A 115343-nucleotide genomic window follows, 5' to 3' on the forward strand; every position below is an offset into this window, starting at 1 on the left:
GAACAGGCCGCCGCCGATGACACGTTCGGTCGCTTGGCTCCAGCGCGGGTGAGACACGTTCGGGTTCACGTTAGCGAAGAAACCGTACTCACGGAAGTTGATGTCCTTCCAAGTGGTTTCGGGCTGCTCTGCCACCACATTGATCGAAACGATCGATTTGATCGACTTGAAGCCGTACTTCCACGGAACGACCAGACGGATCGGCGCACCGTTCTGATTTGCCAGCGGCTCGCCGTAGATGCCGGTCGCCAGCATGGTCAGCGGATGCATCGCCTCGTCCATGCGCAGACCTTCCTTATAAGGGAACGGAATCACGTTGCGGCGGACGCCAGGCATATTCTCGGGTTGGACGACGGTTTCGAAGGCGACGTAGTTGCCGCCCGACTGAACGCCGACCTTGTTCAGGACGTCAGCAAGCTCGACACCATTCCACGGCACGACCATCGACCATGCCTCGACACAGCGGAAGCGGTAGATGCGCTCTTCCTCGGTCAGGTCGCCGACGAGTTCGTCGAGCGTGTACTCACCCGGATTGTCGACCATACCGCCGACCTTGATCGTCCAGTTCGACGTATCAAGTGCGCCCGCGTTTTCTGCCGGGTCCGACTTACCCGTGCCGAATTCATAATAGTTGTTGTAGCTGCGGATATCTTCGAGCGAATTCGGCTCGAGGTCGTCAGCGGCGCCAGCAACGTTACCGATGAGACCGGCACCCACCGCACCCGCCATAATCTGGCGGCGATTGAGCCACATGCCCTTCGGGGTCACGTCGGCTTGGGTCAAATTGTTTTTCCAACGGTAGGCCATATTGGTCTCCTTCATTTGGACTGCATTTAATAGTGATACGTCTAAAAGCGATGACGGATGCATAACGTTACGGTTGGAAGCTGTAACAATCGCCCAATTCAAACGCGAACGCCCCGCCGAAAGGGCGGGGCGCTGCAATAATGAGTAGGTCTTTAGTGGATAACGGCATCCTGCGGTGACTGCCGGTTGGAGGCTGTCACCTTGTCGCCGACGATCAGCCCGTTCGGACCTGCGGTGACATGGATCGTCTGGCCGTCCATGACGTCACCGGCGAGGATAAGCTCCGCCAGTTTGTCCTGAAGCGAACGCTGGATCACGCGCTTCAGCGGACGGGCACCATAGACCGGATCGTAGCCTTCGTCGGCCAGCCACTTGTAGGCATCCGCATCAAGGTCGAGGTCGATCTTGCGCTGAGCCAGACGACTGACGAGCCGTTTGAGCTGGATTTTGACGATGCCATCCATATCCGCACGGGCCAGACGATCGAAGATGATCATATCATCCAGACGGTTCAGGAACTCGGGGCGGAAGTGCGACCGCACGGCAGCCATGACCTCACCTTTCGCCATCTCGCTCGACTCGCCTTCGGGCAGCTGCGACAGGGCTTGGGTGCCGAGGTTGGACGTCAGGATCACCAGCGTGTTCTTGAAGTCCACCGTCCGGCCCTGACCATCGGTCAGGCGACCATCGTCAAAGACCTGAAGCAGAACGTCGAACACCTTCGGGTGCGCCTTTTCGACCTCGTCGAACAGAACGACCTGATACGGGCGACGGCGCACGGCTTCGGTCAGAACACCGCCTTCGTCATAACCGACATAGCCCGGAGGCGCGCCGATCAGGCGTGCGACCGAGTGCTGTTCCTGAAATTCCGACATGTCGATCCGGGTCATCGCCTGATCGTCGTCGAACAGGAACTCGGCCACGGCCTTGGTGAGCTCCGTCTTACCCACGCCGGTCGGCCCGAGGAAGAGGAACGAACCCAGCGGACGGTTCTCGTCGTTCAGCCCAGCGCGTGCGCGGCGGACAGCATTGGCTACAGCGTGAACAGCCTGCGACTGGCCGATGACCCGCTTGTGCAGGTTATCTTCCATTTGCAGCAGCTTTTCGCGCTCGCCCTCCAACATCTTGCTGGTCGGAATGCCGGTCCAACGTTCAACGACTTCGGCGATCTGCTCCGGACGCACGGCTTCTTCGACCATAAGGCCGTCTTCCTGCGCTTCGGTCTCCGACAGCTCGCGTTCGAGCTGCGGGATCACGCCGTAGGACAGCTCACCAGCCTTGGCGAGGTTGCCTTCACGCTTCGCGATGTCGAGGTCGGCACGCGCCTTGTCGAGCTTCTCTTTCAGCACACGCGAGCCTTCGAGCTTGTCACGCTCGGCCTGCCATTTCGCCGTCATCTCCGACGCGGTTTCCTGAATGTCGGCCAGTTCTTTTTCAAGCTTGGCCAGACGATCCACCGAAGCGGCGTCGTCTTCCTTCTTCAGGGCCTCGGCCTCGATCTGCATTTGCAGGATCTGGCGGTCGAGAGCATCGAGTTCTTCCGGCTTCGAGTCGACTTCCATCCGCAGGCGGCTGGCAGCTTCGTCCACAAGGTCGATTGCCTTGTCAGGCAGGAAACGGTCGGTGATGTAGCGCTGCGAAAGCTGCGCAGCGGCGACAAGCGCCGAGTCCGAGATGCGGACGCCGTGGTGCAGTTCGTACTTCTCTTTGATACCGCGCAGGATCGAGATCGTGTCCTCGACCGTCGGCTCCTCAACCACGAGCGGCTGGAAGCGGCGGGCAAGAGCAGCGTCTTTTTCCACGTACTTGCGGTATTCATCGAGAGTCGTCGCACCAACGCAGTGCAGTTCGCCGCGGGCAAGTGCAGGCTTGATCAGGTTGGCCGCGTCCATCGCACCATCCGTCTTGCCGGCACCAACAAGCGTGTGCATTTCGTCGATGAACAGAATGATCTCGCCCGCAGCGGCCTCGATTTCCTTGAGGATCGCTTTCAGACGTTCTTCGAATTCACCGCGATATTTCGCGCCGGCGATCAGCGCACCCATGTCGAGGGCCAGCAGCTTCTTGTTACGCAGGCTTTCGGGGACGTCGCCGTCAATGATGCGCAGCGCGAGGCCCTCGGCAATCGCCGTTTTACCGACGCCCGGCTCACCGATCAGAACGGGGTTGTTCTTGGTGCGGCGCGACAGAACCTGCATGGCGCGGCGAATTTCTTCGTCACGGCCGATGATCGGGTCGATCTTGCCTTGCTCGGCAGCTTCGGTCAGGTCGCGAGCGTACTTTTTCAGGGCGTCGTAACCTTCTTCGGCAGACGCGCTGTCAGCAGTGCGGCCTTTGCGAATGTCATTGATAGCAGTGTTGAGTGCCTGCGGCGTCACCTTACCGGCCGACAATGCATCGGCGGCTTTGGATTTCACCATGGCAAGCGCCATCAGCAGACGTTCGACCGGAACGAAGCTGTCACCTGCCTTGGTGGCAACTCTCTCGGCCTCGTCCAGCACTTTGCCGGTGGCACTATCAAGGTAAACCTGCCCAGCATCACCCGAAACCTTGGGGTTCTTGGCGACAGCGGCATCGACAGCCATGCGTACGGCATTCGCGTCGCCGCCGGCACGGGTGATCAGATTGGCCGCGAGCCCCTGATCATCGTCCATCAATGCTTTCAGCAGGTGTTCGGGAGCAAGCCGTTGGTGGCTTTCCCGCATGGCAATGGTCTGAGCAGCCTGAATGAAACCGCGCGACCGTTCCGTGAACTTTTCCATGTTCATCGGTTACTCTCCTCTAACAAGCATCCGCGGGGAATATCGGCACCCAAAAGAGGCGTACCTGTGTTGCGGACCTTCTAGTGATAGGTGGGCAATCCTCCGCTCATTTTCAATGCCTCGAAACAGGGTGAAGTTCCGGTTTCAGGAACTTTTCCACAGGGCAGATTGTTCTTTCTCCAACCGAGAGACATGAAACGCCTCTCCTGTTTTCAAGGAGAACAGATATGACAAACGTAGTTACGCACCTGCACGATATCCGCTTCAACCCTGCGGAAAGCGCATTTGAAACCTCTGCCGTCGTCGATGATAACGGCACCTCCTATACCTACCCGATCCGCCTCGTCGCACCGATTGATGCCAGCACTAATGCAGTCGCCCGCGCCATGATCAAACGGGCCGAGCGTCTGCATGAAATGGGCACCAGCGATCTTCGGTCGAGCGCTCCCATTGAGGACACGCCGCTAAGCGAATTGCACGGCGAAGGGTTCTTCCATCGCCTTCTTGGTAGCTTCGAGCATATCTTCCACAAGAACGCAGCTTGACTCGAAGGGGGCAAATTTACAGAAGGGGGCCGTTTGTCCCCACTGGAGTTGCCCCACCATGACCAAAGCTGATGACCGCCTGATTGTTGCACTCGACGTTCCGAACGTGATCCAGGGTCTGGAACTGGTCGAAAAGCTCGGCGACTCCGTTTCCTTCTATAAGATCGGCCTCGGAATGCTGACCGGCGGCGGACTTGCACTTGCCAACGAGCTGAAGCAGGAACACGGTAAGCGCATCTTCCTCGACATGAAATTCTTTGACATCGGCGCGACCGTAGAGGCCGCCGTGCGCGGCATCGCCCAGTTCGACCTCGATTTCCTGACGGTGCATGGCGATCCGCACGTCGTTCGCGCCGCCAAAGAAGGCGCAGCAGGCGGCAACCTCAAAATTCTTGCAGTGACCGTCCTGACCTCGCTCGACCGTGGTGATCTGGATGCGAGCTGTTATAAGGACGGCGATGTTCAGGACATCGTCGTAGAGCGCGCAACCCGCGCACTCGAAGCTGGCGCGGATGGCGTTATCGCATCCCCGCAAGAAGCCGCACTGATCCGCGCCCTCCCCGTTTCAAATGACCGCCTGATCGTCACCCCTGGCGTGCGTCCCGCAGGTGCTGCGCTCGGTGACCAGAAGCGCGTGATGACACCGGCTCAGGCTGTTGCTGCTGGCGTCGACCACATGGTTGTCGGTCGCCCCATTCACAAAGCAGACGATCCGCGCGCGATGGCAGAAAGCATCGTTCGCGAAATCAACGGCTAAAAAACTCGTCAAAAACTGCACGGAGCTGGAACTTATATTGCACAACCGTGTTGTCTTATCGAAGGGCAACACAGGAGATACCGATGCAACAGATCCAGCTCCATAACATCAGCTACAACGATGCGATTGGCGCATTCGAAGCACGCGTCGATGTCACCCGCCCGATGGGCACTTTCCGCTACCCCTGCCGCCTCGCGGCTCCGCGCAATACCGAAGACGAGCAGGTCCGTTTCGGCCTCGCCACTCAGGCGCTGCGCATGTCGGATAGCCCGATCCCGATGGATTCCACCGAAATCCTGATGTGACCTAAAGTTTGCAACGAGGCGCCTGTCCCTCATTCCCAATTTCAGCGCTTCGTGCCCCGGTAGTCCTCCCCGACTATCGGGGCTTCCCTATTCTAGGGCTGCCAATGCAAGCCGTAGCCTTTGTTGAAGCGACGGGATGGCATCATCGGCTTGCAGGAATGCTTCGATCGGCATGAAGCACCACGACCGACCCTCGTCGCCAAACCGGATCATGTCGTCCGTTAGCCCGTCCCACAGCAGCGCGAAGAAATGCACCGGCAAATCGCGCGGCCCCATCATCTGGCAGTGAAACACAACCCGCTCTTCGGGAATGGCCAGACCGACTTCCTCCATCGCCTCGCGAGCCACGGTTTCGAACGGAGTTTCGGAGCCTTCGCGCCCACCGCCTGGAAAATCCAGACAATCTGGCCACGGGATATCAGGCTTGTCGTCCCGACGGATGACGAGCACGTCGTTCCTGCGCAGGATCGCGATTTTCGCCCCGTCAAATGGCTCCTGCACCGGAAAGCTCCACTGGTGATCCGTCGTCGGTTCCCCCATATTACGAACCGGACCAGATAGCCAAATCCCATGCCATCACTTTGCAAAGAATGCCTGACGCAATTCGACACGGGCGCACGCTGCCCCGCGTGCCGCAGTCCGCGCGTCGTCTCGCATCCAGAGCTTTGGGACCTGTCCATCGCGCACATGGATTGCGACGCGTTCTTTGCCAGTGTGGAGAAGCGGGACAATCCCGACCTCCGCAGCAAGCCCGTGATCATTGGCGGCGGGAAACGCGGCGTGGTTTCAACGGCTTGCTACATCGCGCGGATCAAAGGCGTGCGGTCAGCCATGCCGATGTTCCAAGCGCTGAAACTCTGCCCCGAAGCGGTGATCGTCAAACCGCGGATGGAGGCTTACGCCGAAGCGTCGCGCCACGTGCGAGCACTGATGGATGAACTGACGCCCGCCATTGAACCGCTCTCGCTCGATGAGGCGTTCATGGACCTGACGGGGACTGCGCGGATGCACGGCGCACCGCCCGCCGTCATGTTGGCGCGGCTGGTAAAACGGATGAAAGAGGAGCTGGGTCTGACCGGCTCCATCGGGCTGTCGCACAACAAATTTCTGGCCAAGGTCGCCTCCGACCTCGACAAGCCGCGCGGGTTTTCGGTGATCGGCAAGGCGGAGACCGTCGCGTTTCTCCGCCCCAATTCTGTCCGCATGATCTGGGGAATCGGACCCGCCGCGCAGGCGAGCCTCGAACGGGCGGGCATTCGCACCTTCGAAGACCTCTCCCGCTGGGAGCAGGACGATCTGGTGCGGCGCTTCGGACAGATGGGACAACGGCTCTGGCACCTCGCGCGGGGCGAGGATTACCGGCGTGTTTCATCAAATGCGCCCGTCAAAAGCATCTCCAAAGAAACGACGTTCAACGAAGACACCATCGACCGCGATTTGCTCGACGGTCACATCTGGCGTCTATCGGAGCAGGTGAGCGCCCGCGCCAAGGCGAAGGGCAAGGCGGGACGTGTCGTGACGCTCAAACTTAAAACCGCAAAGTTCAAAACGCTGACCCGGCGCATCAGCCTGCACCAGCCCACCCAGATGGCCGACAAAATCTACCGCACGGCGCGCGGCCTCTTCGATCAGGTCGAACACGAGTCGGCCTATCGTCTCATCGGTGTCGGCATCAGCGACCTGTGTACGCACGACGATGCCGACCGTGAAGGCGACCTGCTCGATCCCGACGCCGAAAAGCGCGCACGGACAGAGCGTGCCACGGATGCCATTCGTGAAAAATTTGGCAAGGACGCCATTTTGAAGGGCCGCGCTCTGCGCTAGGTTGCAGCCAAGATATCCCGAGAGCGCATCATGCCCCCAAAGAGCGAAGCGAAAGTCGATAACTCCCTCGCACCGGAGGATTTTTTCTTTGTCCTTGGACGTGACGAAGGGCTTTCTCTGCTGGCCGAGCCAAAGTGGTATTGGCGCTACGTGCCCAAGGCGAATATCTGCGCGTTTTCGATCAGCGACTACCCCGACCACAACGCCCTGACCGATCAGGTGATCGCCGATGCGATGACCGTAAGAAACTTTACGCAGGGCATCGAATTCAATCGCGTTGCTGCCATCGCCCACGATGTTCGCTTTGTGAAGAACGTCGTCGGGATTGGTGACAAATGGCTGCTATCGGGCGCTGCCGGCACTCGCCTACGCAACCGTTACACATGGCATGGTGCTGGGCGCACTCAGGAAGAATCGGTTGTCGGGACAAATGCCTTCCTCAGAGACCTGAAGTCCGATCCGACAATAACGGCCATCCCCGTGAGCAAGGGAGTCATCGGCGATCGGCCCTTCGTGATCGAGGCCCGCAACCTCTTCAACTACTACCACTTCCTGATCGAAACCCTACCGCGCCTGCAAATCGCGGTGGATCTGAAGCATCAAGGTCCGGTCTACATTTGCTACAAGGGCGGGAAGCAGGCCGCTTTTGCCCGTGCCTATGTCGAGGCCCTTTTCCCCGAAATCGCGGCCCAGGTCGAATTCCTCCAAACACCGCAAAAGTTCGACGAAGCGATCATCGATTTCGGCTTCGACCACTATTACTTCTCCGCCAAAGACGAGATCATTCCACCGGCGACGGAGGCTATGCCGCTAGGGCAGGAATATCTGCTCAAGAACACGAGCCGTCATGCGTACCGCATCTTCATGCATAACAGTTACATGGCCGATTTGCGGTCACTGCGGGAACGGGCGCTCGCCGCGATCAGCCGGATCGACACCACGCACTTGCCGCGCAAATTCTGGGTGAAGCGCAACCCGTCGTCAGAACGGTCGCGGGACATGCTGAACGAGGACCTGCTCATCGCCGAACTGGAAAAGCAGGGTTTCGTGGCGCTGCGATTCGAGGATTACAGCCCGCTCGAACAGATCGCGCTGATGGCGAACGCGGAGGTCATGGCCTCCCACCACGGTGCGGCGTTTGCCAACATGATGTTCGCAAGCGCCGACGCCTACGTGATCGAAATCGGTACCGCCCAGACGGCGCTTGGTCGCTGGGGTGATTTCTTCGCGGCGGCACACGTGGCGCGAACCAACTACGTTACCTTCTTTGCCGACCATAACTGGCATACGTCCGATCAGGTCCCGAATTTCGATGAACATGGACATATCGGCGTAGCGCTCGGGACGGATGGGATCAAAAGGGTCTCAAAATTCACAGGCGCGCTCGTGGGTGCAGCGCCAAAGGGCCTCACAAAGCCCGAGGTCGAAGCGCTTGCAGAAATGCTGACCAAGGCGAACGCGACTAACGCGCTGCAAACCGTGCTGAACCAATACAGCGAGTTCGTGAACGAAAGTATCCCGCTGCTACAAGCCCGCGCGACGATCCTGGACGCGAAGGACGATGTGCACGGGCTGTTCGACACGCTGACCCGCATTCGCAGGATCGCCCCCGGGCGTCCTAGGCCGCTGGAGCGGATGATCTGGCTGACACGCCGTATGGGGCGACGCGATCTGTCCGACGTGCTGGTAGCGGAACATGCGCAACGCTTTCCGAAACGCCACGCGGAATTCCGCAAGAAGATCAGTTGGTACAAAGACGCCTGATTACTCGGCCGCGAGCGGCATCTCCCGTTCGCCAAGCGCGGCGATCTTGGTCGACACCCTCCGCAGCATCGCGCGGAAGTCGGGGAAATCGGCGTGGGGCGTCAGCGTCGCCTCGTCCATGTAGAGCGAGCGGTCGATCTCGATCTGGATCGCGTGCTGGCGGCGCGAGGGTCGCCCATAGGTGACGGTGCTGTAGGCGCCCGCAAAGGGCGTGTTGTGGGCGACGGTCAGCCCTTCGTCACGAAACGCCGCTGCAATCTGCTGCACCAGCCGCTGAGAGGCAGATGCGCCGAACCTGTCACCGATGACGATCTCGGGCGTTCCGCCTGTCTGGCGGGAGCACTCGAGCGCTTCGTGCGGCATGGAATGGCAGTCGACCAGAATCGATTCTCCGAAAAGCGCCGAATTGCGGTCCATCAGCTCCTGCAACTTTTCGTGATAAGGGTGCCAGATCATCGCCAGACGCCGCTTCGCCTCGGCCATCGGCAGCTTTCCGCAATAGATTGCCCGCCCTCCGGAGACGACGCGGGGAATCACGCCGAGGCCAGAAACGACCCGTGGATTGTGTGAAACGCGCCTGATCCCTTCGATCAGAGCGGGGTCGAGTTCGTCGGAACTACGGTTCAAATCCACATATGCACGCGGGAAAGTCGCGCAAAGCATCGTGGCGCCCAGCTCCGGCGCATAATCAAAGAGCCTGTCTACAAAGGCGTCTTCGGAAGAACGCAAGACCGGACGGGACAACTGCACCTCATCACCGAATGCATCCTGATAGTTCTGGCCACTATGCGGCGAAGCGAATAGGACGCTTGTCGTCAGCCGAATTGGCTCAAGAACTTCAAAGGGCTGGACGGTCATCAGGGTTCCTCTCTTAAAAAAATTATAGAGCGAGAAATGATTTTGCCAAAAGCCCTTGAACACCCTTTCGACTCCTTTTATAGAGCCGCTCACCCGACGCGATTAGTCACGGTCCGAACTATCGGAAAGCGACGATCCTAAGGTAAAAGTGGGCGGTTAGCTCAGCGGTAGAGCACTACGTTGACATCGTAGTGGCCACTGGTTCGATCCCAGTACCGCCCACCATCTAATTCACTGGCCTTTCCGGGCTTAACGCAACCAGGCGCAATCGCCGCGCCGCGAATAGGAGATTGGACTATGAAAGTTCGTAACTCGCTCCGCTCGCTCAAGCAGCGCCACCGCGATTGCCGCATCGTGCGCCGCAAGGGCCGCGTCTATGTGATCAACAAGACGCAGCGCCGCTTCAAAGCTCGTCAGGGCTAATCAAGCGGACATCGGAATTGAGGGCGCGTTCTTTTAGAACGCGCCCTCTTCTTTTGCGCGGGCCTCTTCTTTTTATTCGCGTTTTTGCTTGTTTCACCCGTTCACCCGCCCGTACGCTGACCCCAAGTGTGTGATTGCGGAGGAACGAATGACCAAGAGCAAACTAGCCCTAGGGCTGTCGACAGTCGCCTTGATGGCCACGGCGACAGCAGGATTTGCACAAAGCCAGGATGCCTGCGGACTGGGCGTCAATTCGGTTCGCTGGATCGGCGGCGATGCGGGTGGTTCCGACATCAGTACCGTCTCTGATTTCGAAGAGCAGATGGCTCTGGTCCTGTCCGGCACCAACTATGTTTCCCAATTTGAACTGTCTTCGGCGACCGATGTGAGAATCGAGGCCGAGGGGCGCGGAATGTCCGACCCGATGTTCGAGCTGTATGATTCTACGGGGACGCTCTTGCTGACGGACGACGACTCCGGTGGCGGCACCTCGGCTATGGTCGAAACCAGCCTCGACTCGGGCACCTACTGCGTCCTGCTGCGCAGCTACGACAATTCTCCGATGACCAGCTATCTACGTATCGGCCGTCAGGAGCACGAGCGCCTGACCTCTGGTGTGATGGATGAAGAAATCATCTCGGACGTCGAGGATGCAATCGACGACGCGCTGAACGACGACATGTTCAGCTCAAACGGCATGTTCGAAATGCCGGGCCTGACCTGCGACTCGTCGATGTACGCAGAGCCGTTGATGCTCGGCTCCAGCGGCACCGCATCTGTCGATGAAGTGCCCTACTGGCGCTTCACCATCGACGAGCCCATGAGCGTCACTATCACTGCAGAGGGCGATAGCGCCGACCCTTACATCACGCTCTACGATGACTACGGCGGCTACCTGACCGAGAACGACGACTACGACGGTCTGAACTCCCGCATCGATATGGTCGACCCGCTCGATCCGGGTGATTACTGCATCACGATGGAAGCGCTCAGCGACAGCTATTCTCCGATCACCGTAAGCGTCTATGAATATGATGCCGAAGAGGTGCTGATGCAGAGCTACGCCTCCGGTGAGGCCGCTCCGCCGCTCGACGGTAGCTATCCGGTCACCGAACTGGCCGACCTGACCACCCGCATCCGTCAGGATGTCCGTATCAACGGCGATGTGGAGTGGTTCAGCTTTTATGTTCCCGAAGGTGGTCTGCTGCTGATCGAGGCCATTACGGTCGACGGTGGCGGTGATCCGTTCATCTACCTCTACGACGATCTGGGCCGCCAAGTCGGTTACAACGATGACGGCCCTGCCGGTCTGGATTCGATGCTGGCGACTAAGATCACCAACGGCAGCTATATGCTGGCCGTCGGTGACCTGAACTATGGCACCGGAGCGCCAATGCGCATCTTGCTCGAACGTTACGTGCCTGCCCGCTAACGAAAAAAGGCCCCGCGAGGGGCCTTTTCTTTATCGGTTGAGGCTGTTCACCGCATCGGCGAGGAGCCTGACAATCGTGGCTTCGTTCAAGAAGCCAGTCACCGGCAGTCCGTTCTGGTCCTGATAGCGGCGGATTGCGCGGCGGGTCTGGCCGTTGAAGTTGCCGTCCACCGGTCCGGGGTTCAGTTCCATCTGTGCGAGACGGGTTTCGACCAGCCGGCGGGTCAGGCCATTCAGGCCTAACGCTTCTTCTTCGGCACGGGCTGCCTCATTGGAGCTTTGCTGTTCACGCTCGTCGGTGATTTCCTGAATACGCGCCTGCGCTTCACCGACGAAGTCACCTTCAGGATATGCACTCAGATAGTCCTGATAAGCGGCCATGTTGTCGGCATCGCGGGCTTTGTCCCATGCGTTGCGATCTTCGGCAGCGGCAGCAGCGCGCTTGTCCTCTTCGATCGCAGCCAGACGTTCGGTTGCGACTTCGGCAAAGTTACCGTCGGGATAGCGCTCGAGGTAAGCACGCAGACCCGGCTCATCACCTTTGGAGCCAGTCTCTTCCCAGAACGCACGGTCGAGGCGCTCTGCCTCCTGACGGCGACGCTCGGCCTCTGCCTCAAGCTCTGCCGCACGGCGGCTTGCCTGCGCGTCGAGGCGGGCGATCTGCTCTTCCGTCAGGTAAGACGTTTGGGAATAGCCGTTCTGCTGCTGCCAGTTGGTGATCGCCTGACGGGTACCATTGCCGAAAATGCCGTCGATACCGCGGGTGTTATAATCAAGCAGCGAAAGATCGCGCTGGATCTCGCGGCGGGCATCGCGGCTGAGGTTCAGGTCCTCCTCCGCCATGCGCGCATCACGGTTCGGCTCGGCCAAGATTTCGGCGATCAGTCGCTCAGCTTCTTCGGCATGTTCACCGTTGGGGAAGCGGCGGATGTAGTTACGATAGGCTTCGGCCGTATCCAGCGCACGGGAACCCTCCCACAGAGCCTGCTCGGCACCGTTGTCGCGGTTGGTTGGCTGCGGCGGTTCGGGAACGGTGGAAGGACGCTGAGGCATGAAAACCATCGTGTCCGGCGCATAGCCGGTGACGGTCAGACTGTAGTCCTCAAAATAGGGCGCAATGTTTTCCTGCGGCTGGCTCAGCACATCATTAGCGAACGCCGCCACATCACGCGGGCGACCGGTCGCGATGGTCACACCTTGCGGAATACTACCTTCGATGGTGCCTGACGCGAGCCATTTGCCGAACTGGCTGCCTTCGCTTTCGTCACCGATCAACAGCAACGCGCGACCGGGCGCTTCGGCGAGGACGTTCAGCAGTGAATCGACCGATACAGCCTGCGCTCCCAATGTGAATAGACGCGGCTCCGCGCTTTCCGATGTCAGGAACCAGTTGCGGTCGCCGTCGTGAGCAAAACGGCCGGACAGCGCGACCACGATGCGGTCCGCACCATCCGCAAGGTCCGCAAACGATGTAAGTGCATCGCGGGTCGTATCGGCCCGTCCATTGCGGAGCGTGATGACGTCAAAGCCCAGCGCTTCCAATCCATCGCTGGCTTCCAGAACATTCGAGCCACGAGTCACGCGGCCAAGCCGTTCGTAACTATCGTTTCCAAGCAGAAGGGCCGCATCGTCGGCCATGGCACCGCTGGCGGTCACAGCCGCGAGGGCGGTCCCCAGAAGAAAGTCGCGCATATCAATTCCTTTCCGGCGCGCCGCGCATGGCCCACCTAAAGCAAACCTGAAAAACGGCTCGCATCCTCCTCATGACACAATATGTGTGCCAGATTGTCGTCAGGTAAACGCCTCTCGGCGCTGTGACGTTCCAGTGAACACGGTCAATGGATCTGTCTTGATTCTGGTCCGGATCGGGGTTGCTATCCAATATCGGCGGCATTCCACGGCCAACGACGGAGGAGACAAGACATGAAACAGGTGTTTCCGGCGATCGGGCCGGACTTTGCCCATGACGCGCTCGAGGGGCGCGTGATCCTGCACGAAGCGCTCATGATCTGCGAGATCAGCTACGAGGGCCTCTATTTCCACACCTCCGGCGATGCCAACGCGCTATTCGACTATGTGGAGGAATGCCTTTCGGAAACGGGCGAGCCGCTTTGGTTTTTCCTCGTGAACACAAAGGACTACAAAATTGACGGCGACGCGTGGTTCGCATTCACCAAGCGCGGCATGGACATGAAAGAATACCACGCGATGGGCATAGCCCACTACGACACGTCCGAGTTCAACCGGAACTACATTGAACGGGTTAAGGGCACCGACCAGCATGACAAGACCAATTTCGGCAGCCGCGACGAGGCGGTTGCCTACCTAAAGTCGCTGCCGAGCAAGCGGCGGGAACGACTGTTCCACACGCCGAATTATATGAAGCCGGACATCCATAGGCGTGTCAGTTTCGACCGTGAAAATGACATTTGCGAGCTCGATCTCACTGATTTGAGCTACGAACATTCGCGGGATGTGAACGATGTTTTCAATTGGATCGAGGAGTTGCTGCGTCAGACGCGCCAGAAATGGTGGTTCCTGATGAACTACAACGGCACACGTATCCAGTCGCCTGCTTGGGTGCAGTTCGATGCGCGGCGGCGTTCTTTCCATGACACATTCTCGCTGGGGTCCGTGCGTTTCGCCATGGGTAGCGAGACGGAAACCGACATCCGCCTAAGACACGAAACCCGCGGCATCAGGCCGAACATCCGCAATACCCGCGCCGAAGCGCTGGAGCGCCTGAATGAAATGAAACTGGAATCCGGTTCCTAATCGGGGCCAGCGGGGGCTCCTCCTTCCCCCGCGGCCACCTGTGGTCACAGGCCTTGCGGCCCAACCACTGACTTTGCGGTGCGGCCCTTAGGCCAGCTCCGCCTCACGGTGATGTTCCCGCGCAACCTGGTTCGAGCATTTGGCGTAGCCCGATTGCTCGGAATAACGCACAAGCCAGAAATAGGCCGAGACGCCGATTGCAGCGCCGGCAAACGCCAGCAAAGCCGCAGTCACCATCTGCCAGACATTCGACACATCGGCCGAAAGCGCGAGGTAGCCAAAGGCCCAGAAACCGGACCAGGCAATAACATTCACCGTTGCAATGAGTTTGTGCATTCGCCTTTCCCTCCCAAGAAAAGCGGTCCTGCCCGAGTGCCTAGTGTGCAACCCATACATGTGCGCCTAGGACGACGCGGACAAAACCAACAACGGCATCTCCTCCTTGCCGGAAAACTGCACAGCAGCCCTCCAACGAGAATCATACTGAGGTGGGTGCGACATTCCGTCAAGGGATTCGGCTGTTTACGTCGCTGCTCCTCGCAAAAAGCAAAACGGACAGAAGCATAGGCTCCTGTCCGTCCAGACCTCGGGAATGCAAGTCGAGGGTTTTAGCGGGTCGTCTTAGAAGTTGTAGACAACCGAAACGCCGAGCAGGTTCTCGACTTTGTCGAGCGAACCCAGATCTTCGCCGCCGTACTCCGAAGTGTACGAGGTGCGCAGAGCGAGCGAGTCGTTCAGGCCAACTGCAACAGCCAGGTCGTTCACAACGCGGGTATCCGAGTCCGAGCCGATCAGGGTGGTGTCGTTGGTCAGCGTTACGTCTTCCGAGAAGGCGTATGCGTAGTTCGACTCAACCATGTAAGCGACTTCGTTTTCTTCGTCGTCGTTACCGAATTCGATGTAGCGGTAGCCCGGGCCTGCTTTAACAGCCCAGTCGGTCTGCGCGTCTTCGATGATGCGGTAGCCGACACCGAAGCCGATCAGCGCGTCACGACGAACCGAAGTGCCGGTGGCAAGGTTGTCATATGCGAGATCGAGCGAAGCGTAGCCGAACAGTTTCTGATTGATGTCGCGGGTGTAGTCGTAACCTGCGGTCAGAGAGTTCTTGTCTTCAACGCCGTTGGTTTCACCGTAGACGTAGGCAAGGTTGATTTCCTGACCGTTTACACCGTCATACCAGCCGTAGTTAGCGCCGATGCCGAGGTCGGTGGTGTCGTTACCCTGTGCAACGTCCGAGTCGGTCAGACGAAGCGAAACCGAACCCCACGAACCAACCTGACGGCCGGCGTTACCGAAGGTGAAGTTATCACGTTCCGCTGCGTCCTCGATATCGTCCTGAATATCTTCGACCTGATCAGCTGCCATGTTCTGGTTGGTGAAGGCCGAGGTCTGCGCTGCGGCTGCCGACGCTGCTACTGCTGCGGCAGCTGCGAGCACAAAAATGCTGGTTCTTTTTGCCATGACTTTAGTCCTTTAAGTCTTTTGCGCTTTAATTGCGCGTTGGTCACGGCAGGGAAATCGTTCTGTGAGAGGGTTTGTTCCGGCTTGATGAAACAATCAGGAGGGGCAGCGCGTTTTAGTATCATGAATGTAACGGTTGCTGCGTAGCCGAAAGATTTTCCGCGGATGCAGCACCAACAATGGATACGAATATGTTCCTGTTTTTGCTGTATAAAAAGATCCTCCGCAAGTAACCCACCGGCCGACAGATCCCCGCATCAAGATACAATGCGGCAGATTTATTTGTCGGACTATGGAACTTTAGGCGGCGCTGTGCGTACCCTGCGCGCGAGGCTCGGCACCCAAATTGCCTGGCTGGAAGTCTAAGGAATTTTCATGGGTACGATTACTTTCGTGCGTCACGGGCAAGCCAATTCCCATGCCGACAACGAAGACGATTACGACCGCCTTTCTGAACTCGGTCACCAGCAGGCAAATTGGCTTGGCGAGTGGCTGACTGCACAGGGCGAGACCTTTGATCACGTCATCACAGGCAGTATGCGACGCCATCTTGAGACTGCGCGTGGCGCAGGTTTCGATGAGTTCGATATCGATGAACGCCTGAACGAGCTCGACTACTTCAACCTCAGTAAAGCCCTCTCCGATGCGAACGGAACGCCGCCGCCATCGGGGGAGGAATTCGTTCACCACATCGGCCTTGTCATCGAAGCGTGGCACAGTGCGGAGATCCAGGGTCACGAGACCTTCGCCAGTTTTGAAAACCGCGTTGCGCAGGTTCTCGACCTCGCCGTGCAGCCCGGTCGCAATGTGCTTTGCATCACGTCTGGAGGGGTGATCGCTATGATCATGCGACATTTGCTCGACCTCGCGCCGCGCCAAATGGCGATGATGACCGTTCCGATTTACAACAGCTCGCTTCACCGCGTTCATGTTTCGCCGGTGGGGCCGCTCCTCGCTGGTTTCAATGCAATTCCCCATTTGGAGGCCGCAGACCGTGTCCACGCCCGCACCCACTTCTAACGTCCATCTCTGGGTCCGCGCAGAGCAACGCCCGCGCGAAGAGCGTGTCGGCCTGACGCCGAGCGGCGCCGCAGAACTCATCGCTAAGGGATTCCGCGTGACGGTCGAGGAAAGCTCGCAACGTATCATCCCGATTGCCGAATATACCGCTGTCGGCTGTGAAACTGCGCCAGAAGGAAGCTGGGAAGATGCGCCCGCGGACGCGATCATCTTCGGCCTGAAAGAGCTGCCTGAAACCGGCACCCCGCTCAAACACCGCCACATCATGTTCGGCCACGCTTACAAGGGGCAGGCATCAGGCCGCGTTCTGCTGGATCGTTTGAAGGCTGGCGGAGGTACGCTCTATGACCTCGAATATCTGACCTTGGAGAACGGCCGCCGCGTTGCGGCCTTTGGATATTGGGCAGGTTATGCAGGCGCTGCGGTCAGCGGATTGGCCTTTGCCGCGCAGGCCAAGGGCGAAACCTGTCCGCCTGTTGATACATTCCCGAGCGCGGAGGCAATGGCGCAAGCTGTTCGTGATGCTTTGGGCGGCGCCACACCCAGCGCGTTGATTATCGGCGCTCTGGGCCGCGTCGGAACGGGTGCTGCCGACCTCTGCGAGCGGGCGGGAATTTCCGTTACCAAATGGGACATGGCTGAAACCGCTAGCGGCGGCCCGTTCCCCGAAGTGCTGGAACATGACCTATTCTTCAACTGCATCCTCGCGAGCCCGGGTTGCCCCGTGTTCGTCCCCGAAAGCGCCAAAACGGCAGAGCGGAACCTACGGGTGATCGGTGACGTCGCCTGCGATCCGCAAAGCGACTTCTCGCCTGTCAAAGTGTACGACCACGAGACCTCGTGGGCCGAGCCGGTCGTCCGTGCGCATGACAATCCGGTGCTCGACGTGATGGCAATCGACAATCTGCCGTCTCTTTTGCCGAAAGAAAGCAGCGAGGATTACGCTTCCCAGCTCCTCCCGCATCTGGCCACGCTGAACCGGATCGACGACGACGTTTGGGGCCGCGCCAAGGCGATTTTCGACGAGAATGTCTGAGACTTAGCTCGCCGTCTCGACGCAGTGACGGCGGAATGCACGCTTGAGAAGGTCCAGCTCCGCACGGAGTTGGGCCACTTCCGCCCGAATATCCTCTTCCATCACATCTCCGCACACGAGAACGAAGTCACCGATGGTTTCGTCCGTTTCCGCGTCAATCACGAGGAAGGTCTGGATGCCGTCGGAAATATAATCCGATGGGATCGCGCAAGATACGCGGTAGCCGCCGTCGGCCTCGCGCACGGTCACATCCGGCAACTCTTCACCCAAGATCCGTACGGCAATTTTCGGCTGTGTCGACGCGCCGGTGACGACGGCCTCCCACTTGCCGCCCAAAATACGCGACTGTCCGATTGTGAGGGTCATTCAGGGCTCCTGTTCAGAGGTCGGCACGCGGATAGCGGCAGAATGTGACATCGCGGATCGTAACCTGATTCATCTGCGGTCCTTCGAAAATCAGATCGACCCAAGCCTGCTCGATCCGTTTTTCATTCAGGTCCGAATATCCCAAGTCGAACTCCACGCTCACATGATCGGCGTTCAGGTCCAGTTCGCGCACGATCTGTTCGACGTTCGGGCCGTGTTTGATGTTGAGGCGCGCAAAAATCTCGATGGGGCGCTCGCACTGGACGATCGGCTCCATCCGGATCAGGTGGCGGGTTTTCAGACCGTCACACGCGCTATCCGGCAGGTCGATCGCGAGGCTGAGAAACGTGCCGGCGAATTCGTACACCTCCAGCCGTAGACCGAACGGCGCAAGATCGGCCTCTCGCGTGTTGCGCAACTGGCGGAAGGCCATCTCGTTATAGCGGCAATCGTGGAACAGCGTGATTTCATCGCCAATAACAGTCCGCGAAGCAACAGACACAACGCCGCGTTCAGCCAACGGGGCGCGCCAAGTGTTGGGCCGCCACGACCAGTCTGTACCGCGCGGACGGGGAAATTGCTCAGACCCGACAGCAGGCAGCAGCAAACGTTCGTTCGCGTGTCTGATACCATTGTCCAAAAGCGCGCGCCAACGGCGCATACGGGAACGCGCGGGGCGCAGGTCCTCGAATGTCAGCTTCGAAACATCCTGACGAAGCCGCTCGATACGGGCAGACGTCAGTCGATTTCTCCAGCGGCTGATCAGACCCATATCCGGTAGGTTCCTGCTAACATTCTACGATTTTGAAACTTCAACAGCGACTGGCCGTCGGGTCAAGCTGGTAACCGCTATTCCCGATTCACTGCAACTGTCTGATGTAAAAGAGATAGCCCCTCGGCGTTTTCGACAGGTAAATGCGCATAGCCGCGCACCGAAACGGTCATCAAACGACCGCCCGCATCGAAGAACGCCCGCCACTCGCTCTGTTCGAGGTTCGCAAAACGCGGACGACCCATATCGGTGAAGTGGACTTCGACTGTGTTACCGACCATCTCAACCGCGTCGATCTGGATCGATTGCGCATTGCCGTCCGAAGCGAGTACGCCGCCACCCGCTTCAGTACGTAGCAGGTCGCGCAGCTTTTCCTCGTTCCCAGCGATCACGGCTGAGCCGGCCGAGCCGACCTGAACCGTAATCACAGCATCCGTTTCGGGCCGCGTGGTCGAGATCGACTGTACGTAGCATGGCGCCATTGCGACAAATCCGTGCTCGGGCAGGCTGGCCTCGGTGATGATGCAATATCCCTCAGGGGCTTTCACGCGCGCTTCGCCGCCATAAACCGCCTGATTGCGCACCGGCAATCGCAGCGCCCCTTCGGCACAAGCGGCCAGAAAGAGCGACGCACCGATCAGTGTGCCCTTGATCCACAAGCCGTAACGCATGAGTGCTCCCGTTTGTCCCGCCAAGAGGTGTACGGAACTCGGCCAAATCAAACAACTCCAATGAGTTATAAAATTGCGGCGATCTTGCGGAGGGCAGATGCGGCGCACTACATTGAGCGCCATGACATTGCCCGCTGCGTACCGGCCCCTTCGCGCTTTTGCCGAAGCTGCCCGCCCGAATGATGCTCCGCTCCGTACGCTCACCGGCTTTTTCATGGTCGGAATGGGCTACTACCTGCTGTTTCCGCTTGTCCTCGGCCCGTTTGTCTACGGCGACGAGTTCGAGATGTCGGACCCGATGCCGCTGGACGGATTGCTGCTTTTGCTGGCTCCGCTTGTCGGTCTGCTGCTTCTTCGCCTCATCCTCTACCGCCTCCATGGGCGCGGGCTGCGTAGCGCGATGGGCAATCCGTTGTCGGCGGCTAATATCGCGGTGCCGATCGGAGCATTCGCCCTGCTGATCTCGCTCGTCGCGATGCTTTTGCCGCCTTGGGTCGTGCTGTTCGAAGTTGCGCCGATCGTTCCATGGTTCATCACCATGGTGATTGGCCTCCCGCTCCTGCTCATTCAGGTCAGTTTCGAAGAGATCCTGTTCCGCGGCTACCTCCAGCAACAGATCGCAGCACGGACCGAAAACCCTCTGCTCTGGATGGTGTTGCCGTCGGTGATCTTTGGCGGAGCGCACTTCTTCAATGCCGAGACGACCTACTATGGCATCGCCTATTCGATGTGGGCCACCATGCTCGGGCTGGCATTTGCCGACCTCACGGCCCGCCACGGCACCCTTGGCCCCGCCATCGCATTGCATTTCGCCATCAACTTCAGCCGCATGTTTGTCGTCGGCTCGGACGACACGCCGTTTGCGGCACTTGCGCTCTTGCGCGTGAGTGTCATGTCAGATGCCGCACCATTCGAAGCGGATGTCTTTTTGCAACCCGAGGGAATTGGCGTTATTTTCGGCCTCGTATTGGTGTGTGCCATTCAAATCGCGCCGCTTTGGTTGCTGGCGCGCTACATCATCAGGCGTTGATTGCATTTCCCAAAGGGCAGGCTTATGTCCCTTGTGACAGCGAATAAAGGCTTTCGGAATGAACTGGATTACAAACTACGTCCGCCCCACGATTACATCGCTCTTCGCCCGCCGCGAAGTACCTGACAATCTGTGGACCAAGTGTGACGAGTGCGGAACGATGTTGTTCCACCGTGAACTCGCCGACAACCAGAACGTCTGCACCAACTGTGGTCACCACATGGCGATCACCCCGCGCGAGCGTTTCAACGCTCTGTTCGACGGCGGTGTCTTCACCGAAGTCAGCGTTCCGGAGCCGATCGAAGATCCGCTGAAGTTCCGTGATCAGAAGAAATACACCGACCGCATGAAAGCCGCCCAGAAAAAGACGGGCGAAAAAGAAGCCATGCTGGTAGCCGAAGGCGAGATTTTCTGCACGCCCATCGTCGCCGCCGCGCAGGACTTCAGCTTCATGGGCGGTTCTATGTCGATGTACGTCGGCAACGCCATCATCGCTGCTGCCGAGCGTGCTGTCGCTCTGGGCCGTCCGCTGGTTCTTTATTCGGCAGCTGGCGGCGCGCGTATGCAGGAAGGCATCCTTTCGCTGATGCAGATGCCGCGCACCACGATCGCGGTCGACATGCTCAAAGAAGCCGGCCTGCCCTATATCGTCGTGCTCACCCACCCGACCACCGGCGGCGTAACTGCCTCCTACGCGATGCTGGGCGACGTCCACATTGCAGAGCCGAACGCGCTGATCTGCTTTGCCGGTCCCCGCGTGATCGAACAGACGATCCGTGAAAAACTGCCCGAAGGCTTCCAGCGCGCCGAATACCTGCTCGACCACGGTATGCTCGACCGCGTGACCCCGCGCACGAAGCAGAAGGAAGAGCTGGCGACGATCATCCGCTTGATGATGGGCATGGAGCCCGCTGTGATCGCCGAACTGCCCGAGCCGGACAGCGAAGCTATCGCTCTTCCCGAAACTCCGGCACCCCAGCCGGAAGCCGAGAAGTAATCAGGTTTCTGCGGCCATGCCGTAATACGAACGACCTATGCCGCGCCGCGAGTTATTTCGCGGCGCGTTTTTTGTAAAAGACACCTACAGCCAACCTTGGAGCCCCGCATGACCTCCGACGTCGTCCTTGAACGCCTGATGAGCCTCCACCCCAAAGTGATCGACCTCGTGCTCGACCGCGTGTGGCGTCTGCTGGACGCGCTGGACCACCCCGAGCAAAAACTGCCGCCGGTTATCCACGTCGCGGGCACCAACGGCAAAGGCTCGACCCAAGCGATGATCCGCGCCGGTCTCGAAGCCGCGGGCAAATCGGTCCACGCCTACACCTCGCCCCACCTCGCCCGTTTCCACGAACGCATCCGCCTTGCTGGTGAGTTGATCAGCGAAGAACACCTGATGGCCGTGCTGGAAGAATGCGAAACCGCGAACGGCGGCGAACCGATTACCTACTTCGAGATCACGACCGTCGCCGCCCTGTTGGCCATGTCGCGCACCCCTGCCGACTACACGCTTCTCGAAGTCGGCCTCGGCGGTCGCCTCGACGCCACGAACGTTGTCGACAAACCCGCACTGACCATCATCACGCCCGTTTCCATTGACCACGAACAGTTCCTTGGAAATACGCTCGCCAAAATCGCCACCGAAAAGGCTGGCATCATCAAGCGCGGCATTCCCTGCATCGTTGGTCCGCAACAGGACGAAGCGATGGATGTCATCGAAGCCACAGCCGCCCGTCTCGGCGCGCCCATCATCGCTTACGGCCAGCACTGGCACAGCTATGAAGAAAACGGTCGCCTCATCTATCAGGACGAACGCAGCCTACTCGACCTGCCCCTGCCCGTGCTCCCCGGCCCGCACCAGATCCAGAACGCTGGCGCCGCCATCGCCGCACTCCGCCATCTCGGCTATGACGAAGCGGCTGCCGAAGGCGCGGTCACCAAAACCTCTTGGCCCGCCCGTATGCAGCGCCTCAAAACCGGTCCGCTGGTCGACGCCGCAGGCACCGCAGAGCTCTGGCTCGATGGCGGCCATAACGCCGCTGGCGGTGAAGCCGTCGCCGCGACCTTGAGCCGGATGTCCGACAAGGAAACCTTCCTCGTCTGCGGTATGCTGAATACCAAAGACACCGGCGGCTATATGCGCCCGCTCTCAAAAATCGCGAAAGGCCTGACCGCCGTCTCGATCCCCGGAGAGCCGAACACCCTTCCCGCCGAAACCACTGCGGACGCCGCCAGAACCGCCGGCTTCGCAGATGTCTCCATCGCTGAAAACGCGCTCGAAGCCGTCCGAGCAATCACCGCAGCGCATCCGCAGGCTCGCATCCTGATCTGCGGCTCGCTCTATCTCGCGGGTCACATCCTGCGCGAAAACGGCTGACCTTTCACGCTGACGAAAATACCTCGGGGTCCAAGGGGCAGCGCCCCTTACCCGAGCGCGACAGCGCGAGACAAAAAAGTGCGGCGCCCGAAGGCGCCGCTCATTTGGATCACATCGCTGCTTTGACCGACTGCTCCAGAAGCTCAAGCGCTTCCGCAAAGACCTCGTCCTGAATGGTTATCGGCGCGAGGAAGCGGATGACGTTGCCGTATACACCACAGGTCAGAAGGATGAGGCCGCGCTTTTGCGCTTCGGCACGAACGCGCGCCGCAAAGTCGGCGTCAGGTGCCTTGCCCTCCGGCGCAGCGAACTCCACGGCCACCATGAAACCCGGACCACGAATGTCCGAGATATTCGGGCACCACTCGCGCATTCCCTCCAAACGCTGACGCAGCTTGGAGCCAAGCTCGTTGGCGCGCGCGCAGAGTTCCTCTTCTTCGATGACATCCAGCACAGCATTCGCCGCAGCGATGCCGAGCGGGTTGCCGCCGTAGGTACCGCCCAGACCACCTGGGTTGGCTGCATCCATGACGTCGGCCTTACCTGTGACAGCAGCGAGCGGCAGACCACCCGCGAGGCCCTTGGCCATTGTGGTGAGGTCTGGCGCCGCGTCGTACTGCTCCATCGCAAACAGGGTGCCCGTACGGGCAAAGCCGGTCTGGACCTCATCCGCGATCATCAGCGCGCCGATTTCGTCGCACATCGCACGGACTTCACGAACCAGCGCGGCAGGCGCCGGATAGAAACCACCCTCGCCCTGTACCGGCTCAAGGATGATCGCGGCGACACGTGCAGGATCGAGGTCCGCTTTGAACAGCTGACGGATCGCGCCCATCGCATCCTCAACCGATGTGCCGTGCAGGTCGATCGGGAACGGCACGTGGTAGACGTCAGGCATCATAGTGCCGAAACCGGCTTTGTACGGCTGGACCTTGCCGGTCAGCGACATGCCCATGAACGTACGACCGTGGAAACCGCCGCCAAAAGCGATCACAGCCTGACGGCCAGTCGAGGCGCGCGCGATCTTAACCGCGTTTTCGACGGCCTCTGCGCCGGTGGTGACAAAGATCGTCTTTTTCTCGAAATCACCCGGAACGGCGTTATTCAGACGCTCGGCCAGACGAATGTAATTCTCGTAGGGCATCACCTGATGGCAGGTGTGGGTGAAGCGGCCAAGCTGCTCTTCTACAGCCGCCATGACTTTCGGGTGACGGTGGCCGGTGTTCACGACGGCGATGCCGGCGGCGAAATCGATGTAGCGGTTACCCTCGACGTCCCACACTTCGGCGTTTTCGGCGCGGTCGACGTAAATCTGGGTCATCATGCCGACCCCACGAGCGATTGCAGACGTGCGACGTTCAGCGATTTCAGCGTTTTTCATAGGAAGAGAATCTTTCACGGATCGGAAAACTGCCTGAGCTTACCGCTGTGCGCTCAATATGATCAAATTATTTCGACGCAGATTGGTCAGTTTCCGACCTTCTGGACACTTGACCGCGAATCAATCGATTCGCTAGATTCGGAGCAGCATTCGCTGTCCGGCACATCGCCCCACAGCACCGGTCCAGGCAGGGCGGGGAGGCGGGCCAATTCGGCTCGTCTTTCTGTTTGGGCCTTAGGCGCCCTTACCCCAGTTCGCATCCTGCATTTCGCGCAGGCGGCTTGCGGTCCGCTCGAATTCAAACGCACCCTCGCCTTCCATGTAGAGGCTTTCAGGCTGGGCCGCAGCTGAACAGATGAGCCGCACCTTAGCCTCGTACAGAGCATCGATCAGCGTCACAAAGCGTTTCGCCTCGTTGAAGTTCGTGCGGCCAAGGCACGGGATGTCGTCGATAATCAGGACCCGCACTGCGTCGGCAAGGGCGAGGTAGTCCGCAGCACCAAGCGGCTTAGCGCACAAATCGTGGAAGCTCGCACGCCCGACACCGTTGTTATAGCGTGGAATTTCGACGTCACGGCCTTTGACTTTGATCACAAGCGACTCGCTTCGCCCCTTCGAAAAATCTTCCCAAACAGCGTTCACTGCAGCGCGGGTCTCTGGCGTGATTGGCGTGAAGTACCTTTCCTCGTTGGCCAAGCGTCCCTGACGGTGATCATTCGGGCTGACCAACTCGCGAACCTCGAGCTCTTCCTTCACAAGCGCGATGAACGGCAGGAACAGCTGGTGGTTCAAACCGTTCTTATAAAGCTCGTCGGGATGACGGTTCGAAGTCGTCACAACGGTCACGCCGCCCGCGAAAAGCTTTTCGAACAGGCGACCGACGATCATCGCGTCGGTAATGTCCGTGATCTGCATTTCGTCGAACGCGAGGAAGCGGACCTCTTTGACCAGTTCCTCCGCCACCGGAGCAATCGCGTCATCGACGCCGCGCGCACGGGCTTTGCCCATTTCGGTGTGCACCCACTGCATGAACGCATGGAAATGGCTGCGCCGCTTGGGCGCGTCGATCAGATCGTAGAGCAGGTCCATCAGCATCGACTTGCCGCGCCCCACACCGCCCCAAAGGTACAGCCCCTTTACCGGTTCATATTTGGCGGACCGGAAGATGCCCTTTTTCACAGGCGGTTTCGACAGGCCGTCGCGGATGCGTTCTAGCGCGTCCAGAACCCCTTCCTGAGCGGGGTCGGCACGCAGTTTTCCGGACGCTACGGCAGCGCGGTATGCTTCGATCACTGTGGTCATATTCTGCGACATAGCGCTTGCTTGCTGCATTGGGAAGATTGGGGCGGATTAGATCTTTAACGACTGACCATCACAATTTTTCATTGTCGCCGCCTCGACGATGAATTGACGCGATGAAAAACCCGCACCAATGATCGCACCATGGAACAGAAAACCCCGCTCTTGAGCCCCGTTTTGATCGCCGGCTGTATTATCGTGATGATCGGCTTTGCCATTCGTGCATCGTTCGGGGTGTTCCAGATCCCGATCGCGGAAGAGTTCAACTGGCTCCGCGCGGACTTTAGCCTTGCCATTGCGATCCAGAACCTTGCTTGGGGCGTCGGCCAGCCCATATTCGGTGCGCTTGCCGAGCGTGTGGGTGACCGCAAGGCCATTATTCTCGGCGCGATTTTCTACGCCGTGGGTCTGGTTTTATCGGCGGGCGCGACGCTCCCGATCCAGCACCAGATATACGAAGTCCTCGTCGGCTTCGGTGTTGCAGGCACGGGCTTCGGTGTAGTTCTGGCGGTTGTGGGCCGCGCGAGTTCCGACGAAAACCGCTCCATGAGCCTCGCCATCGCGACCGCTGCGGGTTCTGCTGGTCAGGTGTTTGGCGCGCCGCTCGCTGAATACATGCTGGGCTTCATGTCGTGGCAGACCGTGTTCCTGTGGTTCGCCGCCGCGATTATCGCCGTTCTGGCACTGCTGCCGATGATGAAAGCACCGCAGGCGTCCAAGGCCGAACTGCAAGAGAGCATGGGCCAGATCCTCGGCCGCGCGTTCCGCGATCCGTCCTACACAATGATTTTCCTCGGCTTCTTCTCCTGCGGCTATCAACTGGCGTTTGTAACCGCGCACTTCCCTGCGTTCGTCGCCGAAGTCTGCTCGCCCATCGCTAGCGGAGGTTTGCTGGCAGGCATGGGCATCACGACCACTTCAACGCTTGGCGCGGCTGCCATTTCGCTGATCGGTGTGGCGAACATCATGGGCACGCTGGCGGCCGGCTGGCTGGGCAAGCGCTATTCGAAGAAATACCTGCTGGCAGGCGTCTACCTCGCCCGCACCGTGGTCGCCGCGTGGTTCATTCTCGCTCCAATGACGCCCATCACCGTGATCGTGTTCTCGGTGGTCATGGGATCGCTCTGGCTCGCGACCGTGCCGCTTACCTCCGGCCTTGTCGCGCACCTATACGGCCTACGCTACATGGGCACGCTCTATGGCATCGTGTTCTTCAGCCACCAGCTAGGCAGCTTCCTCGGTGTCTGGCTGGGAGGTACACTCTATGACCTCTACGGCACTTACACCTACGTGTGGTGGGTCGGCGTTGGCGTCGGGGCGTTCTCGGCAATCGTGCACCTGCCGATCCGCGAAAAGCGCCCCGCTGCGGTCGCGGCTTAAGCCGCTTCTTCTTCGGTCAAAAGACCTTCGGCAACCAACCGGTCCGCCCACCCCTGCGGGCCGGTGAATTGGTGGGTCTTCCATCCGCGTGCATCGGCGGCGGCAATGTTGTCGGCGCGGTCATCGACGAAAATCAACTTCTCGGGCGCAACGCCGCAGTCTTCTTCGACCATGCGGTAGATGTCGGCGTCGGGCTTGATGACGCCCATGTGGCCAGAGACATAACGACGGTCGAATTCCTTGAGGAACGGGTACTCCTTTTCTCCGATCTCGAAGGTCTGGATACCGAAATTAGTCAGCGCGAATACCGGAATGCCTTTGGCACGCAGAGCGCGGAGCAGACGCACCGAATGTTCGATGGTCGGTGACGCCATTTCGAGCCAGTGGGTGTGCCACATCAGGATCTCATCGCGGAACGCAGGATTGGCTTCAGCGAGCGATTTTACCGCCTCTTCCCAGTTCGCGCCGCGGTCCACGCTGTCGTTCATGCCATGCAGATCGACATTGGCGAACATTTCCTTACGGCGTTCTTCGCCGATGTATTTGTCGTAGACCCGCTCGGGCTGCCACTCGATCAGCACATTGCCGATGTCGAAGATAACTGCGTCAATCGTCATGGAAATTCTCTTTTGACTTTCTGGACTTCGCGCTCGAGAGCATCGAGGAAACGCGAACGGTCCGCTTTGGAAAACGGTTTGCCACCGCCCTGCCGGAATGGATCGGCAGAGCGCAAATCGGCCATCAGATCACGCATGGCCAGCGCATTACCGACGTTGGCTTGGGTCAGCGCCTCGCCATTGTGTTTGAGGACGCGGGCGCCTGCCTCGACGCACTTCGCCGCGAGGGGGATATCGCCGGTAATGACGATGTCACCACCTTTGGCGCGGTCGGCGATCCACATATCGGCCACATCCGGCCCTTCAGGCACGATGACGTTTTCGACCAGCGGGTTTTGCGACGGTCGCAAGCCGCCGTTCGACACGACGAACGTCTTGATACCGTGGCGGGTGGCGACCCGTTCGACCTCGGCTTTGACCGGGCAGGCGTCAGCGTCGATGTAGATCACGCCCAAAGCGCCTTTGCGTGGAAGGCGACGTGTTCTTCCATGAAGGTCGACACGAAGAAGTAGCTGTGATCGTAGCCTCTTTGCAGGCGGATTGCGGCCTCGGCACGCTTCTTCACCGCAGCTTCCGCGAGCCTCTCGGTCATCAGCAGATCACCGAACTGGTCATTGGTGCCGGTGTCCACGAGCAGCGGGATATCGAGGCCCTTTTCAGCCATCAGCAGCGACGCATCGTGGGCGGCCCACTTGCTCTCATCTTCGCCGAGGTAGCTCGCGAACTGCTTGCGACCCCAGTCGCTGGCAGTCGGATTACAGATGGGCGAGAAAGCGGAGACCGAGCGGTAGCGTCCCTGAAGCGACATCGCCAAAGTCAGCGCACCGTGGCCGCCCATCGAGTGGCCGGTGATCGACTGGCGGTCCTCGTTGATCGCAAAGTTCGATGTGACCAGCGCGGGAAGCTCCTCGGCCACGTAGTCCCACATCTTGAAGTGCGGCGCCCACGGCAGTTCGGTCGCGTTGACGTAGAAGCCCGCGCCCTTGCCCAGATCGTATGCGTCGTCGTCCGCAACATCTTCGCCGCGCGGCGAGGTGTCAGGGAATACGAGCGCGATGCCTGCCTCGGCTGCCCATGCTTGCGCGCCGGCTTTGGTCATGGCGTTTTCGTGGGTACAGGTCAGTCCCGACAGGTACCAAAGCACGGGAACGGGGGCGTCTTCTGCCTCTTCAGGCAGGAACAGACCGAAGGTCATATCGGTGCCGGTGGCTTCGGATTTGTGGCGATATACGCCCTGAACGCCGCCAAAGCAGCGGTTTTCGGAAACAGTTTCCATGGAAACCTCCATCATCAAACGCTGACCCAGGCGATGACCGCCGAGATCGTGAAAATACTCAGTGCCGTGGAGACCAGAATGGCTGCCGACACGCGTGCAGGTGCAACACCGTAATGTTGCGCGAGAATGTAGACGTTGCCCGCGACAGGCAGCGACGCGGCGGCGACCATGACCGACGCAGGATAGGCCCCGACATCAAAGACCACATAGGCACAGAAGGCCACCGCCGCGGGATGCAGGATCAGTTTGGAGAAGCTGAGCCATCCCGCCACGGCCAAGCGCTCAGCTGATTTGCTGGCGAGCGATGCACCGATAGCGAACAGCGCACCTGGCGTGGCAGCAGCGCCGAGCATCGACAGGAAGTCGTTGGCGGGCTTGGGGATCGGCATTCCTGACGCAGAGATCAGCATGCCGACAATGATCGAAACGATCATCGGGTTCTTCACCAGACCGAGGCCAACGGTCGCCAGAATGCGCGGCGACACGCGGCCATCGCGACTGCCAGTTATCAGGATCACGATGAGCGAAGAGAACACGATCAGGTCCACGACCAGCACCATCATGACAGGCCCGATCGCTTGATCTCCGAGCAGCAAAACCAGCATGGGAATGCCGAGGAAGCCGACGTTACCGATGACGCCTGTCTGCGCCTCAACCGCCGCTTCGGCGACGCCCCTGCCCCGTATCATCGCGACGATGGTCACGACGATGTAGATCGCCATCGTGCCGAAGAGGTAAGCGCCCATGAAGGGCCAGTCGATCAACTGCTCGAACGACAGGTTCGCGGAGAACCTGATCAGCATGGCCGACAGCGCAAAGTAGAAAACGAATTTGGTCAGATAGGCAGTGGCTTCGGTACTGAAAAAACCAGTCCTGCCAGAGCCGTAACCAAGCGCGATCAATGCGAAAAAAGGAAGTGTTTGAAGGAAAATGGCCCACATGCGCAAAGGGCTAGCATGCCCCTTGTCTCATGCAAAGTGTTTCGGTCAGGCTCGGTGGTACGGACTTCCCGAAAGAATCGACGCTGCACGATAAAGCTGCTCTGTCAGCATCACGCGGACCAGCATATGCGGCCAGACCATCTTGCCAAAGGACAGTGCCGCATCGGCCTTGGCACGAAATGCAGGATCTATCCCGTCGGCACCGCCGATGACGAACGCCACATCCTGACGGCCGGTGTCGCGCCAGTTACCGATGGTGTCTGCAAAGTCCGGCGAGGTCATGAGCTTCCCACGCTCGTCCATGATGCAGACGAGCGCGCCAGGCGGGATCGCTTTTTCGATGAGAGCCGCCTCGGCGGCCATGCCTGCGTTCTTCTTATCTTCGACTTCGATGACGTTGGCGGGGCCGAGCGCAAGGGCCCGCCCCGTACGGTCGAACCGTTTGAGGTAGTCGTCGATAAGGTCGCGCTCCGGACCCGCCCGAAGGCGTCCTACCGCGACAATGTGAACGCGCATCAGCTTGTCTGGGAAGCACCGCCCTCAGGCAGCCACATCTTTTCCAACTGATAGAATTCGCGAACTTCGGGACGGAACAGGTGCACAATTACGTCGCCTGCGTCGATCAGAACCCAGTCACCGATATCGGCGCCTTCGACCTTGCACAGAACGCCGTGGTCGGCCTTGAGCCGCTCCACCATGTGCTGTGCCATGGCCGCAACCTGACGCGACGAACGACCCGATGCGATCACCATGTGATCGGCCATCTGGGTTTTGCCACGCAGCGGAATGCTCACCACGTCTTCGGCTTTGTCGTCATCAAGCGAGGTCTGGATTGCCGCGAGCACTTGATCGCTCTTTGCGGCTTTCTGAGCCGACGTCATCACAGGCTCCTTCTGAGCAGCACCAGCTGCCGGTTCATTGAGAGACAGAACGTCGTCCTCCAAGGTTACGCGCCGCCGATCCACCCCGGCGCTGAGTGTAGTTTTAAAATAACAGCACCCACGGGTGTTTTCAACACGACCTGACGATCACGATTCTCTGTCTGCGCTGCCTTTCGCACAGTGCCGAATTGCCGACAATACAAACCCTTGCTGTTTTCTGTTTCGCGGTCAGAAACCCAACTCGTGAAATGGGGCGTAAATAAGGCACAAAACATGCTTATACGTTGACGCATAATGGGTAGGCACTTAATCCTTTCGTATATTTGGATTGGGTGTTCACATGCTGTTACTTTTTCTTCCCGGCATTCTGCTTGCCGCTTGGGGTATCTCCGCGATTTTCGATGGTGACGGCGGCGACGTCACCGATGACGAAAATGGCGGCGGTGGCGACGAAAACGAAACCATGGACGCCACCCACCTTGCCGACGACATCATCGGCACCGATGACGACGACATCATCGACGCTCTGGGCGGAGACGATACGATCACGGCAGGTGCGGGCGACGACGTCATCAATGGCCGCTTTGGCGATGACCTGATCTACGGCGGCGCAGGTAGCGACGCGATTGATGCGGGCCCCAACGACGACACCGTCTATGGCGATGATGACGACGGCGACGATGGTGACGACTTCATCGCCGGCGGCGACGGCATGGATACGCTCTTTGGCGGCGGCGCGTCTGACTACCTCTTTGGCGGCAACGGCGTCGATAAGCTGTATGGCGGCGAAGGTAACGACTACGTCTACGGCGGTGCGAGCGCTGACTTCCTCGCGGGCAACGAAGGCGATGACTACCTTGACGGCGGCAACGGTGACGACGCCCTTGTCGGCGGCTACGGCGACGACTTCCTGACTGGCGGAGAGGGCAGCGACCTGCTTGTCGGGAACACAGGTGACGACGTGCTGATTGGCGGCGCGGGCGACACCCTGCAAGGCAATGTCGGCAACGACCTCCTCGTATTTGACGGCGATGGATCAACTGGCAGCGATACTGCAACGCTCAGCGGCAGCTACGGATCGGACTACTTCTGGATCGACAGCGCTGAACCAGGTCAGGTCATGACCGACTATCAGCAGGGTCAGGATACGCTCGTTCTTCAGCTTCCCGCTGGCCTCGGCGACATCGACAGCCTCAACTACGTTATGTCCTACATCGAGGACGGCGATAACTTCGGCACGCAGATCGACGTCTATATGGACGGTTACGACGATCCGCTGAACTCTGTCACCGTGATGGGCTACCAGCCTGAGGAGATCGACACCGACCAGATCGGCATCTACTTCTCCGAGGACCTCGACGGCACCGAATATATTGATGCTGCGGTCGCAATCGATGACAGCGCATTCGGCAATGACATCCCCACCAACCTCGACAATCCGGGCGGCGGTGATGGTGACAATGTCGAGAGCGTTCCCACGGTCCTTGAGGGCGATGAGAACGATAACACGCTGACCTACACCGACGGCGATGCGACCATCTATGGCCGTGCCGGTAACGACACGATCACCACGGGTAGCGGCGATGACGTGCTCGTCGGCAACAACGGCGATGACGAGCTTTACGGTGGTTCGGGTGACGATGCGCTCTACGGCATCGACGGCGCGGACACTCTGCATGGCGGTGACGGCGATGACTTCATCGGCGCGACCCCGACCGACGTCGCTTTCGGTGACGCCGGTGACGACTCGATCATCCTGCGCGGCAACACCGAACAATCCGCTGCCCTCTTTGGCGGCGAAGGCGATGACGTGCTCTATGCTGAAGGTTCGGCGGTCGAGATGACTGGCGGCAATGGATCGGACGTGTTCTGGCTCGACAACCAAGGCGCTGACGAGATCGCGATCATCAATGACTACGTCGCCAACGAAGGTGACGTCATGGTCGTCGAAACGTCGTACATTGTGGGCGAAGACGGCAATTCAGCTCCGTCGATCACCGACAGCGATCTGAGCTTCGACGTTCAGGCCATCTCGACCGATGACGGCACGAATTCGCTGGTGACCATGTCGGTCAACACACCCGACGGCTTCAACGGCAGCTTCGTGAACGCATCGTTCATGCTGGTCGGCGTTGCGCCCGAAGACGTGGACACGAGCGTCTTTACCGTCGCAGTCACCGAATTTGGCGGAACGGAAAATGTCGCAGGCATCGCGGCGGCCAGCGGCAGCTACGCGAAAGGCGTTGTCTACCTCGGCTGATCCGGCCAGACCAAAACAATGTTCAAGCCCGCCAATTCGGCGGGCTTCTTCTTTGCACACAGAGTTTCCTTGCGAGACTCGCGAAAAAGGCATATCTGCCCACCCATGATCCGCCTTTTTGACATGGATGACCGCACGCGACTGCGTGAACGGTTCTACGGCGAAAGCCGTTCGATCCTCGCCCGACTGTGATGTCCGCGCGGGGCGCATCGTCATGCGCCCGTCCGAAAAGATCTGACTAGCACAACATTCTAAAAGGTAAGAGCCATGTCGCCCAAGACGCTCTATGACAAAATCTGGGACGCTCACGTCGCCCATGAAGCCGAAGACGGCACCTGTCTGCTGTACATCGACCGCCACCTCGTCCACGAAGTGACCTCGCCGCAAGCGTTCGAAGGTCTGCGTATGGCGGGCCGCAAGGTGCGCGCTCCGGAAAAGACCATTGCGGTTCCGGACCATAACGTTCCGACCACTCTCGACCGTGCGAACGCGTCGACCATGACCGAAGACTCGCGCATTCAGGTCGAAGCTCTCGACACGAACGCCAAAGAATTCGGCATCAACTACTACCCCGTGTCGGACGTCCGTCAGGGCATCGTGCACATCGTCGGTCCCGAGCAGGGTTGGACCCTGCCGGGCATGACCGTTGTTTGCGGCGACTCGCACACTGCAACCCACGGTGCATTCGGTGCGCTGGCCCACGGTATCGGCACTTCGGAAGTTGAACACGTTCTGGCCACCCAGACGCTGATCCAGAAGAAGTCCAAGAACATGAAGGTGGAAATCACCGGCAAGCTGAAGCCGGGCGTGACCGCCAAGGACATCACCCTCGCTGTCATCGGCGCAACCGGCACCGCTGGCGGCACCGGCTACGTTATCGAATACTGTGGTGAAGCCATCCGCGATCTTTCGATGGAAGGTCGCATGACCGTCTGCAACATGGCGATCGAAGGCGGCGCGCGCGCCGGTCTGATCGCTCCGGACCAGAAGACCTTCGACTACGTCAAAGGCCGTCCGCACGCTCCGAAGGGCGAGCAGTACGACGCCGCTGTCGAATACTGGAAAACCCTCTTCACCGACGAAGGCGCTCACTTCGACAAGGTCGTGACCCTCAAGGGTGAAGAAATCGAGCCGGTCGTCACTTGGGGCACCTCGCCCGAAGACGTTCTGCCGATTTCGGCAGTCGTTCCGGCACCGGAATCGTTCAAGGGCGGCAAAGTCGACGCTGCCAAGCGCTCGATCGAGTACATGGGCCTGACCGCCGGTCAGAAACTGACCGACATCCAGATCGACACCGTGTTCATCGGTTCGTGCACCAACGGCCGCATTGAAGACCTGCGCGCTGCCGCTGCGATCCTGAAGGGCAAGAAGATCAAGGACGGTATGCGTGCCATGGTCGTTCCGGGTTCGGGCCTCGTCCGCGCTCAGGCCGAAGAAGAAGGTCTGGCTGACATCTTCAAAGAAGCCGGTTTCGAATGGCGCATGGCTGGCTGCTCGATGTGCCTCGCGATGAACCCCGACCAGCTGTCCGAAGGCGAGCGTTGTGCGTCCACTTCGAACCGTAACTTCGAGGGTCGTCAGGGCTACAAAGGCCGCACCCACCTCGTATCCCCTGCAATGGCTGCCGCCGCTGCAATCACTGGCCACCTGACCGACGTTCGGGAGATGATGTAATGGAAAAGTTCCAAAAAGTTCAGGGCATCGCAGCTCCGATGCCGCTCGTGAACATCGACACCGACATGATCATCCCCAAGATCTTCTTGAAGACGATCAAGCGTTCGGGCCTCGGTGTGAACCTGTTCGACGAAATGCGCTACGACCGTCAGGGCAACGAGATCGAGGATTTCGTCCTGAACAAGCCGCAGTACCGCGACGCGGAAATCCTCGTCGCCGGTGACAACTTCGGCTGTGGTTCGTCGCGCGAGCATGCTCCGTGGGCGATTGCCGACTTCGGCATCAAGTGCGTGATCTCGACCTCGTTCGCAGACATCTTCTATAACAACTGCTTCAAGAACGGCATCCTGCCGATCGTGTTCCCGCAGGACGTAGTCGACGTGCTGATGAAGGACGCCGAAAAAGGCTCCAACGCCCGCATGACTGTCGATCTGGAAAACCAGACCGTCACCACCTCGGACGGCGAGTCGTTCTCGTTCGAAGTCGACTCGTTCAAGAAGCACTGCCTGCTGAACGGACTCGATGACATCGGTCTGACCATGCAGAACGTCGATGCGATCGACGCTTTCGAAGCCAAAAACGCTGCCGACCGCCCTTGGGCATGATTCGATAGCACCAGTACTGATCTGTACGAAGAGCGCCTCCGGTTTCGGGGGCGCTTTTTCGTTGGGCAGGCCAAAACACAAGATGTTGTGCCATGAACTGTGGCAACCACGGGGAGAATGACCGGTTCATTCTGGATGGTGGCAATCGCGCATCACCTCTGCCCCAAAACCGCCACCTTAATTTATGTAAATTTACCCATGAGTTGCAGACGAAACCTAAAGTGGGCAGAATTTTGTCAAAGATGAGGCAGACCGCTTTCACTCTGCGGTTCAAAAACAAGAAGCAGGCCCGGCAAAGTATCGGAGCCAGCGATATCGAGGAAAGACAGGACGTGATTTCACGTATTGCAGGAGCAATCGTGCGCGCAGCGTTCGTGGTGTTGCTTATCGCAATTCCCGCACTTCTGCTGCCGAACACGAGCACCGATACGTCCCAGATCGTGGCGCTCATTGCCATGGCTGCGGGCGGGTTCGCGCTCATGGAATACAGCTCCGCATGTCCCAGCCTGATCGAGTTCCGCGACGCTCCGCCCTACAACCGCACCCGTTTCCTGTCACTGTTCATCGCGGTGTTCCTGCTGTCGATGATCGCGCGCGGCGCAACCGAAAGCACCACGCTGTCGATGTTCGTGACCGCCATGGGCTATCGCCTCGGCGCGCTGCTTGATTTCCCTTATTCGCCTGTCCGCCTGATGGTTCTGATGCTGCCGCAAGACGCGCCTGCATCGCTCGGCACCGCCGTGCGCACCGCCGCCGCCGTCGCTTATGTGACGTCGATCCTTTCGCTCGCGTACTTCGTTCTTTGCCTCCGCGTCCATCAATGGCCAGGTCGCAACAGTTCGCTGAACATCTGGACGAACCTGCCGACATTCGACCCGACCACGGGCGAAGACATCGTTGGCCGCCTTCAGCGTGACAGCCAGATTAACCTGATCGTAGGCTTTTTGCTGCCATTCTTGGTCCCAGCAGTTGTGAAACTCGGTTCCAGCCTGATCAATCCGGCCAGCCTGTCCGATCCTCACACGTTGATCTGGATGGTATCGGCATGGGCCTTCATTCCTTCGTCACTCCTGATGCGCGGCATCGCGATGGGCCGCGTGGCGCAGATGATCGAAGACAAACGCAAACGCGCGTCCTCCGCCGATTCATTGCAGCCTGCCTGATTTTCCTGATTATCGGTCCAGCAGTGGCCGAAACCGTTCGGATCGCCACCTTCGCCGCACCATTGTCGCGCCGAGGGCCGGGATTGCTGCTGCGCGACATTCTGAAGAGCGAAGAGCAAGTCTTGCAGGCCGCCGAGACGATCAGAGCGGTCGACGCTGACATCATTGTCCTTACCGATTTCGATTTTGACCACGGCGGCGCAGCCCTCTCCGCTTTCGCGGCGATGCTAGATTATCAATACGCGTTTGCCAAACAGCCCAATACCGGAGTGCCCACCGAGCTCGATATCGATGGCAACGGATACCTCGGCGATGCCCGCGATGCGCAAGGCTACGGGCGGTTCGAAGGCGATGGAGGTATGGCGATCTTGTCCAAACTTCCGGTCGGCGAAGTGACGTCTTTCGATCACGTCTTGTGGCGCGACGTGTTGGACAACCACTCCACCGATCCGCCCGAACTTGCCGACATTCAACGCCTATCGACGACAGGCCACTGGATTGTGCCGATTGCCGTAGAGAAGACAGTTCTCAACATTCTCGCATTCTCTGCAACGCCACCTGTTTTCGATGGGCCCGACAATCGCAATGATCGGCGCAATGCTGACGAGGTGCTTTTCTGGCTTAAACATCTCGACATCCCGCACCCGATTGTCGCCGGGAACGCGAACCTCGACCCCAACGGCGGCGAAGGTGATCGAGTGGCTATTGCACAGCTTCTCACGGACCCGCGGCTCCAGGATCCGCTCCCCGACCAGACCACCGCCGACTGGCCGGACGGCCCCGGTGCGTTGCGCGTGTCATACGTTCTGCCGTCATCCGATCTGACGGTCAAAAGCGCCGGAATCGAACGTTCAGATAGCGGACCACATGCGCTGGTCTGGGTAGATGTGGAGATGCCTTGAAGCCCTGATTGTGGCACCTTGTTTTCTTGACCCTTGGGCAGCAAACGGATACCTCGTGCCAGACCTTTTCAGACAAGGAAGAACGAGATGTCCAACCCCTCGATCCTGATCCTCGCCGGCGACGGCATCGGCCCCGAAGTCATGGGTGAAGTTAAGAAGATCATCACCTGGTTCGGCGACAAGCGCGGCCTGCAATTCGACGTCAGCGAAGATCTGGTCGGCGGCTCGGCTTACGACGTGCACGGCACCCCGCTGCACGATGACACCATGGCAAAAGCTCAAGAAGCCGACGCTGTTCTCCTCGGCGCCGTTGGCGGCCCGAAGTACGACGTGCTCGACTTCTCGGTTAAGCCGGAGCGTGGCCTGCTGCGCCTGCGCAAGGAAATGGACCTCTATTCGAACCTGCGTCCGGCGCAATGCTTCGATGCTCTGGCCGACTTCTCCTCACTGAAGAAAGACGTTGTAGCCGGTCTCGACATCATGATCGTCCGCGAACTGACCTCGGGCATCTACTTTGGTGAGCCGCGCGGCATTATCACCGAAGGCAACGAACGCGTCGGCATCAACACCCAGCGTTACACCGAGTCGGAAATCGCTCGCGTTGCGCGTTCCGCCTTCGAACTGGCCAAGCGTCGCGGCAACAAAGTCTGCTCGATGGAAAAAGCCAACGTGATGGAATCGGGCATCCTGTGGCGAGAAGTCGTTCAGAAAGTCCACGACGAAGAGTATCCCGAAGTCGAACTGTCGCACATGTACGCCGACGCAGGCGCCATGCAGCTCTGCCGCTGGCCCAAGCAGTTCGACGTCATCGTCACCGACAACCTGTTCGGCGACCTGCTGTCCGACGCTGCTGCGATGCTCACCGGTTCGCTCGGCATGCTGCCGTCCGCGTCGCTCGGCGCGCCTATGGCCAACGGCCGTCCGAAAGCACTCTACGAGCCCGTACACGGCTCGGCTCCGGACATCGCAGGCCAGAACAAGGCCAACCCGATCGCTTGTATCCTGTCGTTCGCGATGGCCCTGCGCTACTCGTTCGATCAGGGCGACGAGGCGACCCGCCTCGAGCAAGCCGTTGAAAAGGTTCTCGCCGACGGCGTCCGCACTGCCGACCTGCTCGCAGGCGAAGGCGTCACTCCGGTGACCACCACCGAAATGGGCGACAAGATCCTCGAAGCACTGGACGCTTCGCTCTAAGCTTCTAAGATCACTGCACAACAAACGGGCGTCCCGCACGGGCGCCCGTTTTTGTTTGAAATGAAAGTGGCTTGGATACTCGCCTTTAGGGTTGCAAGACTCACATTAGGCGGGTGATAGCGGATTCGGCACTACAGGAGTTGAAGATGGTCGAAGTGGTAAAGAACAACGTCAAAGGAGCGCTGTTTGCTCTGATGGCAATGGGCGTTTACGCAACCCACGACGCCGTCATCAAGACACTCGGTAGCGGTTATTCGGCCTTCCAGATCGTGTTTTTCGCCGCATTGCTGAGCTTTCCCGTCGTCACGATTATCCTGATGAGCGACAAGACCGCCGGCACGCTCAAGCCCGTTCACCCGTGGTGGATGATGCTGCGCACGATGCTGACCGTCATCACGGGTATCTCTGCGTTTTATGCGTTTACCGTCCTGCCGCTGGCACAAACCTATGCGATTCTGTTCTCGTCCCCGCTGCTGATCACCATTCTGTCGATCCCAGTGCTGGGTGAAAAAGTCGGCCCGCATCGTTGGGGCGCGGTCGGCGTGGGTATGGTCGGCGTCATCATTGCGCTGCAACCTGGTGCGACTGAACTGGCGCTTGGACACCTTGCGGCGCTTGCTGCGGCAATCTGCGGCGCATCGGCTGCGGTCATCGTGCGCAAGATCGGCGCGGAGGAGCGCTCGGTCGTCATGATGCTCTATCCGATGATCGGCAACTTCGTCGTCATGGGTTGCGCGCTTCCATTCTTCTACAAGCCGGTTCTGATCACCGACATGGGCCTTCTCGCTATGATCGCGATCTTTGGCCTCTGCGGCGGCTTCCTGACGATCAAAGCGTATCGCGCTGGCGAGGCTGCCATCGTGGCGCCGATGCAGTACAGCCAGATCCTTTGGGCGACGCTCTACGGCTATCTGTTCTTTGACGAGACACCGACGACCGCCGTTCTGATCGGTGCGTCGGTCATCATCGCATCGGGCATCTACATCGTTCTGCGCGAAGCCAGCGGCGGTACCTCGACCGAACGTCCGGTCACTCGCACGCGACTGCGGACGGAAACCGTTACCTCTCCGCGGGCATCGATTTTGTGGCGGATCATGACCGGCAAACCCAGCCGGAAGATGAGCCAATAAAAACCTGCGTTTTTACCTGTTTCGCACTTGCACTTTCCATGCGGAATCGGTAGTTCGCGATCCACGGTCGGAGCGTAGCGCAGCCTGGTAGCGCACCTGCTTCGGGAGCAGGGGGTCGGAGGTTCGAATCCTCTCGCTCCGACCAATTTTCCCGATTTATCGCGAATACACGAAAACGCCGCAGCGGATCATCCGATGCGGCGTTTCGCGTTTTAGGGTGTCTTACTGCTTGGGCTGGTCGTCGAAGTCCGTCCGCAGGATGCGCTGCGCATCCCCGTCAGGGTCGTCGTACTGTCTGTTTCGCATGGTCCAGAAAAACGCGGCGAGCCCCACTCCGCCAAGGAGCAACGAGACAGGGATCAAAAGGGCAAGGACTTCCATAGGGATTACCGAAGGCGAAGAGCATTGAGTGAGACGATAATCGACGAGGTCGACATCGCAATAGCGGCCGAGAGCGGGCTCGCGAGGCCAATGAGCGCAAGCGGCACCGCGATGGTGTTGTAGATCGCCGCAACCGAGAAGTTCTCGATGATCCGGCGACGGGCCTTTTGAGCGGTCTCCATCGCTACGGCGATCTGCGAAAGGTCGGACTTCACGAGAACCATGTCAGCGGCTACACGCGTGGCTTCCAGCGCAGAGGCCGGAGCAATCGACACATGCGCCAGCGCCAGCGCGCCAACATCGTTCAGACCGTCTCCAACCATGAGCACGCGCTTGCCTGCATTGGCCTTGGCTTGGAGTACATCGGCCTTTTTGTGGGGCAGAATGCCTGCCTGCCAGCTCTCGATACCGAGCGTGTCGGCCATCCGGCGGACGTTCGCTTCGGTATCGCCGGAAAGCAGGGTGACCGGAACGCCCTTGGATTTGAGCGTCGAAATGAGCTCCTCGGCGCCGTCCCGCAGGCTGTCGACAAACTCCAGTGCGATCTGGCGGTCACCCAAATCCAGCACCGTTGAACTGTCGCCGCAACCGATCCAAGACGCGCGACCGAGGCGCACTTTGCGGCCGTCCAGCATACCTTCGATGCCCATGCCCGCGATCTCGTGAATGTCACACACATCGGCGCGGTCGGCGCAGGCGGCTGAAACAATTGCCTTGGAGCGGGGGTGGCCAGACGCTTCGGCCAAGGTTGCGGCAATCGCCAGATCAGCAGGCGCGAGTTGCGTTACGAGCTGCGGGATGCCTTTCGTCAGCGTGCCGGTTTTGTCAAAAACCACTTCGTCGATTTCGCCCAGACGCTCCAGCGCAGTCGCATGTTTGACGAGTATCCCCGCCTTGAAAAGCTTGCCCGACGCCACCGTTGAGACAGCGGGCACAGCAAGGCCGAGCGCGCAGGGGCACGTGATAATAAGGACCGCCACCGCGATGTTGAGGGCATAACGCACATCGCCCGCTGTCGCCCACATCCAGAAAACGAACGCGGCGAATGCGAGGACATGCACCAGCGGCGCGTAGATTTTGGCGGCACGGTCGGCGAGCGAATTGTAGCGGGACTTTGCCTGCTCTGCGACCGACACGAGGTCAGCCAGTGCATGAAGCACGGTCTGCTCGCCCACGGCTGTTGCGCGGACCTTGAGAGCGCCGGTCAGGTTGACCTCGCCCGCGCGGACTTGATCCGAAATGCCAATCGTCGCGGGATCAGCTTCGCCCGTCAGGAAGGATCGGTCGACGTCGCTAGTGCCTTCTTCGATGGCACCGTCAACGGGCATCCGCGCGCCGGGCTGCACAAGCAGCAGGTCACCCACCGTGATGGTGCCAATAGGAACGGTTTCAGCGCCATTATCCGTCAACCGCAGCGCGGTCGGCGTTTCCATCGCGGCCAACTCGGTCGCAGCAGAACGCGCCACGCTCCGCATTTTCTGATCAAGATAGCGCCCCGCAAGAAGGAAAAACGTCAGCGAAAGCGCGGCGTCGAAATAGGCGTCTTCACCATGATAGGCCGTCTCCATCACCGAAATTCCAGCGGCGAGAAGGATGGCCAAGGTGATCGGCACATCCATATTAAGGCGACCGACGCGCAGAACGCGCCACGCGCTGGTGTAGAACGGGCGGGCAGAGAACACGATGGTCGGCAGCGCGATCAGCGCCGACAGCCAGTGGAACAACTGCCGTGTGGCATCCGCTGCGCCCGACCAGACAGCGACCGAAAGCAACATCACATTCATCATCGCAAAACCCGCGACGCCCAAACGCATGGCCAGATCACGGGCCGCGCGGTCGCTTTCGCCAGCGGACAAGGTTGCCGCGTCGAGCGGCGTTGCCTCGTACCCCAGAGCCGAGATCGCTGCCACGACCTCTTCGTCCGACATGCCCGCCGGGACGCGGACGGTGGCGCGTTTGCGGGTCAAGTTGACGCGCGCATCCTCGATGTCGTCACGCGCCAACAGACCGCCTTCGATGGACTGGATACAGGCGGCGCAGTGGACCGTCGGCAGTGAAAGGTGCAGTTCACGGCTCCCCTCGCTGGCCAACTTTGCAGCGCGGTTGATTGCAATAGGCGTTGCAACGCAGGCAGGGCAGGCAGCAACTCCGGGGGCTTCGACGTATGCCATTTTATCCTCTGATGTGAACTTGGAGTTCCTGTTTGAACTCCGTGCCATTGTCGGCCTCAGCGGTGATCCAGAGGCGCCATTGTCCGGGCTCATAGTCGATCGGACCACGGAAAACGGTACCGTCGAAAGTCAGCTCAAGTACCTGATCATCACGGGTCGTCGTCGGGCGACCGAATGTGGCGTTCACGGTCGACGGATCGATAGGAGCACCGTTTTCGTCGGTGATCGCAATCTCGATATGATCGCCGTCAACGGTCGCCTCGACGGTCCAGCCCAGCGCCTCTTGCGCTGCGCGGTCACGGTCGAACGATTGGCTGGCAACATAGGAATTCTTCACCACCAGCCCCGGAAACGTCTCGATTGCAGAGGTCGCCATAACGATATTCACGGCAATGATGACAATGAAGAACGATGCGAAAATTGCGAAGAATTTGGGGCCGGTGATGGGGCCGCGGAAGAAACCGGTCATCAGTTCGTCTCCTTACCGTTAAAGATGGTGTCGACCGATGCGCGTTCGTTGGTCGACAGGTCGGTGACCCAGAAAGTGAAATCGGTACGGTCGGCCGTTGCCGCTGCGCTATCCGGTCCGGCTTGGACGTAGACTCGGATAATTTCCATCGAGTCGGCGGGCACAGGAACCAGCGAGCCGTCCACCCCCTCGACCGAGAGCTGAAGATTCGTGTCGGCATCCAGTGCGAGGCCGAAGAGCTCTTGCGAGCCGTGCTTGTTGCGCAGGCGGACATCGTAGACGTTACGGATCGTGCCGTCCGATAGCGTGATGAAGGTCGGATTGCGAATGGGCGAGACCGTCATTTCGATGTCCGGACGGATAAAGAGCGCAAAGACGAGGCCGAAACCCACGATGCTCCACAGCGCGGTGTAAAGGATCGTGCGCGGGCGGAAGATGTGCTTCCAGACCGGACGGGGCTGCGCACCGGCGCGCTCGCGGGGTTCGTCGTTCAGCGCAAGATAGTCGATCAGGCCGCGCGACTTGCCGATCTTGGCCATCACGTCGTCACAGGCGTCGATACAGAGGCCGCAGGTGATGCACTCCATCTGCTGACCGTTGCGAATGTCGATACCCATCGGGCAGACGTTCACGCAGGCCATGCAGTCGATGCAGTCGCCTTGCTGCACACCGGGCTCGGCTTTCTTCAGCTTGCCGCGAGGCTCGCCGCGCCAGTCGCGATAGCCGATGGTCAGCGTGTCTTCGTCCATCATCGCGGCTTGGATACGCGGCCACGGGCAAGCGTAGATGCAGACCTGTTCACGGGCAATGCCGCCAAAGAAGAAGGTCGTCGCGGTGAGGATCAGCATTGTGGTGTAGGCAATCGGATGCGCGTTGCCCGTCACGAGGTCCACGGCCAGCGTCGGGGCATCGGTGAAGTAGAAGACCCACGCACCGCCGGTGGCCAGCGCGATCAGCACCCAAGCGGCCCATTTCGTCAGGCGCAGGCGCACCTTGCGGCCGTCCCACTTCGATTTCCAGAGGCGAACGCGGGCGTTGCGGTCGCCTTCGACCCACCGTTCAACAAGGATGAATAGGTCGGTCCAGACCGTCTGCGGACAGGTGTACCCGCACCAAACGCGGCCCATCGCTGAGGTGAACAGAAAGAGACCGAGGCCCGCCATAATCAGCAAACCTGCGACAAAATAGAACTCGTGTGGCCAAATCTCGATCCAGAAGAAGAAGAACCGGCGGTGCGCCAGGTCCACGAGGATGGCCTGATCCGGAAGCTCCGGCCCGCGATCCCAGCGTATCCAAGGCGCGAGGTAATAGATGCCGAGCGTGATCAGCATGATTACCCACTTGAGATTGCGGAATTTTCCTTTGACCCGGCGAGGAAATACAGGCTCGCGCGCTGCGTAGAGTTGGTCTTGAGGAGCCGGTGCGGACATCAAACTATCCTGACATGAGTGGACGCGTGTTCCTCCTTTTGCGTCCCCTTGGGCGCGGGTTCTTTGACTCAGATCAATCGTCAAAGCTGCGCGGCCGATTCAGGAATAAAAACGTAGGGTAAGGCGAAAAAACACCCCCGACCAAGCACAGGATCAGGGGTGTACCTCTCGCCAGAGAGGAAAGTCATCGGTCGTGCATTTTGCGCGAACAGGGGCCAGACCGATGTATGCCACGCGGCGGCTGCAACGCCGCGTGGGATTGGTTTACTGACCACCGCCAAGCTGGTGGACGTAGGCGGCAACCGCGTTGACTTCGGCTTGGGTCAGACCGTTGGCGGGGCGGTAATCTTCGAGCCAAGCGGGCATCACACCGCCGCGGCCGTTCAGAATAGTTTCTTCGAGGGTGGCGAGATCGCCGCCGTAGAGCCAGACCTTGTCATTGAGGCGCGGTGCACCGGTCATCTCGTCCGAAGCCGTCACGTATTCCGGATCTTCGAATTCGCGGGTCGTGGCGAGGCTGCCCTGACCTTCTTCGCCGTGGCACGATGCACAATTGTTGAGGAAGAGCTCTTCGCCTTCGGCAGCGGCGGCCTCGTCGGTGGCTTCACCGGCCAGCAGCTGCACGTAACTGGCAACGTTGGTGATTTCCTCGTGCGACAGCACACCGTCGAACGAAGGCATCACACCGCCGTAGCCGCGGGTATCCATCGACTGTTCGTTGCGGATACCGTTGGTGACGGTGAAAGCGATCTCTTCGATCCGGCCACCCCAGATCCAGTCATCGTCGAGCAGGTTCGGATAGCCCTTGGCACCCGCCGCGCCCGAGCCGTGACACTGCACGCAGTTCGCACGGAAGACAGCGGCGCCCATGTTCTCGGCAAAGCCGTTGAGCTCGGGATGATCCGCGAGGGTCGCCAGATCAACGTTTTCCAGCTCGCTCACCATGGCGGCATTGGCAGCATCCACGGCGTCGATCTGTTCCTGCACCTGAGCGCGGGTCGAGAACCCGAGGATACCGGCGGTTGCCGAACGCAGGCCCGGCCAGGCGGGGTAAGCGATGGTGTAGCCGATGCCCCAGACGATGGTGGCATAGAACACCCAGACCCACCAGCGCGGCAGAGGGTTGTTGTACTCTTCGATGCCGTCCCACGAGTGGCCGGTCGTTTCGACTTCTTTTTTATCGTCGTGCTTGCTCATTTCAGAGCCTCCAGATCAGTCGTGTCGGGTGCGGGCGCATCCTCGTGCCGGAAGGGCACGGTGGAGGCGTCGTCGTGGATGGGGCGGCTCCCGGGGCGGAATGCCCAGAAGCCTGCACCGACGAAGACCATGAACATAGCCAGAAGCACCCAGCTGTCAGCGATTTCGCGGAAGATATGATAGTTCATCGCAACCTCCGTCAGCGGCTGGCGTCAGGCGTAAAGGTCGAGAAGTCGACCAGCGTGCCCAACATCTGAAGATAGGCGACCAGCGCATCCATTTCGGTGAGCTGCGGTTGGCCGTCGAAGTTCGACACGACCGCACCCGGATAGCGCTCGACCAGACCGTCCCAGTCCGCATCGGGATTCACCTGAACGCGGAAGTCCGCGCTCGCGCTGGCGATCATTTCCTCGGTGTACGGAACGCCGACCATCGCGTGGGTTTCCATCAGATCGGTGATGTATTCACCGTCCATGTTGCGATCGAGGAGGAAGCCGTACTTGGGCATAACCGACTCGGGCACAACCGACTGCGGATTGGTGAGGTGGTCGACGTGCCATTCGTCCGAATAGCGACCGCCCACACGGGCAAGGTCGGGACCGGTCCGCTTAGAGCCCCACTGGAACGGGTGGTCGTACTGCGATTCCGCAGCCAGCGAGTAGTGGCCGTAGCGCTCCTGTTCGTCGCGCATCGGGCGGATCATCTGGCTGTGGCAGACGTAGCACCCTTCGCGGATGTAGATTTCGCGGCCCGCAAGCTCCAGCGGGGAGTAGGGGCGCACGCCCTCCACGTCCTCGATGGTGTTCTCCAGATAGAAGAGCGGTGCGATTTCCACGATGCCGCCGATGGTCACTACGGCAAGCGAGCAAACCAGAAGCAGGGTCGCGTTCTTTTCAAGAACTTTGTGTTTATCAAGGATACCCATTTTCCGTTCTCCTTATTCGGCAGCGGTTGCGATAGCAGCCGAGCGGGCGGACGGTACGCGTTTGCTGAACGCGGTCATCCAGAGGTTATAGGCCATGATCAGTGCGCCACCGAGGTAGAGGACACCGCCCAGACCGCGGACCACATACATCGGGAATTTGGCGGCAACCGTGTCGGCGAAGGTATTCACGAGGAAGCCGTTCGCATCGACTTCACGCCACATCAGGCCTTCCATGATGCCGGTGACCCACATCGACGACGCGTAGAGAACAATGCCGATGGTCGCGAGCCAGAAGTGCCAGCTGACGAGCTTGAGGCTGTATAGCGACTGGCGACCCCAGAGGCGCGGCGTCAGGAAGTAGAGCGCACCAAAGGTAATCATACCGTTCCAGCCCAGCGCACCGGAGTGAACGTGACCGATGGTCCAGTCAGTGTAGTGCGACAGCGAGTTTACAGCGCGGATCGACATCATCGGGCCTTCGAAGGTCGACATGCCGTAAAAGCCGAGCGAGATGACCATCATACGGATGATCGGGTCCGTGCGGATCTTGTCCCATGCGCCCGAAAGCGTCATCAGACCGTTGATCATACCACCCCACGACGGCATCCACAGGATGATCGAGAACACCATGCCGAGCGTCGAAGCCCAGTCAGGCAGCGCGGTGTAGTGCAGGTGGTGCGGGCCGGCCCAGATGTACAGGAAGATCAGTGCCCAGAAGTGGATGATCGACAGTTTGTACGAGTAGACGGGACGCTCGGCCTGCTTGGGCACGAAGTAGTACATCATGCCGAGGAAGCCTGCGGTCAGGAAGAAGCCCACAGCGTTGTGGCCATACCACCACTGGGTCATCGCATCCTGGACGCCCGACATGACTTGCACCGAGCGGGCACCGAAGAACGAGACCGGAATGACGAGGTTGTTCACGACGTGAAGCATCGCGACGGTGATGATGAACGACAGGAAGAACCAGTTGGCCACGTAGATATGCGGCTCTTTGCGCTTGAGGATCGTGCCGAGGAACACCAGCAGATATGCGACCCAGACGATGGTCAGCCAGAGGTCAACGTACCATTCAGGCTCTGCGTACTCTTTGGACTGGGTGGCCCCCATCAGGTAGCCGGTCGCGGCCAGAACGATGAACAGGTTGTAACCCCAGAACACGAACCACGGCAGGTTGCCGCCCCACAGACGCACGGCGCTAGTACGCTGCACGATGTAGAACGAGGTTGCGATCAGCGCGTTACCACCGAATGCGAAGATGACCGCAGAGGTGTGCAGCGGGCGCAGACGACCGAAGTTGCCGTAACCTTGCAGAAATTCGAAATTCAGTGCCGGAAAAGCCAGCTGGAAGGCGATAAATGTGCCCACCAGAAACCCTGCCAGACCCCAGAACACAGTGGCGATGACGCCGTAGCGGATCACCCCATCGTTGTAGCCGGTGTCGATGACGGGCTGTTTGTTTTCTCCAACTTGCCGGACGGTCCAGATGAACATACCGGCGGCGACAGCCATAACGATTAGCGCGTGGACCTGATAGGCCAGGTCACGTGCGAAATTCGCAGCGACAGCGGCGAAGAGGGCCACAACCCCCAGCACCACGATCTTGATCCAATCCCACATATCAAGCGTTCCCTTCTTATACCCGTCCGGAATCACCCACGGGTTTTGCTCTTGGTGGGGTTTCTCATTCGCGAGGACGTGATGCCTTGATCCATGTCAATTATTCGCCGCCGACCATCTGCTAGTCATTGGTTCGCCACTCGCGGGAGACGTGCGAGTCCGTGGATCTAGGAGGGTCAGATGTCCTACAAGACTGTTTCTGTTGTCGTTTCCGACGAAAAGACCGACAAATATGCCCTAGCGACTGCTCGGGATTTCGCTGCCCGCGTAAATGCGCACCTGGATGTCTACTGCATCGCCATTGACCCGACTCGCTATGACCCGATGCCGATCGGTAGCTCTGTCGTCCTGCTGGAGTCCTCCATTCAGGAAGCACAGGAACAGGCAGAGAAACTGGGGAAATGGGCGACGGCGCAGCTAGGCCCAAACATGGCCAAGACCACTGTCGAAACGGTCGCCATCGCGCAGATGGGAATCGAAACCGCGATCTCGCGCCTGACCCGCTACTCCGACCTGATCGTGGTGACGAAGCCTTACGGCCCCGGTCGCAATGCGCTGCACGTCAACTTGCTCGAATCGCAACTCTTCGGCACCGATGCACCCGTTTTGATTGTGCCCGATGATCGTCCGGTCGGCGACCTCACCTTTGCACGGCCCGTTGTCGCGTGGAACGAAAGCGACGAGTCGCTCTCGGCAATCCGCAAATCGATTCCGCTGCTAAAAGAAGCCAAGAGTGTCGACATGATCATGATCGACCCGCCGAGCCATTCGCCCGAGCGCTCCGATCCGGGCGGCGTCGTGTGCCAGATGCTGTCCCGTCATGGGTTGCGCCCCGACATCGCTATTCTGGCCCGCACGATGCCGAAGGTTTCAGATGTCATCCTGCGCTTTGCCGCGGAGCACGCCAACGATCTGATCGTCATGGGCGGCTACGGCACGTCACGCTTCCGCGAAGCGATCCTTGGCGGCGCAACGCGCGAAATCCTCGAAAACGCCGACCTACCGATCCTGATGGCGCACTGATGTTCCAATGCGCCCGTCAAATGATGCGATCAGGCGATCATTCCGCCGTCCATGTCGTCGCCGGTTTCCATAAGCAGAGCTTGGAAATCGTCGACGCGGATGCGGCGCTTGCCGTCGAGAGCGATGATGCCCTCGCGCTTGAGTGCCGAAATCTGGCGGCTGACCGTTTCAAGCGTCAGGCCGAGGTAATCGGCCATGGCTTCGCGGGTGAGCGGCAGTTCGATCGTGATCTCGCCCTTGAGGTCCATCATGCCGATGGTCGACTCGCGGCGGGCGATGATGGCCAGAAGGCTCGCGATCTTCTCGCGCGCGGTCTTGCGACCAAGGATCAGCATCCATTCACGGGCCGCATCCAGTTCATCGAGCGTCATTTCCAGCAGTCGCTGCGAAACGTGCGGCGTCGTGGTCATAATCTTCTCAAACGGTTTGCGGCGGAAACAGCAGAGGACAACCTCGCTCACCGCAACTACATCGTAAGGGGACGTCGTGCGGCCCGGACGACCGATGAAGTCGGACGGCAGCAAAAGGCCGACCATCTGTTTACGGCCGTCTTCGAGCGTCTGGCTGAGGCTGGCGACACCGCGCACAACCGACCCGACGAACGACATCTCGTCGCCCGCCCAGACAATCGACTGTCCCGGTTCGTAGGTGCGGTAATTCTTGATCTGTTCAAGCGATTCGAGCTCGTCGGTATCGCAGCTTGCGCACACTGCACGATGCCGGATCGGGCACTCCTCGCAGTGGACGTGCGTATCCAAAATCAAACCACTCATATCACCAACAGTCCCTATTTGCGCACACGCATCTGGGCACATGGTAACCCATTTTTGGAAAGGAAGTGCAATGGCTTCTCGTAAGCAACTCCGAGAGCTGGGACTATTTGACGCCCGCGCACCCCGTTATACCAGCTATCCGCCCGCGAACCACTTTAACGGCAATGTCTCTCCCGAGACGACCGCCCAGTGGTTGCAGGCCGTTCCCGAGGGGCAGCGCGTGTCTCTCTATGTACACATACCTTACTGTCGGCGGCTTTGCTGGTTCTGCGCTTGCCGCACCCAAGGCACATCGACGGATCGTCCGCTGGTCCCGTACCTCGCCCAGTTGAAGGCCGAGCTCGCTTTGGTGGATCGTCATCTGCCTGAAAACGTGCTGATCAGCCAGATCCACCTCGGCGGCGGCACCCCTACCCTGCTTCCGCCCGATCTGATCGCCGAACTTGGTGCAGAGCTGCGGGATTTCCGTCCGCTTGCCGAGGATCTCGAATTCTCGGTCGAGATCGACCCGACCGAGGTCGATCAGGCGCGTATCAATGCGCTCCGCGATGCAGGCATGACCCGCGCATCCATCGGCGTTCAGGACTTCGACGAATCCGTTCAGAACGCCATCGGCCGTATGCAGAGCTTCGAGCAGACCCGCGATGTGGTCGAAATGCTGCGCAACGCCAGCGTGAAATCAATCAACATGGACATTCTGTATGGCCTGCCGCACCAGACCCGCGAGCGGATGTCCAATTCGGTCCAGGCCGTGCTGTCGCTGAACCCCGACCGCGTGGCGCTCTATGGTTATGCGCACGTGCCGTGGATGGCGAAGCGTCAGGTCATGATCCCAGCCGATGCGCTGCCCGATGCGGAGACGCGCCTCGACCTGTTCGATATCGCCCGCGATTTGTTCGTTGCCGATGGCTACGACGAGATCGGCATCGATCACTATGCGCTGCCGAGTGACAGCCTTTCCATCGCAGCGGAGCGCGGCACGATGCACCGCAATTTCCAAGGTTACACAGACGACACCGCCGAGGTGCTGATCGGGATCGGCGCCTCGGCAATCTCGCGCTATCCGCAGGGCTTCGCGCAAAACATTTCGACCTCTTCGCAGTACGCCACCGCTATTTCCGAGGGCCGTCTGGCCACCGCGCGCGGCCACGCCATGTCCGACGATGACCGCCTGCGCTCCGATATGATCGAAGAGCTGATGTGTAGCTTCTCACTCGATTTACCGCGCATGTCGGCCAAGCACGGCGTGCCGGTCGAGACGCTGCGCAGCATGTGCGAGAACATGGTCGTCCGTTTCCGCGACCACCTCACGGTCAGCGGCGACAAAATCCAGCTTAGCGACACCGCTCGCCTGATTGCCCGCCTTTGCGCGCAAGAGATCGACGGCTACCACATGCCCGAAGGTCGCCATAGCCGCGCACTCTGAGCGTTCACAGCGCTTGCGCAAACGCGGGCCACATGCAACCTGAGACGTCGGAGGAATTCTCATGCGTCTCGGGATCATCGTGTTGATCGCAGCCTACGGGCTGAGCCAGTTTTATCGTGCCTTTCTGGCCGTTCTCGCGCCTGCGCTGGAGGCCGACATCGGCGCCACGCGAGAGGCGCTGAGTGCTGCATCGGGCATCTGGTTTCTGGTGTTCGCGGCGATGCAGATCCCCGTGGGCGAGGCGCTCGACCGCATCGGCCCAAAACTGACGACAGCGGTGCTTTTTGCGCTCTGCGGTGCGGGCGGCGCGGCAGTCTTCGCGATGGCGACGGAGCCGTGGCACATCTCGCTGGCGATGGGGTTGATCGGTGCGGGTTGCGCGCCTGTTCTCATGGCGTCCTACTATATCTTCGCGCGCGTCTTTTCGGTTGCCGTTTTCGCATCGCTGGCGGGCATGACGCTCGGCATCGGTTCGCTGGGTAATATTCTAAGCTCCGCCCCGACCGCTTGGGCCGTAGACATCTTCGGCTGGCGCGCAACACTCTGGGCGATGGCCGGATTCACGCTGCTCGTCGCGATCTTCGTCTTCCTGACCGTGAAAGACCCCGAAAAGGTTACCTCGGAAAAGCGCGGTAGCGTCATCGACGTTCTAAAGATCCCCGCGCTCTGGCCCGTTTTCGCCATGGTCGCCGTGAACTATGTGCCCGCCGCCTCGCTGCGCGGGCTGTGGTCTGGGCAGTATCTGTCGAACGTCTTCGGAGCGGACGCTGCGCTGATCGGTAACGTGACGCTCGTGATGGGCCTCGCCATGATCTTCGGCAATCTGTCCTACGGACCCGTCGACCGCATGGTCGGCTCGCGCAAATGGGTCGTCTGGGTCGGCAACGCGATTTGCCTTTTCGCCCTGCTCGCCCTTGCCGTCGCACCGAACAAAGGGATCGGCTACGCGACCATCATGCTCGCGATCATCGGCTTCTTCGGTGCGTCCTTCCCGCTCATCATGGCGCATGGTCGCAGCTTCATCCCGCCGCACCTCGTGGGCCGCGGTGTGACGCTGCTCAACCTCTTCTCGCTCGGCACAGTGGGTGTGGTGCAGTTCACCGCAGCACCGCTGTCAAAAGTCATTTTCACCGACGGCCGCAGCCTCACCGACAGCTATGCCATTATCTTTGCCGGATATGCGTTGCTGCTCGGTGCTGGCCTGCTGATTTATCTGTTCGCAAAAGATAGTACGGAATGACACAGAATTGCGCGGGGCCTTTCCCTCGCGCAGCTTTGGGTCTATAGCGCACACGGTTTATTCAAGGAGAGGCCGATGGGCTACAAAGTCGTCGTCGTTGGCGCCACGGGCAACGTGGGCCACGAAATGCTCAACATCCTCGCTGAACGCGAGTTTCCGGTTGATGAAATTGCTGCGCTGGCCAGCCGAAAATCGCTCGGCACCGAAGTCAGCTTTGGCGACAAGACTATCAAGACCCAGGACCTCGAACAGTTCGACTTCACCGGCTGGGACATCGCTCTCTTCGCGATCGGTTCGGACGCGACGAAGAAGTACGCACCGAAGGCTGCCAGCCAGGGCTGCGTCGTCATCGATAACTCGTCGCTCTACCGCTACGACCCCGATGTTCCGTTGATCGTTCCGGAAGTGAACGCAGACGAAGTCGTGAACTACACGAAGAAAAACATCATCGCGAACCCGAACTGCTCGACCGCGCAGATGGTTGTCGCTCTGAAGCCGCTGCATGACCGCGCCAAGATCAAGCGTGTCGTCGTTTCGACCTACCAGTCCGTTTCGGGCACCGGCAAAGAAGCTATCGACGAACTGTGGAACCAGACCAAGGGCATGTACGTCCCGGGTCAGGAAGTCGCTCCGTCGGTTTACCCCAAGCAGATCGCCTTCAACGTGATCCCGCACATCGACGTCTTCATGGACAGCGGCGACACCAAAGAAGAATGGAAGATGGTCACCGAGACCAAGAAGATCGTCGACAAGAGCATCAAGGTCACCGCGACCTGCGTGCGCGTCCCGACCTTCGTCGGCCACGCCGAATCGATCAACGTCGAGTTCGAAGAGTTCCTCGACTGGGAAGAAGCGACCGACATCCTGCGCGAAGCTCCGGGCATCATGGTCGTCGATAAGCGCGAAGCTGGTGGCTATGTCACTCCGGTCGAATGCGTTGGCGACTTCGCGACCTTCATCAGCCGCATCCGTCAGGACGTAACCGTCGAGAACGGCATCAACTTCTGGTGCGTCTCGGACAACCTGCGCAAGGGTGCTGCCCTCAACGCTGTCCAGATCGCCGAAGTGCTCGGCCAGCGCTGCCTGAAAAAAGGCTGATCCAAGCCTTCAGACTAATTCAAGGCCGTCTACCGAATGGTGGGCGGCCTTATTCTTTTCGGGATCGGTCGAATCTCTTGGCGACTCACCGATACCTTTCGCTAGGTCATTTCACCGAACGCGCGGCGGCACCGGCAAACCTGCCCCAAATGTTGCACCACCTAAGTCTATTTTTTGAAATTCATCCGATCCTAACGGATATCCATTCGTATTAAATAGTAGACTTATTCTGCTGTACCTAAGTCATTTGGCCAACTGCCGACCATCACTCGCAGCGATAACCTCACTATTGAGAAGACCAACGGGCGGGGGCCTCGAAATCTTCTCAGTGAGGTGTCTCGGCCAAGGGGGAAAGCGCCATGACAAAGCATCAACTGCCACAACCCGATGGGTCACTGTTTCGCGTTAAGAGTACGGGTTGGCAAACCAGTTCGCAGCACCTGTGTGGTTCGCGTATCGCTGCAAAACCGCGTCATGTGCTTTTCTCAAGGTAACTAGTTCGAAAGGCTCGAAAAAATGAACCTTCTTGTCAAAGCGAGAGACGGCCGCCGCACGGCATTGGCCTCTTTGGAAATGTGGGAACGGAATATTTTTGGACAGGTTAACGAGTACCCGCATCACCCGCGACCAGTGCTGAAAAAGCGCTAAGGACGCTAAGCAGCTACAACCTTGGCAGAACAGCCCGGCTTCGGTCGGGCTGTTCGCGTTTCAGGCTCATGAATGGCCTTGCAATGCAGGAACAACGCATCTCCATAGCCGGATACGCCAATATCGAACGAATATTCCATTATATACTTTTGCACCACATCTTCCCCGTTGTAGAAGCTGAATGGAATCACACCTTGAGGTAGTGTTGGACATGAGGCGGTGGTGTCCCAATCCGCTAACGCCTCGCTCGCTCGACCAACCTTCCTCGGTCCGGTGGCGTCCGTGTCCCAATCCACTGACGTCACCGGATGCGAGCGGTCACATCAAAATTTAACGGCCTTGCCCCCGAAGGCGCTCTGGAATGGACATGTGCAATGACCATCAAGGATATCCTTTGGCGTAAAGCGCCATTTGCCAACGGTGCGCCCACGCGGCGTGCGAAAGACGAAAACAGGGTTACGCGCGACGAGATTGCTTCGCTCTTTGCGGAAGAGCTTGGCTACAGGTCGCAAAGAAAGCCCCGCCGCATGGGATAAACCGATGACGCTACTGGACAAAGCCCGTCAAGGCCGCCGCAACGCACTTCTCCGTCGTTACATGCGCCAAAGCTGGGTGCGCCGCGTTATCGGGCGCGGCATGATCCAGATGTGAGAAAGGCGCCTCGCGGCGCCTCTCTCTTAGATCAGGTGGAACTTGCTGTCCGTCGGATCAAAGAACTCCAGCGTTCCTTCACCGATGTCGTTGTAAAGACCGTGGAGCGTCAACATGCCTTCCTCCATCGCATTTTGCACGAACGGGAAGGTCGACAGATTTTCGAGGCTCACTAAAACGGCTTCACGTTCAAGCGCTTTCACCTGCTGCTCTTCAGGCAGTTCCGAGACGCGCTCGAAACCAGGGCGAAGCAGGTTCAGCCACGTGCCCACGAAGGACGTTTTCTCTTCAAGCTCTGGCGCCTTGCCGTGGCACATCGCGTGACAACCGGCGACGCCGCCGCACTGCGAGTGACCCATGACGATGATGTGCGCGACCTTCAGCGAGCTGACAGCGTACTCGACCGCAGCAGACGTACCGTGGTGATCGCCATCGGGTGTGTAGGGCGGCACGAGGTTTGCAATGTTGCGGTGAATGAAGAACTCACCGGTCTCCGCACCGAAAATGGAAGTCACATGCACACGGCTATCGCAGCAGGAAATCACCATCGCACGGGGGCGCTGGCCTTCATCGGCAAGGCGGCGATACCAAGCGCGGTTCTCAGCGTATGCAGTGGCTTTCCAGCCTTGGTAGCGGCGGACCAGATATTCGGGAAGCGGGCGGGCGGAATGCATCATCTCTCCGTTTGTTTATTCACGGCTAATTAGGCGGCATTTGCGCGAAGTTCGAAACATTTCTCGACGCGACGTAAACCGCTTTGGAACCACAGTGATCGTAACCAGCTACTCATGCAAGACACTCAGACACATCGTATCGCCCCCGCGCCCCAGACCCGCAACGTCGTGCGGCTCGATCCAACAGACACAGGCACGACCGATCCGTCGCGCGCCTATCAACTTTTCCACGGGCTCAGTCTGACTGATACCGAGGACCTTATCGCCAGTGCGACCGAGGAGCTCGATGTGCTCTTCGCCCGCATCAGGGCCAAACATTTCGACTGCAATTTCGGGGACCTACCCGATCTGGGCTACGAGGTAGCCGCCACAGCCAAGCACTACGGCCTCGACAAGATCGGCAAAGTCGCGATGGACATGATCAACTGTGCCAGAACCCACGATCCGATGGCTCTGGCGGCCGTTGTGGCGCGTTTGGGCCGGCTTGTCCATCGTGCACCAGAGCATCTATGGACCGCACGAGACGCGCAATGAAGTGACTTGCAGGCACCGCGCGGATGGATACGCTGGGCGAAAACCACGGAGCCCGAATTGAACTTTGATGCGCCCGACGCCCCCGCAATCACCCTCGAAGCCGTCACTTCTGCAAACTGGTCCGCTGTCCAGAATGGACTGACGGAAAACGCCCAGGCTTGGGCCAAGGTGCAGGGGTTCGACGGCGGCGCGGGTCAGGTTCTGACGCTGCCGAGCACGGATGGCGGCATCGAGCGCGCATTCATCGGAATGGGCGATCAAAAAGCGCAAAGTCGCCAAAGGTTCATCGTCGCTGCGGGTGCCGCGAAACTGCCCGAAGGTGCCTATGACCTGAAAGGCCTCGAAGGCGCTGCACTTGAAGAAGCCGCGCTTGGCTGGCTGCTGGCGTCCTACCGTTTCGACCGCTACCGCAAGCAGAGCGAGATGAAGGCGACGCTCATTGCGCCTGAGGGCATCGACGCTGACCGTATTCTGACGATTGCCAAGGGCGAGTGCCTGACACGCGATCTGATTAACACGCCCGCCTCCGACATGGGCCCTCCCGATCTGGAAGCCGCTGCCCGCAAACTGGCTGAGGAGCATGGCGCGAGCATCGAGGTCACGGTTGGCGACGACCTGCTTGAGAAAAACTTCCCCATGGTCCACGCCGTCGGCCGCGCTGCCAACCGCGCGCCTCGTCTGATCGACATGCGTTGGGGTAGCGAAGGTCCGACGCTCACACTGGTCGGCAAGGGCGTTTGCTTCGACACCGGCGGTCTGAACATCAAACCGTCGTCGTCGATGGGCTTGATGAAAAAGGACATGGGCGGCTCTGCCACCGTGCTTGGCCTTGCGCATATGATCATGGGACTTGGGCTGAAGCTGCAACTACGCGTCCTGATCCCCGCTGTCGAAAACTCCATCGCCGGTAACGCCTTCCGTCCGCAGGATATTCTGAATAGCCGCAAGGGTCTCACGGTCGAGATCAACAACACCGACGCCGAAGGCCGCCTCGTGCTCGCCGACGCGCTGACCTACGGCAGCGAAGAAAACCCCGATCTGATCGTCTCCATGGCGACGCTGACCGGTGCGGCCCGCGTGGCGGTCGGCCCTGACCTCGCGCCGTTCTACACCGACCACGACGACGATGCGTCTGCACTGGCAATCGCCGCTGCTCAGGTCGCCGATCCGGTCTGGCGTATGCCGTTCCACAATCCCTACGAGGCGATGATCGAACCGGGAGTCGCTGACCTCGATAATGCGCCGAAGGGTGGATTTGCGGGGTCCATCACCGCCGCTCTGTTCCTGCGCCGTTTCGTGGATGCGCCGCGCTACATGCACTTCGATATTTATGGTTGGCAGCCCACTGCGGCACCTGCGCGCCCGCACGGCGGCGTCGGTCAAGGTGCCCGCGCACTGCTGGAAGCATTGCCAAAAATGCTGGGCCTATGACCGACAGACGGACCACGCCCGCCAACTCGCGGGTCGCGGCGGGCTACCTTGAAGGGAAGGTAGCTGCGCCCCGATACACCGAAGGTCATACCGCATATGTCGCGGCGCCGCTCGTCGAACTGCTCGACATTCCGGGCGGTCGACGTGACAGGCAGCTTCAGGCAGGGACACCCCTGACCGTGTATGAAGACGAGGCCGGCTGGAGCTACGTTCAGTCGCAGCGCAACGGCTACGTTGGCTACGTTCTATCCGCGCAACTGAGCACCGACTGGGCGCCCGATCACCGGATTAGCTCATTCGGTACGCATGTTTATCGCGATGCATCCATGAAATCGCCGAACATCAGTTTCATCGGATTTGGCGCGGAACTGCCTGTATTAGACACGACTGACAAGTTCGCGAAGACCCCGCTTGGCTACGTCCCGCTCCAACATCTCGAGCGCAACGACGCCAGCCGCAACGACCCTGTTGCGGTGGCCGAACTTCACCTCAACGTGCCGTACCTTTGGGGCGGAAACTCCACCCGCGGGATCGATTGCTCGGGTCTGGTGTCCGCCGCGTTCGGCGCGTGCGGAGTGAACTGCGCGGGTGACAGCGATCTGCAGGAACAGTCCTGCGGAACGGCGCTGACAGACACGCAACCAAAACGCGGCGATCTGTTTTTTTGGCCGGGTCACGTGGCGATTGTTTACGACGACAGCAATATTATCCACGCCAATGCGCATCATATGGCGGTCGCGATCGAAGATATGGACGACGCGCTGCGAAGGATCGGGCCCGTTCGGACCCACCGCAGGATTTAATCGACGGCGCGGATCAATTTGCGCTCCAGCGGCACAAGGACCTGTTTGAGGTCGTTGCCCCGCTTGAGGATCATGCCCTCTGCCGAAATCACGGAATATTGGCCCTGCTTCATGCGAAGTTTGGGCCGTTTTTCAATCCGGTAGAGCGGAAATTCAGCTGTCCGCCGGAACACGGAAAACACTGCGACATCCTTCAGCGCCGAAATGCCATAGTCCCGCCATTCGCCCGCGGCGACCATCCGCCCGTAAAGGCCAAGGATGATATGCAGCTCGGTCCGGTGAAACGACACCTGCTCTGACGAGCCGATAAACGGGGTGGGCGGTTGCAGCGTCATACTTCAGATTTGCGGTATTTTCTTCGCAAATCAAGCACCATGCCCGTTTGGGTCGCCTCAGGAACAATAAATCCTGTCGATGATCCCGTTTTCATTGATCTCGAAATTGAGCCTGCGCATCCGGTATTCCATCGTGACGATGTCGCCAGGACGCAAAATACGCACCTCGTCGAGGATGAGCACTTTTTCCAGCGCGTAGTCCGGTTGGCCGATCAGATCAGCGTATTGTGAACCACCGCAAGTGTCATAGCTTTCCTCTGGAAAAGCCGGTGGTGGTGTCAATTCGGTGGTTCCACATCCGGTCAAAATCGCGCAAATGACGGAAACGAAAGAAAAACGTCGCACTTGTTACTCCTGTCATAGCGGGTGAAACGATTTGAAAGGAAATGGGAAGACCCATCAATAGCAACGTTGTTTTCACCCTCGCTTTATCGCAGTTTGGACCCATTCAGAGGAGGATTTCTTAATGCGTACCCGTGCCGCCGTCGCCCTTGAGGCTGGCAAACCGCTCGAGGTCATGGACGTGAACCTCGAAGGCCCGAAAGAGGGCGAGGTTCTGGTCGAGATCAAGGCCACCGGCATTTGCCACACCGACGAATTTACCCTTTCGGGCGCTGACCCCGAAGGTCTGTTCCCCGCAATCCTCGGTCACGAAGGCGCTGGCGTCGTTGTCGAAGTCGGCCCCGGCGTCAAAAACCTGAAGCCCGGCGACCACGTCATTCCGCTCTACACACCGGAATGCCGCGAGTGCCCGAGCTGTCTGAGCCAGAAGACCAACCTCTGCACCTCGATCCGTGGCACCCAAGGTCAGGGCCTCATGCCCGATGGCACCTCGCGTTTCTCGATGCTCGATGGCACGCCGATCCTGCACTACATGGGCTGCTCGACCTTCGCGAACCACACCGTCCTGCCGGAAATCGCGCTCGCCAAGATCCGTGAAGACGCGCCGTTCGACAAAGTCTGTTACATCGGCTGCGGCGTCACCACCGGCGTTGGCGCTGTGATCAACACCGCTCAGGTCGAAGAGGGTGCTACGGCCGTTGTCTTTGGCCTCGGCGGTATCGGTCTGAACGTCATTCAGGGACTGCGCCTCGCGGGTGCCGACATGATCATCGGCGTCGATCTGAACAACGACAAAAAGGAATGGGGCGAACGCTTCGGCATGACCCATTTCGTCAACCCGAAGGAAATCGGCGAAGACATCGTGCCGTACATCGTCAACATGACCAAGCGTCGTGGCGACCTGATCGGCGGCGCGGATTACACCTTCGACTGCACCGGCAACACGACGGTCATGCGTCAGGCACTGGAATGTTCGCACCGTGGTTGGGGTCAGTCGATCGTCATCGGCGTAGCCGCTGCCGGCGCTGAAATCAGCACCCGTCCGTTCCAACTGGTGACCGGCCGCGTCTGGAAAGGCACCGCGTTCGGCGGCGCTCGTGGCCGTACCGACGTTCCGAAGATCGTCGACTGGTACATGGAAGGTAAGATCGAGATTGACCCGATGATCACCCACACGCTTTCGCTGGATGACATCAACAAGGGCTTCGACCTCATGCACGAAGGCAAGTCGATCCGTTCGGTTGTCGTGTACTAAACTTTACGGCCCTCGCCTTCGGGCGGGGGCTTACTTCACCCCGTAGCGGGCGAGGAACATCTCCACCGCGCCGTCGGCCACACGTTTCTTTTCGGCTTCGGTGAATTCGGACTGGTTCAGGAACAGTCCACGGTCGACGATGTCGGCCTTACAAAGCACCTCGAATTGATCGGCTGCGAGATCGAAATCCTCGATATCAAGCTCTCCGCGTTCGACGTACTTCTTCAGAAAACTCCCGATCTTCATCCGCGCGTTGGCAGGTCCACAGGTGTAGAACTGTTCACCCACGGCGGGGAAACGCTCGGCTTCTGCAACACACATGCGGTACATGCGGCGATTGAAGGGGCGTGTCAGGATTTCAATGAATTCGCGCGCGGCGAAGGTCAGCATGTCGCGCAGGGATAGCGAAAGATCGACGCGGGAGGAGATATTCTCTGCCTGCACCTGACATTCAATCCGCGCGACTTCCATGAACAGCAGGCGCTTATCGGGGAAATAGCTGTAGAGTGTCGCCTTGGAGACGCCCGCCACCTTGGCGATGTCATCCACGCTCGCCCCGTCAAAACCATCCTTGAGGAACACTTCGCGCGCCCCTTCAATAACCTGTTCGAACTTGCGTCCGCGTTTGATGTCCTGATCGCCGTCCGGCATGGCCACTCCTTTGAGATAGCCGAGTTTAGCCGCAACGGCGCCAGAGCCACAAGTAGCGCTTGTTATTGGGCGACGCACTGTGTCGTAGCGTTCGCGCCGTTTACGACGCAGACATCGGTCGAAATCACAGGATCGGTGGTCGGCCAGGTTACAGTCGGAAAGTTCATGACGATGCCGCCAGCGAAAGCCGGCGCGGACATCAGCGACAGAGCAAAAAGGGAAGCAGTAGCAATGCGTTTCATTTCGTTCACCTTGGGTTGGGATTTAACGTATCTAAACTGAACCGTTCAGTATTTCAATAGTGCTGGCAATCTGTCGCGGTTGCTTATCCGCCAATTCGGCATAGGCTGAGCGAAGACACCTCAGGAGGTCGCCATGCTCTCTGCACTCGCCCAGCGCCGTCGGTTTAAGGATCTGACAGAACAGGAAATTCTGGCTCTTGCGATTTCGTCCGAGGAGGACGATGCGCGTATATACAGAATGTATGGCGAGAGCCTACGCGCCGAATTTCCGTCCAGCGCGGCGGTTTTCGATGAAATGGCAGCAGAGGAAGACACGCACCGTGAACGCCTGATTGTAGAGCATCAGCGGCGCTTTGGTGATGTGATTCCGCTGATCCGCCGCGAGCACGTCAGCGGCTACTACACCCGCCGCCCCGTCTGGCTGGTCGAGAACCTCGGCATTGAGCGTATCCGCGAAGAAGCCGCTAACATGGAGCGTGACGCGGAGCGGTTCTACCTTGCCGCTGCAAAATCGACTTCGGACGCGGGCACGCGCAAGCTGCTCGGCGATCTGGCTGCGGCGGAAGCGGGCCATAACCAGAAAGCCATCGACCTCGAACACGAGCACCTGACCGACGAACACATCGACGATGAGGCCAAAGCCGCGCACCGTCAGTTCGTCCTGACCTACGTCCAGCCGGGTCTGGCGGGTCTGATGGATGGCTCGGTGTCGACCCTCGCCCCTATCTTCGCCACGGCCTTTGCGACCGAAGACCCGATGACCACGCTTCAGGTGGGCCTCGCTGCGTCGATCGGTGCGGGTATTTCCATGGGCTTTACCGAGGCCGCTTCGGACGACGGCCAGATCTCGGGCCGCGGTTCGCCCGTAAAACGCGGAGTCGCAACGGGAGTGATGACCACGCTCGGCGGTCTGGGCCACGCCCTGCCCTACCTTATCCCGCATTTCTGGACCGCAACCGTGATCGCGCTGATCATCGTCTTCGTCGAACTGTGGGCGATTACGTGGATCCAGAACAAATACATGGACACCCCGTTCTTCCGCGCCGCATTCCAAGTCGTCGTCGGCGGCGCGCTGGTGTTTGCCGCAGGTGCCCTGATCGGGGCAGGCTAGTCACGATCTGCGAAAAATCGCTGTTCCACGCAGTATTTTCATACCGCCGAAACTGTAGGGCTGTTCCTTGGCCCGACGGAACGCTAAGACTTGCCCGAGTATGAAGGAGCCGATTATGAGCCGACCCAAACCCGTTGTCCTGTGTATTCTCGACGGTTGGGGTAAGCGCGCGGACAGCACCGCCAACGCGCCTGCCCTTGCGAACACCCCCACTTTCGACCGCCTCCAGTCGGAATGCCCGACGGCAGAGCTGATTACGCACGGTCCGGACGTCGGCCTTCCCACCGGCCAGATGGGCAACTCCGAAGTCGGCCACACAAACATTGGCGCGGGCCGCGTCGTGGCGATGGACCTCGGCCAGATCGACCTTTCGATGGAAGACGGCAGCTTCAGTGAGAAAGAAGCGCTTCTCGCTTTCATCGACAAGCTAAAGCAAACCGGCGGCCGCGCGCACTTGATGGGCGTTGTGTCGGACGGCGGTGTTCACGGTCACATCGACCACATCGTCTCGGCAGCCAAGGTTCTCCGCGATGCGGGCCTGCCTGTCGTACTGCACGCGATCACCGATGGCCGCGATGTCGCGCCGAAGTCGGCTGACGGTTTCATGAAGGACCTGCTCGACCGTCTGCCAGAGGGCTGCGATGTCGTCACCGTGACGGGCCGCTACTACGCGATGGACCGCGACAACCGCTGGGAACGCGTTTCGACCGCCTATGAGGCGATGGTCGACGGCAAAGGTCAGTTCACCGCCGACAACGCCGCTCAGGCCGTCAAAGATGCCTACGGTCGCGACGAAATGGACGAGTTCATCAAGGCGACCGTCATCGGCGATTATGATGGCGTGAAAGAGGGCGACGGCCTGTTCTGCCTGAACTTCCGCGCTGACCGTGCCCGCGAAATCCTCGCTGCAATCGGCAACCCCGAATTTGACGGTTTTGATCGTGGCGAACTGCCACCGTTTGCCGCTCTGCTCGGCATGGTGCAGTACTCGTCGGCCCACAACGAGTGGTACGAGACCGTTTTCCCGAAGCGCGAAATCGTCAACACTCTCGGCGCTTGGGTCGCCAAGCACGGCCTGACCCAATTCCGTCTGGCGGAGACCGAGAAATACCCGCACGTCACGTTCTTCCTAAACGGCGGCAAAGAAGAGCCCGAGGAAGGCGAAGATCGCTACATGCCGAAATCGCCCAAGGTCGCGACCTATGACCTTCAGCCCGAAATGTCGGCGCCTGAGGTGACCGAGAAGTTCGTGGAAGCCATCGAGAAAGGCTACGACCTGATCGTCACCAACTACGCCAACCCCGATATGGTCGGCCACACCGGCGATCTGGATGCCGCGATCAAGGCTTGCGAAGCCGTCGATCAGGGTCTGACCAAGGTCGTTGCCGCGCTTGAAAAAGCAGGCGGTGCGATGGTCATTACCGCTGACCACGGCAACTGCGAAACCATGGTCGATCCGGAGACAGGCGGCGCGCACACCGCGCACACGTTGAACCACGTTTCGGTCGCTGTATTCGGCGCGCCCGAAGGCACGACGCTCCGCAACGGTCGCCTCGCGGACCTCGCTCCGACCATTCTGGACCTCATGGGACTGGAGAAACCGGAAGAGATGACCGGGGAAAGCCTGATCAAGTGATGTTCCGCGCAGCGGCAATTGTATTTGCTCTTTGGTCCGGTGCCGCAATGGCGGAAACCGGTCCGGCAGAAGCTGCGCAGGCGGCGGTGCAGCGGATCGAATCCGCTGCGCTGATGCTCGACGATGCGTCCTCGGCAGATGACCGCGTTGCGGCGTTGACCGAAACCGTTCGAGCATACGAGGAGGGCCTCATCTCCCTCCGCGAGGGGCTGCGCAGGGCATCAATCCGCCAGACGACTTTGGAGCAACGGCTTGAGGCGAAATCGGACGAGATTGCCAACCTGCTTGGCGTTCTACAGTCGATGAGCCGCTCCCCCGCTCCTGTCCTGCTGCTTCATCCGGCTGGTGCACTCGGCACGGCACGGTCGGGAATGATCGTGGCGGATGTGACACCTGCGCTTCAGGATCAGGCAAACGAGCTGAAGGCCGAGCTGGAAGAGGTCGCCACCCTGCGTGACCTTCAGGCGAACGCTGCCGAAATGCTGTCGGAGGGCCTCGACGGAGCGCAAGCGGCGCGCACCGCGCTGTCCGAAGCGGTTTCCAAGCGCGAAGATCTGCCCCAACGCTTTGTCGAAGATCAGGTGCAGATGGCGCTGCTGATCGCGTCCGTTGAAACACTCGATGCACTGGCCAGTGGGCTCGACGATACCATCAATGGCGACGTCACGGGCGTTGCCCCTGATGCGCTGGCACTGCGCGGAGAGATCCCGCTCCCTGTTCAAGGGCGCATCCTGCGCGGCTTCAACGAAGAAGACCTTGCCGGCATCGTTCGTCCAGGCACGCTGATTGCAACGCAGCCTCGCACAATGGTGGTGACGCCGGTCGCGGCGACACTCCGTTTTCGCGGACAATTGCTCGACTACGGTAACGTCGTGGTGACTGAGCCCGCTGCGGGCATCCTTTTCATTTACGCCGGACTGGCAGATGTGTTTGGTGAGGTCGGTGACGTGCTGCCTACCGGAACGCCGGTCGGCCTGATGGGAGGCGATGCGCCTCTCGTTGACGAGATTTTGACCGATCTTGACGCAGGAGCGGGCGCACGCGCGACGGAGAGCCTTTATCTCGAAGTGCGAGAGGGGCAAACTCCGGTAGACCCCGCGACTTGGTTCGCGATCGAATAGAGGTAGGGATATGAAAAAATTCGCTTTCGCCGCAGTGACCGGCACCGTGCTTGGTGTTCTGGCAACGACACAGCTGGCGGGGCCGCTGATCGCACAGGAAAACGACAGCAACGCTACCATCTACGAGCAAATGGATATGTTCGGCGACATCTTCGACCGTATCCGTGCGCAATACGTCGAAGAAGTCGACGAGAAGGAACTGATCGACGCGGCGATCAACGGTATGTTGACCTCGCTCGACCCGCACTCCAGCTATCTGTCGCCTGACGACGCTGCCGACATGCGCATCCAGACCACCGGTGAATTCGGCGGTCTTGGTATCGAAGTCACGCAGGAAGAAGGCTGGGTCAAAGTTGTCTCCCCAATGGACGGCACCCCTGCCGACGCTGCTGGCGTCATGTCCGGCGACTTCATCACCCACGTCGATGGCGAGAGCCTGCTTGGCCTGACGCTTGATGAGGCGGTGGAGTTGATGCGCGGTCCGGTTGGCTCCGAAACGATCCTGACGCTGGTTCGCGAAGATACTGCCGAGCCGTTCGATGTGTCGATTATCCGCGACACCATCAAGCTGACCGCCGTTCGCGCGCGCACTGAAGGCAAAGCCGTCGTTCTGCGTATCGCGACCTTTAGCGACCAGACCTTCTCCGACCTCGAAGCCGGTCTGCAAGAACAGGTCGAAGAGGCTGGCGGCATCGAAAACGTCAATGGCGTGATCCTCGACCTCCGCAACAACCCGGGCGGTCTGCTGAACCAAGCGATCTACGTCGCCGATGCGTTCCTTGACGCGGGCGAGATCGTTTCGACCCGTGGCCGCAACGCCGAAGACGGTGATCGCTTCAACGCAACACCGGGTGATCTAGCCGAAGGTCTGCCGATTGTTGTGCTGATCAACGGCGGCTCGGCCTCCGCTTCGGAAATCGTGTCGGGCGCCCTTCAGGATCACCGCCGCGCCATCGTCGTTGGCACGAAGTCCTTTGGTAAGGGCTCGGTCCAGACCCTGATGCCGCTGCGTGGTGACGGTGCGATCCGTCTGACGACCGCGCGCTACTACACACCGTCGGGTCGCTCGATCCAGTCACTCGGCATTCAGCCGGACATCATCGTCGAACAGCCGATGCCTGCAGAAGTCAGCGAAGAGGACGAAGGCAACCAGCGCACCCAACGTTCCGAAGCCGATCTGCGCGGCGCTTTGGTTAACGACAGCCTGAGCGAAGACGAGATTCGCCAGATCGAAGAAGACGCCGCCGAAGCCGAAGCGACCGCAGCTCTGCGTGATGAAGATTACCAGCTGGCCTACGCGATCGACATCATCCGCGGCCTCAGCGCGCTGAACACCAAAGAATAACGAAATACCGGCGGCGTTCTGCGCCGCCGGTCCGCCAAGGACCATACTGTGACACCCGAAGACATCGCCAAACTCCCCTACCGCCCCTGCGTCGGCGTGATGCTCGCCAACAAAGAGGGCAAGGTTTTCGTCGGTCAACGCAACGACCGCGACCATGATGCTTGGCAGATGCCCCAAGGCGGTATCGACGACGGCGAAGAGCCCAAGACCGCCGCCATTCGCGAGCTTTGGGAAGAAACCGGCGTGACCGATGATCTCGTCGTCCTCGAAGCAGAGACCGAAGACTGGGTTGCCTACGATCTGCCCCACGACGTTGTTCCGCACATCTGGAAGGGCAAGTATCGCGGCCAGAAGCAGAAGTGGTTCCTGTTCCGCTTCGAAGGCACTGACGACCAGATCGATATCCAGTCCGAACACCCCGAGTTCACGACTTGGAAATGGATCGCGGTCGACGAGCTTGTCGACGCCATCGTGCCGTTCAAGCGCGCCGTTTACGAACAGGTCGTCGCGGAGTTAGGCCCGAAAGTCTAACCCCTCAGGTACCTCAACATCAGCAAACTCGGCCGCCCGTCTGCGGGCAGGCCGACGTTGCGCTGCCAGTTGCGCAGTGCAGAACGTGTCTGGCTACCGGGCTTTCCATCGACCGGACCGGCATTGTAACCCATTGCATTCAAACGCCTTTGCATGTCCGCCGCCTCTTCCGAGGTCAGCGAACGATCGCCGCGCGGCCAGCTCGCCACGAATGGGCCGCCACCCGCGATGCGGTCCGCAAGGTGCCCCACGCCCATCACATAGGCTTCGGAGTTGTTGTAGCGTTCAATGGTGCGGAAATTGGCGAAGGTCATGAGCGCGACGCCGCTCGCGCCTGCAGGCGTCAGAATGCCCGCGCTACCGTAGTCCGGCACTGGCTGCCGGTTGGTGCCCACAACGCCCTGCTGCGCCCATTCGGACGGCATACGGCTGACGCTGCGGTCTGACTGGCTGAAATCGAACGTGCGCGGCAGCAGAACTTCTACCGCCCACGGAACGCCGCGCCGCCAGTTGAAACGGGACAGATAGGAAGCCGTGGATGCCAGCGCGTCGGTCGGATCATCAGACCAGACGTTGCGGCGACCATCGCCGTCGAAATCAACCGCGTACGCTTCGAACGACGTTGGGATGAATTGGGTGTGACCCATCGCGCCTGCCCAGCTTCCGGTGAATTGAGCGGGGGCGACGTTGCCTGCCTGAAGGATACGAAGCGCGGCCATCAATTGCGTTTCAAAGAACCGCCCGCGCCGCCCGTCGTAGGCGAGCGTTGCCAGCGCCTCGATCACGGGGACATCGCCGCGGCGGGTGCCGTAGGCGCTCTCCATCCCCCAGATAGCAGCGACAATATTGGCGGGCACGCCGTAGGTCGCCTCGATGCGGCCAAGGGTGTTCAACTGTCGTCGATAGGCTTCGCGCCCGTTGGACACGCGGCTGTCAGAGACAACGAGGTCGAGGTATTCCCAGATCTGACGATTGAATTCGGCCTGATTGCGGTCCCGTTCGACCACGTCCGAATTGTAGCGGACATTTGCGAAGGCTACGTCCAGCCAATCCTGCCGGATTCCACGCGACCGTGCGCGTGATTTGAACGAGCTCACCCAAGCATCAAAGCCGGATTGGGCCTGCGCAAAGGTGGGAAAAACTGCCAGAGCTGCGAGGAGCGAGCGGCGGGAGAAGGGCATGATTGGCACCGGTAAATTACTTTACACAGGAACTAGCCCGCACCCTCCGCCTGCCAAATGGGCCTGCGGAAAACCGCCGTTAACGGCGGGTCCGCTTCACCTTGCGCTCTTTGATCGCCGCTTTCTTCTTGGACGTTTTCAGCTTTTTCTTCATCGGCTTACCACCGCGACCACGCGCGCCACCGCCATTGGCGATCCGCTTTTCGTCGAGCGTTACGATCTCTGCCGTGATACCACCGGTAACGGGGAGCGCCTCGATCAGTTTGACCGTGACGCGCTGGCCCATCGCAACGACCATGCCCGATCGAGTGCCGACCAGTTGCTGCGTGTCCTGATGATATTCGAAGAACTCCGTGCCAAGCGTGCGGATCGGGACCAGCGCGTCGGCGCCGCTTTCGTCCAGCTTCACAAAGACACCGAACTTGGCGATGCCGTTGATCCGGCCGCCGATGATCTCGCCCACACGCTCGGACATGAATGCCGCGAGATAGCGGTCGGTCGTGTCGCGCTCCGCCATCATGGAACGGCGCTCGGTGTTGGAAATCTGCTCTGCCGTGGCGTCGAGGTGTTCGACATCCCAATCAGACAGACCGTCGTTGCCCCACTTGTGCGCCTTGATCAGCGCGCGGTGGACGATGAGGTCGGAATAGCGGCGGATCGGCGAGGTGAAGTGTGCGTAGTTGCGCAGCGCCAGACCGAAGTGACCGAAGTTCTCGGGGCTGTAATACGCCTGCGTCATCGACCGTAAGGTGGCGATGTTGATTAGCTCGTCGTTCGGCGTGCCCTCAGCTTGCTGGAGCAGTTGGTTCAGGTGACGGGTTTGCAGAACCTGCCCTTTGGCCAACACCAGACCGCTCGCTTGCGCGACTTCACGCAGGTTTTCCAGCTTTTCCTGACCAGGCTCTTCGTGAACGCGGAACAGCAGAGGGGTCCTGTGCTTCACCAGTTCTTCGGCAGCGGCGACGTTGGCCAGCACCATGAACTCTTCGATCAGCTTGTGAGCATCAAAGCGTTCCTTGAACTGGATCGAAGCAACCTGACCTTCGTCGTTCAGAACGATCTGGCGTTCGGGCAAATCGAGTTCGAGCGGCTGACGCGCTTCGCGGGCACGTTTCAATGCGGCGTAGGCACCCCAGAGCGGGCGCAGAACAGTATCGACCAGCGGCTCGGTACGCTCATCGGGCTCGCCGTTGATAGCTTTCTGAGCGTCCTCGTAGGCCAGCGAAGCCTTCGACTGCATCAGGCCGCGGGTGAAGCGATGGGACAGCTTGCGACCGTCCTTGTCGATCTTCATCTGCACCGCCATGCAGGCGCGTGGGACGTCTTCGTGCAGCGAGCAGAGGTCGCCCGACAGACGGTCGGGCAGCATCGGCACAACGCGGTCGGGGAAGTAGCTGGAGTTGCCGCGCTTGCGGGCTTCGCGGTCAAGCTCGGACCCCGGACGCACATAGTGCGCCACGTCGGCAATCGCGACCCAAAGCAGGAAGCCGCCCTTGTTGTTCGGATCATCGTCAGGGATCGCCAGCACGGCATCGTCGCGGTCGCGCGCGTCGGGCGGATCGATCGTGACCAGAGGCAGATCGCGCAGGTCTTCGCGGCCCTTCAGGCCAGCGGGTTTGCACTTATCAGCCTCGGCGATGACCTCGTCGGGGAACTGGTCGGGAATGCCGTGCTGATGGATCGCGATGAGGCTCACGGCCTTCGGCGCGCTGGGGTCGCCCAGACGCGACACAATGCGGGCCTTCGGAAGACCGAGGCGGCCTTTCGGGCCCGATTGCTCAGCCTCGACCAGTTCGCCGTCCTTGGCACCGTGTTCGGCGTTCGCGGGGACGATCCACTGTTTGTCGGAGCCTTTGTCGACCGGAATGATCCTGCCACCCTCGTGCGCCTTGCGGTAGATGCCGACAATGCGGAGCGGGTTGGTGCCGACCTTGCGGATCAGGCGGGCGGTGTAGTCGTATTCCTCACCGCCGACCTCGGTCATCCGCGCCAGAATGCGGTCGCCTTGGCCAAGCCCGTCTTCGTCATTCAGCATCATCAGAATGGTTGGCGCATCACCTTCACCATGCCATTCGAGCGGACGCGCCCAGAGGTCGCCATTGTTGTCGGGCGGCAGGATTTGCAGCAGCGAAACCGGCGGCAGCTTTTCGCGGTCACGATAGGACGAACGACGGCGCGTCAGCGTGCCTTCGTTCTCCATCTCACGCAGGACGCGCTTGAGGTCGATACGCGCAGCACCTTTGATGCCAAAGGCTTTGGCAATGTCACGCTTCGCTGCGTGGGTGGGATTGTCGGAAATCCACTGGAGGATTTCCTCTTTCGAAGGAATACGGGTCATTCGGCAGCACTATCATCGGAGCGCAGGGAACGCACCGTCCAAATCATACTGCAAACCTAGTCCGTTTTAGCCCGCAATCAGCCGAAATAATCGGTCAGGATGCGAGTGTAGATGGATTTGAGCTGGCCGATCTGTTCCACCGCCACACGTTCGTCGACTTGGTGCATGGTTTTGCCGACCAGTCCGAACTCCACCACGGGGCAGTGATTTTTCACGAAACGCGCGTCCGAGGTGCCGCCAGAGGTCGACAGTACGGGCTTGCGGCCAGTTTCTGCCTCGACTGATTTTGCAATCAGATCAGACAGTTCACCGGGCGGGGTGATGAAACTTTCGCCCGACACCTTCACCTTCATCTGGACTTGGAGGCCGAATTCCTCAGCGACCTTGTCGGCCTCGGCTTGCAGCCATTCAGTGAGGCTCTGCCCGCTGTGAAGGTCATTATAGCGGATGTTCACAGTCGCACGGCTTTGTGCGGGAATGACGTTCGTCGCGGCGTTTCCGGTGTCGATGGTGACAACGGCAAGCGTCGAGGCATCGAAATGTTCGGTGCCCTGATCCAATTCGTGCGAAGACAAACGATCCATTAGGCGCGCCATGGCGGGCATCGGGTTGTTCGCGCGGTGCGGATAGGCGGCGTGGCCCTGAACGCCGATCACGGTGAACCAAGCGGTCAGCGAACCGCGACGACCGATTTTCATCATCTCGCCCATCTCATTGGGACAAGTCGGCTCTCCCACGAGGCAGACGCTCATCGCCTCGCCTTCGGCAGCCATCCAGTCGAGCAGCGCGGTCGTGCCGTCTTCAGCGTCGCCTTCTTCATCGCCCGTAATCGCCAGTGCGATCGAACCATCGGGCGGTGTCTGGCGCACGAAATCAATCGCGGCGGCAGCAAAAGCGGCCACGCCAGATTTCATGTCAGTGGTGCCGCGACCATACATAAAGCCGTCTTTGACCTCGGCCCCGAACGGATCGACGGTCCAAGCGTCCAGATCACCAACCGGCACGACATCCGTGTGACCGTTGAAACCGAACGTCCGGTTCGCGCCTTTGCGGCCCCAGCGAGCGTAGAGGTTCGACGTGCCATTGCGATCCACGCGCGTGCATTCGAAACCTGCCGCCGACAGTTCCGCTTCGAGCAGAACTAGCGCGCCGCCTTCTTCGGGGGTCACGGACGGGCAACGGACAAGGCGGGCAGTCAGATCGACGGGATCAATGGCGGTCATGCGGGTCTCCTTTCCCGATGCGTAGCCCCACGCGCCGCGTGATGCAATCGGACCAGAAAGTGCATGTGTCGAGTCTGTCACAGACTCCTGTGCGATTTTGCAACTCTGTCCAATAAGACTAGGTCAGAATGACCATTCGTATATTCTTCATATTCATAAAAATGACCCGAGGCAGGGCGAGCCAGATTCGTGACGTGTGTTTGTTGTCACAACTCTGCGGTGTGTGCGTTAGCCGCCAATAAAAATAATTGGACGTACTGACCTTGGCTGAGGCTGAGGCGATCGAATGGTTAAAGCACGTGAGTTGGGGTATGACTCCAACGCAAGCGCTGTGGATATGGCGCAGACGATTTTCGGTGACGGCACCACTGTCCTCGACGCGTCCTTCACCGGCGATGCGGGCTCTTCCGCGATCTACACCAACGGCGGGCTGTCGGACGGTGTGGTTCCTTCGGAAACCGGCCTGATCCTGTCGACGGGCGATGCGGAAGATTTCACCAACCGCCGCGGCCAAGCCAACCAGAACACGAATACGTCGACCGACCATTGGTGGAACAACGACAACGATGCGGGCTTCAACGAGCTTGCAGGGACCAACACCTATGACGCGTCCTACCTCGATGTGACGTTCATTCCGGACGGCGATGTGATGACGATGACCTTCGTCTTTTCGTCCGAAGAATACCCCGAATACACCGGTTCGATTTACAACGACGTCGTCGGCGTTTGGGTGAATGGAGAAAACATCCCCGTATCCGTCGGCGACGGCAGCACCGCGATTTCGAACATCAACCAGTCGACCAACCTCAACCTCTTCGTCTCGAACACTGAAAGCCAGTACAACACCGAGATGGACGGCTTTACCGTCAAGATGACGCTCGTCATGCCGGTGAACAGCGGCGAGGTGAACACCATCCGCATCGGTATCGCCGACGTTGGTGACGCCCAGTACGACTCCAACCTCATCATCGCGGCGGACTCCGTGCAGACATCGCTCGTGGCGGGTCACGACCAGCTTGATATCGCGCCGGACCAGACGAAGACCTTCGACCTGTTAGCAAACGACTACAACGGCACGAACGGCGTGCTGCGCATCACGCACATCAACAACCAAGAGGTCGTCGCGGGCTCGGTCATCACACTGCAAACCGGACAGGTCATCACCGTCAACGGCGACGGTACGATTACCGTGCAGGCGGACAGCGACGAAGAGACCATCAACCTGACTTACGAGGTCGGTGCGTTCGACGGCGATACGCTCATCAAGAGCGACGTCGGCATGGCGACCATCGACACGGTGCCTTGCTTTACCAAAGGCACCCGCATCCAGACCACGCGCGGCTTGATCGCGATCGAGGAACTGGAAGTCGGGGATCAGGTCATCACCTTCGACAACGGCCCGCAACCGATCCGCTGGATCGGGTCCCGTACGGTCGCTGCGACCGGCAACCTCGCCCCGATCCGGATCAAGGCCAACACCTTTGGCGGACACGGCGAGATCACCGTTTCCCCGCAGCACCGCGTCTATCTGACGGACGGTCTGGCTGCGCTGCTGTTCGGTCAGGACGAAGTGCTGATCAAGGCCAAGGATCTGGTGAATGACGACACGGTGTGCCGCCTTGAAGGAGGGGACGTCACCTATTTCCACCTGCTGTTCGACACCCACGAAATTGTCCTCGCCGAGGGCCTGCCGACCGAAAGCTTCCACCCCGGTCTTACGGTTCTCGCGTCCTTTGAAGAGGAAGTGAAAGAGGAACTGCTGACGCTCTTCCCCGAACTGGCGGACAACTCCTCCTACGGTCCGACGGCCCGTATGTCCCTGAAACAGCATGAAGTTAGCGTACTTCTGGCAGGTGCAGCATGAGCTGGATCGGCATCAGGGACCAACACGGACAATGCTATTTCAAGCCCGAAGGGCTGGAGCAAAAGGCCAAGTCGAACCCGCTCAACACTCTGTCGCTGCTTCCGCGCGGCACTTTGGTGATGGAGTTCGAATACAGCCGCGAAACCAACGCACGCCGCCAGAATTTGCTACGTTATATCTCGCGCGATCCGTGGCATTCGGTGTTTCGGCTAGTGTTGGAAACCGACGGCCTAATCACGCTCGTTTGCCAGCAGGGCGACAAGAAGATCGAATTCCAACTGCCCACCGCGATGGAGCAGGTCACGGGCACGATCACGCTCTGGTACACGTGGGATGCCCCTGCCCGCCGTGGTCTGCTGGCCGCAATGGGGCCTGACGGAGAGATGTTTTACACCGAACTCACCGGCCCGCTTACGGTGCTCGATGCGAAACGCATCTGCACGGACGGTCAGGTGGTGCGCAACGTGAAAGGTTTCACCTTCCTTGCCATCTCGGACGAGGTCGAACCCGTCGGTCCTTGGGCGACCATCGGCGCGAATGCCATGCTTCGCACCATCAACGGCCAGCGCCTCATTAGCGATCTGAAACCGGGTGACTTGCTGCTGACCGAAGACGAGACAATCGTTCAGATCCGCTCTGTCGCAAAGCAAGTATTGCCAGCGAAGGGTCGATTCAAACCGATGATGATCCGGAGTCCTTACTACGGCGCAAAGACCGACCTCATGCTCGCCCAGAACCATCTGGTCGAATTGAACGGCCCGAAGATCGAGTACCTCTTCAACGAAGAGCGCGTGCATACCCAGATCGGATCGCTTGATGACGGTCGCGAAGCGGTGCGCCTGCGCGGCGCGATGACGGCGACTTACTATCATCTGCTGCTGGACGAGGACGTAACGCTTTCGCTGTCAGGCGTTCCCGCAACTGCATCCCGCGCCGAACTTCTGACGCAGGATCGCGGCCTTCAACGTCATAGCATCCTGCGCGACACGCCCGAATTGCTGGTACCGTCGTTCAAATCCAAGTCGATCAAGACGCTCGCCCCTTATGAGGCGATGTCGATCGGCTTCTGATCAGGCTTCGCCCGCGGCGTTCATGTCACCGAAGAACGGCGTCATCTGAGCGACAATGACGCTGTTTTCTTCCAGCGCGCGGTTCATCAACTCGATCTCGTCGGCTTCGATGTCGTGGCCCATCTCCTGACGCTCTTCGAGAGTGCCGTAGCCGGTCACGTCGAGGGGGTTGAGGTCGGCCTGCTTGAGGATCGCGACGGTTTCGCGGACAGCTTCTGCCTCGTCCACACCGCTGGCATAGCACATCAGCGCGGCACCGGTGCTGCCCTCGGGCAGACCGTCGTCCTGCTTGCGGCCCACTTCGACAAGAAGCGTATATACTTTCTGCTTGTTGGGCTTGTTGGCCATATCGGTATCCTCGTTTGACGGTGCACTGTTTCGCGCAAAGCCAGCGCCGTTGCAATTCCCGAATCCGAAATTGCAGAAACGGGTGAACCTATACCTTTGCGCCAAATGCTAGGCTTTCGCCTCTATGGATTCTGCAGTCGCATTATCCCACGCTACAGTTGATGTGGCCGGTCCGCGCTGGATGTCCCATTCCACACCATGCGGAGCGTCGCTTCAGTCTTTCATCTCCCCGGACCGTCTTCGGTCCTAGGGAAACTCTTCCCCCGCCCTTTGTGGCGGGGTTTCTTTTTTCCTGAAACGAAAAGGGCGCCCGAAGGCGCCCTGATGTCCACTTAGTCGCGGAGCAGCTCGTTGATGCCCGTCTTGGAGCGGGTCTTTTCGTCGACGCGCTTCACGATGACGGCGCAGTACAGGTTGACGTTGTTCTTCGACGGCATAGAGCCTGCAACGACTACCGAGTACGGCGGCACTTCACCGTACATGACTTCGCCGGTTTCGCGGTCGACGATCTTGGTCGACTTGCCGATGAAGACGCCCATGCCGAGCACCGAACCTTCGCGAACGATACAACCTTCGACGACTTCCGAGCGTGCACCGATGAAGCAGTTGTCTTCGATGATGGTCGGACCAGCCTGCATCGGCTCCAGAACGCCGCCGATGCCGACGCCGCCCGAAAGGTGGACGTTCTTACCGATCTGCGCGCAGGAACCAACGGTGGCCCAGGTGTCGACCATGGTACCTTCGTCAACGTAAGCGCCGAGGTTGACGAACGACGGCATCAGCACGACGCCCTTGGCGATGTAGGCCGACTTGCGGACAACAGCGTTCGGCACAGCGCGCAAACCTGCAGCGCGGAACTGGTTGTCGCCCCAGCCTTTGAACTTGCTGTCGACCTTGTCCCACCAGTTGTGACCCTGCGGACCGCCTTCGTGGAGCTCCATGTCCTTGATGCGGAAGCCGAGCAGAACAGCTTTCTTCGCCCACTGGTTGACATGCCAGTCGCCGCTTTCCAGCTTTTCGGCAACGCGCAGGCTGCCGCTGTCGAGCGCGTTCAGCGTATCCTCGATCGCTTCACGGGTTTCGCCGGTAGTAGCGGGGGTGATCGTATCGCGGGCTTCCCACGCGGCTTCGATAGCTGCTTCGAGCTGGGCGTTAGACATGTGGCCTCTCGGTGTTAAGTATGAGGGTGAACCTTCCGAGGGGCTATAGACCGAATACCCCTCGCAGAGCAACAAAATGGACGACCCTATGACCAAGAGCCACCGCCGCCACCCCCTCCGTTTCAGCGGCGAGGACAAACAAACCGCAAAAACAGTCCCTGATACGCCCCAAACGCGGTCGCCGACCTACAAGCTCGCATTCGCCGATACGGATTTTCTTCTGCGCGAAGATATGCGCCCGCTGCGTTTCCAGCTGGAGCTTCTGAAGCCCGAACTTGCGATGGACGAAGCCGGCGTGAATTCGACCGTCGTCCTGTTCGGCGGCGCACGCATTCCGTCGCCGGAGAAGCGCGAAACAGCGCGGACAAAGACGCTGGCCGATCTCACGAAGTACTACGCCGAAGCCCAGAAGTTCGCTGAAATCATCACGAAGCGTTCGATGGCCGATGGCGGCACCGAAAACGTCATCGCTACGGGCGGCGGTCCCGGCGTGATGGAAGCAGGCAACAGAGGCGCTGCCGACGCGGGCGGTCGTTCGATCGGCCTGAACATTGTTCTTCCGCACGAGCAGGCTCCGAACCCCTATGTGACGCCCGAGCTGTGCTTCAACTTCCACTACTTCGCGATCCGCAAGATGCACTTCCTGATGCGCGCCAACGCGATCTGCGTCTTCCCTGGTGGTTTTGGTACGCTGGACGAGATGTTCGAAGCCCTGACCCTTGTTCAGACCGGCCGCATGTCCAAAGTGCCGTTCCTGCTGTTTGGCAAGGAGTTCTGGGAAGGCATCATCAATTGGGAAGTTCTGGCCGACGCAGGCACCATCGCAGACGAAGACCTTAAATTGTTCCAGTATGTCGAGACCGCAGAAGAGGCGATCAACGCGCTCGACAACTGGGAACACCCCGACGAGCGTCGGCAGAACATTCCGGGCCGCGAATGAAGCCAGCGTATGTTGTGATGGGTGTGTCCGGTTCGGGCAAATCGACGGTGGGCAGCGAACTCGCAGCCCATCTCGGGGCTCGTTTTATTGACGCCGACGATCTGCACCCAGCCGAAAACGTGGCTCATATGGCCGCCGGGCATCCACTGACCGACGAAATGCGCTGGCCGTGGCTGGATAAGTGCGGGCAAGAGATGGCCGCGAACCGCGAGGATCAACCCGTCGTGCTCGCGTGTTCGGCGCTCAAGCGCGTTTATCGTGACCGCTTGCGCAACTGGGTGCCGGATCTCGTGATCGTCTACCCTGCGGCGGACGCCGTGGTGATCGCCGAACGCATGTCGCATCGCGCCAACCACTTCATGCCGGTGTCGCTGCTGCAAAGTCAGTTCGCGACGCTCGAAGAGCCGACCGAGGACGAAGCGGTGATCCGCGTGAGTGCCGAAGGCTCGGTCGAACAGACCGTTCAGGCCGTCATCAAAGCCATATGAAAAGGGCGGCCTGTTGGCCGCCCTCTCTGTTTACCGTGCGATCCACGTATTTCCGGCGTCCTGCGATTTGATGCAGGAGGCGATGAACCACATCCCGTCCATGCCAGCGTCGATACCAGGGAGGAGGCTGCCGTCGCCTTCGCCGCGGATCAGGTCGGCCGCGTCGGAGTAAAGGTTCGCAAACCCCTCCAGATAGCCCTCGGGGTGGCCCGGCGGGATACGGGTCCAGTCACCGCCACCCGAACCGAGGCCAGCGCCGCCACGGGTCAGCAGCTGCTTGGGTTCACCGAAGCGAGCGAAGGTCATCACGTTCGGATTTTCCTGATTCCACTCGATACCGCCCTTTTCGCCGTAGATGCGGAGCGACAGGTTGTTTTCCTGACCGATGGCAACCTGCGAAGCCCAGAGCATACCCTTCGCACCGCCTTCGAGGCGGAGCAGGATGTGCGCGTTGTCGTCCACGCGGCGACCGTCGACCATGCTGTGCAGTTCAGCCAGCAGCGCCTCGGTTTTCAGACCCGAAACAAAGGAAAGAAGGTTGAAAGCGTGGCTACCGATGTCGCCGATCGCGCCGCCACCAGCTTTCGCCGGATCGGTGCGCCATTCGGCTTGCTTGTTGTCCGGGTCGGGCGCCTCTGCCAGCCAGTCCTGCGAATAGGACGCCTGAATGACGCGGATTTTGCCCAGATCACCACGCGCCACCATTTCACGCGCCTGACGGATCAGCGGGTAGCCGGTGTAGTTGTGGGTCAGGATGAACCGCGCCTTGGACGACTTCACTGCAGCAGCCATCTCCTCCGCCTGTTCGGGCGTCGCAGCGAGCGGCTTGTCACAGATCACGTTGATGCCTGCGTTCAGAAACGTAATCGCGGGGCCAGCGTGCATGTGGTTCGGGGTCACGATAGCAACAGCCTCGATGCCGTCCTCGCGGGCGGCTTCCTCGCGGGCCATTTCCTCGTAGCTGGAGTAGCTGCGCGCGATGCCCAGTTCCTTGGCCGAAGCCGCCGCGCGTTCGGGGTTGGACGACAGCGCGCCCGCGACAAGGTCGAACTTGCCGTCGATACGCGACGCGATGCGGTGGACGCCACCGATAAACGCGCCCTGTCCGCCGCCGACCATACCCAGTCGTACTTTATTCATAGTCCAAGCATCCTTTTAATCTGTGCGTCATCCCGTTCGGCACCCGCAAAGTCGTCAAAGGCTTTGCCCGTCACTTCGATCAGGTGCTTCTCAATAAACGGACCGCCTTCGGCAGCGCCCTGTTCGGGAGATTTAATGCAACATTCCCACTCAAGTACGGCCCACGAGTCGTAGCCGTATTGGGTCATCTTACTGAAGATGCCCGAGAAATCGACCTGACCGTCGCCGAGTGAGCGGAAACGCCCCGCACGGTTGGTCCAGCCCTGATAACCGGAATAAACACCCTGACGGCCGGTCGGATTGAACTCCGCATCCTTCACATGGAAGGCGTTGATGCGGTCGTGATAGATGTCGATGAATTCAAGGTAGTCGAGCTGTTGCAGCAGGAAGTGCGAGGGATCGTAGTTGATCATCGCAGCCTCGTGGCCACCGCAAGCGTCCACGAACATCTCGAACGTCGCGCCGTCGAACACGTCCTCACCAGGATGGATTTCGTAGCCGATGTCGACGCCGTTGTCTTTGTAGTGGTCAAGGATCGGGGTCCAGCGACGACCAAGTTCGGCAAACGCTTCGTCGATCAGACCAGCTGGGCGCTGCGGCCACGGGTATAGGTACGGGAACGCCAGCGAGCCGGTGAACGACACCGAATGCTCCAGACCAAGGCGGCGGGACGCGACAGCGGCCTTCTTCACCTGATCGATCGCCCACTCGGTGCGGGCCTTCGGGTTCTTGTGGACCGACGCCGGAGCGAAGGCGTCGAACGCTTCGTCATAGGCGGGGTTTACAGCGACCAACTGACCCTGAAGGTGGGTCGAAAGCTCGGTAATCTCGACGCCCGCATCGGCACAAATGCCTTTGACTTCGTCGCAGTAGGTGTCGCTCTCGGCAGCTTTGTCGAGGTCGAACAGGTGGCCGACAAACGTCGGGATCTGAACGCCCTTGTAACCGAGGCCAGCCGCCCATTTGGTAATGTTTTCAAGGGAGTCGAACGGGGCTTCCGACCCCGCAAACTGCGCCAGAAAAATGCCTGGCCCCTTAATCTGTGTTGGCATGAACGCCTCCTCCACTCGTCATTTATTGAGTCTCGCCGGGTCGGGGACTTCCAGCGCCTGAAGCGGCGGAAGATCCGGCTCGTTGATTGCTTGCATGACCGCTCTGGCCAAAAACTCGCCTGCTTGGCTGACGTTTTCGGGCATTACGATAATCTCTTTCCGAAACAGTTTGAGGAATGGGACAGCTTCCTTGCCGAAGATGTCGATATCGGCCCCGACCGCACGACCGATCTGTTCGGCGGCCGCCACCGACCCCATGGCCGCAGTGGGCGAGCTACAGATAATGCCATCGACCTCGGGTTCGTGCTCAAGGATGTTCTGGACGATGGCGCGCACGCCTTCGCCGCTTTCGTCACTGTTCGTTCGTCTGACCGTGCGCAGATACACGCCAGCCGCTTCGGCTGCCGCGCTCGCACCTTCGATCGTATTTTTAGCGTAATACTGGCTCTGTGGCGGCGCGATGAGGATGAGGTGTTTGCGGCCACGCCTGACCAGTTCCTCGACCCCGATCCGACCGAATTCCACGTTGTCGAAGTCAAAATACGCGTGCTTCTCGCTGCCTGTCCGTCCGTGGGTCGCGAAGGGGAACTTCTTTTCCATCAGATAAGCGACACGGGGATCATCCGGTTCGGTCTGGTTCATGATGATCGCGTCAGCAGAGCCAGTCTCGACAATGTACCGGACAGGTTTGAGCTTATCCTCGTCCTGAAACATGTGCGTAATGATGAGATGATACTGCGTTCCGCGCAACGTTTCCGCGATTGCATTTATCAACCTTGCCGTGTGGTTCATCATGTCCGACTCGGGGGCGAGGATCAGGCTGATCACGTTCGTTTTGCCAGTCCGAAGACGCACCCCCGCACGGTTCGGGACGTAGCCGATTTCATCAGCGATTCGCCTAACCAGTTTCTTGGTTGCTGCACCGATATCGGGCGCGCCGGAGAGGGCACGGGACACTGTGGGGACCGCGAGGCCGCTCAGCCTTGCGATGGTTTTAAGCGTCGGCTTTTCGCCCTTTTCGAGAACGTAGCCCGACGCTGTTTTTTCGTTTGTCATGAACGTGTTCCCTCAGTTCTCCGTTCCAGCAGACAGCCTAACTGCCATTCTCCCTACGCACCACACTCCCTTAACCGATATCGATAACGCCGCAGCGCCGCGCACGAATGTTGCGAGCGCAGCAAATAACTTTCTAGAATATTTCTTGCTCCATCTATCTAAAACGTTATAGGACTTTCTACAACGATTTAGAGCCAGGGAGGAGAGAATCGTGAAACTGACCACCAAACTGCTGGCCGCGACCGCAATTGTCAGCGCGACCGGCGCATCGGCCACTGATCTTGAAGTCACCCATTGGTGGACTTCGGGCGGCGAAGCTGCCGCTGTGGCTGAACTCGCGAAGGCATTCGACGCATCGGGCGATCACTGGATCGACGGCGCAATCGCAGGTTCCGGCGGCACCGCGCGTCCGATCATGATCAGCCGAATCACCGGCGGTGATCCGATGGGTGCAACTCAGTTCAACCACGGCCAACAGGCTCTCGAACTCGTCGAAGCCGGCCTGATGCTCGACCTCACTGACGTAGCCGAAGAAAACAACTGGGAGGAGGTCATCTTCCCGAAGTCGCTGCTCGACGCATGTACTGTTGATGGCCGCGTTTACTGCGCTCCGGTGAACATCCACTCGCCGGAATGGCTCTGGATTTCGAACAAGGTTTACGAAGACCTCGGCCTGCCGGTTCCGCAGAACTGGAACGAGTTCGTCGAAAGCGCACCGGCGGTTCGCGAAGCTGGCAAAGTGCCGCTCGCGCTCGGCAACCAGCCGTGGCAGGCAAGCACCGCATTCGGCGCCATTCAGGTTGCAGTTGCCGGCCTTGAGAACTGGCAAGCCGTTAACATGGAACAGGACCTCGACGTTGCTGCCGGTGACGCCTACGCCGCTGTCTTCGAAGCCGCTGCCGCTGCTCGCGAGCTCGCTGTCGGTTCGAACGTTCAGGACTGGAACCAGGCTACCAACCTCGTGATCACCGATCAGGCCGCTGGCCAGATCATGGGTGACTGGGCACAGGGTGAATTCGCTGTCGCAGGCGAAGTCGCTGGTGAAGACTACACCTGTCTGCCGGGTCTGGGCCTCAACGCCTACCTGTCGACCGGTGGTGACGCCTTCTACTTCCCGAAGCTGGATGATCCGGAAAAGGAAGCCGCGCAGAAGCGCCTCGCAGCTCTGCTCGTTTCGCCGGAAGTTCAGGTTGCCTTCAACCTGAAGAAAGGCTCGCTGCCGATCCGTGGCGACGTAGACCTCTCGGAAGCCAACGACTGTATGCAGAAGGGCCTCGAGCTCCTCGCTTCGGGCAACGTGATGCCGTCGGGCGACATGCTGTGGACTCCTGACACTCAAAAGCAGGTCGAAGACCTGATGGTCGAGTTCTGGATGAGCGACATGCCTGCTGCCGAAGCGCACGAGCGTTGGGTCGACATCCTGAGCATGGACTAATCGTCCGGCTCTAAGTGCGGGCCGCCCTGACTCCCAAGGGGCGGCCCGATTTGTCTTTAGCGTTCCGAAACGGCGAGGGGATCGGGATGGCATCAAAACCGCTTAGCGCACGGCTTACGCGCAACTTAAACGCCAAGATCGCGGCACTACCGATGATTATCACCACACTTGTGGTCTTTCTCGGCGGGACGATCTGGTCCGTAGTTTACTCATTCACAGGCTCGAAACTTCTGCCCAAGCTTCAGTGGGTTGGCCTCAAACAATATGACCGTCTGTGGAGCAACAGCCGCTGGGAAATCTCGATCGAGAACCTTTTCTGGTACGGCATCTTTGCTCTGGTCCTGACGATCGCAATAGGCTTCCTGCTGGCAGTCCTTCTGGATCAGAAGATCCGTTTCGAAGACACGTTCCGCACAATTCTGCTTTATCCGTTTGCACTTAGCTTCATCGTGACCGGCCTTGTGTGGCAGTGGCTGCTGAACCCCGACATGGGTATCCAGCACATCGTCCGCAGCATGGGCTGGGAAAGCTTCACCTTCGATCCGTTATACAATCCGGACTTGGTGCTCATAGGTCTACTGATGGCGGGGCTTTGGCAGGGCACGGGCTTTGTCATGTGCATCATGCTCGCAGGTCTGCGCGGTATCGACGAAGATATCTGGAAAGCAGCCCGCGTGGACGGCATCCCTGCGTGGAAAACCTACCTCCGCGTCGTCATTCCGATGATGCGTCCGGTGTTCATCACCACGCTGGTGATCGTCGCTGCCGGCATCATCAAACTCTATGACCTCGTCGTCGCTATGACGTCCGGCGGTCCCGGCAACTCCAGCCAGGTTCCCGCGATGTACGTCTACGACTACCTATTCCAGGCCCAGAACCTCGGCCAAGGTCTTGCCGCATCGACTATGATGCTGCTGAGCGTGCTGATCGTTTTGATCCCTTGGGCTTACCTCGAATTCGGAGGCAAAAAGCATGCTTGAGGCCTCGAAAATGGTCGATCGCACTGTCGACGCAATGTCCGGTCCGCGTGGCAAAAAGCCGAAAAAGACGCTCTCCGGCCGCAATATCATGATCTACGGCATTCTGCTGATGGTCAGCCTTTACTACATCCTGCCACTTTGGGTGATGGTCATGACCTCGCTCAAAGGGATGCCGGAAATCCGCATGGGCAACATCTTTGCCCCGCCGGTCGAGATTACCTTCGAGCCGTGGGTCAAAGCTTGGTCGAGCGCCTGTACCGGTCTCAACTGTGACGGCCTGAGCCGCGGGTTCTGGAATTCGGTGCAGATCCTCATCCCGTCGGTTTTCCTGTCCATCGCGATTGCGTCGGTGAACGGCTACGCGCTGGTGAACTGGAAGTTCAAAGGGTCGGAGCTGTTCTTCACCATCCTGATCTTCGGCAGCTTCATTCCCTACCAGATCATGCTCTACCCGATCGTGATCATGCTGCGGGAACTGGGACTTTACGGCAAACTCGGCGGTCTGGTGCTCGTGCACTCGGTCTTCGGTATGCCGATCCTGACGCTGCTCTTCCGCAACTACTTCACTTCCGTCCCCGAAGAACTGTTCAAGGCCGCCCGAGTGGATGGCGCAGGCTTCTGGGGTATCTATTTCCGGATCATGCTGCCGATGTCGCTGCCCATCTTCGTGGTTGCCGTCATCCTGCAGGTTACGGGTATCTGGAACGACTTCCTCTTCGGTGTCGTCTTCACCAAACCCTCGATCTATCCGATGACCGTTCAGCTCAATAACATCGTGAACTCGGTGCAGGGCGTGAAGGAATACAATGTCAATATGGCCGCGACCATGCTGACGGGCCTCGTTCCTCTGGTCATCTACTTCATCTCCGGAAAACTCTTTGTCCGCGGTATTGCCGCCGGCGCCGTGAAAGGCTGACGACGCTATGACTTACTCTGTCCAGATCAAAGACCTCGACCTCCATTTCGGCGCGGTCAAAGTACTCCAGGGTCTGAACCTCAACATCAGTGAAGGCGAATTCATCGTGCTTCTGGGCTCGTCCGGCTGCGGCAAGTCTACGCTTCTGAACTGCGTGGCGGGCCTGCTGGAGCCGACCGACGGCCAGATCTTCATCAAAGGCAACAACGTCACTTGGGAAGAGCCCAGCAAGCGCGGCATTGGCATGGTGTTCCAGAGCTACGCTCTTTATCCGCAGATGACTGTGCGCGGGAACATGTCCTTCGGCCTCAAGAACGCCAAGGTCCCCAAAGCCGAGATCGAAACCCGCGTGAACCGCGCTGCGGAAATCCTGCAAATCACCCACCTGCTCGACCGCAAGCCCAGCGCTCTGTCGGGTGGTCAGCGCCAGCGTGTGGCCATCGGCCGCGCACTGGTCCGCGACGTGGATGTGTTCCTCTTTGACGAACCGCTGTCCAACCTTGATGCCAAGCTGCGCGCCGACCTCCGCGTCGAACTCAAGCGCCTCCATAACCAGCTCAAGAACACGATGATCTACGTGACCCACGATCAGGTCGAAGCGATGACGCTCGCAGACCGGATCGCGATCATGAAGGGCGGGGTCATCATGCAGCTTGGTTCGCCGGACGAAATCTACAACCGTCCGCAGAACCGCTACGTGGCCGACTTTATCGGTAGCCCGTCGATGAACTTCCTTGACGGCGAATATCGCAATGGCACCTTTGTCAAAGGTGACTTGGCGATCCCGATGGAAGGCTACGCCTTCGCGACACAACCCGTTGAGGGCGGCGCGATCACTGTTGGTATCCGTCCCGAGCATATTGTTACCGGCCCTCTCGTCGCCTCCGCGCCTTACCGTGCGACGACGACTGTCGATCTGGTCGAACCCATGGGGTCCGACACGCTCGTCTGGGCCAAAATTGCCGATGAACCGTTCCGCATTCGTATGGACGGACAGGCCACCGTGGCTGTCGGCGACACATTGGAAATCGGCATCGACCCGTCGCGGGCTTCGGTGTTCGACGCAAAATCCGAGGAAAGATTGTGATTCAACTATCGGGTCTTTGGACCCTTACCGATGCATCGGGCGAGTTTACTTGCCCGATCACCCTACCCGGCGATGGCGTTTCTGCCCTTTACGATGCCGGACTGATCCCCGACCCATATTGGGGTCGCAACGAATACGACCTGCGTTGGATCGCAGACCGTGACTGGACCGCCAAGCGCACGGTTGACCTGACCGATGCTGACGTTGATCTGGTGATCAGCGACCTTGATACCGTCGCAACGATCCGCTGGAACGGACAGGAGGTGCATACCTCCAAAAACATGTTCCGCGACTATCGCGTCTCGCTCGCCGATGTGGCCCGCGTGGGTGAAAACGAAGTCGAAATCGTCTTCCATTCGAGCACCAAAGCCGGTGCCGAAGAGCAGGCCCGCCAGCCGTTCTTTGTGCCGTGGCACGAACAGAATTCGCCCATCGCGAATGGCAACATGCTCCGCAAGGTGCAGTGCGATTTCGGGTGGGACTGGAACATCGCGCTGGCACCCTTCGGCCAGTACGGCACGCTCGCCGTTCAATCCCGCAAGGCCGCACGGATCGAAGACCTCTATATCACGCAGAGCCACGAAAACGGCACCGTATCAGTGTCTATTTCGGCCAAAACCGTCAATTATGAGGGTCCGTTCACTGTCACTCTCGACGGTCAAACGGTGGAGGCCGACGGCTCCGCGACGATCACCATCGACCAGCCGAAACTCTGGTGGCCTGCGGGGCTGGGCGAGCAGCCGCTCTACGATCTGACCGTGCAGGCAGGCAACGCGACAGAGACCCGCCGCATCGGTCTTCGCAAGATGGAGCTAATCACCGACAAGGACGACACGGGCTCCATGTTCAAGTTCCGCGTCAATGATGTCGACGTCTTCGCCAAGGGTGCCAACTGGATTCCCGCAGACGCACTTGCCGGTCGCATCACCTACGAGGCGACCCGTGATCTGCTGCAATCGGCTCTCGACGCGAATATGAACATGATCCGCGTATGGGGCGGCGGCCGCTATGAGCCGACCTCGTTCTACGATACCTGCGACGAGATGGGGCTGATGGTCTGGCAGGACTTCATGTTCGCCTGCAACCTCTACCCTTCGACCGAGGATTACCTGTCCGAAGTGAAAGCCGAGGTGCACGACAACGTCTCGCGGATGCACCACCATGCCTGTATCGCCGTCTGGTGCGGTGACAACGAACTGGTGGGAGCTTTCGACTGGTTCGAGGTCAGCCGCAATAACCGCGACACCTACCTTGTCAGCTATGACCGCCTGAACCGCACGATCGAACAGGAGCTCAAAGCAACCGATCCCAACGCGATCTGGTGGCCGTCCTCGCCTTGTGCCGGCCCGATGAACTACGGCGATGCGTGGCACGACGACAGCAAGGGCGACATGCACTTCTGGTCGGTCTGGCACGAAGGCCGCGATTTCGACCATTACCGCGACGTTTCTCCGCGCTTCTGTTCGGAATTCGGCTTCCAGTCCTATCCGTCAATGAACATCATCAAGACCTTCGCCGATCCGAAGGATTGGAACATCGCGGCGCCCGTTTTCGAAAGCCACCAGAAAAACAAGGGCGGCAATGCGCGCATCGCCGAAACCATGTTCCGCTATTTCCGCTGGCCCGAGAAGTTCGAGGACTTTGTCTGGCTCTCGCAAATCCAGCAGGCCATGGCGATCAAGACAGCCGTCACCCACTGGCGCGGCCTGAAACCGCACTGCATGGGCACGCTGATCTGGCAGCTTAACGATACATGGCCGGTGTGTTCGTGGTCCTCGCTCGACTACGGCGGCGGCTGGAAGATGCTGCACTACATGATCCAGCGCTTCTACGCGCCGGTGACTGTTGTCTGCGCACCGACCGAGAACGGCTACCAGCTCAAGGGCGTCAACGATCACCTTGATCCGGTCGAATTGACCGTCAGTGCCCGTACGCTCGACATGCAGGGCGAAAGCCGCGCTCTCGGCAAGACCAAGATGACCATCGGCGCACAGTCCGAGGTCATGCTCGATATCCCCGCCGATCAGGTCAAAGAGGGCGAGATCATCGTCTTCCTCTGGCACACCGAGGACGGCGAGGCGGGCGGCGATCACTTCGCGCCTTGGCCCTACAAAACCTACCACCTGCCCGACAGCGGGCTGGAAATGAAGCAGGACGGAAACAAGCTCACGATCACGGCAAAGCAGCTTTCGCTCTTCGCCAGCGTCGAAGCCGACGTGCCCGGGCGTTTCTCGAATAACGCCTTCGCCGTGTTCCCCGGTCTGCCCGTCACCGTCACCTTCACACCGCAGGACGAGAACGCGACACCCACGTTCTCTCTGCGTGACCTCTACAGCGCCACAGTAGCCCGTAACGGCTGAAAGGATTTCACAATGCCCGGCATTTCCTACCAGATGTACTGCTCCCGCGATCACGGGATCGAAGAAACCCTCGAGATGCTGGCCGAAGCCGGCTATGACGCCGTCGAAGGCTACGGCCCGATGTACGAAGACCTCGACGCGACCAAAGCCATGCTGGACGCCAATGGCCTGTCCATGCCCACCGGCCACTTCGCCATCGAAGTCGCAGAGGACACCGCAAAGACGCTCGAAATCTGCGAAAAACTCGGCATCAAGACCGTCATCGTGCCGTTCATCATGCCCGATGACCGTCCGACCGACAGCGCAGGCTGGGCCGCGTTTGGTGAGCGCCTCGCCGCTGCGGGCAAGCCCATCGTCGACGCTGGTCTGAAGTTCGGCTGGCACAACCACGACTTCGAATTCGACGCACAGTCGGACGGCAAGCTGCCGCTCGATCTGATCATGGATGGGGGCGATGTCGTCGGCCTCGAACTGGACCTCGGCTGGACCATCCGTGCGGGCAAAGATCCTGTCGAGTGGATCAACAAATACGCCGACCGCCTCGTCGCCGTTCACATCAAGGACCGCGCGCCTGAAGGCGAAAACACCCAATACGACGGCTGGGCCGATGTGGGTGACGGTACCGTCGATTGGGCACCGATCCACGCGGCGCTGCAATCTGCTGGCGTTGATCGCTATGTCATCGAAAACGACCACCCCGCCGACCACGCAGTCTTTGCCAAGCGGTCGCTGGACGCAGTCAAGAAATTCTAAGGACAATCACCATGGAAAATATGGGTGTTGGCATCATCGGATGCGGCAATATCTCGACCACCTACCTCCAGTATGCTCCGCTGTTTAAGGGCATCGAGGTCCGTGCGGTCGCCGACATCAACATGGACACCGCCAAAGCGCAGGCCGAGAAGTTCGGCGTGCGCGCCGAGACGGTCGAAGACCTGCTGGCTGCCGACGACATCGGCGTCGTGGTCAACCTGACCATTCCGGCGGTCCACTACGAGATCACCAAGCGTATCCTCGAAGCAGGCAAGCACGCCTATTCGGAAAAGCCGCTGGTTCTCACGCTTGAAGAAGGCGAGTCGCTCCGCGTGCTCGCCAAATCGAAAAACCTGCGCGTCGGCTCTGCGCCTGACACATTCCTTGGCGGCTCGCACCAAGCGGCCCGCGCAGCCATCGACAGCGGCGAAACCGGCCGCATTATCGGTGGCACCTGTCACTTCATGGGTCATGGCATGGAAGGCTGGCACCCGAATCCGGACTTCTTCTTCCAGCCCGGCGCGGGTCCGGTCCTCGACATGGGTCCGTACTACATCACCAACCTCGTCCAGCTGCTTGGTCCGGTGAAGGCCGTAAGCGCGATGACCGCGATCACTTTCCCGACCCGCACCATCGGCAACGGCGACCGCAACGGCGAAGTCATTCCGGTCAGCACGCCGACGAACATCCATGCGCTGATGCAGTTCGAAAACGGCGCGATCGTCACGCTGGGCATGTCTTGGGACGTTTGGGCGAACCGCCATCCGAACATGGATCTCTATGGCGAGAAAGCATCTCTCTACGTGCCTGATCCGAACTTCTTTGCAGGCGACGTGACACTGGTGGGTGAAGACGGCGAGGAAATCGCCCTCGATCACAGCAACCACCCCTATTCGAACCCGAACCAAGAGGATCACAACGGCAACCCCATCGCGAACTATCGCTGTGCAGGCCTTGCTGACATGGTTGCCGCCATCGGCGAAGGCCGTCAGCACCGCTGTAACCTCGACCTCGCCATCCATGTCGTCGAGGTGATGACCTCGATCCTCAAGGCGGGTGAAGAGCAGCAGCGTGTCGAGATGACGACAACCTGCGAACGGCCTGATGCCCTGCCGCCCGAAGCGGCCAAGGCACTGATGGTCTAAAAGAAAAGGGCGGTCACTGACCGCCCTTACGCTTTCTTGACCTCGCTGTGCGATTTGAGCACCGCGTCGCCGTCATTCTGTTTGATGTAGTACGCGGGTTCGTCCTTCGACGCTTTGCGGGTGATCTCCGAACCGTCGATCTTGCGCGTCACCTTCTTGGTATAGACCTTGTCGATCTTGCCGGTGCCGGTGCCGTTGCCCCACTCCCACTTGACCTTATCGCCGTCGTTGTAGCCTGCTGACATGATGTCCTCCTTGGTTGTGGAGACAACATGCCAAGGCCAAAGGCGGTTCCGATCAGAGACCGGCCTCGGCAGCGATCTGCGCACGCGACTTGCGTTCGCGCTCGGTCGCGGACTTCAGCTGACCACATGCCGCCATGATGTCCTCGCCGCGCGGGGTCCGGATCGGAGAGGCGTAACCCGCTTCCATCAGGATGGTCGCAAACGCACGGATACGGTTGTTCGACGAACGCTTGTACGGTGCGCCAGGCCATTCGTTGAACGGGATCAGGTTCACCTTGGCGGGAATACCGTCGAGCAGCTTCACCAGTCGGTGCGCGTCTTCGAACGTGTCGTTCACGCCCTCCAGCATCACGTATTCAAACGTGATGCGCTCGCTGTTGGTCGCCTTGGGATATTCGCGCAGTGCGGCCAGCAACTGTTCAATGTTCCACTTCTTGTTCACCGGAACCAGCTTATCGCGCACTTCATCGGTGGTGGCGTGGAACGAGACAGCCAGCAGACAGCCGATTTCTTCGGCGGTACGGGCGATTTCCGGCACAACGCCCGAAGTCGATAGCGTGATGCGGCGGCGACCCAGCGCGATGCCTTCGCCGTCCATGCAGACCTTCATCGCGTCGCGCACGTTCTCGAAGTTATAGAGCGGCTCGCCCATGCCCATCAGCACGATGTTCGACAGCAGACGCGGACCGTCTTCGCCAGTGCCGGTGCCCGGTTCGGGCCATTCCCCCAGATCGTCGCGTGCCAGCATGACCTGACCGACGATCTCTGCGGCGGTAAGGTTACGGACCAGCTTCTGCGTGCCGGTGTGGCAGAACGAGCAGGTCAGCGTACAGCCCACCTGCGACGACACGCAGAGCGTACCGCGGCCCTCTTCGGGGATGTACACGATCTCGACCTCGTGGCCGCCTGCGATGCGGACAAGGTACTTGCGAGTGCCGTCTTCGGACACGAGCTTGGTGACAAGCTCCGGACGCTCGATCACGAAGTTATCGGAGAGCAGCTTGCGGTAGTCCTTGGACAGGTTGGTCATTACGTCGAAATCGGTGACGCCCCAGTGGTAAATCCACTGCCACACCTGATTGAGGCGCATTTTGGCCTGCTTCTCGGCGGTGCCAGCTTCGATCAGCGCTTCGCGCATCTGGTCGCGGGTCATGCCCACAAGGTTCTTGGCCCCTTCCGGCGCTTTGCGCGGAATGGTCAGGACGTCTTGGGTAATCGGTGCGGTCGCAGTCATGGCAGCCTCCGGAATCGAATGAGATGGGCGCTCATATAGCATTCGGGGCCGAATTCAAAAGAATTCCGCCCCTAAATTCCATTATCACGCTTTTTTGGTTGCGTCAGCCGCCGCAGCGACGTGCAGCCTCTTCAACGGATGCGGTGAAGCCGAGCAACGAGAACGTGTCGGTCGTCACAGTGCCGCGGCCCGAACGGCCAACGACAGTCGCGCTAGCACCCGCTTTCAATGCGTTCACGATCTGCGCGTCGGCTTCGGCGTTGGTCGGCCAAGCGAATTCGCCATCGACAAACAGTTCGAACTTGGTGCCGCCGACGTCCAGTTCGACGGTCGAGTCAGTTGCGAACGGATATCCGCCGTTGAAAGCGACCTGCCCCTGCACGTTGGCTTCGGGACGGTAGAAGACGTAAAGAAGGATGTCGCCACGGCGGGCTTCGACCACTTCGCCGTTACGGCTGTTTACGGTTTCTTTCGGAGCGGAGACGGCCCAGCAATCATGCGGGGTCGCAACTTCGAAAACGCTCCAGTCGGTGTTTGCTGCTACACGTTGCGGCTCGCTGCTCTGAGCAAAAGCCGAAGTACCGGCCCCAAGGGCCAGAGCAACGCAAGCGGCGCGCATCATTCCTGAAATCATCTTACAGCCTCCAAGCTGTCATTGCCTCTGCCCCAGCGTTCCTGCGCGTTCTCCGGCGCAATAGGATCAGCGGAGCGGTGTTCACCCGATATCTCAGACCTAGCAAGAAAGATGCCGGATTGGAAAGCCCGTGCCTACCATGATTATAGGTAGTTTTCGGCTATCCTCACGGGATCGTGTCAGATTCCCATCGCATCCGCGATCAGTTTGAGAGCCATACCCGTCGACGCGATGACCAGCACCGGCTTGATTACGCGGCTGCCGATCGACATGGCGAGGCGCGATCCGACGTAGGCTCCCGCCATCTGTGCGGCACCCATGCAAAGGCCCGTGATCCACAGCGGCTGGGCGGTCGTTGCGAAAACCAGCACCGCCCCGACGTTCGACGCGAAGTTCAGTAGCTTGGTATGCGCGGTCGCCTTCAGAATGCCGTAGCCACCCAGCGCCACAAACCCGAGCATGAAAAACGCACCCGTTCCCGGCCCCAGCAGGCCATCGTAGAAGCCGACGAACGGAACAAGCGTAAACATGAATACGGCCGGTGAAATCCGCTGCTCGCGGTCGATGTCATCAAGGCCGGGTCGGAACGCGAAAAACGCTGCCACCGCGATGAGCAGGACAGGCAGACCTAGGCGGATCACATCGACGGGTAAGCTGCTCGCAAGCCAAGCGCCAACGCCCGCAGCAACGCCGGACACCAGCGCGGCGGGCAGCTGGCGACGCAGGTTCACGTGGCCGGCGCGGGCATAGTTGAATGCGGCCATCCCTGCGCCGAACAGACCTTGGACTTTGTTCGTCGCCAGTGCGGCAACAGGATTGATCCCTGCGATCATCAGCGCGGGAACGGTAATCAGACCGCCGCCTCCAGCAATGGAGTCGACGAAGCCGGCAGCGAACGCGGCCAGCATGAGCAACGCCAATACGTCGCCGGCAATTTCAATAGGCATTATGAGGTGAACTCGGAGCGGGCGTACCCTTGGATAAAGAGAAGAGCGGTCAGGTCGCCATGGTTGATGCGAACATCGCACTGGGCCTGCACACTCGGTTTGGCATGAAGCGCAACGCCTGTTCCGGCGCGACCCAACATACCCAGATCGTTGGCACCGTCGCCTACAGCAATCACGTCGGCTTCTTCGATGCCAAGCTTGGCGGTAATTTCTTCAAGCGCCTGAACCTTTGCTTCACGGCCAAGGATCGGACGGCCAACCTCTCCGGTCAGCTTGCCGTCTTCGGCGATCAGCGTGTTGGCGCGGTTTTCGTCAAAGCCAATGGCCTCGGCCACGCGGCCTGTAAATGCAGTGAAACCGCCCGACACCAGTGCAGCGTAGCCACCGTTCGCCTTCATCGTGGCGACCAGTTCGTGACCGCCGGGCATAAAGGTGATGCGGGTTTCCAGAACGTGCGGGATGACGGATTCGTCGAGGCCCTTGAGCAGACCGACCCGTTCTGTCAGCGCACCTTCGAAGTCCAGCTCACCGTTCATAGCGCGGGCGGTAATGTCGGCAACGCGCTCACCAACACCAGCCTCGGCTGCCAGTTCGTCGATGCATTCCTGACGGATCATGGTCGAATCCATGTCCGCGAGCAGCATCTTTTTCTTACGGTTTTTGGTCTCTTGAATAACGAGGTCGATTCCCGACGACTGGAGGCTTTCCCAGACCTGCCAGAAATTCGTCGGCATCGTCGGAACGCGGAACTCGGCAGCCTCTTCGACCGACAACCACTGCGCTTCACCGCCACCCCAAGCGTTTCTGAGGTTCTCAACCAGCGCGGATTCCAGTCGGCCCTCGGCGGGCGCGCAAAGCAGGGTGACGACGTACATATCAAGGCTCCGAGCGTTGTTACAAAGGCGATGTCGCACATCCCCGACGCGGTGCCAAGTGCAACCGAAGTTTCCCCGTGTTTCCTATCGTGAACTAGGGATGTCTGTTTGCGACCATTTGTCGGAAAATGCCGTCACTTTCCTCATTGCCTTCCCTCCGACTCGGCTCTATCTCGGTCAGCGGGACACTCCTCCCCAACGAGGAGCGTATATCTGAGAGGGTAACACCGATGACTATCGAACAACCGGCTACGCGGCCGGAAAACCCGCGTTTTTCCTCTGGCCCCTGCGCCAAAATCCCCACCTACGCACTCGAAAAGCTTGCTGACGCGCCTCTGGGCCGCTCGCACCGTGCTGCCGTGGGCAAGGCGAAGCTGAAAGCCGCCATCGAGGAAACCCGCGAGCTTCTGAACATCCCCGCAGACTACCGCATCGGCATCGTTCCGGCGTCGGATACCGGCGCTGTCGAAATGGCCATGTGGTCGATGCTCGGCGCACGCCACGTCGAAATGCTGGCATGGGAATCCTTCGGCTCCGGCTGGGTCACCGACGTCGTCAAGCAGCTCAAGCTGGACGCCACCGTGAAGACCGCCGACTACGGCCAGATCGTCGATTTCAACACGGTCGACTTCAACAACGACGTCGTGTTCACCTGGAATGGCACCACTTCGGGCTGCCGTCTGCCGAATGGCGACGCGATCCCTGCGAACCGCGAAGGCATCACTATCTGCGACGCAACCTCGGCTGCATTCGCGCAGGACCTGCCGTGGGACAAGCTCGATGTGACCACCTTCTCGTGGCAGAAAGTCATGGGCGGCGAAGCTGCTCACGGCATGATCGTTCTGTCGCCGCGCGCCGTCGAGCGCCTCGAAACCTACACACCCGCTTGGCCGCTGCCGAAAGTTTTCCGCATGACCAAGGGCGGCAAGCTGATCGAAGGCATCTTCGTCGGCGAGACCATCAACACCCCGTCGATGCTGGCTGTCGAAGACTACCTCGTCGCTCTGGATTGGGCCCGTTCGATCGGTGGCCTGAAGGCTCTGTTCGCCCGCGCTGACGCAAACGCCAAAGCCATCTGGGACTTCTGTGACCAGAAAGATTGGATCGCCAACCTCGCAGAGGATGACGCGACCCGTTCGAACACTTCGGTCTGCCTGAAGTTCACCGACGACCGCATCAAAGACGGCGCAACCTTCGCCAAGGCCGTTGCAAAGCGCCTCGAAAAAGAAGGCGTTGCGCTGGATATCGGCGCGTACCGCGATGCGCCTGCCGGTCTGCGTATCTGGTGTGGTGCGACGGTCGAAACCGCCGACATCGAAGCTCTGCTGCCGTGGCTCGAATGGGCCTTCGAAGCCGAAATCGAAGCACAAGCGTGATCTGACGGGGCGCACTGACGCGCCCCTCCTTTCCCCATTCCACGGGCGAAGTGCCCGCCAGTCAAAGGAGCCCATCATGGCCCCCAAAGTCCTCATTTCCGATAAGCTTTCCCCCGCTGCCGTCCAGATCTTCAAGGATCGCGGTATCGACGTCGACTTCCAGCCCGACCTTGGCAAAGACAAGGACAAGCTGGCCGAGATCATCGGCAACTACGACGGTCTCGCCATCCGCTCGGCCACCAAAGTGACCGAGAAGATCATCGAAGCCGCCACCAACCTCAAAGTCGTTGGCCGCGCCGGTATCGGGGTCGACAACGTGGACATCCCGAATGCCTCGAAAAAAGGTATCATCGTGATGAACACCCCGTTCGGCAACATGATCACCACCGCCGAGCACGCCATCGCAATGATGTTCGCCGTTGCCCGCCAGATCCCCGAAGCATCGGCTTCGACCCACGCTGGTAAGTGGGAAAAGTCGAAGTTCATGGGCGTCGAGCTCACCGGCAAGACCCTCGGCGTCATCGGCGCAGGTAACATCGGCGGCATCGTTTGCCAGCGCGCTGTCGGCCTGAAAATGAAGGTCGTTGCTTATGACCCCTTCCTGTCGGACGAACGCGCCACCGAACTGGGCGTGACCAAAGTCGAACTCGACGAGCTGTTCGCTCGCGCCGACTTCATCACCCTGCACGTTCCGCTGACGGACTCGACCCGCAACGTCATCTCGGCTGAAGCTATCGCCAAGATGAAAGACGGCGTCCGCATCATCAACTGTGCCCGCGGTGGCCTCGTTGACGAAGCCGCTCTGGCCGAAGCCCTGAAGTCGGGCAAGGTTGCCGGCGCTGCCTTCGACGTGTTCGAAACCGAGCCGGCGAAGGACTCGCCGCTCTTCAACCTGCCGAATGTCGTCTGCACCCCGCACCTCGGCGCGTCGACCACTGAAGCCCAAGAAAACGTCGCCCTTCAGGTTGCCGAACAGATTTCGGACTACTTGCTGACCGGCGCTGTCACCAACGCGCTGAACATGCCGTCGGTCACCGCCGAAGAAGCTAAGGTCATGGGTCCGTGGATCAAGCTGGCCGGTCACCTCGGTAACTTCATCGGTCAGATGACCGACGAGCCGATCAAGGCGATCAACGTCCTTTATGACGGTGTAGCTTCGACCATGAACCTCAAGGCGCTCGATTGCGGCGTCGTTGCGGGCATCATGAAAAAGGCCAACCCCGACGTAAACATGGTGTCGGCTCCGGTCATCGCCAAAGAGCGTGGCGTGAAGATCTCGACCACCACGCAGGACCAGTCGGGTGCGTTCGAAGGCTACATCAAAGTGACCGTCGTCACCGAAAAGAAAGAGCGTTCGGTTGCGGGCACCGTCTTCTCGGATGGCAAGCCGCGCTTCATCCAGATCAAGGGCATCAACGTCGACGCCGAAGTCGGTGAACACATGCTCTACACCACCAACGAAGACGTACCGGGCATCATCGGTACCCTCGGCGGCACCCTTGGTGATCACGGCGTGAACATCGCGAACTTTACCCTCGGCCGTTCGAACTCGGGCGGTGAAGCCATCGCGCTGCTCTACGTTGACGATGCGCTGTCGACCGACGTGCTGAAAGCCCTCGAAGCGACCGGCAAGTTCAAGCAGGTCAAACCGCTGACCTTTGACATCGCCTGATCAATTCAGCGACACAGTGACCGAAAGGGGCGGACAATCCGCCCCTTTTTCATGTTGCGGACGTGACATTGTTACCCTCCGCGACATATCCCTCTCCTGCAAACGGAGCACATTATGATTTATGCTATTGGTGATATTCACGGGCAATTGGCCGAACTGGACCGCGTTCTCAGCCTGATCGAGGCGGACGGCGGCGCGGACGCCCACATCGTTTTTCTGGGTGACTATACGGACCGCGGCCCCGACAGCCGCGGCGTTCTCGACCGCCTGATTAATGGCGTCAGCCAAGGCCGCCGCTGGACCGTCCTGCGCGGCAACCACGACCGCATGTTCTGCCGATACCTCACCGACGGCAACGAACACGACGAGCGCATCAAGTCCGGCAAAGGCTGGCTGAACCCCTCCCTTGGCGGCCCCACGACCCTCGCCAGCTACGGCGTCAACGTCGAAGAGGGCGACATCCTCAAGCGCGCGCAGGCCGCCGTCCCGCCCGAGCACTTGGCGTTCCTCGAAAGCCGCTCGCTCTGGTACGAAACCGACGATCTGCTGTTCGTCCATGCCGGCATCAAACCTGGCGTGCCGATGGACGAGCAGGACGAAGATGACCTGATCTGGATCCGCGAAGGATTCCTTGATTACGAAGAGCCCTTCGACAAGCTTATCGTGCATGGCCACACCGCGCTCGAACAGCCGACACACTTCGGCAACCGCATCGACATCGATAGCGGCGCGGGCTATGATCGGCCGCTGACCGCTGCCGTCTTTGAAGGGACCGACTGTTTCATCCTGACCGAGACGGGACGCGTGCCGCTGCTACCCACAGTCTGATCAGAGAAAATGCCGCAGGAATTCAAGACACTGGCCGACCTTCTGGCGCACGGCTTCGACACCGTCATCGACGTGCGCTCGCCTGCCGAATTTGCCGAGGACCACATCCCTGGCGCCGTCAGTATGCCGGCCATGTCGAACGACGAACGCGCGCGCGTGGGCACGATCTACAAACAGATCAGCCCGTTCGAGGCCAAAAAGGTCGGCGCCGCCATCGTTGCCCGCAACGTGGCCAGCCACATCGATCGTCACATGCAGCAGAAGAACGGTAGCTGGAAGCCGCTCGTTTATTGCTGGCGCGGCGGTCAGCGGTCGGGTTCTGTGGCGATCATTCTCAAACAGATCGGCTGGCGCACGGACACCATTCAGGGCGGCTATCAGACCTACCGCCGTCTGGTGCATCACGCGCTTTACGATAACGAAATCCCGCACCGCTTCATCCTGCTGGACGGCAACACCGGCACGGCAAAGACCGACGTTCTGAAAAAGCTCGCCGCGATGGGGGTGCAGACGCTCGATCTCGAAGGCATGGCGAACCACCGTGGTTCGATGCTCGGCGCGATAGGCGATCAGCCGAGCCAGAAGATGTTCGAATCCCGAATCGCCTGCGCCCTTGCCCAGCTTGATCCGGCCAAGCCCGTTCTCGTCGAGGCCGAGAGCAGCAAAATTGGCAAAATGATCGTCCCGCCGATGGTCTGGAAAGCGATGTGCGCTGCGCCGCGCGTCGACATTTCAGCCCCGCTCGAGGCCCGTGTCGAGTACCTGACCCGCGCCTATGACGACGTGACCGCCGCCCCGCGCCGCTTGAAGACGCTGATCCAGCCGCTCCGCACGTTCCGTGGCAACGAAACCGTCGATCAGTGGGAAAAGCTGCTGGAGGCCGAGGATTTCCCCGCTCTCGCGGCGTCGCTCATCATCGACCACTACGATCCGGCCTACAACAAGTCGCGCAGCGTCCACGACTTTACGCTGCTCGCGACGGTCGAGGCGGACAAGCTGGACGAGGCGGGCCAGACCCGCCTCGCCGAGCAGATCGCAGAGATCGTCAGCTCACGGTAATCCCGTCAGCCTTGGTCATCTTCCCAATGATCGCAGCTTTGTAGCCGCTCAGGAGAAGCTGTTGTCGCAGCTCTTCGGATTTTTCGGCGGGCACAACTGCCATTAAGCCGCCCGCCGTCTGGGGATCGAACAGCAGGTCGAACTTCGGGCTACGGTTGCCGTAGATCGCACCTGCGCCACCTCGGTTCTCCGCCCAGATGGTCGAACGAACGCCCTGCTCTGACAGCTCCTCCGCACCCGCCAATGTCGGCACATCTTTCAGTGTGATCTGCGCGCCAAGGCCGCTGGCTTCGCAGATGTTGGCGAGGTGCCCTGCCAGCCCGAAACCGGTGATGTCCGTCATCGCGCGGGCATCAGGCGCAAGGATGCGGCTCGCCTCCGCCTGCGTTTGCAGCATCGCGTCATAGGTCGCCACGACGTCCCGCCCTTTGGCGAGGCCGCGCATCTCTCCGGCCATCACAACACCCGCGCCGATGGGTTGCGTGATGATGATCGCGTCGCCTGCCTCCGCCCCTTCGAGCGTGATGGGACGGTCACAAATGCCTGTAATCGTAAAGCCGATCGTCAGCTCGCTGCCGATGGACGAGTGCCCGCCGACAATCGCCGCGCCCGCCTGCCCGAGGACATCGGCAGCAGCGCCAGTAATTTCTGCCATCGTACGCCGTTGTAGCGCGTCCGACATGCGCGGCAGGATGATCTGGACCGTCGCGGCAGAGGGCTTCGCACCCATCCCCCAAACATCGCCCAACGCATGGATCGCCGCGATACGCGTCATCATAACCGGATCTTCGGTGAAAGCCCGCAGGTGGTCAGTGGTCATCACCTGTTTCTGACCGTTCACATCCATGATCGCGGCATCATCGCCTTTGACGGACTGGATGTCGGGGCGGTCGTGCTGCGGCAGGTCAGCCAACGCTTCCTTTAGCGCGGACCGCCCGACCTTTGCCCCGCATCCTCCACAAAGCGGCGCATCACCGAGTTCCTCGCGCACGCCCTTCGCGACCTGAGATGGAAGCTTCGCAAGGCCCATCTGCGGCAGGTCGCTAAATTTGCGCATGAATTTGGTGTCGATGTGGTTCTTCCACTTCCACAGCAGCGGCCCCTTGAAAGACTGGCCCAGCTTTTCAGCTAGCGCCGACTGCCCCCCCAACGAAACGAGTTTCAGGTAGTCCTTCTGCGGCTGGTAGCCCTTCAGCGGCTCGCCCGACAGTTCAGCCTTCAGGTTATGAAACAGCGTCTTGGCCGAGCGCACTGCGAACACACCCGCCTTGGGACGCGGCGCGTGGCGCATGTAGCAACAGTCCCCCGCAGCAAAGACGTGGGGATCGCTGGATTGCAGCGTCGGCCCGACACTGACAAACCCGTGGTAGAGCGTCAGGCCCGTCTTTTTTAGCCACTCATGCGGACGCGCCCCCGCCGCACCGCAGACGAAATCCGCAGGGATCGGCGTCCCGCCTTCCAGCAGAACCGCGTCAGAGGTGATCCGGTCGACCTTGGCATCCTCGGCCAGCTCCACCCCGTTCGTCTCCAGCGCTTCCAGCAGATGCTTTCGGGCATCATCACCGAATTGGGAAAGCACCTTGCCGCTGTCGATCAGCGTCACGCGGTGATCCTTGTGCCGCAGCGCATGAGCCATCGCCATCGCAAGTTCAGCACCCGCAACACCGCCGCCGATCACCGCGACACGCGGACGGGTTGCGGATTTGCGATAGCTATCCCACCGCTCGGCGAACCGGTCGAGCGGCTTGGCAGGCACGGCGTGTTCGGCAAAGCCTTCGATATCCGGCATTTCGGACGTGATCCCCACGTCGATAGACGCCACATCATAGGCGACCTTGCGATCCCCGACGGTGATCGTCTTTGCATTCGTATCAATCGCGCTGGCCTTGCCGGTGATGATCCGCGCACCTGCGAAACGGGCGAGCTTGACCAGGTCGATATCCAGCTCGTCCTTGGTGTAGTGCCCCGCCACGAACCCCGGCAGCATCCCCGAATATGGCGCGGTTGGCGCGGGATTGATGACAGTGACGCGCACCCCCGCCAGAGGCTTCATTCCCCACATCCGCAGGACCAGCGCGTGAGTGTGCCCCCCTCCGATCAGCACCAGATCGCGGGTCAGGGGAATGGTGGTCTGCATGCTCTGCCTCGGTTATTCGTAGCCCGTCATTTCCAGATAACCCCGCCCCGTATGGGTACCCGTCACAGTGACAGGGCCCTCCCAATACTGGGTCGTCAGCGGCATCCATGAATCCGGATTAATAGCGGATACAGTGACATCCAAGCCCCGCTCAGGCAACTGGACTTGCCACCGGACGGGCACCTCCGGACCGCTCGTCGGACTGTTTTCAAGCGGCTCAGCCATAAAGGCACCGTCGGCAAAAGCTGTCGTCCTGCCATCCGCATCGATCCAAGTGGCAGAGGTGTAGGTATCGGTCCCTCGCAGGCGGAACCCCATCAGCTTGTCACCGTCGTCGAAGGACAGCGAGAACCAGTCCCAGCCGCTCTGATCCTCGGCAAGCGGCTGGGACGACCATTCGCGATCGAGCCACGCGTTGCCGGTGACGTGGATCTCTTCGTTGCCGATGGTAAGGGTTCCGTCGACCTCAAGAAACGGCTGGGAGTAGTAATAGGACGCCTGCCCGCCCGCCGATTTGACGGAGTAACCATCTTCCCCGTGAAACACGAGCGGCCCCGTTTCGCTCAGCGACAGGTCGTAGCGCCAATCGGTGCCCGAGGCGGTCATGTGGCTGAAGTCCAGTTCCCAGTCGTCGATCCATGCGGAAAGCTCCTGATCCAACGCTCCCGCCTGTCCGATCCCGCCGCGCCCGAACCGCTCGGCCGTGTAGTGCGCATCCTCGGTCGTTAGCGCCGCGTGACCCATCCAGACCTGCGGGGAATCCCACCCCTCCGCCTCCTCTGGGGCGAGGGCGCTTCGGAACAACGTCCACTGCACGCCGTATTCCGCACCGTCATCGCCCGTCAGGTTCGCGGTCACATACCACCACTCGATCCGGTACTCGGGGTGCGCGCCGTGATCGGTCGGAAAGTTGAATGTGTTGCCCCTCTGAGGAAGCGCAAAACCGTCCGCATCAGAGCCTAATCCAGCGAAACCTTGGCCAAACGCCGCAAACGGCCAGAGCAGGAGAAAGGCGAGCAATCTAGCGTTCATTGGCGAAAACCTTCAGCAAATGGCTCGTCGGGGTGCGCCCGAGTTTCAGCGCAGGCCACAGCGCTGCCGCCCCCGCAGCGATCAGCGCCTGCACGAGCAGGAACACGTAACTCGACGGGAAAACGAACATCGGTAGCCGCCAACCGAAAGCGGCCACGTTGACCACGGCCAGCAGCACCCACGCCAGCGCCAGCCCCAGCGGAAGCGCAAAAACGAACGTCCACGCGGTCAGCATGACGGTCCGCAGGATCTCCAGCCGTTCCAACCGCCCGCGCGTCAGGCCCAGTGCCCAAAGCGGCGCAAGCTGCGGGATGCGCATCCCCGACAGGGTTAGAAGGCTCATCAGGATCGCGAAACCCGCCACCCCTAGGGTTAGCCAGTTCAGCGCACCCGTGACCGTAAACGTGCGCTCGAAGATATCGAGCGAGTAGGCCTTGATCCCCGCCTGATTGATAACATTCGCCTCGGGCAGACCGTAATCGTTCACAAGCTGATCGGTCAGCGCGCCCACGTCATCTGGCGGGATGCGCACCCCGTATCGCAGCGCCTGACTGTCGGGGTAGAGCCCTTTGAACGCCCCGCGCCCGATGATCACCTGCCCGATGGGATTGCCGTAATCGCCGTAAATACCGACGACCGGCAGCGTGATCCCCGGTAGCTCCAGCATATCGCCGAGCTGAAGATCGCCCCGATACGAAAGCTGTTCGTTAATCGCCACACCGTCACCCGCCTGCACGACATCCCACATCTGCGGGATCTGGCTGAGGAACCGCCAGTTGTCGCGGTAGGTGCGGTCATCAATCGGGCCGTAGAGTTCGGCGGGCAGGCCGTTCGCCTCAACGTCGATCTGCTCGATCGGCAGAACGGACTCCACCTTGCCCGTGAGGAAGCGCTCCAGCGCAACGGCGTCCTCTTCATCGCGAGCGGTCACGTAAAGCTCCGCCGCGAGCCGCTGGTCGAGGAAACCGACAAAGGTCTGCCGGAACGAAGACACCATCGTGGACACGCCGATATTCGCAGCCATCGCCAGAAGCAGCGCCGCGAGCGCGAGCGACAGGCCCGGCAACTGCTGGCGCGTATCGGCCCAGAACCACTCCGACAACGGCCCCTTGGCAAGCCGTTGACCGAGCGCAAGCGCAGCGTTCAGCACCATCGGCAACAGCAGCGCCGCGCCTAGCAGCAACGTGCCTAGCAAAGCAAAACCAGTTACTAATCCGTCGGCAATCACAGCAAACACGCCCGCCGACGCCAGCATGACCAGACCCGCTCCAGTCTGGATCATCCGCCCGCGTCCCGCCTGCATCGACCACGCGCGCGGCTGTGCGCCAGCCAGCAACGGCATCCGCGACAGCTTCCACAAGGCAGAGGCAGAGGCCGCCATCCCGCCGAGCAGCGCGATGCCCAGCCCTGACAGCCACCACACCGGTCTGATCGCCAGCGTGCCCCCGACATCCGCGCCATAAAGCCCTTGCAATGTCGCCGCCACGTCGGGCAGCAAAGCCGCCGCGATGAAGTATCCGAGCACTACGCCAATCACTCCACCGAGCAGCGAAAGCACCGCCATCTCGGTCGCCATGATCGCGATCACGGTCTTCAACGGCACGCCCAGCGCTCGCAGAGTTCGCACTAACGGCCTGCGCTGTTCGAACGCCAGACCCACGGCGCCGTTGACGATAAATATACCTACGACGAACGACAGAAACCCGAAGGCGGTGAGGTTGAGGTGGAAACTATCCGTCAGCCGCCCGATGTCCGAGCCACCTTGCGGCGTCTGCAAGCTGAGGCCCTGAACAATGCTCTCCAAGGGCGGTTGACCGCGCGGCTGGTCCGGCAGGACCAGCAGCCGCGAAATGCCTTCGACTCCGAGCAGATCAGAGACGAGGCCGATGTCACCAATCGCGGTATTCGGCGCAAGCTCGGGCATTTCGACCGTCGTCACGCCGTCCACAGACACGCCCGAGGCCACCCACAGCGTCGGCTCACTCGGCAATTCCGCCTCAATCGACAGTGCCGACGTTCCGATCCCCTGCGGCGCGGTCAGTGGCTCGACCCCGATCAGCCGCACGCCGTCCAATCGCCCCTCGACCACTGGGGACACCAGCCAACCCGCGCGGCGCAGCGCCACGTAGTCCTCGACCGAAATCGGCAATCCGCTGTTGGCGGTAATCTGCGCGTACTGCCCTTCGCCCAGCGTCGCGGCGGCGGCATCGTAGCTCGCCCGCGCTTCGGCGTTGATCGCCTGCACACCGGACCACAGCGCCGTCGCCAGCGCCAATCCGGCCAGCAGCGTGAAAAACTGGAGCCAGTTGCGCCGCCAGTAAGAAGGCAGCGCGATGAGGGCCTGCCGCCTCACGCGACCTGTCCCGCCCGAAGATGCAGACGCCGATCCAGCATCGCGGCCAGCGCGCTCGAGTGGGTCACCATGAGCAGCGCCGCCCCCGTCTCGCTGACAAGCTCCAGCATCAGTGCGATCACCTGCACAGCGGTTTCCTCGTCAAGGTTGCCCGTCGGTTCGTCCGCCAACACGAGCGCGGGCCTCGCCGCCAGCGTCCGCGCAATCGCGACGCGTTGTTGTTGGCCGCCCGAAAGCTGCTCGGGATATTTCCCAAGCTGCTCCGTCAGCCCGATCCGGTCCGCGAGTCGCTGACACCAATCGGCATCGTATTTCCCCGCCAGCCGCGCATGGAATGCGATATTCGCCTCGACCGTCAGCGAGGGTATCAGGTTGAACTGCTGGAAGATGACGCCGACCACATCGCGGCGCAGATGGGCGCGTCCCGCCTCGTCGAGTTGCCCGACATTCGTCTCACCGACAAACACGTCACCCGCATCGACCACATCCAGCCCCGCAGCCAGATGGAGCAGCGTGCTCTTCCCGCTACCGGACTCGCCCGTGAGCGCCAAAGTCTCACCGCCAGCGAGGTCCAAAGAGACACCTTTGAGCACCTGAACGGTCTGGCCCGCGCTCACGTAACTCTTTTGCAGGTCGCGAATTTTTAGCACATCGGCCTCCGGCAATCAGGGTTGCTGCAAAACTAGCACCCCCTGCCGGACAGTCTATGACCTGTCAGGGGTTTGCCGTCGCAAGACAGGCCGCCATCGCCAGAAACAGCAGCGTCAGCCCGTAGAAAGCATTACGCAGTGGCTCCTCCTTCGGATCGTTCATCCAGTCTTCGGCCATGGACGCGAGCTTGAGGGGGATGTCCGAGTTACGGTTCGTGCGCTCGGTGACGGGACGTTCCGCTTCTCTGCCTTGTTCGTGCGCAATATCCTCTCGCTCAACAGGAGGACCCTCATGAGCGATATCGTAATTCTGTCCGGCGCACGCACGGCCATCGGTACTTTCGGCGGAAGCCTCGCGCAGACGCCGCCGATCGAACTGGGCACCGTCGCCGCGAAGGCCGCCATCGAACGCGCTGGAATTGAGCCTGATCGGATCGGCAGCACTGTCTTCGGCCACATCATCAACACCGAGCCGCGCGACATGTACCTCAGCCGCGTCGTCGCGATGCAGGCAGGCGTTCCGCAAGAGACGCCCGCGATGAACGTGAACCGCCTCTGCGGGTCCGGCGTTCAGGCGATTGTCTCGGCGGTTCAGGGCCTGATGCTGGGCGACGCGGACTTCGCACTCGCTGGCGGAGCCGAGAATATGACCCGCTCGCCCTATATCCTCCCCGATGCGCGGTGGGGCGCGAAGATGGGCGATGTCCGCGCGCTCGACATGATGCTCGGTGCGCTGAACTGCCCCTTCGGCACCGACCACATGGGTGTCACCGCCGAAAACGTCGCCGCCCGCTACGGCCTGACCCGCGATGATCAGGACGCCTTCGCGCTCGAAAGCCAGAAGCGCGCAGCAGCCGCGATTGAGGCGGGCCACTTCGACAGCCAGATCGTGCCCGTGGAAGTGAAGGTCAAACGTGACACGGTCGCCTTTGCCCGCGACGAACACCCCAAGGCGACGGACGCCGCCGGCCTCGCCAAACTGCGCCCCGCGTTCCAGAAGGACGGCACCGTCACCGCTGGCAACGCGAGCGGCATCAATGACGGCGCTGCCGCGCTGGTTCTGGCCCGCGCCGATGCGGCAGAGGCGGCTGGTTTCACGCCGAAATTCCGCGTGGTCGGCTATGCACACGCTGGCGTCGATCCGACCGTGATGGGCCTCGGCCCGATCCCTGCCGTACGTAACCTGCTCAAGCGCACCCGCCTCAGCATCGCAGACTTCGACGTGATTGAATCGAACGAAGCTTTCGCGTCCCAAGCCCTCGCCGTGTCCAAGGAATTGGACCTCGACCCCGCCAAGGTCAACCCGAACGGCGGCGCAATCGCCCTCGGCCATCCGGTCGGTGCGTCGGGCGCGATCATCACGGTCAAAGCGATGTACGAGCTTGAGCGCACGGGCAAACGCCTCGGCCTCGTCACCATGTGCATCGGCGGCGGTCAGGGCATCGCGCTGGCAATTGAAAGGCTCTAACGCAGCTCGATTTCGGTGCGGGCCGACTGGCCCGCGCTGTCGATCACGGTCAGCGTCTGAAAGCCCAAACCGAGGTCGAATTGCATCTCCCGCTCGCGGGAGGTCAGCACCACATCGCCGTTCGCCAGCCACGTGAACGGCGGCGCGCCTTCGTTGACACGGGCAAAGACAGAGCGCCCTTCGACTATCGCTCCGGACGGCGGGAATGCGAACTCCGGCCCCGTTTCGAGCACGACCTCACCGCGCGGGCGGAACCGTTGCAGCGGCCTCGGCAGATCGGACGTCCCGACGATCAAAGTCGCCTCGGGTGGCGCCGGAATAGGGTCTATTTCGGCCTTCACGCGCTCGAACGCCTCGAACATCACAGGCGCGGCGAGTTCTCCACCAAAGGCCCCCGACACGGGCGTTCCGTCCGCGCGGCCCATCCAGACGCCGACTACATGCCGCCCGTCGAACCCGACCGCCCACGCGTCGCGGTGGCCGTAGCTGGTCCCCGTTTTGTAGGCGATGCCCTCGGACAGATAGCCGGCAGGGCGCGGCACTTCGCGCAGAATGTCGGCCAGTTCCCACGCTGCGACCTCGCCCATGATCCGGCGCGGCGCGAAGCCTTCGGTGGGGCTGGCAAAGTGGCGCAGGTCGACCTGCGTCCCGCCATGCGCGATGCTGGCATAGACCCGCATCAAATCCTCCAGCGACACACCCAGACCGCCCAGCGCAATCGCGAGGCCGGGCTTGCCGCCGGGAATGTCGGGCTGCACGCCGGTGCGCCTCAGCCCCCAGACAAGGTGCTGCGGTCCCATACTATCGAGCAGAGACACCACGGGGATGTTCAGCGACAGTTGCAGCGCGGTCCGCACCCGCAGTTCACCGCGATACATGCCATCGAAATTCCGCGGTGCGTAGCCGTCGAAATCGACGGGGCGGTCGGCGATCAGCGTCTCGGGATGGACCATGCCCTGATCAAACGCGAGGCCGTAGATCAGCGGTTTCAGCGTCGAGCCTGGCGAGCGAACCGCCTGCGTGAGGTCGACAAAACCCGCCGACTGGTTCGCCTCGTAGCTCGCCGACCCGACCGAGGCGAGCACCTCGCCCGCCGTGTGGTCGGCCACCATGATCGCCACCTGCACGCGGTCGCTCCGGCTCCTCACGGTTTCAGAGGCGAGGCGCTCCAGCCGCCGCTGCATATCGCCGTCGATCGTCAGCCAATAGCGCTGCGCGGAACCGTCTGTCACACGATCCGCGAGGTGGGGCGCAAGCGCGGGGAAATCCTGTCTTTCGCTTGGAATAGGCTCTGTTTGGGCAGCTGCGAAGGTATCTGTGTCCGCCACCTCCTGCCCCAGCATCCTTTCCAATACCCGCTCCCGCGCGGCTTCGGCATTCTGCGGATTCCGGTCCGGCCTGCGCACCTCGGGCGACTGGGGCAAAGCCACCAACAACGCTGCCTCAGCGGTCGTCAAACGAAGTGGCGGCTTCCCGAAATAGGCCAAAGACGCCGCGCGGACGCCTTCCAGATTGCCCCCAAAAGGCGCGCGGTTGAGGTAGAGCGTCAGGATCTGCTCTTTGTCCAGAACGCGCTCCAACGCCAGCGCAACGCGCACCTGTCGCAGCTTGCCTTGCCACGACCCAGTCCCGCTATCCTCCAGCAGACGCGCGACCTGCATCGTGATCGTCGACCCGCCGGAGACGATCTCTCCGCTCGTCACCGCCTGCCCTACCGCGCGCGCCACAGCGATCCAGTCAACGCCGTGATGGCGCATGAACCGCTGGTCCTCGTAGGCGATGAGCATGGCCATGTAATCGGGGTCCACGTCCTCGATTGCCGCCTCCAACCGCCAGCGCCCATCCGCGACCGTGTATGCCCGCAGCAGATCGCCGTCGCGGTCCAGCACCTCGACCGAGGTTTCGGCCATCAGGCTCGGCAGCTCGGTCGTGTCGATCCAGTGATCAAGCGCAGCGCGGCCCTCGGCAAAGGCCAGAAGCCCCGCCGAAAGGCAGATCAGCGCTGCGCCAACCCGTTTCACTCGATGACCGTGACAGTGCCCGCATCGCTCCACGCGCGGTGGTCAGGACGGTACATATCCTCGACGCTCGCGGCGGGATGATGGTACGCGCCGGGGGTCGTCGCACGGACGATGTAGGCCAAAGTGAACGGATCGTCAGAGCGCCAATCGACCGCTGCAAGGAAGCGGTCGGCGAGGAACTGCGACGACTCCGCATCGACCGACTCCAGCCAGTTCAGGTTTGCAATCGCACCGCCGCTGACAAGGTTCGGATTGTCGATCTCGAAACCGGCGGGCAGCGGATCGTTGACCATGAGGCGGCCTTCCTGATCGCCCAGCGGATCGACCCGAACGACAGCCACGAGGCGCTCTCCGGCAGCAACAGGCTCGGTCAGGTCAACCGCGTTGCCGTCCAGATCATAGTACGCACGGCTGATCGCATAGGCTTTGCCGCCTGCAGGCTCCGGCTGCTCTGGCACGCCATAGGTTGTGACCGTCAGCGCGGTGCCTTCATCGCCATTGTTCGCGACGAGCACAGGATTCGCGGCGTCGCCCTCCAGCATACGCACCAGCGGGCCGTCGGGCACCTCGCCATTCAAAGTGATCCCTGCATCGGCAAAGCTGTTGGTCAGCGCGTTGGCGGCAAGCAGGGTCCAGACGGCCTCTTGCGTCGAGGCACGCTCGCCTACGCCGACCAGTCGCGACACCATCGCATCCGCGTTCACCGCATTGCTATTCGCTTCGCTCGCGAGGGTCAGCACTGCAGCGGTGTCGCGGCGATAGGTGCCGTAGTCGCTCCGCCACGTATTCGGCTCTGTTCCGGCATCACGCGCGACGATCCGGTCTTCGGCCATGTGGAACAGACGGTCAGCGCGCTGCTGCTCGCCGTAGCTCGCCAGCGCCGCCCCAAGCTGGGCGAGCGCGAGTGGAGAGCCGAAATCGGCTGCTTTCTGGTCCGCGTAGTAGCGCAGATCACCGACGGGCGCGGCGTTCTCGCGAGCCAGCACGTAGAGCGCATAGGCCAGATCAGTCGCACCGCTATCGAAGTCGGGATAGTAGTTCACAGCATTCCGCAGATTATCGACGGCACTCTCGAACGCGCGGTCGGGCACGTCGTAACCAAGCTCCCGCGCACGACTGAGGAAGTCGGTCACGTAAGCATCCAGCCACAGATCGCCCGACGACGGGTTCCAGAGGCCGAAGGCGCCGTTGCTGTCCTGATTGCCCAGCACCTCGGTGATCGCCTGTCCGATCCGTTCGTCCAGATCGTCAGCCGTATCCAGCCCCATCACATTCGCCAACGCGCCCATATAGAGCAGCGGCATGGCGCGGGACGTGATCTGCTCGGTGCAGCCGTAGGGGTACTGATCAAGCGCCAGCAGCAGACCCGGCGCATCGAGGCGCGCGAGCGCACCGACCGACAGGGTCGCCTCGCCCGTGCCATCCATCAGACCGTCAAAGACAGAGCGGTCGAACAGGAAGGTATCACCCGCCGCGAGCGTCATCCGCGACTGGCGGACGATAGCGGGATCGTTGACCTCGACGGGGAGGGAAATGACCTTGTCCAGAGTCTCTCCGTCAGGTGTCGTAAGGGTGAAAGTCACATGGTGCAGCCCGACCTCTTCGGCAAAAACAGGCAGTGTTAGGGTCACATTTCCGCCTTCGGGCAGGTTGACCGAAGACGGAATGGCGCTGGCGTCGATGACCACGCCATCCGCACTCACCGCCACGCCCAACTCGCCTGCAGGACCGTCGGTATGCGTGATCTCCATCAAGATGCGCGAGGTATCTTCGGGTGCCATAAAGCGGGGTGCGGAGACCGTCAGGACGACCGGATCGCGGACGATCACGTCCTGCGACGCTTCGCCGACGCCGGTGTCGGACCACGCGACTGCCATGACTTTGACCGTGCCGTTGAAGGCAGGCAGATCGAAGCTCACATGCGCCTTGCCATCCGCGCCAACCTCAACAGGGCCGGAGAAGTAAGCGACCAGTTCTTCAGTCGGTGGCGGCGCTTCCATCCCCATCGGAGAGATCCCGTCACCACCAGAGCGCACATTGCCGAGGCTACCATTCAGCCCGTCGATCAGGTCGCCGTAGATGTCCCGCAGTTCAATACCGAGGCGGCGCTGGCCGAAGTAGTACGCGGTCGGCTCGGGCGCTTTGAAATTGGTAAGGTTGAGTATGCCGACATCGACGGCGGCAACGGTCACCCACGCCTCGTCCCCTTCGATCAGACCGTCCACATCGACAGTGATGTCCATTGGGCCGCGCGGGCGCATCTGCTCAGGTAGGTCCAGCGACACCGCAAGTTCCCGATCTCCGGGCGCGATGGCGGCGTAGGCAAGGCCCATGCTGCGCGCGGGATTATGTCCGGCGGCCACGTCCATTGGACGGATGACCGAGGCGGTGACGTAGGCCCCCGCCCCCCATTCGTCAGTGACGCTCAGCGGGATCAGGTTTTCTCCCTCGCTCACCTCGACGGTTTCCATGTGGATCACGTGGTTCGACAGGACGCTGACCAGCGCGGTGCCGGCGTAGCGCGGCACGATGCGCAGGGTCGCGGTGTCGCCCACAGCGTAATCCTCAGCGTCCAGCGACACGTCCAGCACGTCGGGCGTTTTCTGGCTGTCGGCGGGCACGTACCAGCCCGCATAGTAGCTGACCGAGGACGCGATCTCCGCGTCTTCGCTGCTCTCCACGACCAGCTCATATTCGCCCCACGTCGTCGGCGCCTCGACCGACACCGCGCCGTTGCCGAGCGTGATGCGGCCCGAGGCCACCCGTTCGCGCGTGGTCACGAGGTTCCAATCCCAGCGACCGTCGATCGAATACCACTGATAGCGGTTTGTCAGGCGATTGACGGTCCAGTCGGCCTCCATCGCGGTTTCCTGAAGGTCGGAGCCAACGCCCACGACCTCGAACGAAGCGGTCGCGTTCTCGGCCACGTCACCGTCAAAGAGCGGCTTAATCCCGATGAGGTTCTCGCCAGACAGCACCGTCGCTGTCGCGCGGCGCTCCACCGGACGTCCGGAGCCTTCAACCAGACGCACATTCAGCGCCATCGACAGCGGACGGGTCACGCGTTCGTAGATCGGCAGGTCCAGTTCCACCATCGTGAAGCCGTCATCGCCTGTTGCATCGCCGTAGACATAGCCGGTGCGGGTGTCGAAACGCTCATTGTAGCGACCGAACTTGTAGCCCGCCCAACCCGCGACCGAGGTTTGCGCGCTCAGGATCGCTTCGCCCTCGACAACGAGGCCCGCAGCAGGCGCACCGAACAGGTAGCTCGCGGTGACAGGCACGTCGGCGATGTCATCGAGGTTGATGATCTCCGGCAGGTCGATGTCGAAGTCGATCCGCTCGGGCAGGAAATCCTCGACCAGCACGCGGGCACTCGCCAAAGGCGCTGCATCAGTGTCTGCTTTGACCTCCAGACGCCACGCGCCGCGCGGCGCAGTTCCGGCAATCGGCAGATCATAGACGTAGCCGCCCGAGTGGTCCTCGGTCAGCGTGGCGCGGCTGTATTCGACGCCATCCGGACGGCGCAGGATCGCCGTCAGCGGCACACCGGTCAGTGCGGTCACGTCTTCATCCCGCAGCAGCGCGGTCGCGTGGATTGTCTCTCCCGCACGATAAGCACCGCGGTCCGTAGTCAGGAACACATCAAGGGGTCCGGCAGGCTCGCGCCCTTCAACACCGCGGTCGGACAGATCGAACGCGGGACCGTCGAGCGACAGGAATGCCATGTCGGCGTCATTGCGAACAGTTACTAATGCAGGCGCAGATGTACCAGTACCGCGCGTCAGTCCCGCGTCGAACTTGGCCACACCCATCGCATCAGCCGTCGCAGTGCCGAGCTCAGCGTTCCCGACGGACACCAGCTGCACCTCTGCCCCTTCAAGAGCGCTGCTGTCGGCCAGCGAACGGGTCACAACGGTCAGGCCATCGGACCCGAGCATCGTTGAAATGCCAATGTCAGAGAGGATGAACCATTGCGTCGCGGGCGGTTCCCATTCGGTATCGGTGCCAGGAACAGTGGCGGTCAGCAGGTAGACACCGGCGGGCTGATCACCCAGCGCCGCTGACAGCGGAATACGGCTAAGACTGTCGGCGTTCAGATCGCCCGACACCTCGACCGTGCCGTCCCAGACATCGGTCAGCACAGTGTCGTCGAGGTACTCGTCGTTCCACGGATAGACCGGCTGGCCGAAGGTGCGCTCCTGCATCATTTGCCGCAAGTTGCGGTCGCTCATCCGGCGCAGGCGGAGGTCGACCTCATTCAAGTTCACCGTCTCGATCGGGATCGCGACGTCACCCAGACGCGGCAGCACATAGGCGTTCGACATGAACCGGACAGAGGCGGAACGGTCGCGCACATAGAGCGCCAGTTCCGTGTTCCGCGCGAGCGTTTCGCCGGACTCCGCTGGCATCCCTTCGCGCAAGGTGAAGGTATACCGCTGCCCATGCTCGGCACCGTCGAGGCAGAGGCGATCATCGCTCACCTCGACCGTCATCGCCTGATCGGGCAGCTGCACGAACGGCGCATAGTCGACACCGGTCTTCACGAGCGGTTCGTTGAAAATCGCGCAAATGCGGGGCGTCTCGCTGTCGCTCTCAACCTCGGTATCGACCACGCGGAAGCCGTATTTGTTGATGGCGTCCTCAAGCATCGCCTCGACCTGGCGGTCGGGCGACACCTCCATCGCGAGGCGGAGCGCAGGGATCATCTGGCGACCACGATCCTTCATTTCGAAGGCTTGCGCGAGAGAAACCAGCGCACGGCGGCGGTCCACGTTCGACGAGGCGCGGAGGTAAGCGTTCATTGCCGCAAGGTCGGCGCGGCGCTTGATATCCAGATCGTCCCCGCGTGCGTCCTGCTGTATCCGACGTGCGGCAAAGGCGTAGGCGAGCCACGTATCGACGTCCTCAGCGATGGACAGGGCAGCGCCGTAATTTCGCGCCGCCGTCACATAGTCGCCCTCACCAGCCGCCTTCTGTGCCGCTCCGAGCAGTGCATCACGGTCGAAGCCGTTCGCAACATGGTATTTACCAATATCACGCGACAGGGTCCGCGCCTGACCCAGCAAGCTGTCGCTGACGAACGGCATCAGATCCTGCGCACGCATTGCGCCCAGCGCCTGCGCCGCATCGGTGGTGTCACGGATGTAGGCGGAATTGGCTCCCGCAAAATACTGTGCCTCCAGATCGCCCGCCTTGAGGAAACAAGCGGCCGATCGTTGGTTGAACGTGAACGCCTCGCAGGATGTATCGGACAGACAGGAAGATTCGCAGACTTGCAGCGTCGTGTCTCGGATCGACTGGATATCACCGCCGGGCAGATCGTTGTTCAGGGTGTATTCAAGCCGCCTCTCGGGAATGAAGCTTTGATCCTGAGCGAGTACCGGCGTCGCTGCCAACACGGCAGCCGCAATCCACATGATGCGCATGTCTGTTCCTCCATGACCCAAGATCAGGCTGACACAGGCTCTGCGAGTCCCGCAACAAGGGACTGGAAATGCTCCGCGCGGAAATCCTTACCCTTCTGGATAAGCCCTTGTGAACGCGAGGTTATCGCCTTCACTCATTTCCTCGTTATAGGCGTAACCGCCCAAGTTGAACGCCTTCAAATCCCCGATGTCGAGGGGACGGTTTTCCATGACGAAACGCGCCATCGCACCGCGTGCGCGCTTGGCAAAGAAACTCACCATCTGCGGCTTGTCGTTCTTGATCTCGTAGAACTGCGGCGTCACGACACGCAGCTTCAGCGCCCTGGTTTGCGCCGCGCCAAAGTATTCCTGACTAGCGCAATTCACTAGAATATCAGTGTCTATTTCGGCGGCTTGCGCGTTCAGCGCCTTCGCAATCTGGTCGCCCCAATAGTCATAGAGGTTCTTACCGCGGCGCGTTTTCAGACGGCTCCCCATCTCCAGACGGTACGGCTGCATCGCGTCCAAGGGGCGCAGCACACCGTAGAGGCCCGAGAGAATACGCAGATGGTCCTGCGCATAGCGGATGGCATCTTCGGACATCGTTTTGGCTTCGAGCCCTTTGTATGTGTCACCATCGAATGCATAGATCGCGGGCTTGACCTTGTCGGCAGCGGGCTCCGCCTCGAACGCCTTGAAGCGGTCGCGGTTCAGCTTGGCGAGGTTATCCGACAGGCTCATCAGCCCCTTCAGATCGCCCAGCGTCAGGTTCCGCATCGTTTTGGCCAGACGCACGGCATCGACCTGAAACGCAGGCTCGGTCGGGGTGACGTCAACGGGATCGAAATCCAGCGATTTTGCGGGGGAAACGACGACTAGCATTTTGTCCTCACGAGGCTTCCTGCAACACGTCGAGGAACGCAGCGCCAAATCGTTCGGCATAGCGCTCACCCAGCAAACGCTGCAGGGCGTTCATATCATTCGGCCGCGACTGGGCCACTTTCGCCAGTAAGGACGCAGAGCAGCTCATCGGCTTGCCAGTCCCATCCTCGCCACGTTGCAGATCGGCCTGAGCCGCCAGCAGACGATCATAAAGATCACCTTCGGACCGCCCCGCCATCTTGCGCCGTGCAGGGTGTACGTGCTCCACCTCGCCCGCGATCACAGAAAGAAACGCATCACCGTAGCTTTGCAGTTTCTTGGCACCAACACCGCTGATCTTCGCCATTGCGTCCAACGTCATAGGCCGCTGCTGCGCCATCTCGATCAGCGTAGAATCGTTGAAAATAATGTAAGCTGGAACGCCCGCCGCTTCCGCCAACCCGCGACGCTTGGCCTTGAGCGCAGACATCAGCGGCGCGTCTTCCTCGCTCACCAGCATCTTGATTTTGTTGCCCGATTTCGCCGCCTTGATCGTATCGCGGCGCAGGCGGATGCTTTCTTCGTCGCGCAGGATCGGCCTCGCGCGCTCGGTCATCCGCAGCCCGCCGTGACGTTCCGGATCGGGCCGCAGCAAATCGTGCCCCATCATCTGACGGAAAATCGCCTGCCATTCGCGGCGGCTGTATTCCTTGCCCACCCCGAAGGTCGGCAGCTGGTCGTGCCCCCGCTCGCGGATCTTGTCGAGGTCACTGCCCAGCAGGATCTCGATCAGATGCCCCGCGCCGTAGCTCTCACCCGTACGCAGCGCCGCCGACAGCGCCATCCGCACCGGAGTCGTCCCGTCAAACACATCGGCAGGCTTGTCGCAGAGGTCGCAATGGCCGCACGGCTCCGACTGCTCCCCGAAATACCCCAGCAAGGTCTGACGGCGGCAATCCAGCGCCTCGCACAGCCCGAGCAATGCGTTCAGACGCGCATGATCCGCCATCCGCCGCTCGGGCGGCGCAAGTCCCTCATCGATTTGCTGGCGGCGATAGCGGATGTCGTCCGGCCCAAACAGAGTCAGCGTCTCCGCAGGCGCGCCGTCACGCCCTGCACGTCCGATTTCCTGATAATAGGCCTCTATCGACTTGGGCAGATCGGCATGAGCGACCCAGCGGATATCCGGCTTGTCGATGCCCATGCCAAAAGCCACCGTCGCCACAACGATCAGCCCGTCCTCACGCTGAAACCGCGCC

104 protein-coding genes and 2 tRNA genes (2 of these 106 only partly in view) are annotated in these 115343 nt (G+C 60.3%); 53 read left to right on the plus strand and 53 right to left on the minus strand.

Annotated features, from left to right (window positions below):
- Together msrP and clpB are read right to left on the minus strand one after the other, a co-directional pair.
- Window positions 1-807, minus strand: the 5' portion of a protein-coding gene (gene msrP, locus IF204_RS12510) for a protein-methionine-sulfoxide reductase catalytic subunit MsrP (RefSeq protein WP_194097422.1). It extends 87 nt beyond the left edge of the window; 807 of the gene's 894 nt are visible here — the first part of the coding sequence; the start codon lies at window positions 805-807; its stop codon lies off the left edge, out of view.
- Window positions 808-959: 152 nt separating this feature from the next.
- Window positions 960-3575 carry an ATP-dependent chaperone ClpB gene (gene clpB, locus IF204_RS12515; protein ID WP_194097424.1) on the minus strand — a complete coding sequence of 872 codons (2616 nt, stop codon included), beginning with the start codon at window positions 3573-3575 and terminating at the stop codon, window positions 960-962.
- A gap of 221 nt (window positions 3576-3796) precedes the next feature.
- Between clpB and IF204_RS12520 the strand changes: the two genes are divergently transcribed.
- The 3 genes from IF204_RS12520 (at window position 3797) to IF204_RS12530 (ending at window position 5176) form a co-directional block, all read left to right on the plus strand.
- A complete protein-coding gene (locus tag IF204_RS12520; RefSeq protein WP_194097426.1) occupies window positions 3797-4114 on the plus strand; it encodes a hypothetical protein in 318 nt (105 codons plus the stop codon).
- Window positions 4115-4172: 58 nt separating this feature from the next.
- Window positions 4173-4871: an orotidine-5'-phosphate decarboxylase gene (gene pyrF, locus IF204_RS12525; RefSeq protein ID WP_194097428.1), complete on the plus strand. Its 699-nt coding sequence runs from the start codon at window positions 4173-4175 to the stop codon at window positions 4869-4871.
- Between the two features lie 83 nt (window positions 4872-4954).
- Window positions 4955-5176, plus strand: coding sequence for an orotidine 5'-phosphate decarboxylase (locus IF204_RS12530; RefSeq protein ID WP_167638555.1), 222 nt, complete (start codon window positions 4955-4957; stop codon window positions 5174-5176).
- An 87-nt stretch (window positions 5177-5263) separates the two neighbouring features.
- On the opposite strand, the gene IF204_RS12535 is transcribed toward IF204_RS12530, so the two are convergent.
- The gene (locus IF204_RS12535) at window positions 5264-5716 is read right to left on the minus strand and encodes an NUDIX domain-containing protein (RefSeq protein ID WP_194097430.1); all 453 of its coding nucleotides are present in this window, start codon (window positions 5714-5716) and stop codon (window positions 5264-5266) included.
- A 30-nt stretch (window positions 5717-5746) separates the two neighbouring features.
- Here IF204_RS12535 and IF204_RS12540 point away from each other — a divergent pair, with 30 nt between their 5' ends.
- Window positions 5747-7000: a DNA polymerase IV gene (locus tag IF204_RS12540; RefSeq protein WP_194097431.1), complete on the plus strand. Its 1254-nt coding sequence runs from the start codon at window positions 5747-5749 to the stop codon at window positions 6998-7000.
- 30 nt (window positions 7001-7030) lie between these two features.
- Complete coding sequence (locus tag IF204_RS12545) at window positions 7031-8764, plus strand: glycosyltransferase family 61 protein (protein WP_194097433.1); 1734 nt, start codon at window positions 7031-7033, stop codon at window positions 8762-8764.
- Here IF204_RS12545 and IF204_RS12550 read toward each other — a convergent pair whose 3' ends face one another.
- Window positions 8765-9622, minus strand: a complete 858-nt coding sequence (locus IF204_RS12550) for an N-formylglutamate amidohydrolase (protein ID WP_194097435.1) — start codon at window positions 9620-9622, stop codon at window positions 8765-8767.
- 150 nt (window positions 9623-9772) lie between these two features.
- Between IF204_RS12550 and IF204_RS12555 the strand changes: the two genes are divergently transcribed.
- The 3 genes from IF204_RS12555 (at window position 9773) to IF204_RS12565 (ending at window position 11477) form a co-directional block, all read left to right on the plus strand.
- Window positions 9773-9847, plus strand: a tRNA-Val gene (locus tag IF204_RS12555).
- 72 nt (window positions 9848-9919) lie between these two features.
- On the plus strand, window positions 9920-10045 hold the full coding sequence (gene ykgO / locus IF204_RS12560; protein WP_008231708.1) for a type B 50S ribosomal protein L36: 126 nt from the start codon (window positions 9920-9922) through the stop codon (window positions 10043-10045).
- Between the two features lie 148 nt (window positions 10046-10193).
- The gene (locus IF204_RS12565; protein WP_194097438.1) at window positions 10194-11477 is read left to right on the plus strand and encodes a DVUA0089 family protein; all 1284 of its coding nucleotides are present in this window, start codon (window positions 10194-10196) and stop codon (window positions 11475-11477) included.
- 30 nt (window positions 11478-11507) lie between these two features.
- Here IF204_RS12565 and IF204_RS12570 read toward each other — a convergent pair whose 3' ends face one another.
- Window positions 11508-13169, minus strand: coding sequence for a peptidoglycan-binding protein (locus tag IF204_RS12570; protein ID WP_194097440.1), 1662 nt, complete (start codon window positions 13167-13169; stop codon window positions 11508-11510).
- Between the two features lie 231 nt (window positions 13170-13400).
- Between IF204_RS12570 and IF204_RS12575 the strand changes: the two genes are divergently transcribed.
- The gene (locus IF204_RS12575; protein ID WP_194097442.1) at window positions 13401-14252 is read left to right on the plus strand and encodes a hypothetical protein; all 852 of its coding nucleotides are present in this window, start codon (window positions 13401-13403) and stop codon (window positions 14250-14252) included.
- 87 nt (window positions 14253-14339) lie between these two features.
- Here IF204_RS12575 and IF204_RS12580 read toward each other — a convergent pair whose 3' ends face one another.
- Together IF204_RS12580 and IF204_RS12585 are read right to left on the minus strand one after the other, a co-directional pair.
- A complete protein-coding gene (locus IF204_RS12580) occupies window positions 14340-14588 on the minus strand; it encodes a hypothetical protein (protein ID WP_194097444.1) in 249 nt (82 codons plus the stop codon).
- Between the two features lie 285 nt (window positions 14589-14873).
- Window positions 14874-15713, minus strand: a complete 840-nt coding sequence (locus IF204_RS12585) for a DUF481 domain-containing protein (protein WP_194097446.1) — start codon at window positions 15711-15713, stop codon at window positions 14874-14876.
- A gap of 375 nt (window positions 15714-16088) precedes the next feature.
- Between IF204_RS12585 and IF204_RS12590 the strand changes: the two genes are divergently transcribed.
- Both IF204_RS12590 and IF204_RS12595 read left to right on the plus strand, forming a co-directional pair.
- Complete coding sequence (locus IF204_RS12590) at window positions 16089-16733, plus strand: histidine phosphatase family protein (RefSeq protein ID WP_194097448.1); 645 nt, start codon at window positions 16089-16091, stop codon at window positions 16731-16733.
- Window positions 16708-17769, plus strand: a complete 1062-nt coding sequence (locus IF204_RS12595) for a saccharopine dehydrogenase (protein WP_322743282.1) — start codon at window positions 16708-16710, stop codon at window positions 17767-17769. The genes IF204_RS12590 and IF204_RS12595 overlap by 26 nt, the downstream gene beginning before the upstream one ends.
- Before the next feature lie 3 nt (window positions 17770-17772).
- On the opposite strand, the gene IF204_RS12600 is transcribed toward IF204_RS12595, so the two are convergent.
- The 3 genes from IF204_RS12600 to IF204_RS12610 form a co-directional block, all read right to left on the minus strand.
- The gene (locus IF204_RS12600) at window positions 17773-18135 is read right to left on the minus strand and encodes a hypothetical protein (RefSeq protein ID WP_194097452.1); all 363 of its coding nucleotides are present in this window, start codon (window positions 18133-18135) and stop codon (window positions 17773-17775) included.
- A 13-nt stretch (window positions 18136-18148) separates the two neighbouring features.
- Window positions 18149-18907, minus strand: coding sequence for a DUF6478 family protein (locus IF204_RS12605; protein WP_194097454.1), 759 nt, complete (start codon window positions 18905-18907; stop codon window positions 18149-18151).
- Window positions 18908-18984: 77 nt separating this feature from the next.
- Window positions 18985-19578, minus strand: a complete 594-nt coding sequence (locus tag IF204_RS12610) for a hypothetical protein (protein WP_194097466.1) — start codon at window positions 19576-19578, stop codon at window positions 18985-18987.
- Between the two features lie 97 nt (window positions 19579-19675).
- Between IF204_RS12610 and IF204_RS12615 the strand changes: the two genes are divergently transcribed.
- From IF204_RS12615 to IF204_RS12625, 3 genes are all read left to right on the plus strand, one after another.
- Window positions 19676-20608 (plus strand): CPBP family intramembrane glutamic endopeptidase, encoded by a 933-nt coding sequence (locus tag IF204_RS12615; RefSeq protein ID WP_194097467.1) that lies wholly within the window; start codon window positions 19676-19678, stop codon window positions 20606-20608.
- A 58-nt stretch (window positions 20609-20666) separates the two neighbouring features.
- The gene (gene accD / locus IF204_RS12620; RefSeq protein WP_194097468.1) at window positions 20667-21605 is read left to right on the plus strand and encodes an acetyl-CoA carboxylase, carboxyltransferase subunit beta; all 939 of its coding nucleotides are present in this window, start codon (window positions 20667-20669) and stop codon (window positions 21603-21605) included.
- 108 nt (window positions 21606-21713) lie between these two features.
- The gene (locus IF204_RS12625) at window positions 21714-22982 is read left to right on the plus strand and encodes a bifunctional folylpolyglutamate synthase/dihydrofolate synthase (protein WP_194097469.1); all 1269 of its coding nucleotides are present in this window, start codon (window positions 21714-21716) and stop codon (window positions 22980-22982) included.
- A gap of 109 nt (window positions 22983-23091) precedes the next feature.
- On the opposite strand, the gene IF204_RS12630 is transcribed toward IF204_RS12625, so the two are convergent.
- Both IF204_RS12630 and zapE read right to left on the minus strand, forming a co-directional pair.
- A complete protein-coding gene (locus IF204_RS12630) occupies window positions 23092-24363 on the minus strand; it encodes a 4-aminobutyrate--2-oxoglutarate transaminase (protein WP_194097470.1) in 1272 nt (423 codons plus the stop codon).
- A 234-nt stretch (window positions 24364-24597) separates the two neighbouring features.
- Window positions 24598-25665 (minus strand): cell division protein ZapE, encoded by a 1068-nt coding sequence (zapE, locus tag IF204_RS12635; protein WP_194098223.1) that lies wholly within the window; start codon window positions 25663-25665, stop codon window positions 24598-24600.
- 141 nt (window positions 25666-25806) lie between these two features.
- Here zapE and IF204_RS12640 point away from each other — a divergent pair, with 141 nt between their 5' ends.
- Window positions 25807-27042, plus strand: a complete 1236-nt coding sequence (locus tag IF204_RS12640; RefSeq protein ID WP_194097471.1) for an MFS transporter — start codon at window positions 25807-25809, stop codon at window positions 27040-27042.
- On the opposite strand, the gene IF204_RS12645 is transcribed toward IF204_RS12640, so the two are convergent.
- From IF204_RS12645 to rsfS, 6 genes are read right to left on the minus strand one after another with little or no spacing between them, the layout of a single operon-like run.
- Window positions 27039-27659 carry an HAD family hydrolase gene (locus tag IF204_RS12645; protein WP_194097472.1) on the minus strand — a complete coding sequence of 207 codons (621 nt, stop codon included), beginning with the start codon at window positions 27657-27659 and terminating at the stop codon, window positions 27039-27041. The genes IF204_RS12640 and IF204_RS12645 overlap by 4 nt on opposite strands.
- Window positions 27656-28108 carry a YaiI/YqxD family protein gene (locus IF204_RS12650; RefSeq protein ID WP_194097473.1) on the minus strand — a complete coding sequence of 151 codons (453 nt, stop codon included), beginning with the start codon at window positions 28106-28108 and terminating at the stop codon, window positions 27656-27658. Before IF204_RS12650 ends, IF204_RS12645 begins: the two co-directional genes overlap by 4 nt.
- A complete protein-coding gene (gene fghA, locus IF204_RS12655) occupies window positions 28105-28935 on the minus strand; it encodes an S-formylglutathione hydrolase (protein WP_194097474.1) in 831 nt (276 codons plus the stop codon). The genes IF204_RS12650 and fghA overlap by 4 nt, the downstream gene beginning before the upstream one ends.
- Before the next feature lie 14 nt (window positions 28936-28949).
- On the minus strand, window positions 28950-29876 hold the full coding sequence (locus tag IF204_RS12660; RefSeq protein ID WP_194097475.1) for an AEC family transporter: 927 nt from the start codon (window positions 29874-29876) through the stop codon (window positions 28950-28952).
- Between the two features lie 45 nt (window positions 29877-29921).
- Window positions 29922-30392 carry a 23S rRNA (pseudouridine(1915)-N(3))-methyltransferase RlmH gene (rlmH, locus tag IF204_RS12665; protein ID WP_194097476.1) on the minus strand — a complete coding sequence of 157 codons (471 nt, stop codon included), beginning with the start codon at window positions 30390-30392 and terminating at the stop codon, window positions 29922-29924.
- Window positions 30392-30757: a ribosome silencing factor gene (gene rsfS, locus IF204_RS12670; protein WP_194097477.1), complete on the minus strand. Its 366-nt coding sequence runs from the start codon at window positions 30755-30757 to the stop codon at window positions 30392-30394. Before rsfS ends, rlmH begins: the two co-directional genes overlap by 1 nt.
- Before the next feature lie 340 nt (window positions 30758-31097).
- Here rsfS and IF204_RS12675 point away from each other — a divergent pair, with 340 nt between their 5' ends.
- From IF204_RS12675 to IF204_RS12710, 8 genes are all read left to right on the plus strand, one after another.
- On the plus strand, window positions 31098-33017 hold the full coding sequence (locus IF204_RS12675; RefSeq protein ID WP_194097478.1) for a calcium-binding protein: 1920 nt from the start codon (window positions 31098-31100) through the stop codon (window positions 33015-33017).
- Between the two features lie 267 nt (window positions 33018-33284).
- Window positions 33285-34691: a 3-isopropylmalate dehydratase large subunit gene (gene leuC, locus IF204_RS12680; protein WP_194097479.1), complete on the plus strand. Its 1407-nt coding sequence runs from the start codon at window positions 33285-33287 to the stop codon at window positions 34689-34691.
- Window positions 34691-35296, plus strand: a complete 606-nt coding sequence (leuD, locus tag IF204_RS12685) for a 3-isopropylmalate dehydratase small subunit (protein WP_194097480.1) — start codon at window positions 34691-34693, stop codon at window positions 35294-35296. Before leuC ends, leuD begins: the two co-directional genes overlap by 1 nt.
- Before the next feature lie 359 nt (window positions 35297-35655).
- Window positions 35656-36459 carry a hypothetical protein gene (locus tag IF204_RS12690; RefSeq protein ID WP_322743283.1) on the plus strand — a complete coding sequence of 268 codons (804 nt, stop codon included), beginning with the start codon at window positions 35656-35658 and terminating at the stop codon, window positions 36457-36459.
- On the plus strand, window positions 36342-37361 hold the full coding sequence (locus IF204_RS12695; RefSeq protein ID WP_194097482.1) for an endonuclease/exonuclease/phosphatase family protein: 1020 nt from the start codon (window positions 36342-36344) through the stop codon (window positions 37359-37361). The genes IF204_RS12690 and IF204_RS12695 overlap by 118 nt, the downstream gene beginning before the upstream one ends.
- A gap of 87 nt (window positions 37362-37448) precedes the next feature.
- Complete coding sequence (gene leuB / locus IF204_RS12700; RefSeq protein WP_194097483.1) at window positions 37449-38555, plus strand: 3-isopropylmalate dehydrogenase; 1107 nt, start codon at window positions 37449-37451, stop codon at window positions 38553-38555.
- A gap of 146 nt (window positions 38556-38701) precedes the next feature.
- Window positions 38702-39685 (plus strand): DMT family transporter, encoded by a 984-nt coding sequence (locus tag IF204_RS12705; protein ID WP_167638586.1) that lies wholly within the window; start codon window positions 38702-38704, stop codon window positions 39683-39685.
- Window positions 39686-39753: 68 nt separating this feature from the next.
- Window positions 39754-39830: transfer RNA gene (locus IF204_RS12710), tRNA-Pro, on the plus strand.
- Between the two features lie 77 nt (window positions 39831-39907).
- On the opposite strand, the gene ccoS is transcribed toward IF204_RS12710, so the two are convergent.
- From ccoS to ccoN, 8 genes are all read right to left on the minus strand, one after another.
- Window positions 39908-40066, minus strand: coding sequence for a cbb3-type cytochrome oxidase assembly protein CcoS (gene ccoS / locus IF204_RS12715; RefSeq protein WP_167638587.1), 159 nt, complete (start codon window positions 40064-40066; stop codon window positions 39908-39910).
- Window positions 40067-40071: 5 nt separating this feature from the next.
- On the minus strand, window positions 40072-42237 hold the full coding sequence (locus IF204_RS12720; protein WP_194097484.1) for a heavy metal translocating P-type ATPase: 2166 nt from the start codon (window positions 42235-42237) through the stop codon (window positions 40072-40074).
- A gap of 1 nt (window position 42238) precedes the next feature.
- Entirely contained in the window at window positions 42239-42706 is a 468-nt protein-coding gene (locus IF204_RS12725) for a FixH family protein (protein ID WP_194097485.1), read from the minus strand.
- Window positions 42706-44136: a cytochrome c oxidase accessory protein CcoG gene (gene ccoG / locus IF204_RS12730; RefSeq protein WP_194097486.1), complete on the minus strand. Its 1431-nt coding sequence runs from the start codon at window positions 44134-44136 to the stop codon at window positions 42706-42708. Before ccoG ends, IF204_RS12725 begins: the two co-directional genes overlap by 1 nt.
- A 264-nt stretch (window positions 44137-44400) precedes the next feature.
- Window positions 44401-45333: a cytochrome-c oxidase, cbb3-type subunit III gene (gene ccoP, locus IF204_RS12735; RefSeq protein ID WP_194097487.1), complete on the minus strand. Its 933-nt coding sequence runs from the start codon at window positions 45331-45333 to the stop codon at window positions 44401-44403.
- Window positions 45330-45521, minus strand: a complete 192-nt coding sequence (locus IF204_RS12740; RefSeq protein ID WP_167638592.1) for a cbb3-type cytochrome oxidase subunit 3 — start codon at window positions 45519-45521, stop codon at window positions 45330-45332. Before IF204_RS12740 ends, ccoP begins: the two co-directional genes overlap by 4 nt.
- A gap of 11 nt (window positions 45522-45532) precedes the next feature.
- The gene (gene ccoO / locus IF204_RS12745) at window positions 45533-46258 is read right to left on the minus strand and encodes a cytochrome-c oxidase, cbb3-type subunit II (protein ID WP_194097488.1); all 726 of its coding nucleotides are present in this window, start codon (window positions 46256-46258) and stop codon (window positions 45533-45535) included.
- Between the two features lie 12 nt (window positions 46259-46270).
- A complete protein-coding gene (gene ccoN, locus IF204_RS12750) occupies window positions 46271-47878 on the minus strand; it encodes a cytochrome-c oxidase, cbb3-type subunit I (RefSeq protein ID WP_194097489.1) in 1608 nt (535 codons plus the stop codon).
- Window positions 47879-48058: 180 nt separating this feature from the next.
- Between ccoN and IF204_RS12755 the strand changes: the two genes are divergently transcribed.
- Window positions 48059-48901 carry a universal stress protein gene (locus IF204_RS12755; protein WP_194097490.1) on the plus strand — a complete coding sequence of 281 codons (843 nt, stop codon included), beginning with the start codon at window positions 48059-48061 and terminating at the stop codon, window positions 48899-48901.
- Between the two features lie 29 nt (window positions 48902-48930).
- On the opposite strand, the gene fnrL is transcribed toward IF204_RS12755, so the two are convergent.
- A complete protein-coding gene (gene fnrL / locus IF204_RS12760) occupies window positions 48931-49674 on the minus strand; it encodes a transcriptional regulator FnrL (protein ID WP_194097491.1) in 744 nt (247 codons plus the stop codon).
- A gap of 70 nt (window positions 49675-49744) precedes the next feature.
- On the opposite strand from fnrL, the gene hemN reads away from it, so the two are divergent.
- From hemN to IF204_RS12780, 4 genes are all read left to right on the plus strand, one after another.
- Entirely contained in the window at window positions 49745-51100 is a 1356-nt protein-coding gene (gene hemN, locus IF204_RS12765; protein WP_194097492.1) for an oxygen-independent coproporphyrinogen III oxidase, read from the plus strand.
- A 61-nt stretch (window positions 51101-51161) separates the two neighbouring features.
- A complete protein-coding gene (locus tag IF204_RS12770; protein WP_194097493.1) occupies window positions 51162-52340 on the plus strand; it encodes an MFS transporter in 1179 nt (392 codons plus the stop codon).
- 75 nt (window positions 52341-52415) lie between these two features.
- Complete coding sequence (locus IF204_RS12775) at window positions 52416-53438, plus strand: aspartate-semialdehyde dehydrogenase (RefSeq protein WP_194097494.1); 1023 nt, start codon at window positions 52416-52418, stop codon at window positions 53436-53438.
- A 1022-nt stretch (window positions 53439-54460) separates the two neighbouring features.
- Entirely contained in the window at window positions 54461-54622 is a 162-nt protein-coding gene (locus IF204_RS12780; protein WP_194097495.1) for a hypothetical protein, read from the plus strand.
- Between the two features lie 141 nt (window positions 54623-54763).
- On the opposite strand, the gene IF204_RS12785 is transcribed toward IF204_RS12780, so the two are convergent.
- Window positions 54764-55411: a carbonic anhydrase gene (locus tag IF204_RS12785; protein WP_194097496.1), complete on the minus strand. Its 648-nt coding sequence runs from the start codon at window positions 55409-55411 to the stop codon at window positions 54764-54766.
- A 114-nt stretch (window positions 55412-55525) separates the two neighbouring features.
- Here IF204_RS12785 and IF204_RS12790 point away from each other — a divergent pair, with 114 nt between their 5' ends.
- Genes IF204_RS12790 through IF204_RS12800 form a run of 3 tightly spaced genes read left to right on the plus strand, consistent with a single transcriptional unit; the run spans window position 55526 to window position 58179 of the window.
- Window positions 55526-55945 (plus strand): hypothetical protein, encoded by a 420-nt coding sequence (locus tag IF204_RS12790; protein WP_194097497.1) that lies wholly within the window; start codon window positions 55526-55528, stop codon window positions 55943-55945.
- Between the two features lie 57 nt (window positions 55946-56002).
- Window positions 56003-57376 (plus strand): leucyl aminopeptidase family protein, encoded by a 1374-nt coding sequence (locus IF204_RS12795; RefSeq protein ID WP_194097498.1) that lies wholly within the window; start codon window positions 56003-56005, stop codon window positions 57374-57376.
- Entirely contained in the window at window positions 57373-58179 is an 807-nt protein-coding gene (locus tag IF204_RS12800) for a C40 family peptidase (RefSeq protein ID WP_194097499.1), read from the plus strand. The genes IF204_RS12795 and IF204_RS12800 overlap by 4 nt, the downstream gene beginning before the upstream one ends.
- Here the strand turns inward: IF204_RS12800 and IF204_RS12805 are convergent.
- The gene (locus IF204_RS12805) at window positions 58176-58514 is read right to left on the minus strand and encodes a DUF2794 domain-containing protein (protein WP_194097500.1); all 339 of its coding nucleotides are present in this window, start codon (window positions 58512-58514) and stop codon (window positions 58176-58178) included. The genes IF204_RS12800 and IF204_RS12805 overlap by 4 nt on opposite strands.
- A gap of 57 nt (window positions 58515-58571) precedes the next feature.
- Window positions 58572-58859: an I78 family peptidase inhibitor gene (locus IF204_RS12810; RefSeq protein ID WP_194097501.1), complete on the minus strand. Its 288-nt coding sequence runs from the start codon at window positions 58857-58859 to the stop codon at window positions 58572-58574.
- Window positions 58860-58980: 121 nt separating this feature from the next.
- On the opposite strand from IF204_RS12810, the gene IF204_RS12815 reads away from it, so the two are divergent.
- Complete coding sequence (locus tag IF204_RS12815; RefSeq protein WP_194097502.1) at window positions 58981-60111, plus strand: S-(hydroxymethyl)glutathione dehydrogenase/class III alcohol dehydrogenase; 1131 nt, start codon at window positions 58981-58983, stop codon at window positions 60109-60111.
- 30 nt (window positions 60112-60141) lie between these two features.
- Here IF204_RS12815 and IF204_RS12820 read toward each other — a convergent pair whose 3' ends face one another.
- Window positions 60142-60762, minus strand: a complete 621-nt coding sequence (locus tag IF204_RS12820; RefSeq protein WP_194097503.1) for a TetR/AcrR family transcriptional regulator — start codon at window positions 60760-60762, stop codon at window positions 60142-60144.
- A 62-nt stretch (window positions 60763-60824) separates the two neighbouring features.
- Window positions 60825-61004, minus strand: a complete 180-nt coding sequence (locus IF204_RS12825; protein WP_194097504.1) for a hypothetical protein — start codon at window positions 61002-61004, stop codon at window positions 60825-60827.
- 133 nt (window positions 61005-61137) lie between these two features.
- On the opposite strand from IF204_RS12825, the gene mbfA reads away from it, so the two are divergent.
- The 5 genes from mbfA (at window position 61138) to IF204_RS12850 (ending at window position 66748) form a co-directional block, all read left to right on the plus strand.
- Complete coding sequence (mbfA, locus tag IF204_RS12830) at window positions 61138-62115, plus strand: iron exporter MbfA (protein WP_194097505.1); 978 nt, start codon at window positions 61138-61140, stop codon at window positions 62113-62115.
- 115 nt (window positions 62116-62230) lie between these two features.
- Window positions 62231-63751 (plus strand): 2,3-bisphosphoglycerate-independent phosphoglycerate mutase, encoded by a 1521-nt coding sequence (gene gpmI, locus IF204_RS12835; protein WP_194097506.1) that lies wholly within the window; start codon window positions 62231-62233, stop codon window positions 63749-63751.
- Complete coding sequence (locus IF204_RS12840) at window positions 63751-64872, plus strand: murein hydrolase activator EnvC family protein (protein WP_194097507.1); 1122 nt, start codon at window positions 63751-63753, stop codon at window positions 64870-64872. The genes gpmI and IF204_RS12840 overlap by 1 nt, the downstream gene beginning before the upstream one ends.
- 10 nt (window positions 64873-64882) lie before the next feature.
- The gene (locus tag IF204_RS12845) at window positions 64883-66217 is read left to right on the plus strand and encodes a S41 family peptidase (protein ID WP_194097508.1); all 1335 of its coding nucleotides are present in this window, start codon (window positions 64883-64885) and stop codon (window positions 66215-66217) included.
- A gap of 48 nt (window positions 66218-66265) precedes the next feature.
- The gene (locus tag IF204_RS12850) at window positions 66266-66748 is read left to right on the plus strand and encodes an RNA pyrophosphohydrolase (protein ID WP_194097509.1); all 483 of its coding nucleotides are present in this window, start codon (window positions 66266-66268) and stop codon (window positions 66746-66748) included.
- Here the strand turns inward: IF204_RS12850 and IF204_RS12855 are convergent.
- The 3 genes from IF204_RS12855 to dapE all read right to left on the minus strand — a co-directional run bounded on the left by IF204_RS12855 (window position 66745) and on the right by dapE (window position 71490).
- Complete coding sequence (locus IF204_RS12855) at window positions 66745-67929, minus strand: lytic murein transglycosylase (RefSeq protein ID WP_194097510.1); 1185 nt, start codon at window positions 67927-67929, stop codon at window positions 66745-66747. The two genes, IF204_RS12850 and IF204_RS12855, sit on opposite strands and share 4 nt — an antisense overlap.
- A gap of 79 nt (window positions 67930-68008) precedes the next feature.
- Window positions 68009-70267, minus strand: coding sequence for a ribonuclease R (rnr, locus tag IF204_RS12860; protein WP_194097511.1), 2259 nt, complete (start codon window positions 70265-70267; stop codon window positions 68009-68011).
- A 77-nt stretch (window positions 70268-70344) separates the two neighbouring features.
- Complete coding sequence (dapE, locus tag IF204_RS12865; RefSeq protein ID WP_194097512.1) at window positions 70345-71490, minus strand: succinyl-diaminopimelate desuccinylase; 1146 nt, start codon at window positions 71488-71490, stop codon at window positions 70345-70347.
- Window positions 71491-71776: 286 nt separating this feature from the next.
- On the opposite strand from dapE, the gene IF204_RS12870 reads away from it, so the two are divergent.
- Together IF204_RS12870 and IF204_RS12875 are read left to right on the plus strand one after the other, a co-directional pair.
- On the plus strand, window positions 71777-73354 hold the full coding sequence (locus tag IF204_RS12870; protein WP_194097513.1) for a Hint domain-containing protein: 1578 nt from the start codon (window positions 71777-71779) through the stop codon (window positions 73352-73354).
- Window positions 73351-74424 (plus strand): Hint domain-containing protein, encoded by a 1074-nt coding sequence (locus IF204_RS12875; protein WP_194097514.1) that lies wholly within the window; start codon window positions 73351-73353, stop codon window positions 74422-74424. The genes IF204_RS12870 and IF204_RS12875 overlap by 4 nt, the downstream gene beginning before the upstream one ends.
- Here IF204_RS12875 and IF204_RS12880 read toward each other — a convergent pair whose 3' ends face one another.
- Together IF204_RS12880 and dapD are read right to left on the minus strand one after the other, a co-directional pair.
- Window positions 74425-74772, minus strand: a complete 348-nt coding sequence (locus IF204_RS12880; protein ID WP_194097515.1) for a hypothetical protein — start codon at window positions 74770-74772, stop codon at window positions 74425-74427.
- A gap of 332 nt (window positions 74773-75104) precedes the next feature.
- Window positions 75105-75932 carry a 2,3,4,5-tetrahydropyridine-2,6-dicarboxylate N-succinyltransferase gene (dapD, locus tag IF204_RS12885; protein WP_194097516.1) on the minus strand — a complete coding sequence of 276 codons (828 nt, stop codon included), beginning with the start codon at window positions 75930-75932 and terminating at the stop codon, window positions 75105-75107.
- 88 nt (window positions 75933-76020) lie between these two features.
- Between dapD and IF204_RS12890 the strand changes: the two genes are divergently transcribed.
- Both IF204_RS12890 and IF204_RS12895 read left to right on the plus strand, forming a co-directional pair.
- Window positions 76021-76872 carry an LOG family protein gene (locus tag IF204_RS12890; RefSeq protein ID WP_194097517.1) on the plus strand — a complete coding sequence of 284 codons (852 nt, stop codon included), beginning with the start codon at window positions 76021-76023 and terminating at the stop codon, window positions 76870-76872.
- On the plus strand, window positions 76869-77360 hold the full coding sequence (locus IF204_RS12895; RefSeq protein WP_194097518.1) for a gluconokinase: 492 nt from the start codon (window positions 76869-76871) through the stop codon (window positions 77358-77360). The genes IF204_RS12890 and IF204_RS12895 overlap by 4 nt, the downstream gene beginning before the upstream one ends.
- A gap of 30 nt (window positions 77361-77390) precedes the next feature.
- On the opposite strand, the gene IF204_RS12900 is transcribed toward IF204_RS12895, so the two are convergent.
- From IF204_RS12900 to IF204_RS12910, 3 genes are read right to left on the minus strand one after another with little or no spacing between them, the layout of a single operon-like run.
- A complete protein-coding gene (locus tag IF204_RS12900; RefSeq protein ID WP_228069185.1) occupies window positions 77391-78500 on the minus strand; it encodes a Gfo/Idh/MocA family protein in 1110 nt (369 codons plus the stop codon).
- Window positions 78497-79552: a sugar phosphate isomerase/epimerase family protein gene (locus IF204_RS12905; protein ID WP_194097519.1), complete on the minus strand. Its 1056-nt coding sequence runs from the start codon at window positions 79550-79552 to the stop codon at window positions 78497-78499. Before IF204_RS12905 ends, IF204_RS12900 begins: the two co-directional genes overlap by 4 nt.
- An 18-nt stretch (window positions 79553-79570) precedes the next feature.
- Window positions 79571-80608 carry a LacI family transcriptional regulator gene (locus tag IF204_RS12910; RefSeq protein ID WP_194097520.1) on the minus strand — a complete coding sequence of 346 codons (1038 nt, stop codon included), beginning with the start codon at window positions 80606-80608 and terminating at the stop codon, window positions 79571-79573.
- Window positions 80609-80819: 211 nt separating this feature from the next.
- Here IF204_RS12910 and IF204_RS12915 point away from each other — a divergent pair, with 211 nt between their 5' ends.
- From IF204_RS12915 to IF204_RS12945, 7 genes are all read left to right on the plus strand, one after another.
- Window positions 80820-82043, plus strand: a complete 1224-nt coding sequence (locus IF204_RS12915) for an ABC transporter substrate-binding protein (RefSeq protein WP_194097521.1) — start codon at window positions 80820-80822, stop codon at window positions 82041-82043.
- A gap of 86 nt (window positions 82044-82129) precedes the next feature.
- A complete protein-coding gene (locus IF204_RS12920; protein ID WP_194097522.1) occupies window positions 82130-83023 on the plus strand; it encodes a carbohydrate ABC transporter permease in 894 nt (297 codons plus the stop codon).
- A gap of 10 nt (window positions 83024-83033) precedes the next feature.
- Window positions 83034-83939: a carbohydrate ABC transporter permease gene (locus IF204_RS12925; RefSeq protein WP_194097523.1), complete on the plus strand. Its 906-nt coding sequence runs from the start codon at window positions 83034-83036 to the stop codon at window positions 83937-83939.
- 7 nt (window positions 83940-83946) lie between these two features.
- Window positions 83947-85026 carry an ABC transporter ATP-binding protein gene (locus IF204_RS12930; protein WP_194097524.1) on the plus strand — a complete coding sequence of 360 codons (1080 nt, stop codon included), beginning with the start codon at window positions 83947-83949 and terminating at the stop codon, window positions 85024-85026.
- Window positions 85023-87386: a beta-mannosidase gene (locus tag IF204_RS12935; RefSeq protein ID WP_322743284.1), complete on the plus strand. Its 2364-nt coding sequence runs from the start codon at window positions 85023-85025 to the stop codon at window positions 87384-87386. The genes IF204_RS12930 and IF204_RS12935 overlap by 4 nt, the downstream gene beginning before the upstream one ends.
- Before the next feature lie 12 nt (window positions 87387-87398).
- Window positions 87399-88139, plus strand: coding sequence for a sugar phosphate isomerase/epimerase family protein (locus tag IF204_RS12940; protein ID WP_194097525.1), 741 nt, complete (start codon window positions 87399-87401; stop codon window positions 88137-88139).
- A gap of 11 nt (window positions 88140-88150) precedes the next feature.
- A complete protein-coding gene (locus tag IF204_RS12945) occupies window positions 88151-89284 on the plus strand; it encodes a Gfo/Idh/MocA family protein (RefSeq protein WP_194097526.1) in 1134 nt (377 codons plus the stop codon).
- A gap of 26 nt (window positions 89285-89310) precedes the next feature.
- On the opposite strand, the gene IF204_RS12950 is transcribed toward IF204_RS12945, so the two are convergent.
- The 5 genes from IF204_RS12950 to serB all read right to left on the minus strand — a co-directional run bounded on the left by IF204_RS12950 (window position 89311) and on the right by serB (window position 93219).
- Window positions 89311-89529 (minus strand): hypervirulence associated TUDOR domain-containing protein, encoded by a 219-nt coding sequence (locus tag IF204_RS12950; protein ID WP_194097527.1) that lies wholly within the window; start codon window positions 89527-89529, stop codon window positions 89311-89313.
- A gap of 52 nt (window positions 89530-89581) precedes the next feature.
- Window positions 89582-90763 carry a 23S rRNA (adenine(2503)-C(2))-methyltransferase RlmN gene (rlmN, locus tag IF204_RS12955; protein WP_194097528.1) on the minus strand — a complete coding sequence of 394 codons (1182 nt, stop codon included), beginning with the start codon at window positions 90761-90763 and terminating at the stop codon, window positions 89582-89584.
- A gap of 103 nt (window positions 90764-90866) precedes the next feature.
- Window positions 90867-91397 (minus strand): invasion associated locus B family protein, encoded by a 531-nt coding sequence (locus IF204_RS12960; protein ID WP_194097529.1) that lies wholly within the window; start codon window positions 91395-91397, stop codon window positions 90867-90869.
- 179 nt (window positions 91398-91576) lie between these two features.
- The gene (locus IF204_RS12965) at window positions 91577-92344 is read right to left on the minus strand and encodes a TSUP family transporter (RefSeq protein ID WP_194097530.1); all 768 of its coding nucleotides are present in this window, start codon (window positions 92342-92344) and stop codon (window positions 91577-91579) included.
- On the minus strand, window positions 92344-93219 hold the full coding sequence (gene serB / locus IF204_RS12970) for a phosphoserine phosphatase SerB (RefSeq protein WP_194097531.1): 876 nt from the start codon (window positions 93217-93219) through the stop codon (window positions 92344-92346). Before serB ends, IF204_RS12965 begins: the two co-directional genes overlap by 1 nt.
- Window positions 93220-93449: 230 nt before the next feature.
- Between serB and IF204_RS12975 the strand changes: the two genes are divergently transcribed.
- From IF204_RS12975 to mnmH, 4 genes are all read left to right on the plus strand, one after another.
- On the plus strand, window positions 93450-94595 hold the full coding sequence (locus IF204_RS12975; RefSeq protein ID WP_194097532.1) for a phosphoserine transaminase: 1146 nt from the start codon (window positions 93450-93452) through the stop codon (window positions 94593-94595).
- 76 nt (window positions 94596-94671) lie between these two features.
- Window positions 94672-96267, plus strand: a complete 1596-nt coding sequence (gene serA, locus IF204_RS12980) for a phosphoglycerate dehydrogenase (protein WP_194097533.1) — start codon at window positions 94672-94674, stop codon at window positions 96265-96267.
- A 114-nt stretch (window positions 96268-96381) separates the two neighbouring features.
- Entirely contained in the window at window positions 96382-97095 is a 714-nt protein-coding gene (locus IF204_RS12985; protein ID WP_194097534.1) for a metallophosphoesterase family protein, read from the plus strand.
- A 9-nt stretch (window positions 97096-97104) separates the two neighbouring features.
- Window positions 97105-98154 (plus strand): tRNA 2-selenouridine(34) synthase MnmH, encoded by a 1050-nt coding sequence (gene mnmH, locus IF204_RS12990; protein WP_194097535.1) that lies wholly within the window; start codon window positions 97105-97107, stop codon window positions 98152-98154.
- Here the strand turns inward: mnmH and selD are convergent.
- The 4 genes from selD to IF204_RS13010 are packed head-to-tail and all read right to left on the minus strand — an operon-like array spanning window position 98141 to window position 104326.
- On the minus strand, window positions 98141-100291 hold the full coding sequence (selD, locus tag IF204_RS12995) for a selenide, water dikinase SelD (protein WP_194097536.1): 2151 nt from the start codon (window positions 100289-100291) through the stop codon (window positions 98141-98143). The genes mnmH and selD overlap by 14 nt on opposite strands.
- 12 nt (window positions 100292-100303) lie before the next feature.
- Window positions 100304-101323 (minus strand): lipocalin-like domain-containing protein, encoded by a 1020-nt coding sequence (locus IF204_RS13000; protein WP_194097537.1) that lies wholly within the window; start codon window positions 101321-101323, stop codon window positions 100304-100306.
- On the minus strand, window positions 101313-103676 hold the full coding sequence (locus IF204_RS13005) for an FtsX-like permease family protein (RefSeq protein ID WP_194097538.1): 2364 nt from the start codon (window positions 103674-103676) through the stop codon (window positions 101313-101315). Before IF204_RS13005 ends, IF204_RS13000 begins: the two co-directional genes overlap by 11 nt.
- Complete coding sequence (locus IF204_RS13010) at window positions 103673-104326, minus strand: ABC transporter ATP-binding protein (protein WP_322743285.1); 654 nt, start codon at window positions 104324-104326, stop codon at window positions 103673-103675. The genes IF204_RS13005 and IF204_RS13010 overlap by 4 nt, the downstream gene beginning before the upstream one ends.
- A gap of 292 nt (window positions 104327-104618) precedes the next feature.
- Between IF204_RS13010 and IF204_RS13015 the strand changes: the two genes are divergently transcribed.
- A complete protein-coding gene (locus IF204_RS13015) occupies window positions 104619-105794 on the plus strand; it encodes an acetyl-CoA C-acyltransferase family protein (protein ID WP_194097539.1) in 1176 nt (391 codons plus the stop codon).
- Here IF204_RS13015 and pbpC read toward each other — a convergent pair.
- The 4 genes from pbpC to recQ form a co-directional block, all read right to left on the minus strand.
- The gene (gene pbpC, locus IF204_RS13020) at window positions 105791-107815 is read right to left on the minus strand and encodes a penicillin-binding protein 1C (RefSeq protein WP_322743286.1); all 2025 of its coding nucleotides are present in this window, start codon (window positions 107813-107815) and stop codon (window positions 105791-105793) included. The genes IF204_RS13015 and pbpC overlap by 4 nt on opposite strands.
- Window positions 107812-113244 (minus strand): alpha-2-macroglobulin family protein, encoded by a 5433-nt coding sequence (locus IF204_RS13025; protein WP_194097540.1) that lies wholly within the window; start codon window positions 113242-113244, stop codon window positions 107812-107814. Before IF204_RS13025 ends, pbpC begins: the two co-directional genes overlap by 4 nt.
- 87 nt (window positions 113245-113331) lie before the next feature.
- The gene (gene yaaA, locus IF204_RS13030) at window positions 113332-114105 is read right to left on the minus strand and encodes a peroxide stress protein YaaA (RefSeq protein WP_194097541.1); all 774 of its coding nucleotides are present in this window, start codon (window positions 114103-114105) and stop codon (window positions 113332-113334) included.
- Window positions 114106-114112: 7 nt separating this feature from the next.
- Window positions 114113-115343, minus strand: the 3' portion of a protein-coding gene (gene recQ, locus IF204_RS13035; protein WP_194097542.1) for a DNA helicase RecQ. 806 nt of this gene lie beyond the right edge of the window; only the last 1231 of its 2037 coding nucleotides appear in the window; the start codon falls outside the window, past its right edge; it ends in the stop codon at window positions 114113-114115.

It is taken from the genome of Marivivens aquimaris (assembly GCF_015220045.1).
GTDB classification, from domain to species: domain Bacteria; phylum Pseudomonadota; class Alphaproteobacteria; order Rhodobacterales; family Rhodobacteraceae; genus Marivivens; species Marivivens aquimaris.

Excerpts from the sequence above, each read along its gene's own strand:
- IF204_RS12610 (WP_194097466.1), bottom strand. The coding sequence starts at position 19,578 with ATGCGTTACGGCTTGTGGATCAAGGGCACACTGATCGGTGCGTCGCTC.
- IF204_RS12725 (WP_194097485.1), bottom strand. The coding sequence starts at position 42,706 with ATGACCGGTTTCTTCCGCGGCCCCATCACCGGCCCCAAATTCTTCGCA.
- IF204_RS12880 (WP_194097515.1), bottom strand. The coding sequence starts at position 74,772 with ATGGCCAACAAGCCCAACAAGCAGAAAGTATATACGCTTCTTGTCGAA.
- fghA (WP_194097474.1), bottom strand. The coding sequence starts at position 28,935 with ATGGAAACTGTTTCCGAAAACCGCTGCTTTGGCGGCGTTCAGGGCGTA.
- IF204_RS12895 (WP_194097518.1), top strand. The coding sequence starts at position 76,869 with ATGAAGCCAGCGTATGTTGTGATGGGTGTGTCCGGTTCGGGCAAATCG.
- IF204_RS12570 (WP_194097440.1), bottom strand. The coding sequence starts at position 13,169 with ATGCGCGACTTTCTTCTGGGGACCGCCCTCGCGGCTGTGACCGCCAGC.
- IF204_RS12530 (WP_167638555.1), top strand. The coding sequence starts at position 4,955 with ATGCAACAGATCCAGCTCCATAACATCAGCTACAACGATGCGATTGGC.
- IF204_RS12520 (WP_194097426.1), top strand. The coding sequence starts at position 3,797 with ATGACAAACGTAGTTACGCACCTGCACGATATCCGCTTCAACCCTGCG.
- IF204_RS13025 (WP_194097540.1), bottom strand. The coding sequence starts at position 113,244 with ATGCGCATCATGTGGATTGCGGCTGCCGTGTTGGCAGCGACGCCGGTA.
- dapD (WP_194097516.1), bottom strand. The coding sequence starts at position 75,932 with ATGTCTAACGCCCAGCTCGAAGCAGCTATCGAAGCCGCGTGGGAAGCC.
- ccoG (WP_194097486.1), bottom strand. The coding sequence starts at position 44,136 with ATGTCCGCACCGGCTCCTCAAGACCAACTCTACGCAGCGCGCGAGCCT.
- IF204_RS12785 (WP_194097496.1), bottom strand. The coding sequence starts at position 55,411 with ATGCATTCCGCCCGCCCGCTTCCCGAATATCTGGTCCGCCGCTACCAA.
- rsfS (WP_194097477.1), bottom strand. The coding sequence starts at position 30,757 with ATGACGTCGGCTCAGAAAGCCGCAAAGAGCGATCAAGTGCTCGCGGCA.
- IF204_RS12950 (WP_194097527.1), bottom strand. The coding sequence starts at position 89,529 with ATGTCAGCAGGCTACAACGACGGCGATAAGGTCAAGTGGGAGTGGGGC.
- IF204_RS12790 (WP_194097497.1), top strand. The coding sequence starts at position 55,526 with ATGCAAGACACTCAGACACATCGTATCGCCCCCGCGCCCCAGACCCGC.
- IF204_RS12800 (WP_194097499.1), top strand. The coding sequence starts at position 57,373 with ATGACCGACAGACGGACCACGCCCGCCAACTCGCGGGTCGCGGCGGGC.
- fnrL (WP_194097491.1), bottom strand. The coding sequence starts at position 49,674 with ATGAGTGGTTTGATTTTGGATACGCACGTCCACTGCGAGGAGTGCCCG.
- ccoP (WP_194097487.1), bottom strand. The coding sequence starts at position 45,333 with ATGAGCAAGCACGACGATAAAAAAGAAGTCGAAACGACCGGCCACTCG.
- accD (WP_194097468.1), top strand. The coding sequence starts at position 20,667 with ATGAACTGGATTACAAACTACGTCCGCCCCACGATTACATCGCTCTTC.
- IF204_RS12985 (WP_194097534.1), top strand. The coding sequence starts at position 96,382 with ATGATTTATGCTATTGGTGATATTCACGGGCAATTGGCCGAACTGGAC.
- rlmH (WP_194097476.1), bottom strand. The coding sequence starts at position 30,392 with ATGCGCGTTCACATTGTCGCGGTAGGACGCCTTCGGGCGGGTCCGGAG.
- rlmN (WP_194097528.1), bottom strand. The coding sequence starts at position 90,763 with ATGACTGCGACCGCACCGATTACCCAAGACGTCCTGACCATTCCGCGC.
- serB (WP_194097531.1), bottom strand. The coding sequence starts at position 93,219 with ATGTACGTCGTCACCCTGCTTTGCGCGCCCGCCGAGGGCCGACTGGAA.
- IF204_RS12920 (WP_194097522.1), top strand. The coding sequence starts at position 82,130 with ATGGCATCAAAACCGCTTAGCGCACGGCTTACGCGCAACTTAAACGCC.
- IF204_RS12645 (WP_194097472.1), bottom strand. The coding sequence starts at position 27,659 with ATGACGATTGACGCAGTTATCTTCGACATCGGCAATGTGCTGATCGAG.
- ccoN (WP_194097489.1), bottom strand. The coding sequence starts at position 47,878 with ATGTGGGATTGGATCAAGATCGTGGTGCTGGGGGTTGTGGCCCTCTTC.
- zapE (WP_194098223.1), bottom strand. The coding sequence starts at position 25,665 with ATGACCACAGTGATCGAAGCATACCGCGCTGCCGTAGCGTCCGGAAAA.
- IF204_RS12805 (WP_194097500.1), bottom strand. The coding sequence starts at position 58,514 with ATGACGCTGCAACCGCCCACCCCGTTTATCGGCTCGTCAGAGCAGGTG.
- IF204_RS12780 (WP_194097495.1), top strand. The coding sequence starts at position 54,461 with ATGACCATCAAGGATATCCTTTGGCGTAAAGCGCCATTTGCCAACGGT.
- IF204_RS12600 (WP_194097452.1), bottom strand. The coding sequence starts at position 18,135 with ATGACCCTCACAATCGGACAGTCGCGTATTTTGGGCGGCAAGTGGGAG.
- IF204_RS12855 (WP_194097510.1), bottom strand. The coding sequence starts at position 67,929 with ATGCCCTTCTCCCGCCGCTCGCTCCTCGCAGCTCTGGCAGTTTTTCCC.
- gpmI (WP_194097506.1), top strand. The coding sequence starts at position 62,231 with ATGAGCCGACCCAAACCCGTTGTCCTGTGTATTCTCGACGGTTGGGGT.
- ykgO (WP_008231708.1), top strand. The coding sequence starts at position 9,920 with ATGAAAGTTCGTAACTCGCTCCGCTCGCTCAAGCAGCGCCACCGCGAT.
- IF204_RS12625 (WP_194097469.1), top strand. The coding sequence starts at position 21,714 with ATGACCTCCGACGTCGTCCTTGAACGCCTGATGAGCCTCCACCCCAAA.
- IF204_RS12755 (WP_194097490.1), top strand. The coding sequence starts at position 48,059 with ATGTCCTACAAGACTGTTTCTGTTGTCGTTTCCGACGAAAAGACCGAC.
- clpB (WP_194097424.1), bottom strand. The coding sequence starts at position 3,575 with ATGAACATGGAAAAGTTCACGGAACGGTCGCGCGGTTTCATTCAGGCT.
- ccoS (WP_167638587.1), bottom strand. The coding sequence starts at position 40,066 with ATGGAAGTCCTTGCCCTTTTGATCCCTGTCTCGTTGCTCCTTGGCGGA.
- mbfA (WP_194097505.1), top strand. The coding sequence starts at position 61,138 with ATGCTCTCTGCACTCGCCCAGCGCCGTCGGTTTAAGGATCTGACAGAA.
- IF204_RS12590 (WP_194097448.1), top strand. The coding sequence starts at position 16,089 with ATGGGTACGATTACTTTCGTGCGTCACGGGCAAGCCAATTCCCATGCC.
- IF204_RS12550 (WP_194097435.1), bottom strand. The coding sequence starts at position 9,622 with ATGACCGTCCAGCCCTTTGAAGTTCTTGAGCCAATTCGGCTGACGACA.
- leuD (WP_194097480.1), top strand. The coding sequence starts at position 34,691 with ATGGAAAAGTTCCAAAAAGTTCAGGGCATCGCAGCTCCGATGCCGCTC.
- IF204_RS12695 (WP_194097482.1), top strand. The coding sequence starts at position 36,342 with ATGGGCCTTCATTCCTTCGTCACTCCTGATGCGCGGCATCGCGATGGG.
- IF204_RS12870 (WP_194097513.1), top strand. The coding sequence starts at position 71,777 with ATGGTTAAAGCACGTGAGTTGGGGTATGACTCCAACGCAAGCGCTGTG.
- IF204_RS12585 (WP_194097446.1), bottom strand. The coding sequence starts at position 15,713 with ATGGCAAAAAGAACCAGCATTTTTGTGCTCGCAGCTGCCGCAGCAGTA.
- dapE (WP_194097512.1), bottom strand. The coding sequence starts at position 71,490 with ATGACCGCCATTGATCCCGTCGATCTGACTGCCCGCCTTGTCCGTTGC.
- IF204_RS12660 (WP_194097475.1), bottom strand. The coding sequence starts at position 29,876 with ATGTGGGCCATTTTCCTTCAAACACTTCCTTTTTTCGCATTGATCGCG.
- IF204_RS12565 (WP_194097438.1), top strand. The coding sequence starts at position 10,194 with ATGACCAAGAGCAAACTAGCCCTAGGGCTGTCGACAGTCGCCTTGATG.
- IF204_RS12605 (WP_194097454.1), bottom strand. The coding sequence starts at position 18,907 with ATGGGTCTGATCAGCCGCTGGAGAAATCGACTGACGTCTGCCCGTATC.
- IF204_RS12975 (WP_194097532.1), top strand. The coding sequence starts at position 93,450 with ATGACTATCGAACAACCGGCTACGCGGCCGGAAAACCCGCGTTTTTCC.
- yaaA (WP_194097541.1), bottom strand. The coding sequence starts at position 114,105 with ATGCTAGTCGTCGTTTCCCCCGCAAAATCGCTGGATTTCGATCCCGTT.
- IF204_RS12540 (WP_194097431.1), top strand. The coding sequence starts at position 5,747 with ATGCCATCACTTTGCAAAGAATGCCTGACGCAATTCGACACGGGCGCA.
- IF204_RS12890 (WP_194097517.1), top strand. The coding sequence starts at position 76,021 with ATGACCAAGAGCCACCGCCGCCACCCCCTCCGTTTCAGCGGCGAGGAC.
- IF204_RS12630 (WP_194097470.1), bottom strand. The coding sequence starts at position 24,363 with ATGAAAAACGCTGAAATCGCTGAACGTCGCACGTCTGCAATCGCTCGT.
- IF204_RS12815 (WP_194097502.1), top strand. The coding sequence starts at position 58,981 with ATGCGTACCCGTGCCGCCGTCGCCCTTGAGGCTGGCAAACCGCTCGAG.
- hemN (WP_194097492.1), top strand. The coding sequence starts at position 49,745 with ATGGCTTCTCGTAAGCAACTCCGAGAGCTGGGACTATTTGACGCCCGC.
- IF204_RS12825 (WP_194097504.1), bottom strand. The coding sequence starts at position 61,004 with ATGAAACGCATTGCTACTGCTTCCCTTTTTGCTCTGTCGCTGATGTCC.
- pyrF (WP_194097428.1), top strand. The coding sequence starts at position 4,173 with ATGACCAAAGCTGATGACCGCCTGATTGTTGCACTCGACGTTCCGAAC.
- mnmH (WP_194097535.1), top strand. The coding sequence starts at position 97,105 with ATGCCGCAGGAATTCAAGACACTGGCCGACCTTCTGGCGCACGGCTTC.
- IF204_RS12575 (WP_194097442.1), top strand. The coding sequence starts at position 13,401 with ATGAAACAGGTGTTTCCGGCGATCGGGCCGGACTTTGCCCATGACGCG.
- IF204_RS12705 (WP_167638586.1), top strand. The coding sequence starts at position 38,702 with ATGGTCGAAGTGGTAAAGAACAACGTCAAAGGAGCGCTGTTTGCTCTG.
- IF204_RS12740 (WP_167638592.1), bottom strand. The coding sequence starts at position 45,521 with ATGAACTATCATATCTTCCGCGAAATCGCTGACAGCTGGGTGCTTCTG.
- IF204_RS12840 (WP_194097507.1), top strand. The coding sequence starts at position 63,751 with ATGTTCCGCGCAGCGGCAATTGTATTTGCTCTTTGGTCCGGTGCCGCA.
- IF204_RS13015 (WP_194097539.1), top strand. The coding sequence starts at position 104,619 with ATGAGCGATATCGTAATTCTGTCCGGCGCACGCACGGCCATCGGTACT.
- IF204_RS12900 (WP_228069185.1), bottom strand. The coding sequence starts at position 78,500 with ATGAATAAAGTACGACTGGGTATGGTCGGCGGCGGACAGGGCGCGTTT.
- leuC (WP_194097479.1), top strand. The coding sequence starts at position 33,285 with ATGTCGCCCAAGACGCTCTATGACAAAATCTGGGACGCTCACGTCGCC.
- ccoO (WP_194097488.1), bottom strand. The coding sequence starts at position 46,258 with ATGGGTATCCTTGATAAACACAAAGTTCTTGAAAAGAACGCGACCCTG.
- IF204_RS12905 (WP_194097519.1), bottom strand. The coding sequence starts at position 79,552 with ATGCCAACACAGATTAAGGGGCCAGGCATTTTTCTGGCGCAGTTTGCG.
- rnr (WP_194097511.1), bottom strand. The coding sequence starts at position 70,267 with ATGACCCGTATTCCTTCGAAAGAGGAAATCCTCCAGTGGATTTCCGAC.
- IF204_RS12720 (WP_194097484.1), bottom strand. The coding sequence starts at position 42,237 with ATGGCATACGTCGAAGCCCCCGGAGTTGCTGCCTGCCCTGCCTGCGTT.
- IF204_RS12820 (WP_194097503.1), bottom strand. The coding sequence starts at position 60,762 with ATGCCGGACGGCGATCAGGACATCAAACGCGGACGCAAGTTCGAACAG.
- IF204_RS12940 (WP_194097525.1), top strand. The coding sequence starts at position 87,399 with ATGCCCGGCATTTCCTACCAGATGTACTGCTCCCGCGATCACGGGATC.
- IF204_RS12875 (WP_194097514.1), top strand. The coding sequence starts at position 73,351 with ATGAGCTGGATCGGCATCAGGGACCAACACGGACAATGCTATTTCAAG.
- IF204_RS12545 (WP_194097433.1), top strand. The coding sequence starts at position 7,031 with ATGCCCCCAAAGAGCGAAGCGAAAGTCGATAACTCCCTCGCACCGGAG.
- IF204_RS12615 (WP_194097467.1), top strand. The coding sequence starts at position 19,676 with ATGCGGCGCACTACATTGAGCGCCATGACATTGCCCGCTGCGTACCGG.
- IF204_RS12775 (WP_194097494.1), top strand. The coding sequence starts at position 52,416 with ATGGGCTACAAAGTCGTCGTCGTTGGCGCCACGGGCAACGTGGGCCAC.
- IF204_RS12845 (WP_194097508.1), top strand. The coding sequence starts at position 64,883 with ATGAAAAAATTCGCTTTCGCCGCAGTGACCGGCACCGTGCTTGGTGTT.
- IF204_RS13000 (WP_194097537.1), bottom strand. The coding sequence starts at position 101,323 with ATGAACGCTAGATTGCTCGCCTTTCTCCTGCTCTGGCCGTTTGCGGCG.
- leuB (WP_194097483.1), top strand. The coding sequence starts at position 37,449 with ATGTCCAACCCCTCGATCCTGATCCTCGCCGGCGACGGCATCGGCCCC.
- IF204_RS12675 (WP_194097478.1), top strand. The coding sequence starts at position 31,098 with ATGCTGTTACTTTTTCTTCCCGGCATTCTGCTTGCCGCTTGGGGTATC.
- IF204_RS12910 (WP_194097520.1), bottom strand. The coding sequence starts at position 80,608 with ATGACAAACGAAAAAACAGCGTCGGGCTACGTTCTCGAAAAGGGCGAA.
- IF204_RS12535 (WP_194097430.1), bottom strand. The coding sequence starts at position 5,716 with ATGGGGGAACCGACGACGGATCACCAGTGGAGCTTTCCGGTGCAGGAG.
- serA (WP_194097533.1), top strand. The coding sequence starts at position 94,672 with ATGGCCCCCAAAGTCCTCATTTCCGATAAGCTTTCCCCCGCTGCCGTC.
- selD (WP_194097536.1), bottom strand. The coding sequence starts at position 100,291 with ATGCAGACCACCATTCCCCTGACCCGCGATCTGGTGCTGATCGGAGGG.
- IF204_RS12965 (WP_194097530.1), bottom strand. The coding sequence starts at position 92,344 with ATGCCTATTGAAATTGCCGGCGACGTATTGGCGTTGCTCATGCTGGCC.
- IF204_RS12930 (WP_194097524.1), top strand. The coding sequence starts at position 83,947 with ATGACTTACTCTGTCCAGATCAAAGACCTCGACCTCCATTTCGGCGCG.
- IF204_RS12945 (WP_194097526.1), top strand. The coding sequence starts at position 88,151 with ATGGAAAATATGGGTGTTGGCATCATCGGATGCGGCAATATCTCGACC.
- IF204_RS12925 (WP_194097523.1), top strand. The coding sequence starts at position 83,034 with ATGGTCGATCGCACTGTCGACGCAATGTCCGGTCCGCGTGGCAAAAAG.
- IF204_RS12770 (WP_194097493.1), top strand. The coding sequence starts at position 51,162 with ATGCGTCTCGGGATCATCGTGTTGATCGCAGCCTACGGGCTGAGCCAG.
- IF204_RS12580 (WP_194097444.1), bottom strand. The coding sequence starts at position 14,588 with ATGCACAAACTCATTGCAACGGTGAATGTTATTGCCTGGTCCGGTTTC.
- IF204_RS12960 (WP_194097529.1), bottom strand. The coding sequence starts at position 91,397 with ATGATTTCAGGAATGATGCGCGCCGCTTGCGTTGCTCTGGCCCTTGGG.
- IF204_RS12640 (WP_194097471.1), top strand. The coding sequence starts at position 25,807 with ATGGAACAGAAAACCCCGCTCTTGAGCCCCGTTTTGATCGCCGGCTGT.